The organism is Stenotrophomonas sp. CFBP 13725 (assembly GCF_014841935.1).
Classification (GTDB): Bacteria; Pseudomonadota; Gammaproteobacteria; order Xanthomonadales; family Xanthomonadaceae; genus Stenotrophomonas.
In genome coordinates this window covers 1-115,343 of sequence record NZ_JACYUV010000008.1, presented here as the reverse complement: position 1 = coordinate 115,343, position 115,343 = coordinate 1, and the positions used below count along the sequence as shown (strand labels likewise).

At 65.7% G+C, this 115,343-nt stretch carries 87 protein-coding genes and 2 pseudogenes (1 of these 89 running past the window's edge); 36 read left to right on the top strand and 53 right to left on the bottom strand.

The window, feature by feature from the left end; all coding sequences use genetic code 11:
* Nucleotides 1-1,797: the 5' portion of a TonB-dependent receptor gene (locus IFT65_RS14240; protein ID WP_188325590.1), read on the bottom strand. The gene continues 471 nt to the left of window position 1, outside the view; the window shows 1,797 of its 2,268 coding nt (coding positions 1-1,797); it begins with the start codon at nucleotides 1,795-1,797; the stop codon falls past the left edge of the window.
* Between the two features lie 156 nt (nucleotides 1,798-1,953).
* Here IFT65_RS14240 and IFT65_RS14235 point away from each other — a divergent pair, with 156 nt between their 5' ends.
* A complete protein-coding gene (locus IFT65_RS14235) occupies nucleotides 1,954-2,979 on the top strand; it encodes a TIGR00266 family protein (RefSeq protein ID WP_192081977.1) in 1,026 nt (341 codons plus the stop codon).
* Nucleotides 2,980-3,146: 167 nt separating this feature from the next.
* Complete coding sequence (locus IFT65_RS14230; RefSeq protein ID WP_192081976.1) at nucleotides 3,147-4,133, top strand: patatin-like phospholipase family protein; 987 nt, start codon at nucleotides 3,147-3,149, stop codon at nucleotides 4,131-4,133.
* Nucleotides 4,134-4,381: 248 nt separating this feature from the next.
* On the opposite strand, the gene IFT65_RS14225 is transcribed toward IFT65_RS14230, so the two are convergent.
* Nucleotides 4,382-6,403, bottom strand: coding sequence for a hypothetical protein (locus IFT65_RS14225; protein ID WP_192081975.1), 2,022 nt, complete (start codon nucleotides 6,401-6,403; stop codon nucleotides 4,382-4,384).
* Nucleotides 6,404-6,940: 537 nt separating this feature from the next.
* Between IFT65_RS14225 and IFT65_RS14220 the strand changes: the two genes are divergently transcribed.
* Nucleotides 6,941-7,345 carry a hypothetical protein gene (locus tag IFT65_RS14220; protein ID WP_192081974.1) on the top strand — a complete coding sequence of 135 codons (405 nt, stop codon included), beginning with the start codon at nucleotides 6,941-6,943 and terminating at the stop codon, nucleotides 7,343-7,345.
* Between the two features lie 62 nt (nucleotides 7,346-7,407).
* On the opposite strand, the gene IFT65_RS14215 is transcribed toward IFT65_RS14220, so the two are convergent.
* From IFT65_RS14215 to IFT65_RS14205, 3 genes are all read right to left on the bottom strand, one after another.
* Nucleotides 7,408-8,742 carry an XVIPCD domain-containing protein gene (locus IFT65_RS14215; protein WP_192081973.1) on the bottom strand — a complete coding sequence of 445 codons (1,335 nt, stop codon included), beginning with the start codon at nucleotides 8,740-8,742 and terminating at the stop codon, nucleotides 7,408-7,410.
* Nucleotides 8,739-9,596, bottom strand: a complete 858-nt coding sequence (locus IFT65_RS14210; RefSeq protein ID WP_192081972.1) for a hypothetical protein — start codon at nucleotides 9,594-9,596, stop codon at nucleotides 8,739-8,741. Before IFT65_RS14210 ends, IFT65_RS14215 begins: the two co-directional genes overlap by 4 nt.
* Nucleotides 9,597-9,696: 100 nt before the next feature.
* Nucleotides 9,697-10,179 (bottom strand): Lrp/AsnC family transcriptional regulator, encoded by a 483-nt coding sequence (locus IFT65_RS14205; RefSeq protein WP_192081971.1) that lies wholly within the window; start codon nucleotides 10,177-10,179, stop codon nucleotides 9,697-9,699.
* Nucleotides 10,180-10,304: 125 nt separating this feature from the next.
* On the opposite strand from IFT65_RS14205, the gene phhA reads away from it, so the two are divergent.
* Nucleotides 10,305-11,198, top strand: a complete 894-nt coding sequence (gene phhA / locus IFT65_RS14200) for a phenylalanine 4-monooxygenase (protein WP_192081970.1) — start codon at nucleotides 10,305-10,307, stop codon at nucleotides 11,196-11,198.
* A 297-nt stretch (nucleotides 11,199-11,495) separates the two neighbouring features.
* Here the strand turns inward: phhA and IFT65_RS14195 are convergent, their stop codons facing one another.
* From IFT65_RS14195 to IFT65_RS14155, 9 genes are all read right to left on the bottom strand, one after another.
* Nucleotides 11,496-12,599, bottom strand: a complete 1,104-nt coding sequence (locus IFT65_RS14195) for a GDSL-type esterase/lipase family protein (RefSeq protein WP_192081969.1) — start codon at nucleotides 12,597-12,599, stop codon at nucleotides 11,496-11,498.
* A 184-nt stretch (nucleotides 12,600-12,783) separates the two neighbouring features.
* Nucleotides 12,784-13,539: a 2-dehydro-3-deoxy-D-gluconate 5-dehydrogenase KduD gene (gene kduD, locus IFT65_RS14190; RefSeq protein ID WP_188325581.1), complete on the bottom strand. Its 756-nt coding sequence runs from the start codon at nucleotides 13,537-13,539 to the stop codon at nucleotides 12,784-12,786.
* A gap of 84 nt (nucleotides 13,540-13,623) precedes the next feature.
* Complete coding sequence (gene kduI / locus IFT65_RS14185) at nucleotides 13,624-14,472, bottom strand: 5-dehydro-4-deoxy-D-glucuronate isomerase (protein WP_123699973.1); 849 nt, start codon at nucleotides 14,470-14,472, stop codon at nucleotides 13,624-13,626.
* Between the two features lie 128 nt (nucleotides 14,473-14,600).
* Nucleotides 14,601-15,662 (bottom strand): LacI family DNA-binding transcriptional regulator, encoded by a 1,062-nt coding sequence (locus IFT65_RS14180; RefSeq protein WP_188325580.1) that lies wholly within the window; start codon nucleotides 15,660-15,662, stop codon nucleotides 14,601-14,603.
* 39 nt (nucleotides 15,663-15,701) lie between these two features.
* Nucleotides 15,702-17,291 carry a family 43 glycosylhydrolase gene (locus tag IFT65_RS14175; protein WP_192081968.1) on the bottom strand — a complete coding sequence of 530 codons (1,590 nt, stop codon included), beginning with the start codon at nucleotides 17,289-17,291 and terminating at the stop codon, nucleotides 15,702-15,704.
* Between the two features lie 70 nt (nucleotides 17,292-17,361).
* A complete protein-coding gene (locus tag IFT65_RS14170; protein WP_192081967.1) occupies nucleotides 17,362-18,645 on the bottom strand; it encodes a TRAP transporter large permease in 1,284 nt (427 codons plus the stop codon).
* Nucleotide 18,646: 1 nt separating this feature from the next.
* Nucleotides 18,647-19,192 (bottom strand): TRAP transporter small permease, encoded by a 546-nt coding sequence (locus IFT65_RS14165; RefSeq protein WP_188325577.1) that lies wholly within the window; start codon nucleotides 19,190-19,192, stop codon nucleotides 18,647-18,649.
* A gap of 10 nt (nucleotides 19,193-19,202) precedes the next feature.
* Complete coding sequence (locus tag IFT65_RS14160; RefSeq protein WP_192081966.1) at nucleotides 19,203-20,204, bottom strand: TRAP transporter substrate-binding protein; 1,002 nt, start codon at nucleotides 20,202-20,204, stop codon at nucleotides 19,203-19,205.
* 37 nt (nucleotides 20,205-20,241) lie between these two features.
* Nucleotides 20,242-21,051, bottom strand: coding sequence for a 2-keto-4-pentenoate hydratase (locus IFT65_RS14155; RefSeq protein WP_188327143.1), 810 nt, complete (start codon nucleotides 21,049-21,051; stop codon nucleotides 20,242-20,244).
* A gap of 178 nt (nucleotides 21,052-21,229) precedes the next feature.
* On the opposite strand from IFT65_RS14155, the gene IFT65_RS14150 reads away from it, so the two are divergent.
* The 5 genes from IFT65_RS14150 (at nucleotide 21,230) to IFT65_RS14130 (ending at nucleotide 26,468) form a co-directional block, all read left to right on the top strand.
* Nucleotides 21,230-22,228 (top strand): alpha/beta hydrolase, encoded by a 999-nt coding sequence (locus IFT65_RS14150; protein ID WP_249405172.1) that lies wholly within the window; start codon nucleotides 21,230-21,232, stop codon nucleotides 22,226-22,228.
* Nucleotides 22,225-23,847: a carboxylesterase family protein gene (locus IFT65_RS14145; protein WP_192081965.1), complete on the top strand. Its 1,623-nt coding sequence runs from the start codon at nucleotides 22,225-22,227 to the stop codon at nucleotides 23,845-23,847. Before IFT65_RS14150 ends, IFT65_RS14145 begins: the two co-directional genes overlap by 4 nt.
* Before the next feature lie 208 nt (nucleotides 23,848-24,055).
* On the top strand, nucleotides 24,056-24,847 hold the full coding sequence (locus IFT65_RS14140; protein ID WP_249405174.1) for a rhamnogalacturonan acetylesterase: 792 nt from the start codon (nucleotides 24,056-24,058) through the stop codon (nucleotides 24,845-24,847).
* 127 nt (nucleotides 24,848-24,974) lie between these two features.
* A complete protein-coding gene (locus IFT65_RS14135) occupies nucleotides 24,975-25,559 on the top strand; it encodes a cysteine dioxygenase family protein (RefSeq protein ID WP_192081963.1) in 585 nt (194 codons plus the stop codon).
* A gap of 102 nt (nucleotides 25,560-25,661) precedes the next feature.
* The gene (locus tag IFT65_RS14130; protein ID WP_192081962.1) at nucleotides 25,662-26,468 is read left to right on the top strand and encodes a hypothetical protein; all 807 of its coding nucleotides are present in this window, start codon (nucleotides 25,662-25,664) and stop codon (nucleotides 26,466-26,468) included.
* Between the two features lie 68 nt (nucleotides 26,469-26,536).
* On the opposite strand, the gene IFT65_RS14125 is transcribed toward IFT65_RS14130, so the two are convergent.
* From IFT65_RS14125 to IFT65_RS14115, 3 genes are all read right to left on the bottom strand, one after another.
* Nucleotides 26,537-30,352, bottom strand: coding sequence for a LamG-like jellyroll fold domain-containing protein (locus tag IFT65_RS14125; protein WP_192081961.1), 3,816 nt, complete (start codon nucleotides 30,350-30,352; stop codon nucleotides 26,537-26,539).
* Between the two features lie 47 nt (nucleotides 30,353-30,399).
* Nucleotides 30,400-33,585, bottom strand: a complete 3,186-nt coding sequence (locus IFT65_RS14120) for a TonB-dependent receptor (protein WP_192081960.1) — start codon at nucleotides 33,583-33,585, stop codon at nucleotides 30,400-30,402.
* A 236-nt stretch (nucleotides 33,586-33,821) separates the two neighbouring features.
* The gene (locus IFT65_RS14115; RefSeq protein ID WP_192081959.1) at nucleotides 33,822-36,548 is read right to left on the bottom strand and encodes a TonB-dependent receptor; all 2,727 of its coding nucleotides are present in this window, start codon (nucleotides 36,546-36,548) and stop codon (nucleotides 33,822-33,824) included.
* Between the two features lie 286 nt (nucleotides 36,549-36,834).
* Between IFT65_RS14115 and IFT65_RS14110 the strand changes: the two genes are divergently transcribed.
* The 4 genes from IFT65_RS14110 to IFT65_RS14095 all read left to right on the top strand — a co-directional run bounded on the left by IFT65_RS14110 (nucleotide 36,835) and on the right by IFT65_RS14095 (nucleotide 42,009).
* Entirely contained in the window at nucleotides 36,835-37,854 is a 1,020-nt protein-coding gene (locus tag IFT65_RS14110; RefSeq protein WP_188325568.1) for a sugar kinase, read from the top strand.
* Nucleotides 37,841-38,479, top strand: coding sequence for a bifunctional 4-hydroxy-2-oxoglutarate aldolase/2-dehydro-3-deoxy-phosphogluconate aldolase (eda, locus tag IFT65_RS14105; RefSeq protein ID WP_192081958.1), 639 nt, complete (start codon nucleotides 37,841-37,843; stop codon nucleotides 38,477-38,479). The genes IFT65_RS14110 and eda overlap by 14 nt, the downstream gene beginning before the upstream one ends.
* A 205-nt stretch (nucleotides 38,480-38,684) precedes the next feature.
* Entirely contained in the window at nucleotides 38,685-39,077 is a 393-nt protein-coding gene (locus IFT65_RS14100) for a hypothetical protein (protein WP_192081957.1), read from the top strand.
* A 115-nt stretch (nucleotides 39,078-39,192) separates the two neighbouring features.
* Nucleotides 39,193-42,009 (top strand): TonB-dependent receptor, encoded by a 2,817-nt coding sequence (locus tag IFT65_RS14095; protein WP_192081956.1) that lies wholly within the window; start codon nucleotides 39,193-39,195, stop codon nucleotides 42,007-42,009.
* A 401-nt stretch (nucleotides 42,010-42,410) separates the two neighbouring features.
* Here the strand turns inward: IFT65_RS14095 and ligD are convergent, their stop codons facing one another.
* The 3 genes from ligD to IFT65_RS14080 form a co-directional block, all read right to left on the bottom strand.
* Nucleotides 42,411-44,903, bottom strand: coding sequence for a DNA ligase D (ligD, locus tag IFT65_RS14090; RefSeq protein ID WP_192081955.1), 2,493 nt, complete (start codon nucleotides 44,901-44,903; stop codon nucleotides 42,411-42,413).
* Between the two features lie 3 nt (nucleotides 44,904-44,906).
* Entirely contained in the window at nucleotides 44,907-45,872 is a 966-nt protein-coding gene (locus IFT65_RS14085; RefSeq protein WP_192081954.1) for a Ku protein, read from the bottom strand.
* Nucleotides 45,873-46,151: 279 nt separating this feature from the next.
* Complete coding sequence (locus tag IFT65_RS14080) at nucleotides 46,152-46,556, bottom strand: hypothetical protein (protein ID WP_188325562.1); 405 nt, start codon at nucleotides 46,554-46,556, stop codon at nucleotides 46,152-46,154.
* A 150-nt stretch (nucleotides 46,557-46,706) separates the two neighbouring features.
* Between IFT65_RS14080 and IFT65_RS14075 the strand changes: the two genes are divergently transcribed.
* Nucleotides 46,707-47,054 carry a hypothetical protein gene (locus tag IFT65_RS14075; protein ID WP_188325561.1) on the top strand — a complete coding sequence of 116 codons (348 nt, stop codon included), beginning with the start codon at nucleotides 46,707-46,709 and terminating at the stop codon, nucleotides 47,052-47,054.
* Nucleotides 47,055-47,098: 44 nt separating this feature from the next.
* Here IFT65_RS14075 and IFT65_RS14070 read toward each other — a convergent pair whose 3' ends face one another.
* Entirely contained in the window at nucleotides 47,099-49,225 is a 2,127-nt protein-coding gene (locus IFT65_RS14070) for a TonB-dependent receptor (RefSeq protein ID WP_192081953.1), read from the bottom strand.
* 167 nt (nucleotides 49,226-49,392) lie between these two features.
* On the opposite strand from IFT65_RS14070, the gene IFT65_RS14065 reads away from it, so the two are divergent.
* The 3 genes from IFT65_RS14065 (at nucleotide 49,393) to IFT65_RS14055 (ending at nucleotide 52,538) form a co-directional block, all read left to right on the top strand.
* Entirely contained in the window at nucleotides 49,393-50,595 is a 1,203-nt protein-coding gene (locus IFT65_RS14065; RefSeq protein WP_192081952.1) for an aromatic amino acid transaminase, read from the top strand.
* A gap of 136 nt (nucleotides 50,596-50,731) precedes the next feature.
* Nucleotides 50,732-51,748 carry a class 1 fructose-bisphosphatase gene (locus tag IFT65_RS14060; protein ID WP_188325559.1) on the top strand — a complete coding sequence of 339 codons (1,017 nt, stop codon included), beginning with the start codon at nucleotides 50,732-50,734 and terminating at the stop codon, nucleotides 51,746-51,748.
* An 82-nt stretch (nucleotides 51,749-51,830) separates the two neighbouring features.
* Nucleotides 51,831-52,538: a 2OG-Fe(II) oxygenase gene (locus tag IFT65_RS14055; RefSeq protein WP_192081951.1), complete on the top strand. Its 708-nt coding sequence runs from the start codon at nucleotides 51,831-51,833 to the stop codon at nucleotides 52,536-52,538.
* Nucleotides 52,539-53,290: 752 nt separating this feature from the next.
* Here IFT65_RS14055 and IFT65_RS14050 read toward each other — a convergent pair.
* From IFT65_RS14050 to dnaA, 15 genes are all read right to left on the bottom strand, one after another.
* On the bottom strand, nucleotides 53,291-53,860 hold the full coding sequence (locus tag IFT65_RS14050; protein WP_192081950.1) for a DUF6624 domain-containing protein: 570 nt from the start codon (nucleotides 53,858-53,860) through the stop codon (nucleotides 53,291-53,293).
* Between the two features lie 47 nt (nucleotides 53,861-53,907).
* Nucleotides 53,908-55,023 (bottom strand): PA0069 family radical SAM protein, encoded by a 1,116-nt coding sequence (locus IFT65_RS14045; RefSeq protein ID WP_192081949.1) that lies wholly within the window; start codon nucleotides 55,021-55,023, stop codon nucleotides 53,908-53,910.
* 319 nt (nucleotides 55,024-55,342) lie between these two features.
* The gene (locus tag IFT65_RS14040; RefSeq protein ID WP_192081948.1) at nucleotides 55,343-56,086 is read right to left on the bottom strand and encodes a pyridoxine 5'-phosphate synthase; all 744 of its coding nucleotides are present in this window, start codon (nucleotides 56,084-56,086) and stop codon (nucleotides 55,343-55,345) included.
* Nucleotides 56,087-56,128: 42 nt separating this feature from the next.
* Nucleotides 56,129-57,589, bottom strand: coding sequence for a cardiolipin synthase (gene cls / locus IFT65_RS14035; RefSeq protein ID WP_192081947.1), 1,461 nt, complete (start codon nucleotides 57,587-57,589; stop codon nucleotides 56,129-56,131).
* Nucleotides 57,590-57,700: 111 nt separating this feature from the next.
* Nucleotides 57,701-58,114, bottom strand: a complete 414-nt coding sequence (locus IFT65_RS14030) for a biopolymer transporter ExbD (RefSeq protein WP_188325552.1) — start codon at nucleotides 58,112-58,114, stop codon at nucleotides 57,701-57,703.
* Between the two features lie 3 nt (nucleotides 58,115-58,117).
* Entirely contained in the window at nucleotides 58,118-58,543 is a 426-nt protein-coding gene (locus IFT65_RS14025) for a biopolymer transporter ExbD (protein ID WP_188325551.1), read from the bottom strand.
* Between the two features lie 55 nt (nucleotides 58,544-58,598).
* Nucleotides 58,599-59,357: a TonB-system energizer ExbB gene (exbB, locus tag IFT65_RS14020; RefSeq protein WP_188325550.1), complete on the bottom strand. Its 759-nt coding sequence runs from the start codon at nucleotides 59,355-59,357 to the stop codon at nucleotides 58,599-58,601.
* A gap of 88 nt (nucleotides 59,358-59,445) precedes the next feature.
* On the bottom strand, nucleotides 59,446-60,003 hold the full coding sequence (locus tag IFT65_RS14015; protein ID WP_188325549.1) for an energy transducer TonB: 558 nt from the start codon (nucleotides 60,001-60,003) through the stop codon (nucleotides 59,446-59,448).
* 255 nt (nucleotides 60,004-60,258) lie between these two features.
* Nucleotides 60,259-61,479: a tetratricopeptide repeat protein gene (locus IFT65_RS14010; protein WP_192081946.1), complete on the bottom strand. Its 1,221-nt coding sequence runs from the start codon at nucleotides 61,477-61,479 to the stop codon at nucleotides 60,259-60,261.
* A gap of 131 nt (nucleotides 61,480-61,610) precedes the next feature.
* A complete protein-coding gene (locus IFT65_RS14005; protein ID WP_188325547.1) occupies nucleotides 61,611-62,417 on the bottom strand; it encodes a M48 family metallopeptidase in 807 nt (268 codons plus the stop codon).
* A gap of 213 nt (nucleotides 62,418-62,630) precedes the next feature.
* Nucleotides 62,631-63,485, bottom strand: a complete 855-nt coding sequence (locus IFT65_RS14000) for a type II CAAX endopeptidase family protein (RefSeq protein WP_192081945.1) — start codon at nucleotides 63,483-63,485, stop codon at nucleotides 62,631-62,633.
* 68 nt (nucleotides 63,486-63,553) lie between these two features.
* On the bottom strand, nucleotides 63,554-66,019 hold the full coding sequence (gyrB, locus tag IFT65_RS13995) for a DNA topoisomerase (ATP-hydrolyzing) subunit B (protein ID WP_192081944.1): 2,466 nt from the start codon (nucleotides 66,017-66,019) through the stop codon (nucleotides 63,554-63,556).
* A gap of 109 nt (nucleotides 66,020-66,128) precedes the next feature.
* Entirely contained in the window at nucleotides 66,129-67,223 is a 1,095-nt protein-coding gene (gene recF, locus IFT65_RS13990) for a DNA replication/repair protein RecF (RefSeq protein ID WP_192081943.1), read from the bottom strand.
* Nucleotides 67,224-68,009: 786 nt separating this feature from the next.
* Nucleotides 68,010-69,110, bottom strand: a complete 1,101-nt coding sequence (dnaN, locus tag IFT65_RS13985; protein ID WP_192081942.1) for a DNA polymerase III subunit beta — start codon at nucleotides 69,108-69,110, stop codon at nucleotides 68,010-68,012.
* Between the two features lie 275 nt (nucleotides 69,111-69,385).
* On the bottom strand, nucleotides 69,386-70,741 hold the full coding sequence (gene dnaA, locus IFT65_RS13980; protein WP_188325542.1) for a chromosomal replication initiator protein DnaA: 1,356 nt from the start codon (nucleotides 70,739-70,741) through the stop codon (nucleotides 69,386-69,388).
* 254 nt (nucleotides 70,742-70,995) lie between these two features.
* On the opposite strand from dnaA, the gene rpmH reads away from it, so the two are divergent.
* The 6 genes from rpmH to IFT65_RS13950 all read left to right on the top strand — a co-directional run bounded on the left by rpmH (nucleotide 70,996) and on the right by IFT65_RS13950 (nucleotide 77,162).
* Nucleotides 70,996-71,136 (top strand): 50S ribosomal protein L34, encoded by a 141-nt coding sequence (gene rpmH / locus IFT65_RS13975; RefSeq protein WP_006404565.1) that lies wholly within the window; start codon nucleotides 70,996-70,998, stop codon nucleotides 71,134-71,136.
* Between the two features lie 5 nt (nucleotides 71,137-71,141).
* Nucleotides 71,142-71,636, top strand: a complete 495-nt coding sequence (gene rnpA / locus IFT65_RS13970; RefSeq protein ID WP_188325541.1) for a ribonuclease P protein component — start codon at nucleotides 71,142-71,144, stop codon at nucleotides 71,634-71,636.
* The gene (gene yidC / locus IFT65_RS13965; RefSeq protein ID WP_188325540.1) at nucleotides 71,636-73,339 is read left to right on the top strand and encodes a membrane protein insertase YidC; all 1,704 of its coding nucleotides are present in this window, start codon (nucleotides 71,636-71,638) and stop codon (nucleotides 73,337-73,339) included. The genes rnpA and yidC overlap by 1 nt, the downstream gene beginning before the upstream one ends.
* A 75-nt stretch (nucleotides 73,340-73,414) precedes the next feature.
* Nucleotides 73,415-74,761 (top strand): tRNA uridine-5-carboxymethylaminomethyl(34) synthesis GTPase MnmE, encoded by a 1,347-nt coding sequence (mnmE, locus tag IFT65_RS13960; RefSeq protein ID WP_192081941.1) that lies wholly within the window; start codon nucleotides 73,415-73,417, stop codon nucleotides 74,759-74,761.
* Between the two features lie 192 nt (nucleotides 74,762-74,953).
* On the top strand, nucleotides 74,954-76,003 hold the full coding sequence (locus IFT65_RS13955; protein WP_192081940.1) for a PDDEXK nuclease domain-containing protein: 1,050 nt from the start codon (nucleotides 74,954-74,956) through the stop codon (nucleotides 76,001-76,003).
* A gap of 67 nt (nucleotides 76,004-76,070) precedes the next feature.
* Nucleotides 76,071-77,162 carry a glycerophosphodiester phosphodiesterase gene (locus tag IFT65_RS13950; RefSeq protein ID WP_192081939.1) on the top strand — a complete coding sequence of 364 codons (1,092 nt, stop codon included), beginning with the start codon at nucleotides 76,071-76,073 and terminating at the stop codon, nucleotides 77,160-77,162.
* A gap of 96 nt (nucleotides 77,163-77,258) precedes the next feature.
* Here the strand turns inward: IFT65_RS13950 and IFT65_RS13945 are convergent, their stop codons facing one another.
* Together IFT65_RS13945 and IFT65_RS13940 are read right to left on the bottom strand one after the other, a co-directional pair.
* Nucleotides 77,259-78,038, bottom strand: a complete 780-nt coding sequence (locus IFT65_RS13945) for a rhomboid family intramembrane serine protease (protein WP_192081938.1) — start codon at nucleotides 78,036-78,038, stop codon at nucleotides 77,259-77,261.
* A gap of 136 nt (nucleotides 78,039-78,174) precedes the next feature.
* On the bottom strand, nucleotides 78,175-79,131 hold the full coding sequence (locus IFT65_RS13940; RefSeq protein ID WP_188325535.1) for a TerC family protein: 957 nt from the start codon (nucleotides 79,129-79,131) through the stop codon (nucleotides 78,175-78,177).
* Between the two features lie 319 nt (nucleotides 79,132-79,450).
* Here IFT65_RS13940 and IFT65_RS13935 point away from each other — a divergent pair, with 319 nt between their 5' ends.
* On the top strand, nucleotides 79,451-80,617 hold the full coding sequence (locus IFT65_RS13935; RefSeq protein ID WP_192081937.1) for a class I SAM-dependent rRNA methyltransferase: 1,167 nt from the start codon (nucleotides 79,451-79,453) through the stop codon (nucleotides 80,615-80,617).
* Between the two features lie 187 nt (nucleotides 80,618-80,804).
* A complete protein-coding gene (locus IFT65_RS13930; RefSeq protein WP_192081936.1) occupies nucleotides 80,805-82,034 on the top strand; it encodes a dipeptidase in 1,230 nt (409 codons plus the stop codon).
* A 60-nt stretch (nucleotides 82,035-82,094) separates the two neighbouring features.
* Here IFT65_RS13930 and IFT65_RS13925 read toward each other — a convergent pair whose 3' ends face one another.
* The 3 genes from IFT65_RS13925 to IFT65_RS13915 all read right to left on the bottom strand — a co-directional run bounded on the left by IFT65_RS13925 (nucleotide 82,095) and on the right by IFT65_RS13915 (nucleotide 85,370).
* Entirely contained in the window at nucleotides 82,095-83,522 is a 1,428-nt protein-coding gene (locus tag IFT65_RS13925) for an amino acid permease (protein WP_188325532.1), read from the bottom strand.
* A 140-nt stretch (nucleotides 83,523-83,662) separates the two neighbouring features.
* The gene (leuE, locus tag IFT65_RS13920; RefSeq protein WP_192081935.1) at nucleotides 83,663-84,295 is read right to left on the bottom strand and encodes a leucine efflux protein LeuE; all 633 of its coding nucleotides are present in this window, start codon (nucleotides 84,293-84,295) and stop codon (nucleotides 83,663-83,665) included.
* 154 nt (nucleotides 84,296-84,449) lie between these two features.
* Nucleotides 84,450-85,370, bottom strand: coding sequence for a LysR substrate-binding domain-containing protein (locus IFT65_RS13915; protein WP_192081998.1), 921 nt, complete (start codon nucleotides 85,368-85,370; stop codon nucleotides 84,450-84,452).
* 94 nt (nucleotides 85,371-85,464) lie between these two features.
* On the opposite strand from IFT65_RS13915, the gene IFT65_RS13910 reads away from it, so the two are divergent.
* From IFT65_RS13910 to IFT65_RS13895, 4 genes are all read left to right on the top strand, one after another.
* Nucleotides 85,465-86,472: a zinc-binding alcohol dehydrogenase family protein gene (locus tag IFT65_RS13910; RefSeq protein WP_192081934.1), complete on the top strand. Its 1,008-nt coding sequence runs from the start codon at nucleotides 85,465-85,467 to the stop codon at nucleotides 86,470-86,472.
* Between the two features lie 261 nt (nucleotides 86,473-86,733).
* Nucleotides 86,734-88,296, top strand: coding sequence for a DNA recombination protein RmuC (gene rmuC / locus IFT65_RS13905; protein WP_192081933.1), 1,563 nt, complete (start codon nucleotides 86,734-86,736; stop codon nucleotides 88,294-88,296).
* A gap of 55 nt (nucleotides 88,297-88,351) precedes the next feature.
* On the top strand, nucleotides 88,352-88,714 hold the full coding sequence (locus tag IFT65_RS13900; protein WP_192081932.1) for a hypothetical protein: 363 nt from the start codon (nucleotides 88,352-88,354) through the stop codon (nucleotides 88,712-88,714).
* Nucleotides 88,715-88,766: 52 nt separating this feature from the next.
* A complete protein-coding gene (locus IFT65_RS13895) occupies nucleotides 88,767-89,309 on the top strand; it encodes a glutathione peroxidase (RefSeq protein WP_192081931.1) in 543 nt (180 codons plus the stop codon).
* A 294-nt stretch (nucleotides 89,310-89,603) separates the two neighbouring features.
* Here IFT65_RS13895 and IFT65_RS13890 read toward each other — a convergent pair whose 3' ends face one another.
* From IFT65_RS13890 to IFT65_RS13865, 6 genes and pseudogenes are all read right to left on the bottom strand, one after another.
* Nucleotides 89,604-90,614: a VacJ family lipoprotein gene (locus tag IFT65_RS13890; protein ID WP_192081930.1), complete on the bottom strand. Its 1,011-nt coding sequence runs from the start codon at nucleotides 90,612-90,614 to the stop codon at nucleotides 89,604-89,606.
* Nucleotide 90,615: 1 nt separating this feature from the next.
* Nucleotides 90,616-90,945, bottom strand: coding sequence for an STAS domain-containing protein (locus IFT65_RS13885; RefSeq protein ID WP_192081929.1), 330 nt, complete (start codon nucleotides 90,943-90,945; stop codon nucleotides 90,616-90,618).
* On the bottom strand, nucleotides 90,935-91,597 hold the full coding sequence (locus IFT65_RS13880; RefSeq protein ID WP_192081928.1) for an ABC transporter substrate-binding protein: 663 nt from the start codon (nucleotides 91,595-91,597) through the stop codon (nucleotides 90,935-90,937). The genes IFT65_RS13885 and IFT65_RS13880 overlap by 11 nt, the downstream gene beginning before the upstream one ends.
* Nucleotides 91,598-91,653: 56 nt before the next feature.
* Nucleotides 91,654-92,127 (bottom strand): annotated as a pseudogene (gene mlaD / locus IFT65_RS13875) (outer membrane lipid asymmetry maintenance protein MlaD); the annotation flags it as partial.
* Between the two features lie 98 nt (nucleotides 92,128-92,225).
* Nucleotides 92,226-92,975: an MlaE family lipid ABC transporter permease subunit gene (locus tag IFT65_RS13870; protein WP_192081927.1), complete on the bottom strand. Its 750-nt coding sequence runs from the start codon at nucleotides 92,973-92,975 to the stop codon at nucleotides 92,226-92,228.
* Nucleotides 92,975-93,763, bottom strand: a complete 789-nt coding sequence (locus IFT65_RS13865; RefSeq protein ID WP_188325521.1) for an ATP-binding cassette domain-containing protein — start codon at nucleotides 93,761-93,763, stop codon at nucleotides 92,975-92,977. The genes IFT65_RS13870 and IFT65_RS13865 overlap by 1 nt, the downstream gene beginning before the upstream one ends.
* A 236-nt stretch (nucleotides 93,764-93,999) precedes the next feature.
* Here IFT65_RS13865 and recC point away from each other — a divergent pair, with 236 nt between their 5' ends.
* The 3 genes from recC to recD are packed head-to-tail and all read left to right on the top strand — an operon-like array spanning nucleotide 94,000 to nucleotide 102,838.
* A complete protein-coding gene (gene recC / locus IFT65_RS13860) occupies nucleotides 94,000-97,347 on the top strand; it encodes an exodeoxyribonuclease V subunit gamma (RefSeq protein WP_192081926.1) in 3,348 nt (1,115 codons plus the stop codon).
* Nucleotides 97,344-100,994 carry an exodeoxyribonuclease V subunit beta gene (locus IFT65_RS13855; RefSeq protein WP_192081925.1) on the top strand — a complete coding sequence of 1,217 codons (3,651 nt, stop codon included), beginning with the start codon at nucleotides 97,344-97,346 and terminating at the stop codon, nucleotides 100,992-100,994. The genes recC and IFT65_RS13855 overlap by 4 nt, the downstream gene beginning before the upstream one ends.
* A complete protein-coding gene (gene recD, locus IFT65_RS13850; protein ID WP_192081924.1) occupies nucleotides 100,991-102,838 on the top strand; it encodes an exodeoxyribonuclease V subunit alpha in 1,848 nt (615 codons plus the stop codon). Before IFT65_RS13855 ends, recD begins: the two co-directional genes overlap by 4 nt.
* Nucleotides 102,839-103,112: 274 nt before the next feature.
* Here recD and IFT65_RS13845 read toward each other — a convergent pair whose 3' ends face one another.
* The 6 genes from IFT65_RS13845 to IFT65_RS13820 all read right to left on the bottom strand — a co-directional run bounded on the left by IFT65_RS13845 (nucleotide 103,113) and on the right by IFT65_RS13820 (nucleotide 108,806).
* On the bottom strand, nucleotides 103,113-103,511 hold the full coding sequence (locus IFT65_RS13845; RefSeq protein ID WP_192081923.1) for a hypothetical protein: 399 nt from the start codon (nucleotides 103,509-103,511) through the stop codon (nucleotides 103,113-103,115).
* A 98-nt stretch (nucleotides 103,512-103,609) separates the two neighbouring features.
* Nucleotides 103,610-105,652 (bottom strand): FUSC family protein, encoded by a 2,043-nt coding sequence (locus IFT65_RS13840; RefSeq protein ID WP_192081922.1) that lies wholly within the window; start codon nucleotides 105,650-105,652, stop codon nucleotides 103,610-103,612.
* A 5-nt stretch (nucleotides 105,653-105,657) separates the two neighbouring features.
* A complete protein-coding gene (locus tag IFT65_RS13835; protein WP_192081921.1) occupies nucleotides 105,658-107,124 on the bottom strand; it encodes an efflux transporter outer membrane subunit in 1,467 nt (488 codons plus the stop codon).
* Between the two features lie 5 nt (nucleotides 107,125-107,129).
* Nucleotides 107,130-108,044: an efflux RND transporter periplasmic adaptor subunit gene (locus IFT65_RS13830; protein ID WP_192081920.1), complete on the bottom strand. Its 915-nt coding sequence runs from the start codon at nucleotides 108,042-108,044 to the stop codon at nucleotides 107,130-107,132.
* Entirely contained in the window at nucleotides 108,041-108,250 is a 210-nt protein-coding gene (locus tag IFT65_RS13825; protein WP_188325513.1) for a DUF1656 domain-containing protein, read from the bottom strand. The genes IFT65_RS13830 and IFT65_RS13825 overlap by 4 nt, the downstream gene beginning before the upstream one ends.
* A gap of 100 nt (nucleotides 108,251-108,350) precedes the next feature.
* Nucleotides 108,351-108,806 (bottom strand): MarR family transcriptional regulator, encoded by a 456-nt coding sequence (locus IFT65_RS13820; RefSeq protein WP_192081919.1) that lies wholly within the window; start codon nucleotides 108,804-108,806, stop codon nucleotides 108,351-108,353.
* Between the two features lie 160 nt (nucleotides 108,807-108,966).
* Here IFT65_RS13820 and folE point away from each other — a divergent pair, with 160 nt between their 5' ends.
* The 4 genes and pseudogenes from folE to IFT65_RS13800 all read left to right on the top strand — a co-directional run bounded on the left by folE (nucleotide 108,967) and on the right by IFT65_RS13800 (nucleotide 115,221).
* Nucleotides 108,967-109,578: a GTP cyclohydrolase I FolE gene (folE, locus tag IFT65_RS13815; protein WP_188325511.1), complete on the top strand. Its 612-nt coding sequence runs from the start codon at nucleotides 108,967-108,969 to the stop codon at nucleotides 109,576-109,578.
* A gap of 94 nt (nucleotides 109,579-109,672) precedes the next feature.
* Entirely contained in the window at nucleotides 109,673-111,142 is a 1,470-nt protein-coding gene (locus IFT65_RS13810; RefSeq protein ID WP_188325510.1) for a DUF3375 domain-containing protein, read from the top strand.
* Between the two features lie 97 nt (nucleotides 111,143-111,239).
* Nucleotides 111,240-111,830, top strand: a pseudogene (locus IFT65_RS13805) (DUF4194 domain-containing protein); the annotation flags it as partial.
* A gap of 16 nt (nucleotides 111,831-111,846) precedes the next feature.
* Nucleotides 111,847-115,221 (top strand): SbcC/MukB-like Walker B domain-containing protein, encoded by a 3,375-nt coding sequence (locus tag IFT65_RS13800; protein WP_192081917.1) that lies wholly within the window; start codon nucleotides 111,847-111,849, stop codon nucleotides 115,219-115,221.
* The last annotated feature ends 122 nt before the right edge of the window (nucleotides 115,222-115,343 follow it).

The following is a 115,343-nucleotide window of genomic DNA, read 5'->3' as shown; positions in this document are numbered from 1 at the left end:
CAGCAGCACGTTGTCGGTCAGGTATGCCTCGAAGTCGAGCTCGAAGCCCTGGCCGATGGTCTTGTCCGCATTGAGCAGGGTGGCGGTGTTGTTGCTGCCGCCCACGGCGATCAACTGCTGGCCGTCCACGTTGTAACGGAACACGCTGAAGCCCAGGCGCGCACGACGGTCGAACAGGTCGGCCTTGATGCCGGCCTCATAGGAGATGACCTTCTCCGAATCGGCCTGGGTGACGCCACCGAAGGCAAGCCGGCCCTGGATCGACGGCGCGCGGAAGCCCTTCGCAACGCGGGCGTAGGCGTTGATGTTGTCGGTGAGCTGATACACGCCGCTCAGGTCCCAGCTGACATCGTCGACATCGCTGTTGGCAACGTACGGGCCACTGACGGGTGTGCCGCCCGGTACGGCCTGCAGCACGCTGGCGGTGAAGTCCTTCTTGTCCTGGGTGTAGCGCACGCCGGCACGCAGCTTGAAGCGGTCGGTGACGTCGAAGTCGCCGGACGCGAAGGCGGCCCACGCCTTGTTGCGCTGCTGCTGCACGGCATGGCCGGTCTGCGGATTGCCCGGGGTCAACGAGTCGTAGTTGAAGCTGTCGATGGTCACGTCTTCATCGAAGTAGAACACGCCCGCCTGCCAGTCGAAGCGGCCCCATTCGTTGGATTCGACGCGGAATTCCTGCGTCCACTGGCGGTGACTCGGCAGGCCGTCAGCCGACTCGGACGGGAACGGAATGAAGCCCGGACCCGAGTTGCCGGCGCCAAGGAACGCCGCGCCGTAGCCGCCGTCGATGTCACCGTGGTTGAGCGATTCAGCGGTTTCGTACCCGGTGATCGAGTGCAGGGTCACTCGGCCGAGGTCCCACTTCAGGCGCGCGCTGCCACCCCAGGTTTCCAGATCGGAGAAGTTCTGCCCGTCGGTGGACACTTCATCGCGGTCGAAATTTTCCACCAGCTGGTTGCTGCCCGGCTGGATGATGTTGGCGCGGAACAGGCGGGCGGTGCCGTTGAGCTTGCGCTTGTGCAGGTTGAACAGGCCTTCGAACGCGTCACCTTCGTACAGGAACTGCACGCGGGCGGCGGCCTCGTCGTAGCCTTCGAAGCCCTGCGCCGGCGCGTTGTCGCGCGTATTGGTGACCCAATCGTCGCGGCGCTGGTACAGCGCGGATACGCGCGCGGACCAGCGGTCGGTCAACGGACCACCGTAGGCACCCTGCGTGTTCCAGGTGTTGTAGCTGCCATAGGCCACCTTGACGTAGCCATCGGCATCCTGCGAAGGACGCGCCGAATCGAACTTCACCACGCCGGCCGGCGTATTGCGGCCGAACAGCGTGCCCTGCGGACCGCGCAGTACTTCCACGCCAGCCAGGTCGAACAGCGGGAAGCCCTTCAGCAGCGGGCTTTCCTGCACCACGTCGTCGTACACCAGCGAAACCGGCTGCGAGGCATTGAGATCGAAATCGGTGTTGCCCAAGCCACGGATGTAGAAGCGCGGGAAGGCACGGCCGTAGGACGATTCGATGTTCAGGCTGGGCACGCGTCCGGCGAGGAAGCGGATGTCATCGCCCGCCGAACCGAGTACATCGAGCTTTTCACCCTGGATGGCGGTGATCGCCACCGGTACGTCTTTCGCGTTTTCCACGCGGCGCTGGGCGGTCACCGTCAGCGCGTCGAGGGCAACGGGATCCTTGCTGGCGGGGGCTTGCTGGGCAACCGCAGACAGCGGCAGCAGGGCGGAAAGCGCGAGAACGAGCGGACGCACGACCGGTCGGCGGTCGTGGACGGAACGGTTCGGGGACATGGCGGTAGGCTGTGTTGGGAGGGGTGGTGGAACGGCGCTACCAGATAATTGTTGCAATACAACACGCCGGCCGCAAATGCCGGTCGTTCATGGCCGCTGCCGGGCAACGCCGTGGACCGCTAGACTCGCGTTTTCCTCCCCTTTGGACGCGCAGCGATGAACCAGTGGTACTTCCATGTTCCCGGCCAGGCCGACCGCGTGGGCCCCTTCGATGATCAGGCCGCGCGCCGTTACGCGGACGCTGCGCCGCATGCCCTGGCCTGGTGCCAGGGCATGAGTGGCTGGATGGCGATCCGCGATGTGCCGGAACTGCGCTCGGACGTTCCGGGGATGACCAGTGCGCCACCCCCGGTACCGGGCGGCGCAGCGCGCGGCCAGCGCGCCGATGACATCGACTTCCGCATCGTCGGCCATGAAATGCAGTTCGTTGAGATCGAGCTGGACCCCGGCGAAAGCGCGATCGCCGAGGCCGGCGCACTGATGTTCAAGGATTCGGCGGTGCAGATGGACACCGTGTTCGGCGACGGCTCGCACAGTGGCCAAGGCGGCGGATTCATGGGCAAAGTCATGTCCGCCGGCAAGCGTGTGCTCACCGGCGAGAGCCTGTTCGCCACGCTGTATACCCACACCGGCCACGGCAAGGCCAAGGTTGCTTTCGCGGCGCCTTACCCCGGCACCGTGCTGCCGATGAAGCTGGATGAGCACGGCGGGCGGCTGATCTGCCAGAAAGACAGCTTCCTGGCCGGCGCGCGCGGCGTGCAGATCGGCGTGCAGTTCCAGCGCAAGATCATGACCGGCCTGTTCGGCGGCGAGGGCTTCATCATGCAGAAGCTGGAGGGCGACGGCTGGGTGTTCATCCATGCCGGTGGCTGCGTGGTCGAGCGCGATCTGGCGGCCGGTGAGCGCCTGGACGTGGATACCGGCTGTGTGGTCGCCTACCACGCCAGCGTGGACATGGACGTGCGCCGCGTGGCCGGCATCAAGAGCATGGTGTTCGGCGGCGAGGGCGTGTTCCTGGCCACCCTGACTGGCCCGGGCAAGGTGTGGCTGCAGTCGCTGCCGTTCTCGCGTCTGGCTGGCCGGATGTGGATGGCGGCCCCGCAGGGCGGCGGCCAGAACCGCGGCGAAGGCTCGGTGCTGGGCGGGCTGGGCCGGATGCTGGACGGCGACAATCGCTTCTGAAGGGAAAGACGCGCGCTTCCGGTAGTGACGGCCGCTGGCCGTCAATCGTGTGCAGGACTGTGACGGCCAGCGGCCGTCACTACCGGCTGAATGCGAGCAGCGGCTGCTCCCGCAGTGGCTCTCCCCTTCGCTATGCTGGCGCCCTTTCCTGTTGCGTTGCCCAGCCGATGACCCTGTCCCGCACCCGTGTGATGTTGTCTGTTGCCCTGCTCGGCCTGCTGACCGGCTGCGGCGGTGAAAACGCGCGCCCTGCCCCGCCGGCCACGCCCACCGTGGTGCCGTCCGCCAAACCGGTGAAGATCGGCATCGCGTTGGGCGGTGGAGCGGCCAAGGGCTTCGCCCATATCGGGGTGATCAAGATGCTGGAAGCCAATGGCTTCGAGCCGGTCGTGGTATCAGGCACCAGCGCAGGCAGCGTGGTCGGTGCACTGTATGCCAGCGGCATGGATGCGTTCGAGATGCAGACCAAGGCCGTGGCGCTGGATGAGGCCAGCATCCGCGATGTGCGGCTGTTCTCCGGCGGGCTGGTGCAGGGCCAGAAGCTGCAGGACTACGTCAACCAACAGGTCGGCAACAAGCCGGCGGAACGGCTGAAGAAGCCCTTCGCCGCCGTCGCCACCAACCTGGAAACCGGTGAGCGCGCGGTGTTCGTGCGCGGCAACGTCGGCCAGGCCGTGCGCGCGTCCAGCAGCATTCCGGGCGTGTTCGAACCGGTGAAGATCGGCCAGAACAATTTCGTCGATGGCGGCGTGGTCAGCCCGGTGCCGGTGGATGCGGCGCGCCAACTCGGCGCCGAGTTCGTCGTCGCCGTGGACATCTCCAGCAAAGCCAGCGGCCGCACGCCGACCGGCATGCTCGGCATCGTCAACCAGTCCATCGCGATCATGGGCCAACGTTTGGGCGAGCAGGAACTGGCACGTGCGGACATCATCATCCGCCCGCGCGTGCTGGATATCGGCGCGTCTGATTTCAGCCAGCGCGGCAAGGCGATCCTGGAAGGCGAGAAAGCGGCCATGGCGGCGATGCCGCAGATCCGCGCGAAGATCGAACAGATCCAGCGCGCCCGTGCGGCCGCCCTGCTGCCGCCGCCGAAGCCGAAGTGCGATGAGCCCTCGCGCGTGGGCAAGTTGATGGGCCGCAAGGCAGATTGCTGACGCGGTAGCGTGCGGCCATCATCCGTAGCGCCGAGCCATGCTCGGCGACTGTTGCCTCTGCCGCTGCGCTCGCCGAGCGTGGCTCGGCGCTACCGGGCACCGTCAGCCTTTGGTAGCGCCGAGCCGTGCTCGGCGGCTGTTGCCTTTGCCGCTGCGCTCGCCGAGCGTGGCTCGGCGCTACCGGGCACCGTCGGCCTTTGGTAGCGCCGAGCCACGCTCGGCGGCTGTTGCCCCTGCCGTTCGCCGGGTCAGCGCGGCTTGACGTGGCCTGCCGCGCGGCGCCGTTCCATGCGCTGGGTTTCCTTTGACTGCGCGTGGCGCTGCGCGCTGAGCTGCAACTGCTCCATCGCATCGTCCGGCAACCACAACTGCTGGCTGCCGCGCGTCAGCGCCAGATACGCCGCGCGCACCGGACTGTGCTGCTGGCGTGTGTCATAGCCGGTGACGAAGCAGCAGGCGGACATGGACACCCTGTCGAACTGCAGGTTCTTCGCATGCTGGGCCAAGCACAACACGACCGTCGCCTCCTGTTCTGGAACGAGCGTGGCCAGCAGGCGCTCCAGCGCCGCACTGTCGAACCCAGTTGAGAACAACACCGGTATGTCCGCCAGGCCGCGCTCTTCGCAGGCCTCGACGAAGCGTTCCCAGCGGTGGGACGATTCGCCACGGCCGACGCTGCGCCACGCCTCGATCGGCGCCTGCGCCTCTTTGTGCAGCACACGTGCCGATGCCGGGTGGACATGCACGCGGGCGCCCTGCTCCATCAAGTGGTGCGCCTCCTGCAGCAGCCGCCACAGGCTGCCGTAGATGCGTGCCCCGTTTACGGGCACCTGTGACCACGCCGCATAGCGACGCACACCCGTAGCGCGGTCGCTCGCCCCCATGAAGCGTTCACTGGTGCCGCCCAGGTCATCCAGCGCCAGCGACTGATTCACCAGTCCATCGACCTGGCTGCCCTGGCGTACCGATTGACTCATTTCCAGCATCTTCGATGACGACCAGCGCGAGGCGCGCCCGACCAGCCGCTGATGCGGATCGCCCAGGCTGACCACGCCCGGCGCATGGCGCGCCAGCACGTCCTTCCAGGCCGGGCTGAGCTCATGCGCTTCGTCCACCAGCAGCATGCCCAGTTCCACCGGCGGCGCCACGCCCTGCAGCCACAGCCACTTGCCCAGGTGGCCGGTGTTGATGCTCAGGCAACCGCCCTTCTGCACGGCAGGGTCGAACATGCAGCGCCACACGTGTTCGGCGGCCGCCACGTAGGGCGCGGCATCGAGCATCGCCCACGGCAGTGAGCGGTCGAAATGCACGGCCTGCACCTGCGCTGCGGAGGACGCGCACCAGCGGTTGATGCCGTCCAGCGCGGTCATCAGCACCTGCTCGGGCACGCGCTGACCGATACCCTGCACACCGATGCGACGGGCGATTTCCCACAGCGGCACCGTGCTCAACCGGTAGGTCGGCACGAAGCCCTTGCTGCGTCCGCTGCGCGCGGCCTGCTGCACCATCAGGTTGGCCAGTTCGATCTGGGTCAGCAGGCGCGTGGCGGCCTCGCTGGGCATGCGTGGGCGGAAGGCCTCCACCTGCCCCCGCGAAGGCGCGATGTAGGTGTAACGGCCGGGCCGCGCATCCATCAGCGCCAGTACCAGATGACTCTTGCCAGTGCCTGCGTAGGCCTCCAGATCGATCAGCTCGTCCGGATTGGCGGCGATGGCACGCAGCACACGGGCCTGTTCCGAGGTGTACAGGCCGTTGCGCTCGATGGCCGGTACCGCTGCTTGGCGATCCTCTTCATCGGCTTCCGGATCGGCCTGCTCGTCCTCATCGTCCGCCGCCGCCGTAGCCGGGTAGCGGATGGTGTGCTCGGCCAGCGTGGTCAGGCACGCCGCCTGGAAATCGGCGCCAGGATAGGCGGCAGGCGACTGCACGATGAAGGCATCGACGACCTCGTCCGGTGCCAGCAGCACGCCATGCGTTGCCAGGTCCTGCAGCCATGCATCGAGATCAGGCTGTCCCGCACCGCCCTTGCCGGCCAGCTGCGCGGCCACCGCACTGCCCTCGCCTGCCGCGAACAGCGCGCAGGCGTCGTGCAACAGGCGTTCAAGCTGGCCGACCGACTGCGGCTGGGTGCGGCACAGCGACGCGGCCAGCAGGCCGGCTTGTTCCAACGGCGTCGCCGGCGGTGTGCCACGTGCCAGGTGCTGGGCCAGTGAGCGCCGTCGCAGCGGCAGGAAACGGGTGGTGAACGAAAGGTGCGCGGTATCGGGCATATCAAGGTTCGAAAGAGGTGCTGCAGCCAACGCCCCTGTTCGACGCTACCGCTGGCGACGATGCTCGGCTACCGCAGCCCCGCCGTCAAACGGGCTCATTCAAGTTGGGATTCAGGGCGGCGTGCGGGGAAGTCATCCAGTCGCGTCGTGGATGTCCCCGTATGGGGCGGGGCGAAGACGAAAAGGCGGCCAAGCCGTTGGCGTTATCGACCCTCAGTGCATGAGCCACCGAGCGGTGCCGGACTTCGCAGTTTTCCTCATGGACGCAGGCACTTGGCGTTGCGCAGGATGACCACGCTGGAGCCACGGGGCTGCAGCCGGGATTGCCATCCTGTTCGCGTCCATAACCGTTGACTCTGTTCTGCCCCCGGGGGCACGGCGGAGAATGCACTGCATCGCCTATCGGTTTCATGGCAGGCGATGCGGGGGATCCCTGATCCGCCGGTTTATGGTTATTGGACGCCCGGTATGGCAACCCGCATCGCCCGCCACCTGTTGCCCCTTCGGCGCAGGTGGCCTCACTGCGAGGTTCTGCCGTTGACTCCCGACCACCCCCTCAGCTCCGCGCATCTTGCCTCCCTGCTGGGCGAGCAGATTCACGACGTGCCGCAGAAGTTCATCGAAACGCTGGAACGCCGTCTGCAGCAGTACGCCACCGAGCATCCCGCCAGTACGCGACTGACCCATCTGACACTGGTGCCGTCCCTACCCGCACCGGATGCAGACCCCGCTGCGGAACTGGAGCGCGTGGGTAAAGTCGCCGTACCGATCCGAGTGATGCAGGCCTTGGATGCGGCACTGGAAATCCTGCACGCCGAGCACATCGCACGCTGCGACGGCGATACCACGTCGCTGCTCGGGGAGCATCTGGTGGATGGGCTGCTGGTCGCCGGGCGCGAATTGATCAAGGCCTCCGCCGGGCGGCAATTGGACGCGCGATGAGCGTGGGTGGCGCGGCGAGCATCGCGACGCGTTGGGGAGTAATGCCCACCACCCGGCCTGCGTCAGCTGTGCATCAGCGGCACTGCACGCGCCGGCACATCCTGCTCGCGCTGCAACTGCTGGGCCTGCTCACGTTCTTGATGCCGATCCAGAGCTGCAAGCTGCAGGAACGACTGCTCCGTTGACGTCGAGGTCGCCTGCTCGGTAGGCATGTGCGCGCGCTGGTGCGCGGGGTCGCCCGGGGCGCCCTGCACCACGAAGACCCGCTCACCCGCCGCCGTTTCCGTGCCGCGCACGCTCAGCAGCACATGGTCCACGCGCTCCAGGCCGTTGCTGGCGGCCAGCGTGGTCAAGCTGGCCGCCATGCACGCGCTGTGATGGTCCGGCGTTCGGCCCAGGCGTGCATCCAGCGCGTGCACGCCCTCGATGCATTGCTGGTACAGCGCATGACGTGGGTGTTCGGGTTCGGCGGGATCGGCGGCCCCCGTGATGCGCGCCTGCATCGTCGCGTTCGATGGCTCTTGCGCTGGGCTTGCATCGGTGATCAGCCACGGGCTGGCCTGGATCGGGCGACTGCGATTGGGGTCGTCCGGATGGAACTGCGTGCGCAGCTGTTCACGTTCCTGGCGCAGTGCGCGGCTGTCGTTAAGTGCCTCGATCAGGGCCGGGTCGGTCACCGGCAGCTTGATCGCGATCCGCGATTCGATCGGCGCCGGTCCGCTCCATGTGCCGGACTCGGCGTGGAAACTGTAAGTCTTGCCGTCGCGGTCGATCTTGTCCGGTTCGGAATTGGGCGTTGGAAACAGGCCTGCGTTGGTCCGGGCCAGGCCCATCGCCGCCACGTATGCGGTGGCGTCGAGTTTTTCATCGTTGTAGCGGTGGGCGAGGTTCTCGGTGGTGCTTGCGCCACGGGTGAGTCCCAGCAACTGGTTGTCCAGCATCATCGACCAGACCTTCTCCGCCTCGGGTTCGCCTCCCTGGCGGCGGGCGGCTTCGAGCAGCTGACGTGGAGTCCAAGCATCGGGATTGATTCCGCGAGGACGAAAGGTTTGGTCATGCGCCAGCTGAACATCCTGGACGGGAAGATTCAGTGCCAGATCAGGACGGCCTGACTCAAAATGCATTTCCCGCAGCGCAATGTCGTGTTTGATCAGATCCGCCCCAACGCGCTGCCAGTCTCTCTCGCCATACTTCAAGCCATCCCTACTCGCTTGACCGAGTGCAAACTGGTTCGCAGTTGCTCCTGGACCGTTGTCATTTCTGACCACGCCCAAGGCAAGCGTTCCGTAGCCGTCGTTCCCTTCCTTCTGGGCAAGGAAGTTGAAGTAGAGCTCCCGGTTCTGTACCTGGGCGTATGATCGCAGGACGTCCAAGTCTGATCGCGTAAGACCGGTCATTGGTCTGCTTTCCTGCTCTGTTCAACCGTGAATTTTGTGAGCATATCTCGAGCGCGCTGTTCGATCTCACCCCAATGTTCGAGTCCTTCACGCGGATAACTGATGCGAATCAGGGTGTCGCGCGAAGCGATCATGAAGGTGTGTTTACATTCGGCGTATCCGATCTCACTGCTCTTGACCAGCTTGCCGTCCCGATATTCGACGCCTGATGTAATCACTTCGCGTGGCGTGCATTTGACCACGGTGGTGACTTCGCCATTTTGATCCTTGGAAAGAAACCAGTCGGTGTGCCACTCGGCCTGCATAACCGGCGCATCTTCACGCAATCCCTTCTTCCGGTAGTGGGCCCGCACGACGTTCATGTCCAGGTAGTAAGGGCTCAAGCCGTATACGGTGGGCCCACCGAGGCGGCCTTCCAACGTTTCTTCAGGATCGTCTTTCTTGTATTCCATCGGGACGTAGTTCCTACGCATTGCCTCATGCACATCGATCCTATCGATGAAGTCGTAGTCGACCGTAACGGTGCGCGCAGAGACATCCGCTGTCAGCCCCATCCGCTCCCCCGGCTTGAACGGTTGCAGCGATGGGTACTCCAATGCCAACGCGTAGCTGCCATCGTGCTCGGCGCCGATCTGGTTGTAGAAATAGTTCTGCGGGATCTCCAGCAGATAGGGCCCCAGGCAGGCCTGCTTCAACGGCGGCGGCTCCTTGAATGGATCCTGCGGCCCGACGCTGCGGATACGCGTGCAGCCTTGCTCGTTGGTCTGCGTCGTGGCCACCGCGTCCTGCCGCGCGCACGCCAACAGCGGCAGCATCAGGCACAGGACGCATCCAAGTTTGATCATCAGTTTCACGGTAGCGCGGAACTCCCGTCCTGGAGTGGGTGAATGCACGATGCACTTCTGCAACTATGAACGAAGCCTGCAACACAGGGCAAAGCCGAGCACGCCACGCTTATTCCAGCTGCGCCAGCGGCAGCGCGCGGAAGGGCTTGACCGTGCGCAACACGAAGCTGGAGTTGACGTCCGCCACGCCGGAGGCGTTGAGCAGCTTGTCCAGCAGGAACTTGGAGAAATGCTCCAGGTCGCGCACATAGATCTGCAGCAGGTAATCCATGTCACCGGTCAGCGCATGGCAGGCCACGACCTCATCCCATTCCACCACACTGTCTGCGAAGCGGGCGATGGCGGCCTGGTCGTGCTTTTCCAGCTGCACGCGGACGAAGGCCTGCAGACCCAGACCGATCAGCTTGGGTGCCAGCCGTGCGCCATACCCGGCGATGATCCCCTCGCCTTCCAGCCGCTGCAGACGCCGCAGGCAGGCCGAGGGGGACAGGTTCACCCGCCCGGCCAGCTCGGCATTAGGGGCGCGGCCGTCGCGCTGGATCTCCGCCAGCAGCCGTAGATCCGTGCGGTCGAACTGGACTTCAGCTGCCATTGCTGCCTCGCAACATGGGATGTGCGCAATGATATTGCGCCATGTCGGCTTGAGCGCGCAACTTTGCAACCCTGTTGCGCGCCCCCTGCCCTAGCATCGACACATACCCGTCAGGAGTGGAACCCATGGACCAGAGCATCCCCCGCCGCGTCGAGCATCAGCAGACCGACAAGGGCTATGTGCCGGTCTATACCACCGCCATCGTGGACCAGCCCTGGGACAGCTACAGTGCCGATGACCATGCGACCTGGGCGACGCTGTTCGAGCGCCAGCGCGCGCTGCTGGTCGGCCGTGCCTGCCAGGAGTTCCTGGACGCGCAGGATGCGATGGGCATGAGCGCCGACCGTATTCCGCGCTTCGAACAGCTCAACGAAGCCTTGGCGGCGGCTACGGGCTGGACGCTGGTTGGTGTCGAAGGCCTGCTGCCGGAACTGGACTTCTTCGATCATCTGGCCAACCGCCGCTTCCCGGTGACGTGGTGGATCCGCCGCCCGGACCAGATTGATTACATCGCAGAGCCGGACATGTTCCACGACCTGTTCGGGCACGTGCCGCTGCTGATGAACCCGGTATTCGCCGACTACATGGAGGCTTACGGCCGTGGCGGCGTCAAGGCGCATGCACTGGGCCCGGACGCGCTGCAGAACCTGACCCGGTTGTACTGGTACACGGTGGAATTCGGTCTGATCAACACATCCGAGGGGCTGCGTATCTACGGCGCCGGCATCGTGTCGTCGAAGGGCGAGTCGCTGTACTCCCTTGAATCGGCCGCTCCCAACCGCATCGGCTTCGACCTGGAACGCATCATGCGCACGCAGTACCGCATCGACACATTCCAGAAGACGTACTTCGTGATCGACAGCTTCGAGCAGCTGATGCAGGCCACGGCCCCGGACTTCACCCCGATCTATGCGGGATTGGCCGAGCAGCCGCAGCTGCCGGCTGGTGATGTGCAGGCTGACGACCGTGTGTTCCAGAAGGGCACGGGCGAAGGCTGGGCGACGGGCGGCGACGTCTGACGCTGTGGGTGTGCGGTGTGGGTGGTGGTGATTGGTTATGCCGACTGGTTATGCCGATCGGTTATGCCAACCCATTACGGTGACAGGTTGCGGCGACGGGTTACGTCGATCGGTTACGTCGACTGGCTATGCCTACCGGTTATGCCGATTGGTAGAGCCGACTTTAGTCGGCTGCGTCGCCTTGGACGAAGGGCAGCCGACTGAAGTCGGCTCTACCGGTCGGCTGCTCCGCCTGGAGCGCAGAGCAGCCGAATGAAGTCGGATCTACCGGTCCACTCTGCCGGTCGGCTGTACCCGTCAGCGCGGGTATGCGAGCAGCACCACCAGGTCATTCTCGCCGCGCTGCTGCAGCGCGTGGTGACTGCCGGTGCGGGTCAGCAAGGCGTGCCCTGCACGCACGTCGTACTGCTTGCCATCCAGCACGTAGGATCCTTCGCCGCTGACGATGTAATAGATCTCGTCCTTGTGCTGCGGATGCAGGCCGATCCCTGCCCCTTTGTGCAGCACGCGTTTGCGCAGCACGAACGGCAGGCCCTCGGCGTCGGCGAAGAACGGATAGGCCGTGGTCGGGCCCGCGCCGCCGTGCGGACCGGGCTGGGGGCGTGCGATGTCGTCCTCATGCACGACCTGCGACGGTCGCTGGGGGTCGGCCCCCTGCCCTGCAGCGCCGCCGACATCGCAGTCGATGTCGCGCACAAGCGCGGGCTTCAGTTCCGGCTGCAACGCCACCCAGTCGCGCAGCACCAAGCACGCCACTGCCGTCGCGCCAGCCGTGCTGAAGTGGGTGCCATCGGCCTTCTGTTGTTCCGGCACGAACAGGAAGTACGGCTTGGCGCCCTGCTCGCCCAGCGCGCGGATCCAGCGCGTGGAACTGCCGTTGAGGTCGATCAGCGCGATGTCCTCGCGCGCGGCCAACTGCTTCATCGCCGCGGTGTACACCCCATGCGTGTCCAGCAGCGAACCGAAGTCGTACAGCAGCCGCGTCACTGGCGTGATCAAGATCGGCGTAGCGCCCTGCTCGCGTGCCAACTGCACGTAGCGCATCAGGAAGGTGGCGTAGTCGCCGGCAGGATCGGTGTAGCGCGTGGGGTCTTCGAACTTCGCATCGTTGTGGCCGAACTGGATCAGCAGCACATCGCCTTTGCGGAGTTCACCGGCAATGGCATCCAGCCGCCCTTCGGCGATGAAACTGCGGGTGCTGCGCCCGCCCTTTGCATGATTGCGCACCTCGATGCGCGCCGGATCCAGATAGCTCTGCAGCATCTGCCCCCAGCCCGCCTGCGGCGCCCGCTCCGGCCCATACGGGGCTGCAGTCGAATCCCCGGCAATGAACACCCGCACCGGCGCCGCCTGCGCGGCAGCAGCGAACGACAGCAAGAACAGCAGCATCAGGCGCAGCATGATCTGGCTCCTTGGCATGCGTTACCGGCCAAGGGCCGGCACTACCGGGGTAAATCTGGAGGAGAGCCCCTGAGTCAGGGGGCGACCGCGAAGCGGTGGGGGTCTGGAAGCAAGGTGACGCGGGGCCCGCGGTTTGCAGTGCAAACCGGAGGAGCGCCAGCGCAAATGCGATGGTGCTATCGCGTTACCGCGCCAGCCAGCCACCATCAACCGGCAGCACTGCACCGTTGACGTAGTCCGACGCCGACGAGGACAGGAACACCGCCGCGCCGGCCAGGTCCTCCGGATTGCCCCAGCGTGCAGCGGGAATGCGGTCCAGGATCGACTTGTTGCGGTCTGCATCGGCGCGCAGTGCGGCGGTGTTGTCCGTCGCCATGTAGCCCGGTGCGATGGCATTGACGTTGATGCCCTTGCCTGCCCATTCGTTGGCCAGCAGCCGGGTGATGCCGGCGATGCCGCTCTTGCTGGCGGTGTAGGACGGCACGCGCACGCCGCCCTGGAAGGACAGCATGGAAGCGATGTTGACAATCTTGCCATGGCCCTGCGCGATGAAGTGCCGGCCGGCCGCCTGCGAGATGAAGAAGGCCGACTTGATGTTGACGTTCATCACGTCGTCCCAGTCCTGCTCGGTGAAGTCCACCGCATCGGCACGACGGATCAGCCCGGCATTGTTGACCAAGATATCCAGGCCCCCTAGGCCCTCGATGGTTTCGCGCACGACGCGCTCCACCGGCTCGATGCTGATCAGGTTGGCTTCGATCGCCAGGCAGCGACGGCCCAGTGCGGTGATCTTCGCCACGGTGTCGGTCGGCGGTGCGATGCCGGCCACGGCCACGTCGGCGCCTGCGGCGGCCAGTGCCACGGCGATACCCTGCCCCAGGCCGGTATTGCCACCGGTGACCAGCGCGACCTTGCCTTCCAGACTGAACGGATTAGCCATTGATGCATTCCTTTTGGGTACGTGCCTTGCCGGCACGGATGACGGACCGCCGCCGGCCACCGGGCCGACGGCGATGCGGATGCCTTACTTGAGCTGGCAGATGTCCAGCACGTGCATGTCGGTGTAATCCAGGTTCTCGCCACCCATCGCCCAGATGAAGGCGTAGTTGCTGGTGCCGGCACCCATGTGGATCGACCACGGCGGGGAGACCACCGCTTCGTTGTTCTGGATGACGATGTGGCGCTGTGCTTCCGGCTCGCCCATGAAGTGGTACACGCGGTCGTTCTGGCCCAGGTCGAAGTAGAAATACACTTCGCTGCGACGGTCGTGCAGGTGCGGCGGCATGGTGTTCCAGACGCTGCCCGGCTTCAGCACGGTCAGGCCCAGCAGCAGCTGCGACGACTGGCAGGTGGCCGGCACGATGTACTGGTAGATGGTGCGCTCGTTGCTGGTTTCCAGCGCGCCACGGTCCAGGGCCACAGCGTCCTTGATCGACAACGCCTTGGTCTCGAAGCGCGCATGCGCCGGGGTCGAGGCCAGGTAGAACTGCGCCGGGTTGGCCGCATCGTCCGAAGCGAACACCACGTCTTCGCTGCCCATGGCCACGTACAGGCCGTCCTTCGGGCCCAGCGTGAACACGGTGCCGTCCACGGTGATGGTGCCGCTGCCGCTGCCGACGTTGATCACGCCCAGCTCGCGACGTTCCAGGAAGGCATGGCCGGCAGCCGAAGCCGGCTCGGTCTGCTTCGGCAGCGATACCGGACCGTTGACCGGGGCGGCGCCACCGAGCACGAAGCGCTCGTAATGGGTGTACTTCAGGGTCACCGCATCAGCGTTGAACAGGCCATCAAGCAGGTACAGGTCACGCAGGTCGTCATTGCTGGCGCCCTTGATGGCATCGGGATGGGTGGCGTAATGGGTCTTGCAGTACATGGCTTCTCCAGAGCAGGGGGCGGGCCGATGGGTCGGCTCCCGCGCGGTTCGATGGCTAGTCTAGCGGTCATGGACACCGGTGTCATTTTGCAGCGCAAGGTAGCGCTGCGACATGACGGGGGGTCCTTTCAGTCGTCCTGCGGCGGCTGGCAGGAATCGCGCACGATCAGGTGCGGGCGTACGCTGGCGATCTGCATGGCGGGCTGGCCGTCAGGCTGGATCAGCATCGCCGCGGCGGTGCGGCCGGTGTCCCGGGTGTGGCGGCGTACCGAAGTCAGCGAAGGCCACAGGCGCGAGGCCAGCGGGCTGTCGTCGTAGCCGATGATCGACAGCTCGCGCGGGATGTTGATGCCTGCGCGCAGCGCCACCTTGTAGATACCGGCGGCCATTTCGTCGTTGCCGGTGAAGATCGCGGTCGGCCGCTTCTTGCCCAGCAGCAGCTTTTCCGCTGCGGCCACGCCGGATTCAAAGGTATAACCCGCTTCAACGATGCGGTCCTTCGGCAGCTCGATGCCGCGCTTTGCCAGCGCATCGATGAATCCCGAGGTGCGCTCGTGGGCGGAGCGATACGCGCTCGGTCCGGTGACCAGGGCGATATCGCGATGCCCCAGTGACAGCAGGTAGTCGGCCGCTTCGGCCGCCCCATCGCGGTCATGGGTGACCACCATCTGCGAGGTTTCATCAAGCGGCAACGAGGCGATGCGGGTGAACCGGCAGCCGATCTCCTGCAGCGCGTCCGCCAGGGCCTGGTCTTCGGATGCGCGCGGCACCAGGATCACCCCATGCAGCTTCTGCTGCTGCACGAAGCGGCACACGCCTTCAATATAGCCGGGGCTGCGGCTGTCACAGGGGTGCACCACCAGCTCGAAACTGGAGCCCCTAAGGGCATCGAGTGCGCCGTACTGCATGTCCACGATGTACTGCGCGGTGGGGTTGTCGTAGACCATGCCGATCAGGAACGAGCGGCGGAAGGCCAGGCCACGCGCCAGCGGGTCGGGCGTGTAACCGACCTCGCGCATCAGGGTTTCGACTTTCTCGCGCGTGTCCTTGCGCACCAGCGGCGAGTTGTTGATGATCCGCGAAACCGTTTTCTTGGACACCCCCGACAGTCGCGCGATGTCATTGATCGTGGCCGCCTTGCCCTTCATCACTGCCGGCTTGACGGCATCGTTCTTGTTGCGCACTGACATGTCTTCAACCCGAGGTGTCCGAAGATTCTAGCCGCGCGCTCAGTCGAGCGCGCGGTAGCGGAAATTGCGGAAGGTGACGGCGCCGTCGCCGGCGGCGTAGATCGCCGGCTTGAGGGCCAGGAACTTGCCTGCCACATTGTGATGGTAACCGGACACTTCCATCTGAACCGGGTACTTCACCCAGGTCCGGCCGTCGGTGCTGGAGTGGATGGTGACGATGTGGCGGTTGTTGGTGACCCGCAGCCAGAGCTTGCCGCCGGTGGTGCTGGGTGCCAGCCGGGTGGGGCGCTCCTCGCCGTAGCGGTGCATGATGAACTTCTCGCCATTGCTGCCCACGCCCACGTACAGGCGGTCGCTGTAGTACAGCAGGGCGCCGCCCACCGCGCCGGGCGCGACGTCCATCTCGACCTCGAACTGGTAGGCCTTGTCACCGGCGATGGCGGTCAGCGGGGAGCTGTCACGCGGGGTCTCACCCTTGCCCTGCAGCACCAGGCCCTTGCCGGTGAAGTCCAGCCGCTTGTATTCGTCCTGCGCCGGATTGAAGAAGGACCACTGCGGGCCGAGATCGCCGCCATTGAAACGGTCCGACAGGGCCATGCCGTGCTGGCCGACCGACTCGCCGGATGGCTTGCGCAGCGGCTGGCCGAGATCGCCGCCCTTGGCCACGAACCAGCCATCGGCGGTCCATTCGATGGGTTCCAGCAGGGCTTGGCGACCCAGCGTCCAGTACCCGTTCTCGTAGCCGTGGTACATCATCCACCAGCGTCCGTCGGTGCCTTCGATCACCGTGGCATGGCCACGCGACCACCACGGCTCCGCCGCTGACTGGGTCCGCATGATCGGATTGTTCGGTGCATTCACCCACGGTCCGTGGATCGAGCGGGAGCGTGCGGTGATGACCATGTGGCCGGTAGGCGGCCCGGCGGTGCCGCCCACGGCGGTGGTCATGTAGTACCAGCCATCGCGGAAATTGATCTTCGGGCCTTCCTGCGCATAGGCCTCCACGTCCCAGCTTTCCGGATACTTCCAGCCGTCGTAGACGTGTTTGGGGGTGCCCACCACGCTCAGGCCGTCGTCGGCCAGCTGCACGTAGTCGCCGCCACTGAGGAACAGGTAGCGCTTGCCGTCTTCACCGACAGCGTGACCGGGATCGATGTACTTCTCCAGGCCGATGTCGATCGGCTCACTCCACGGACCCTTGATGTCATCGGCCCACACCACGAAGTTGCTGCGCGTTTCACCGGTACGCGCCGGGAAATAGATGTAGTAGCGGCCTTCGTGCTTGATGATGTCCGGCGCCCAGATCGCACCGACATTCTTCGTGATCGCATGCCCCAGCGGCTGCCAGTTGACCAGGTCGCGCGAGTGCCACAGCGGCAGGCCGGGATAGGCGTCGAACGAAGACAGCGTCAGGTAGTAATCGTCGCCGTCCTTCAGCACCGACGGATCCGGTCGGTCGCCGGCGAACACCGGATTGAGGAACGTGCCGTTGCCCAGGTCCGCCTGGCGCTGGTTTTCGATGCCGCGCGTCCAGTTCGTGGCGGCTACGGGGCCTGCCGCAGCGGCAAGCGAGGTGGCCATCAGCAGGCCACTGGCCAGCAGGATCTTCAACGTGTGCTTCAACTGCATCGTGGTCCCTCCCAGGATCATGATTTCAAGAACGGAAGGGGACGACCGCCGGCCGTCCCCTTCGCCTGTATTACGCGCGCAGCAGATGCGGCAGCCACAACGACAGACCCGGGAAGAAGGTCACGATGAGCAGCACACCCAGGGCGGCGAACCAGAACGGCCAGATGCTGCGCATGCTTTCGCCGACGCTGATCTTGCCGATGGCGGTGCCGATGAACAGCACCGAGCCTACCGGTGGTGTCACCAGGCCGAGGCCACCGGTCAGCACCAGCACCAGGCCGAAATGGATCGGATCGATGCCGTAAGCCTTGGCGACCGGCAGGAAGATCGGCGTACAGATCAGGATCATCGGCGCCAGGTCCATGAAGGTGCCCAGCAGCAGCAGCATGATCACGATCATCAGCAGCACCATGAACTGGCTGTGCGCGAACGACTGCAGGAAGTCGACGGCGGCCGTGGGCACCTGCAGGAAGGCCAGCAGCCAGCCGAACACCGCGGCCGTGGCGATCACGAACAGGATCACGCCGGTGCTGCGCGCGGCATGGATGACCGTGCCGAAGAACTCGCGCCACGGCAGCTGCCGGTACAGCACGGTGGTGACCAGCAGGGCGTACACCACGGCAATGGCTGCACTCTCCACCGCAGTGAAGATACCGGCGCGGATGCCCACGAAGATCAGCGCCACCAGGCCCAGGCCGGGCAGGGCGGAGAAGATGCGCAGGGCCACCGCGCGCCAGCCCGGGAACACCTCCACACCGTAGCCGCGACGACGCGCCACGATGTAGCCGGTGATCATCAGCGCCAGCGTCATCAGCAACGCAGGCACGATGCCGGCCGCGAACAGGTCGGCGATGGACAGGCCACCACCGGCAGCGGCCGAGAACAGGATCAGGTTGTGCGACGGCGGAACCAGCAACGCCACCAGCGCGGCGGTGATGCTGACATTGACCGCGAAGTCGCGGTCGTAGCCGCGCTTGACCATCTGCGGGATCATCGTGCCGCCCACCGCGGACACATCGGCGATCGCCGAGCCGGACACACCGCCGAAGAACAGCGAGGACAGGATCGACACCTGGCCCAGGCCGCCGCGCATGCGGCCGACCAGCGATGACGCCAAGGCGATCAGGCGCTCGGAGATACCGCCGCGCATCATGATTTCACCGGCGAAGATGAACAAGGGAATGGCGATCAGCGAGGCCGAGCCGGTACCGGCGGATATCTGCTGTACCAGCACGATGCTGGGGATATCCAGGTACAGCAGGGTGGCCAGGGCCGCAGCGGCCAGTGCATAGGCGACCGGCACACCCAGCAGCAGCAGGCCGGCAAACACCAGGAAAAGCAGGGTAATACCCATCTCAACGATCTCCTTCAGCGTCAGCGTCGGCCACGACGGCGAGCGGGTAGTGCACCCGCCACGCGCGGTTGAGCGCGAACAACACCATCAACGCGCCGCCCAGCGACAGCGGCAGGTAATTGATGCTCTGCGGCAGGTTGGCCCCTGCAGTCTTGATGTCCAGTCCGTCCTGCAGCAGCACCATCGCCCACACGGCGATGAACCCGCCCAGCACGGCGATCACCAGTTGCACGAAGGTATCCACCACGCGGCGCAGGCCAGCGCTCATGTAGGCGGCCAGCAGGAAGAACCCGAAGTGGCGATTGGTATGTACACCGCAGGCCGCACCCAGGCTCATCGCCGTGCTCAGCAGCAGCAGCGTTACCGGTTCGGTCCAGCTGGGCGAATCGTTCAACACGTAGCGTGCGAACACCTGCCAGCCCTGCACCACCACCAGCCCCAGCAGGGCGGCCACGGCGATGTAGATGGCGATGTCGGCGATGCGGTCCAGCAGGCGCTGGCCGGCACTCAGGGCGATCGGGGCGGTGCCCGTCGTCGTATCGGTCATGGCGGAATCCTCAGGCGAGATCGCGGATGCGGTTGACCATGGCGGCCAGCTCGGGCTGCTTCAGGTACTCCTGCAGCAGCGGATCAGCGGCCTTGCGGAATGCCGCCAGGTCCACCTCGTTGGTCTTGACGCCGAAATCGGTCACGGCCTTGCGCGCTGCGTCCTCCGATGCATCCCACTGCTGGCGCATCACGTTGACCGATGCACGGGCCGTGTCGAGCAGCAGCTGGCGATCAGCCGGTTGCAACTGCTCGAAGCTGGCGCGCGACATCAGCAACACGTCGGGGGCATACGAATGGTCGCTCTGCGACCAGTAGTGCGCGGCTTCGAAGTGACGGCTGGAGTGGAAGCTGCGCATGTTGTTTTCCGCACCGTCGATCATGTGCGTTTCCATGCCCGAGAACGTATCGCCCAGCGACATCGGCGTCGGGTTCGCACCGAACAGACGCATCAACTGGATGAAGATGTCCGACGATGCCACGCGCAGCTTCAGGCCGCGCAGGTCGTTCGGCTCCACGATGGGGTGCTTGGTGTTGTAGAAGCAGCGTGCGCCCGAATCGTAGATGGCCAGGCCGACAAGATCGCGTGTCTCGAAGCTGCGCAGCACCGCGTCGGCCACGCCGCCGTCCAGTGCGGCACGCATGTGCGCTACCGAATTGAACACATACGGCAGGCACAGGGCCTGGGTGAGCGGGAATGCATTGTTGAGTGCACCGGAATACACACGGGTGATGTCGATGGCACCAAAGCGTGCCATGTCGATCGCCTCGGACTCGCGACCCAGCTGGCCGGAGTGGTACTGGCGCAGGCGCAGGCGGCCACCGGTTTCGCGGGCCAGGGTCTCGCCGATCCACTTCACCGCGGTCACGGTGGGGTAATCAGCGATATGGACATCGGTCGCGGTGAGCAGGTGCCCACCGGCCACGCTGTCGCCGGCTTTGCTGCAGCCTGCCAGGACCGGCGCAGCAAGCGCGCCGAGGCTGGTGGCAAGGAAGTTTCTACGTGTGATCATCTGCGCCCTCCCGCGCGTGTTCACCTGGCCGGCGCGGTCATCCCGCTGCCACGGCCCGGCAGGCAATGTCTCCGAAACCAGCGAACCGCACCACTGCCGTCTGGCCTACGCTGATGTCGTGGATACCGGTCGCATTGCCGGTGGCGATGAGTTCGCCGCGCTTGAGCGGGCGGCCACGCTTGGCCGAGCGGGACAAGGCAAAGGCGATGGCGGTACGCAGGCCGCCGGGCAGACGCGTTGCACCACCGGTGCCGACGACCTCACCCTCGATCAGCGTCTCCGCGCGCAGTTCGCTGTCATCGCGGGTGGTCCAGTCGGTGATTTCCGGCCCCAGCAACAGGCCGTTGTTGTTGCCGAAATCAGACACCACCACCAGCGGGCCGAGAATGTTGATGGTCGCCAACGGGCTGCTGGCCACTTCCACGCCGATGTACAGACGCGCCGGCAGCGCTTCGGCCTGCTCGGGCGTCCACTCCAGCTGATCGGCCGGTGCATCTTCCAGCAGTTCGATCACGTACTCGGCCTCGACTGCGGCGAAACCGCCTTCGAAGACCGGAATGTCGAGAACTGTTCCACCGGTAGCATTCTGCAGCCGATTGTTGAAGATCGGGCCCAGCAGGCGGTCATCGCCGGACACATCGCGGCGCTCTTCGGCGATGTATCCGACCTTCCAGCCCACTACGTCATGGCCCCATTCGGCGATGGCCAGGTCCTGCACGTGGTACGCGGTGACCAGGTCGGCGGGGATCGTACCGGGGAAATCAGGCAGGGAAGCGCCTGCACGACGCGCGCCGGTAAAGGCGCTGGCGATGGCGGCCGGGTCGGCCGGTGCGGTTGGCAGGTCCATGTTGCCGGGTTCGTTGCTCAAGGAGGCTCTCCCTTTGGCGTTGTTGCGCTGCGCATCGACAGCGTTCGGATGACGTGTATATGGTAAACCGGTGTCATCTGGCAATGTGCAGTGCGTCAGAAGGCATTCCGGGGTCTGCCCGCAACGACCCGTCCTTCTGTCTGGAGCCTTGCGCCATATGAGATTGCCGTTGTTTCTGCTGCCGCTGTCGCTGATTTCCGCGATGTCGTTGTGCGTATCCGCCGCTGCAGCGCAGCGCGCCGTGTCACCGGTCGAAATGGCGGCCGACGAGGCACCGGGCGAGCGCATCCCGCTGTGGCCCGCAGGTCAGGTTCCGGGCGAACAGGGCACCGCCCGCCCGATGCATGTGGTCGAACGCAGCACCGACCCGGCCCGGCCTGACCGCTATGTCGACCAGGTGGACGCCCCGTGGCTGGTGGTGCATGCGCCCGCGCGGCCCAACGGCAAGGCCGTGCTGGTCATCCCCGGCGGCGGCTACCAGCGCGTGGTGATCGACAAGGAAGGCACCGAGCTGGTTCCGGACTGGGTGGATCGTGCGGGCTACACGTTGTTCGTCCTGCGCTACCGGTTGCCGCAGCAGGGCCGTGATCGCCAGGCCGCACTGGCCGACGCGCAGCGCGCGCTGCGCAGGGTGCGCGCCATGGCCTCCGGCCGCGGGCTCGACCCGGATGACATCGCCGTGATGGGGTTCTCCGCCGGTGGCCACGTGGCCGCGCGGCTGGCGACCGGTTTCGATGCCACCGCGTATCCCCCACGCGACGACCTGGATGGGCTCAGTGCCAGGCCGTCGCGGGTCGTTCTGGTCTATCCCGTGATCGACATGGGCACGCACGCGCACAACGGCTCGCGGCAGCGCCTGTTGGGTGAGCATCCCGACCGTGCCCTGCAGGACACGTTCTCCCTGCAGACGCAGGTACGCCGGGACATGCCGCCCACGCTGCTGCTGCATGCAGCCGACGATGCAGTGGTCAGCGTGGACAACAGCCTGCTGATGGCGCGTGCCTTGGCCGATGCAGGTGTGGAGTACGAACTGCATGTATTCGCACACGGTGGCCACGGCTTCGGCATGCGGGCACCGGTAGCTTCCACCACGGCCCTGTGGCCGCAGATCGCGCAGCGCTGGCTGCAGCACCCGACTCGCAAGGAGCAGCCATGACCGACCTCGCCGACCTGCAGCGCCGCCGCTTCCTCAGCGACAGCGCACGCTGGGCCTTCGCCGCGGCGACGGCTGCCGCATTGCCCAGCGCCTTCGCCCAACCTGCGGCGCGGACGGACAACCAGGTGCTGGCCCGTGTGCGGGGCGGCCGCGTGCGGGGCCAGCGCGAGCAGGGCATCAATGTGTTCCGTGGCCTGCGCTACGGTGCAGATACCGCCGCGTACCGCTTCCAACCGCCGCGCGCCGAGCTCCCTTGGCGGGGCATCGCCGATGCCCTGGCGTTCGGCAGTGCCGCGCCGCAGGGCGGCAAGGAGGCGCCAGGCAGCGAAGACTGCCTGTTCCTCAACGTGTGGACGCCTGCGCTGGGCGATGGCGGCAAGCGGCCGATTCTGTTCTATATCCACGGCGGCGGCTTCAACAACGGCTCCGGCAGTGATCCGCTGTACGACGGCAGCGCCCTATGCCGTCGCGGTGACGTCGTGGTGGTGACCGTCAACCATCGGCTCAACCTGTTTGGCTATCTGTATCTGGGCGCGATGGGCGACCCACGCTATGCCGCATCCGGCAATGCAGGTCAGCTCGATCTGGTGCAGGCCCTGCAGTGGGTGCGCGAGCACGCCGCGACCTTCGGCGGCGATGCGGCCAACATCACCGTGTTCGGCCAGTCCGGTGGCGGCGCGAAGATCGCCACGTTGATGGCGATGCCGGCAGCGAAGGGACTGTTCCAGCGCGCGTGGACGATGAGCGGGCAACAGGTGACGGCCGCGGGACCACGCGCCGCCGCGCAGCGCACCGACATCGCCATGAAGGCAGCAGGGGCAGACGACATCGATGCGCTGCTGCGCCTCTCACCGGCCGCGCTGCTGGCAGCGGGCAAGGCACGCGATCCGTCGCGTGTGGAGAACAGCAGCCTGTATGTCGGCCCGGTGCTGGACGACGTGGTAGTGCCGGTGCATCCCTTCTTTCCCGACGCCCCCGCGCAGTCCGCTCACATCCCGATGGTGATCGGCAATACGCGCGATGAGACCCGCGCGTTCCTCGGCAATGATCCGGCCAACCACGAACTGACATGGGACACGTTGCCGGCGAGGCTGGAGCAGGAGCAGTACGTTGACCTGCGGCCGCAGCGCGTCATCGACGCCTACCGGCGCATGTATCCGCAGTACACGCCGTCGCAGGTGTTCTTCGCAGCCACCACCGCAGGCCGTTCGTGGCGTGGGGCCGTGGAAGAACTGGAGGCGCGTGCGCGCCAGCCGGTCGGGGCCGCGCCCACCTGGGCCTACCAGCTGGACTGGGGATCGCCGCTGGATGGCGGGCGGTTCGGGGCGTTCCATACGCTGGACATCCCGTTGGTGTTCGACAACGCCGGCCAGCCCAGCTCGCGCACCGGCGATGGTCCGGACGCGACGGCGGTCGCCGCGATGATGAGCAGCGCACTGATCCACTTTGCCCGCACCGGCGACCCCAACCATCGGGGCATCGCGCGTTGGGAACCGTATGACCTGCCGCGTCGGCAGACCCTGCTGTTCGATACGCGCAGCCAGCTGGCCGATGATCCACGTGGCGGCGAGCGCGAACTCTATCGGCAGGCGCCCTTCATGCAGCGCGGCACGTTCTGAGGCGCTGCTGCGCGTGTTTCCCGTTTCCGCCAACCGCTGCCGAGCATGCTCGGCGACCACGGGACCTCGTCCCGTGGGTGATGACCGCAGGTCATCGCGCTGTTGCCGCTGCGCTCGCCGAGCATGGCTCGGCGCTACCGGAGTTCCGTCGATGTCGAACCGTCGCTGCGTGTTGTCCCTGCTTGCTCTCTTCGCTGCGTTGCCTGCCATGGCGGGCGACAGGCCGCTGCCTGCGCCCATCCGGGCGAGCAAGATCATCCTGGTCGGGGACTCGACCACGGCGGTGCAGGGCGGGTGGGGGCCGCGCTTCTGCGGCGACCATGTCACGTCCTTCGCGGCCTGCATCAATCTGGCTCGCGGTGGGCGCAGTACGTACAACTACCGTGCTGAAGGGTCATGGTCACTGGTGGAATCGGAGATGCGCGCACCGGGCTATGCCGCCACGTGGGTGCTGATCCAGTTCGGGCACAACGACCAGCCGGGCAAGCCCGGACGCTCCACCGACCTGCAGCACGAGTTCCCGGACAACCTGCGGCGTTATGTGCAGGAGGTACGGGCCGCGGGTGCCGTGCCGGTGCTGCTGACACCACTCACCCGCCGACAGTTCGCCGATGGCCGACTGATCGATGACCTTGCCCCCTGGGCCGATGCCGTACGGCGGGTAGCGCGCGAGCTGGATGTTCCGCTGGTCGACCTGCATGCGCGCAGCCGGGCGCTGGTGCAGGCGATGGGTCCGGTCATGGCGATGACACTCGCCCAGGCACCCGCCTCCCAGCCGCAGGTGGCGGCCGCGCTGTCGGGCACCACCGTGGATGCGGCCGCAGCCGCAGCGGGCGCCGGTGCCGTTGCACAGAACGCGCTGATCGAGCCGATGGGCCAGGCCAAGCGAGCCTTCGACTACACCCATCTGGGAGACGACGGTGCGGCGGTATTCGCCACGGTGGTGGCCGAGGAGCTTGCGCATACGGTGCAGCCGATGCGCCCGCTGCTGCTGCCGTGAGACGTCATCCGGCCAAGCGGCGGCGCCCGATGGGTGGATAACGACTGAAACCCGCATCTTTCGCTCATTTTCCGGCTGTAAAGGCCGTGCGAACGTTCTGCGGACCGATGTGGCCTAGACTGGGTGCATGCAAGTGCAGTCGATCCCCTCCGGTTTCCGTGGCAAAGACAAGTTGATTTCGGCGCTGGATGCGGCGGTCGACCAAGGCGATGCTGCGTCGATCACCGCGGCCCTGCAGCAGACCCTGCGCAGTGCCATCCGCGATCCGTCCATCGAGCTGCCGGCCTGCGTCCATCGTCCCGTGCAGGGCCGCTATGCGCGGCGCGAACTGCATCGCAGCCCTACGCTGGGCTACAGCGTGATCGCCATGTGCTGGGGCCCGGGGCAGGGTACGCCGCTGCACGATCACGACGCGATGTGGTGCGTGGAAGGCGTATGGCGGGGTGACCTGGTCGTTACCCCGTATGCGCTGCTGGAGCAGGACGGCGACCGTGCCCGGTTCGCCGCGCAGGCGCTGCTGTATGGCGAACGGGGCAGTGCCGGCAGCCTGATTCCACCGCACGAGTACCACACACTGCGCAACGCCAGCAGCGAAGAGATCGCGGTGTCGGTGCACGTGTACCAAGGCCCGATGGAACGCAGCACCGTGTTCGAACCGATCGGCGATGACTGGTACCAGGCGCGCGTGCACGCGCTGGACAGCGACGCCTGACCCGGCACCCGGCGGTGCGCCCGGCTGACTGATTTCTGCAAGCCTGCGTCCCATGGCGCTCTGTAGGATTTTTTACAGACACCGCAGGAGCGCACCAGCACCATGGACCTTGCACATTGCCTGCTGGACCGACGCGACTACACGGCGGTCCAGTTCCAACAGCTGACACTGCCCGACCTCGGCGCGAAGCGACGCAACCTGGTGTGCATCACGTGCGGGCAGCAGGCGTTCTTCCGCAAGCCCAGTGCAGATGGGCGGGCCGCCTGTTTCGGTGCGCGCCCGCATGCTGCTGGCTGCAGCATGGCGGCGGAGGATGCGCTTCGCGTCGAGAGCGCGATCGGTCCCGATGAAGCGATCATCCGCAACACCGATGTCCTGGTGGTCGATTTCAACTTCGGCGCAGTGCAGGGCGCGCCGCATCTGCAGGATAACGATCAGGCCGGCGCGCAAGGACGGGGGGGGCGGCACGTCGCCGGGCAGCGCACGGCACGCCCCCATCGCAGGCTGAGTACGCTGCTCAAGCACCTGCGCAGCTCCGCAGCCTTCGGAGCTTCGAACCAGCCCATCGAAATCGGTGGGATCGCCAACCGGACGTTGCGCGACTTTTTCGTCGAGTTCTCCGCGCTGCATCCCCACCACTTCAGCCAGGTCGTCGGCTGCTGGGGCATGATCGCCGACGCGGGCGCCGGGAATGGCATCACCTGGCTGAATTCCGGCGGCCGGGGCGATATCAGCATCGGGATCCCGGACGCCATCGGCGCGGCGTTCACGCAGCGCTTCCAGGTGACCGATCTGGAAGATCTGGCCGGCGCCTATGTACTCGCCATCGGCACGCCGTGGATCTCACAGCAGGGAAAGAAGTGCCTGATCGTGGACGACATCGAGTTCGTCACCGCCAGCCTTGCCTGAGGGGGCAAGGCTGGCGGCCGGGGATGACGGCAGGATTGACGGCCAGCGACCGTCACTACCCGTCCCCGTCAGAGAATGTCCACGCTGTTGTTCAGGCGCGTGACTTCCTCGCCATCGTCGGCCAAGGCCACGCGTACGCGCAGGTCACGGCGGTCGCCTGCAGGCAACGGCAGGGCGACGGTGGTCGTGCGCGGCTGCAGATCACTGGGCGCGTCCATCGCCGGCACTTCGATACGCGCGATCTCACGGCCACGCGCATCTTCCAGCACCGCCACACCGGTTCCCGTGCCCACATGCCCCAGGCTGTGGACGATCACGTGCACCTGCCTTCCATCGACCCGCACGTCGCCCCGGCCAATGCCCAGGTCAGGACGTTGCTCCACGGGGGTGCCGGCACGGATGCGCTCGAACTCGAACACTTCGGTCCTGCCCGGCTGGAACCGCAGCGGCGTGCTGACGCTGGTTTCCAGCATCACGTCGCGTTCGCTCACCTTGCCGTCGATCTTCCCGTCGCCGTTGGCGTCCACGCCGCTGCGCACCCGCCACGTGCCGCTGGCCACGTTCCAGCCGGTCATGTCCGCGGTGATCGCCTGCTTGGCCAGGTTGTAGCTGGTGACGGTGAAGCGTTCGCGTGAGGGCGCATGGACCAGCAGCGCCACCTGTTCGGCCGCATCGTCGCGGTCGAAGCGCCAGCTCACCGTGTGCCCCGGCCAGCTCTGGTTGCGCTTCAGGGCGATACCTCCCAGGCGGGCACGCTGCAGGAACTCGCTCGGTGCCTCCACCCGGTCCGACCACCAGTGGCCGTCGGTGTTCATGTATTCGCGCTGCGCCTTGGCCTGGATCCCCTCGGCGTGCAGGGCCTCGATGTACTTCACATCGCCGCTGGCCTGCCATGCCATCACGCTGGCGAAGCCGGTCTTGCCACTGTCTGCATCGGCAGTCAGCTTCGGATACCAGTCCTGCTGTCGCCCCAGCACCTCCACGTAGTTCTCGCCGAGGTTGGACAGCGCACCGGGTCCACCGCGCTCCACGCGGTAGTCCAGTGCTTTCAGGTACTTCTCATCGCCAGTCCAGCGCCACGCCGCCCAGAAGGTGTGCATGATGTCGCCGCTGCCGGACCCGTTGTTGAGTTCACCGCCGCGCACCTTGCCGGTGGCCCAGTTGATCTCGTTCGGCAGCGCCCAGCGGCCCTTGTCGTCGGTGTAGGCGTGGGCGAGGTAGCCATCGGCCAGGCCGGTGACCAGGCGTCGGCTGCTCGGATCGGCATTGAACTGCCCGAGCAGGAAGGCGGGGTGCAGCACCGGGAATGAATACGGTTTCTGCCACTGCCAGTTCGGCTCGCGGTAGACCTTGTTGCCGCCGAACCAATTGCTGGAGAACAGCAGGTGGCCCTGCGGGTTGGTCAGGATGATCTTCTCGTCGAAGGCTTTAACCGTCTCCATCAACCGTTCCACGGTCAGCGGGTCACCCCAGTTGAGGTACAGCATGGCGCTGTTGGTGTTGATGCCTTCCTCGTAGGCGTGCAGCTCGTCGGTTTCGATGGTGCTCAACCCGTTGCTGAACATGCCATTGCGGTACACCGCATCGGACAGCGCGGTCAGCGACGCGTTCAACCGGTCCGGCTGCACACCCATCAGGGCCAGGCCCGGCCACTGCTGGGTCAGGTCCGAATCGTCGGAGATGCCGCCGCCGAAGTCGCCGTACGGCACCTGACGGTGCTCGATCCACCAGTCGATGAAGCGCCGCACATAGGCCAGGTCCTGGGTCTGGTTGAACGCCCATGCCGGCACGCCCTTGGGCACTTCCGGTGCGGTGAACGGCGGTCGGCCCTGGCTGTTGTAGCTGATGTAGTTCCAGTACAGCCGGCCGAGCTGGTGATCCGGATCCACCCGCAGCAAATCACTCAGGTCGGCGTAGACGCGGGCGTACAGGCGCTGCCGCTTGGAGGTGGTGTGTTCCTCCACGAGGAAACCCCAGTTGTCGCGCACCTGGTTGAAGCGGTCTGCGACGTGCTCGGCGATCGCTTCACTGCGCGGCTTGAACACCATGCGGATTTCCGCGCCGTCCAGCGCGCGTGCGTCGAAGCCGGGAGCCGCCGAGGCGATGCTCAACCACAGGCTGTCGGCGGTGAGGATGCGGTCGCGCAGGTCCAGCCACAGCGTGCGCTTCTTGCCGGGTTGCACCGAGACCGATACATCGATCATGTCGCGGGCCGGCCAGATCGGATCCTTGATGCGGATGTTGAGCGGGATCAGGCCGTCATGGGTCGCCGGCAGGTCCAGCGCCGGCAGGTCGATGGCCACGCCGTCCAAGCCGTCATGCATGTTTTCCCAACTGTGCGCCCAACTGCGGATCAACGGCTGGTTGGCCGGTGCATCACCCACGCCGGACGGGATCAGCACGTGCACGATGGGCAGCGGCTGGGCAGGCAGCGTATCGGCACCGCGACGGCGTGAACCGGCCCCCTTGGGCAACGCCATCACCGTGCTGCGTTCGGCCACGGGGTAGCGGCCGTCGATGTAGTGCCGCAGCGTGTCCAGGTTGGTGTAGTCAGGCAGGGCCTGGCTGTCCACCACATAGGTCTGCTTGACGCTGCCGTCCGGCTCACTGCCTTCGCCCACGTGATAGGCCCAGATCTCCTGGATCGGGGTTTCCTGTTCCACGTTGCTGAAGCGCAGCACGCCCCCCTGCTGGGTGGGGATGTCATCGACACTGCGCACCACGCCGCGCGGGCGCTGCAGCACCGTTGTGGTCGCGCTCTGCGCATCGGCGCCGTGCGCCAAGGTGCCGAACGCCGCGCCACGCACCTCGATGCGGTTCACCGGTTCGCCATCGGGCAGGGTCAGGTCCAGGTGCTGCCCGGCCTCTACATAGGTGTTCCAGTCCGGCAGCTGGAAGTAATCGTTGCGGCCCGGCAGGCGCGAGCGGTTGTAGACCCCCGGCCAGGTGGTTTCGGCGATGCCATCGGTGGCCTTCCACATCCACTGCTTGAGGTCCTTGGTATCGGCGAACTCGATCTTGCGTATGCGCGTGCCTGCGGCGGCCAGGGCCGGCGGAGCCGCACCTTCCCAACCGAAGCGATGCCGCCATGCACGCTGGTCTGCCGACGCCACGACGGCCGTCGCCGGTGCCTTGCCTTGCGCCAGTGCAGCTACCGCCGGTCCATCCAGCATGCGGTCGAAGACGCGGATGTGCTGGAGATCGCTGCCGCGCAGGAAGTTGTAGCGGCTCTGCACCTGATAGGGCGCCATCACCCGCCCGGCCAGGCCCAACTGGTCCAGCGCGGCATCGTAGTCGCCCTTGGCATCGACCCGTGCGACTTCCTTGCCATCCACGAACAGACGCACCCCGTGGTCTTCGTCCCAGGCGAACGCCAGGTGCACCCACTGCGCCGGGGCCGGGTTCTGCGGCAGCGCGAACGACACCCGGGTGCGCGCCAGGTTGGCATCGGTGACGAACGCATCGAAGCCGTGTCCGTTCCAGTCGATGCGCAGCCACGCCATGTCCCAGCTGCTGTGGTCGGCATAGCCGACGCGGAAGATCACGAACGGTGCTTCACCAACGGCATAGCGCGATCGCCAGTCGAAGGCCAGCGTGCCGCGCTGCGCCAGGATGTTGCCGGGCGCATCCCACGACAGCACGCCATCGTCTTCCCACTGGATCGCCTTGCCGCGCGCACCGTCATCGACCACCTTCACCTTGTCGCGGAAGTTGGGTACCGGATCGCCCTGCGCCACCTCGGCTTCCAGGCCGTGGTTCGCATCCACGTGGAACAGCAGCGCGGGTGCCTCTGCGGCGAGCGACGGCGCAACGAACAGCGCGGTGGCCAGGGCCAGCAGGCGGCGACGGGGCAGGCGGGCGAGGGCAGTGGGACGGTGGGGCATGGAACCTTCCTTTCAACAGCGGGCGACGGTGGGCGCGTGGTGCAGGATCAGAACTTGTAACGCAGGCCGAGGTAGTACTGGCGCCCGGTCTGGGTGTAGCGGTCCGGCAGGGAAAGCGCGGAATCCACGTAGCGTTCGTCGGCGGTGTCCAGCAGGTTGATCGCCTCCAGGCTGACGGTCAGCTGCTTGTTGAACTTCCACGACATGTTGAAATCGACGTTCTCCACGCTGTACTTGCCGGTGACATCCGCCGTGGCGAGCGCATTGCCATCCAGGTCGCGGATGTTCTCCTGCGCCAGGATCTGGTTGATGTAGGCATCGCGGTAGCTGGTGGATACGCGCGCACTGAAGCGCCCGTCGTCGTAGTACAGGGTGGCGTTGTACGAATTGGGCGACAGGTTCAGCAGGTCGTTTTCCGTGTACGTGGTGACGATGGTGTTGCCGCTGCCGGAGCTGAAGAGGTACTGGATCTTCGAATCGACGTGGGTGTAGTTCAGCTGGATGCCGAAGTTCTTCCAGAAGCCGGGCAGGAAGCTGAAAGGCTGCTGGTACGTCAGCTCGTAGCCCTTCAGCGGGCCACCCGGCGTGTTGAAGTAGCTCTGCACGTTGAACAGCGTGTTCGGGCTGAAGCCGGCCGGCAGCAGGTCCAGCGAATAGCCCATGTCGTCCCAGGTGTTCAGCAGGCGGGTACGCTGCACGTAGGTTTCGATGTCCTTGTAGAACACCGCGGCCGACAGCAGCGCGCCTTCGCTGAAGTACCACTCCGCACTCAGGTCGTAGTTGGTGGAGCGGAACGGATCCAGCTTGGGATTGCCGAGGTTGATCGAGTAATACCGGTCTTCATCGAGGAAGGCGCTCGGCCCGCCGCTCACGCTCGGTGACAGGTTGGACAGGGTGGGGCGGGCCATCGTCTTGGCCGCACCGAAGCGCAGCACCACGCTGTCCGTCACGTCCCAGGCCAGGTTCAACGACGGCAACCAGTCGTCGTACTGATGGCCGACGCGGGTTCCCACCAGCAGGCGTTCGCCAGCGTCAGCGGTGGCGCTCGCCACGCCCAGGAACGGCTGGCAGGCCGCGGACAGATCGCCGCTGCTGGCCGCCTGGCACGGCGCATAGCCATCCGCAGTGATCTGCGTCTGCACGTAGCGCATGCCGATGTTGCCGCGGAATGGCCGGCCCCACAGGTCGGTATTGAAGTCGAGTTGCAGGTACGTCGCGTAGCTCTTCTCGTTGACGTCGAAATTGTTGTTCGACGAACCGAAGTGGCCCACACCGGCGAGGCGGTAGTCGCCCCCCAGGCTGCCGGTATCGCAGTTGCAGTAGATGTCCAGCAGCTCGGCGACGCGCTTGAAATCGGGGATCAACCAGCTTGACGGCGTGGCCGTGTCCAGCCCCTTGCCGAAGCCATTGAGCGTGCTGCTGAGGTCGCCGATGCCGGTGCCGCCGGGCAGGGCCTGGGCCAGCCGTCCGTAACTGATGTTGCGGTACTCCTGCGTGCTCATGTCGTAGTCCTTGTAGGCAAGACCACCACGCAGGGTGAACGTCGGCGAGACCGTGAAGGTCAGGTCGACCTTCGCCGTATCGAACTGGTTGTCGACGTAGTTGGGGTTCAACCGCACTTCGCTGATGTTGCTGCCGCGCGCGGTGCCATTGGCGTTGACCGGGGCGGTGCCATAGCCCAGCCACTGCCAGGCATTGGGATCATTCAGCGCGAACGGGAAGCCCATCGACGGCAGGCTGGCATTGTTGCGTGCATCGAAGACGAACCCGTCCAGATTGCTGTTGTCGAAGCTGACCATCGAGAACACCGGGCGCTCGAAACTGGACGAAGAGTGGCCCACCAGCGCGTCCAGGCGTACCGCATCGTTGAAGCGGTGTTCGAATTCGAGGCTGACCTGCTTGAACTCGGTGCTCTCTTCGATGGACGTCGATTCCGTGCGGAAGTCCACGTTGTCGAATACGCCGTAGACCAGGCGGTTCTGGTCGTCGACCTGGGCCTCGCGTACCGCGATCTGGGTCTTGCCACCGTACTGCGCGGTGCGGTGCAGGTTGGCACCCAGCGAATCCTCGCGCTGGTCCTTGTCCAGCTTGGAGTACATCAGGTCCAGATTGAGCAGGCTGTCGTCGCTGAACTTGAACTGCAGGGCGCCGGTGATGCCAAGGCGCTCGAGCTCATGTTCGGTGCGGACATAGCGCGGATAGCGCGGAATCCACGCGTTGGTCGCGGTCTCGTACGCGGCGATGTTTTCCGCTGTCGCTGCGGGACGGTCCAGGCCGGTGCCGCAGTGTGCGGCATCGATGCCATAGCTGCCCCAGCCATTGTTACGGGCCTGGTTGGCCGCGCTGCCCACACCTGCAGCGGTCTCGTTGGCCAAGGGATTGCGCGGCGTCTGCGGGTCATACCCCAGTGGGCTGCAGAAACCGTACGTCCCGTTGTTGGTCGCCGTGGGCTGGTTCGAATTGCGATGGTTGCCGTGCTCCCAACGGACCGGGTTGTAGCCTTCTTCGAAGATGGTGCGCTTGCTGTAAGCCACCGACATCAGCGCGCCGAAGCGGCCGTCGGCCCAGGTGTTGCTGAGCAGCGCCGATACGCGCGGGTCCTTGCTGCGCGACAGCTCGTTGAAGCCGTACTGGCCGTTGAGCGACGCCTGGAACCCGTCGAAATCGAACGGACGCGACGCACGCAGGTCGACCGTGGCACCGAGTGATCCTTCGTCGGTCTGCGCAGACTGCGTCTTGCTGACCTTGACCCGGCTGAAGAGCTCGGAGGCAAAGGTGTTGAAATCGAATCCGCGGCTGCGGTTGACGCCGGCGGTACCGCTGCCCGCGGTGGACAGCGCTTCCAGGCCGTTGATGCGCACGCGGGTGAAGTCCGATCCCAGCCCACGGACGGATATCTGCTGGCCTTCTCCGCCCTCGCGGTCGATCGATACACCGGCGATGCGCTGCATCGACTCGGCCAGGTTGAGATCAGGGAACTTGCCGATGTCTTCGGCATAGATGGCGTCGACCTGTTCGACGCTGTAGCGCTTTTCATCCAGCGACTGCTGCAGGCTTTCGCGGTACGTCGCCTTGACTTCCACCTTGTCCAGATCGACGGCGTTGGGTGCGCTGGCAGCGGCCTCCGGTGTCTGCTGCGCGGCCGCGGTGCTGGTCAGTACCAGACCGATGGAGAGTGCGAGCAGCGTGAACGGCGTGCGGCCGGCACGGTGGCGTGGGTGTGACAGATCCATGTTGTAAGCCCCTCCCAGGGTGTCCTCAACGCGTGCGTGTGTACTGCAGGCGATGAACCGGCCTCCACCGGATCACTGCCTCGGCGCAACGTCTTGCTGACACCGCAGGTCACGGGAACGTAGCAAAGCACTCACGGCGCAGCATCTTGCGCCGCAGCAGCAGGCCACGGTGTCGGGATCGTCGGCGTTGCACCTGGCGGCGGCGTGGTTGCCACGCCGCCGCTTCGGTCGGTGGATCAGAACTTGTAGCGCACGCCGAGCAGGAACTGGCGGCCGGTTTCGGTGTACTGCAGCGGCAGCTGGCCGGTGAGCGGCGAACGCACCCACTCGTCGGACGCTTCGTTGGTCAGGTTGACACCTTCCAGGGTCAGTTCGAGCTGGTCGCTGACCTTGTAGCGCAGCGAGGCGTCGATCATCGTGGTGCCGGTCATGCCGTGCACGCCGTCCACGTTGAAGCCGGTTTCCTGGCCCGGTGCCTGGGTCAGGTAATCGTCGCGGTTGGTGGCCGACACACGGCCGGACCAGGTGTCACCTTCATAGAACACCGTGGCGTTCCACGAGGTCGGCGACAGACCGGTCAGGTCGTTCTTCATCACCGCCTGGCCTTGGCCATTGAGGTACTGGATCTTCGATTCCACCCAGGTGTAGTTCAACTGCACGCCGAGGTTGGACCACTTGCCCGGCAGGAAGGTGAAGGGCTGGGTGTAGTTCGCTTCCACGCCATGCAGCTCGCCGCCGGGGGTGTTGAGCGGGATGCTGAAGGTGAACTCGTCGTTGACCGTGGCACCGGTGCCGTCCAGCAGGCTGGCCGGCAGGCCACTGGTGGAATACGGGCGCACATCGCGGGTGGTCTGCACGAAGGACTCGATGTCCTTGTAGAACAGGCCCAGGCCGAGCATTGCGCCTTCGTTGAAGTACCACTCGAAGCCGAGGTCGACGTTGGTGGCGCGGATCGGATCCAGGTTCGGATTGCCGCCGGCCACGGTGCGGGCGCCGCCGGCCACTGCCACGGTCACGCCGGGGGTCAGGTTGCCCAGGCCCGGACGGGTCATCACCTTCGCCGCGCCGAGGCGGATCAGGAAGTCCGGTGCCACTTCGGCGACCAGGTTGAACGAGGGCAGCGTGTCATCGTACTTGCGGTTGCTGGTGGTCAGCACCGGCACGCCACCGACGGTCGCGTAGCCGTTGGATTCCTGCTTGGTCTCCACATAGCGCACGCCGAAGTTGCCGGACAGCGGGATCGATCCGAGGTCGGTGGAGAACTCGCCCATCAGCCACACGCCGCGGTCCTTCTCTTCCACGCTGCGGCTGTTGTTCAGCCGCGGCGCGACGGCGAAGGTGCCGGTGTTGCTGTAGATGTCGAACAGGTTGGCCACCGCGTCCAGGTTCGGCACGACCCAGTTGGACGGATTGCCGGTGATGCCCTTCAGGCCTTCCTGCTGGGTGTATTCCGGCGGCACGATCAGGCCGCTGCCCGGGAAGGTCGGCACGGCCAGCTCACTGGCGCGACGCAGTTCCACGGTGTTGAAGCTGTAATCCTTGGCCAGCACGCCGCCCTTCAGGCGGAAGCCCGGGCTGATGTTCCAGTTGAAATCCAGCTGCGCGGTGTCGAAGTCATTGTCCACCGACTGCGGACGCAGACGGATCTCGGCCAGGGTCCAGCCGTTCGGGTTGGTCGGGTCGATGCCGTAGTTGAAGGCAGGCAGGTTCTTGTTGCCGCGGTAGTCGTAGCTGTACCCGTCGACATCGAACTTGTCCATGATGACCGTGGTCTGCACCGGGTTCTCGTGGGACGAACGCGAGGTGCCCAGCTTGCCGGTGATCTGGAAGGCTTCGCTGAAGCGGTGCTCCAGGTTCAGGCTGACCTGCTTGAAGTCGGTGCTCCACTCGTCGTGGCGGTTTTCGCTGCGGATATCCACGTTGTCGAACGCGCCGTAGACCAGCGCGTTGTTGCGGATTTCGCCGTCGCGCACGATCGTCTGCGGCTTGCCGGCACCGGAGCGGCTGAAGGAAATGGCCTCGATGTAGTGCTCATCGCGGTCGGCATCGATCTTCGAGTACAGCGCGTCGAGCGACAGCTCGGTGCGGTCGGTCGGCTTCCACTGCAGCGAGCCGGTGACGCCCAGGCGCTCCTGCTTGTGCTCCATCTGCACGTAGCGCGGGAAGCGTGGGTGGAACACGTTGGCTCCGCGCGCGGCGGCGAACGGCGAGCTGGCAGCGAAGCCACCGTTGCTCGGCCCGTTGGCCCAGCGGCCGGTGTTGGAGCCTTCTTCCAGCGCCTGGCGCTCGGAGTAGGCCACCGACAGCAAGGCACCGAAGGTGCCGTCAGCGAAGGTGTTGGAGATAAGCGCCGCCATGCGCGGATCCGCTTTCTGCGCCATGTCGTTGTAGCTGGCCTGGCCGCTGGCAGCGAAGGTGAAGCCTTCGTAGTCGAACGGACGCGCGGTGCGCAGGTCGACGGTGGCGCCCAGCGAACCTTCTTCCACGTCGGCCGAGGCCGTCTTGCGCACGATCAGCTGCGAGAACAGATCCGAAGCAAACACGTTGAAGTCGAAACCACGGCCACGGTTGGTACCACCGCTCTGGTCGCCGGCACCGACGGTCGCCAGGGCCTCCATGCCGTTGATGCGCACGCGGGTGAAGTCCGGGCCCAGGCCACGCACCGAGATGCTGCGGCCTTCGCCGCCATCGCGGGTGATCACCACGCCGGGGATGCGCTGCAGCGATTCGGCCAGGTTGAGGTCGGGGAACTTGCCGATGTCTTCGGCGACGATGGCATCGACCACGCCGGCTTCGCTGCGCTTGATGTCCAGCGCCTTCTCCACGCTGGCGCGGTAGCCGGTGACGGTGACCGTATCCAGGTCCGTTGCCTGCTGTGCCTGTGCGGTGGCGCTGATGGCCAGACCGATGGACAGGGCCAACAAGGTAACCGGTGTCTTTTTGCTGCTGTTACGAGAAATCATGGCCTTTCCCTCTCCCAAAGGTCTGGTTCACAACGCAGTGTCAGCAAGATGACACCGCTGGTCAGGGCGGACGTTAACAGCACCTTCAGGATCGGGCATCTTGCACCGCAACAGATTCGTAATGTCCCTGAGACGCTTGCGGGACAATGGCTTGAATGGAGAGACGGGGTGGACGCGACAGCCCATGGGGCTAGAATGACACCGATAGCCAAGAGCCACGCGGGGTGCGTGGTTCCCTCCGGCGCGCTGCAACGCGATGCTGCGGTCCGGGCAACGAGGACATCTGATGAGTCGAGTGGTCTGTTTCGGGGAACTGCTGTTGAGGATGGGCGCACCGGGCAACGAGCTGCTGCTGCAGTCGCCGCGCCTGGAGGTGCACGTCGGTGGGGCGGAAGCCAATGTCGGTGTCTCGCTGGCGCACTTTGGCCATGACGTGGCGATGGCCAGCGTCGTGGCGGACAATCCGCTGGGCGCGCATGCACTGGGCGAACTGCGCCGTCATGGCGTGGACACGCGGGGCGTGCGCCTGCAGGCCGATTCCCGCATGGGTCTGTACTTCCTGACCACCGGTGCGGTGCAGCGGGCCAGCGAAGTGGTGTATGACCGCGCGGACTCTGCGTTCGCGCTGAGCAGCGCGGCGGACTACGACTGGTCCCAGCTGCTGCAGGGCGCGGAGTGGCTGCATCTTTCCGGCGTCAGCCCGGCCCTGGGTGCCGACGTGGCACAGGCGACGCTGGCCGCCGCACGTGCCGCACGCGCGCAGGGCGTCAAGGTGTCCTTCGACGGCAATTTCCGGCCGAAGCTGTGGCAGCGCTGGGGTGGCGATGCGAAAGCCATCCTGCGTGAGCTGTTCGCACAGGCGGACATCGTGTTCGCCGATTACCGCGATATCGAAGTGGTGCTGGGCCAGCCGTTCGCGCAGGACGACGTGGTCGCCCGCGTGGACGCTGCCGCAACCGCCGCGTTTGCCGCGTTCCCGCACCTGCAGTGGATGGCGTGCACGCAGCGCCAGGCGCTGAGCGTGGACCACCATGCACTGGGTGCATTGTTGATCGGCCGTGATGGCACGCGCGCCCAGGCGCCGGTACGTCAGTTGCAGGGCATCGTCGACCGGATCGGCGGCGGTGATGCGTTCGCTGCCGGCATCCTGCATGGCATCATGCGCGGCTTCGATGCCGACGCCACTGTGCGCTTCGGTTTGGCCGCCGGTGGTCTGAAGCACTCGATCCCCGGTGATTTCAATCCCGTCAGCGAAGCTGACGTGCTGGCCCTGGTGGGCGAGGAGCGTTTTGATGTCCGGCGCTGATCCGCGCGTTCGCGCGGTACTGAAACTGGCACCGGTGATCCCGGTGTTCACCCCTGATGACGTGGACGATGCCGTGCAGGTCGCCCAGGCCTTGTTCCGCGGTGGCCTGCCGGTGGTGGAAGTCACCCTGCGCACGCCGCGTGCGATGGAAGCGATCAAGGCCATGGCCGAGGCCGTGCCCGACGCAGTGATCGGCGCAGGCACCGTGCTGACGGCCGCGCAGATGCAGGCGGTCAAGGAAGCGGGCGGTCGTTTCGCCGTGTCCCCCGGTGCGACGGAGCGGCTGTATGCCGCTGCGCGCGATACCGATCTGCCGTTCCTGCCGGGCGTAGCGACATCGTCCGAACTGATGCACGGATTGGAGCAGGGGCTGGATACGTTCAAGTTCTTCCCGGCCGTGCAGGCCGGTGGTGCGCCGTTGCTGTCGGCGTGGGCCGGCCCGTTCGGCGATGTGCGTTTCTGCCCCACGGGCGGCATCAGCGTGCAGACCGCGCCGCAGTTCCTGCACCTGCCCAACGTGCTGTGCGTGGGCGGCTCGTGGCTGACCACCGCTGCCCTTCTGCAGAGCCGTGATTGGGCAGCGATCGAAGAACTGGCCCGGCAAGCGTCCGTGCTCGCGAGCTGAGGGTCGGGGTCGCGCCGGCTGGATTGTGCCGACTGGATTGTGCCGGCTGGGTTGTGCCGGCTGGATAGAGCCGGCTGGGTAGAGCCGACTTCAGTCGGCTGGTCTTGGGTGCACTCCAGGACAGCCGACTGAAGTCGGCTCTACCGGTCGGCTTTACCGGTCGGCTCTGCCCGTCATGTCGACCGGTCGGCTATACACTGGCCGCATGGCGATGTTCAAAACCTTCCTGTTTTCCCTGCTTGCGCTAGCCGGTGCGCTGCTCGCGCTGGTGCTGGTCACCACGGTGGCCAGTTGGCTGCCGCCGTTGATCGGCGTGCATGCGGGCGGCGCGGTGCAGTTGGGTTGGGACCTCGCGTTCACCGTGCTGGGCGGCATCGCCGCGGTGGCCTTTGCCAGCTACCACGCACCGTGCTGGCCGCGTACGCACGGCATGGGCATCTGGTTGCTGCTGGCGATCGCCTCGCTATGGGCAGCATGGGACATGGGCAACGAGTTCCCGCGCTGGTTCGTACTGCTGCTGGTGATCTCGCTACCGCTGCAGCTGGGCATCGGTCTGTGGGTCGGCGCAAGAAAGTGGCGCACCGCAACATCCCCTTAACAATTCACCTCTAGTCTCTTGGCCGCCGGCTACCGGCACGGTCGCGCACGTTTTCTGCACGCTACACAGCGGACAGGCGCGCGGCACGCACTCACAGAGCAATGGGGATCATCCGATGCGCAACATCCTGCGGGAGACGCCGACGCGCGTCCCCCATGCGAAGCTTTTGTCCCGCGCCGTGCGCGCCGTGCTGATCAGTGGCGTCGCCAGCCTGCCGATGCAGGCAGTGGCCGATGAAGCAGTGGCGGTGGCCACCAGCGCCGATACCAGCGCCGCCCTGCAGCAGCTGGATACGGTCACCGTGACCGGCGGCTACGCCCGCAGCCTGGAGCGCGCGGTCGACCTCAAGCGCAGCAACATCGGCTTCTCCGACTCCATCGTCGCCACCGACGTGGCCGACTTCCCGGAGCAGAACCTCGCCGAGGCGCTGCAACGCATGCCGGGCGTGACCATCGAACGCAACAAGGGCCTGGGCAGCAAGGTCAGCGTGCGCGGCCTGCCCTCCGAGTTCACCCACGTGTCGATCAACAACCTCGCCACGGCCTCGGGCAGCGGCGGTCGCGACGTGCAGTTCGATATCTTCGCATCGGATGTGGTGCAGACCGTCACGGTGCAGAAATCGCCGACGGCGGCAGACGAAGAAGGCGGTATCGCCGGTTCGGTGTACATCGAAACCGCCAGGCCGTTCGACTACGCCGAGCCGAAATTCAGTGCATCGGCTGAAGCGGCGAACAATTCGATCAACGGCAAGACCGATCCGAAGATCTCGTTCCTGGCCAGCGACACCTGGGGCGACTGGGGCGGCCTGGTGTCGTTCTCCAAGGCGAAGCGCACCAACCGCACCGACTCCAACTCGGGCATCAACTTCCGCCCGATGGGGCGCTTCCTCGAAGCGTCCGGCACGCGGGGCACGCAGGCCGCTGCCGTGCTGGCACGCGATGCCGGCATCGTCATCAACAACCGCATGGACAAGGACGCGACCAACCGGATCATCTTCCAGGACAAGGTCGGCGACCGCATCTACCTCAACGAGCAGGACCAGTGGGGCGCGACCGCATCCCTGCAGTTCAAGCCCAGCGAGGCGTTCTCGGTGAGCTTCGATGCGATGCTCGGCGGCTACGATACGCATGAAGATGAGTACGATGCCGCTGCGTATTCGGCGTCCAGCCGCAGCACGCTGGACACCATCCATTCGTATGATGCCGACACCCTGTCCCAGTACGGCATGGTGGTCCTGCGCGATGTGTCCTACACGGCCACCCAGCATGAAATCCTGAGCAAGGAACGCTTCGCCAACACCGACTATCGGCAGTTCAGCAGCAAGCTCGACTGGACGGTCGGCAGCTGGGACATCGATGCCCTGGTCGGCTATTCCGGCGCACGCCGCGACTCGGACTACGCCAACCTCAAGCACGTGGCCTACGCACCGTCGCGCACGCGCTGGACCGCCAACGGCGGTGAGACGCTGGCCAGCGCGGCGTCCAATGGGTTCGACATGTACAACTCGCCCGGGAAGTACCTGTTCGAAGCCTATGAGACCGAAATCGAGCACGTGAAGGACGACAAGTACGCCGCGCAGCTGGACTTCCGCCGGTCGATGGAACTGGCGTTCTTCCCGGCGCTGACCAGCGTCAAGTTCGGTGCGCGTTACACCGACAAGTCCAAGGACCGCGAGTTCGGCAACACCAAGATCCAGGGCCCGGCCGCCGGTAGCGCAGCGTGGGTCAACACCCGCACGTTGGCTGACAGCAATCCGGGTTGGATCAGCGACATCGTCCCCGGCGGCGGCTACAAGCCGAGCAACCTGGACTGGCAGCAAGTGTCCAACAGCTACGCACGCAACACGTTCCGCTATGCGGGTTTCACCACCCCGCTGGATCCGGGCCAGTTCTACCAGGTCGATGAAAAGACCCTGGCGCTGTATGCCATGACCGATTTCTATTTCGATATCGGCCGCGTGCCGGTGTACGCCAACCTGGGCGTGCGTTCGATCGACACCAAGGTGGATTCGGCCGGTTTCCACCCGGTGCAGAATGCCGATGGCAGCAGCGGCTACACGCCGACGCCGATTTCCAGCAGCGGTGATTACAGCGACCTGCTGCCCAGCTTCAACATGACCGCCGAGATTGCCGATGGATTGGTGCTGCGCGCGGCGGCGTCGGAAACGCTGATGCGTCCGTCGCTGACCGACATTGCCTACCGCCGCACCGTCAGCTGGTCCAGCTTCCGCTTCATGGACGGCAATCCGGCCCTGAAGCCAACGACCGCCAAGCAGTGGGAAGTGGGCCTGGAGAAGTACCTGGAGAACGGCGGACTGCTGTCGGCATCGTACTTCTCCAAGAAGATCGACGGCGTGGTGCGGCAGTCGTTGACCGGCATCGTACCGAACGTAGAAAAGCTCAACGCCAACGGATCGTTGGATGGGTACTACGACTTCGAGGTCTACCAGCCGGTCAATGCCGAGGGTTCGTACAAGGTCACCGGCGTGGAGCTGGTCGCCCAGCTGCCGCTGTCGATGCTGCATCCCGCGCTGGAAGGGTGGGGCATCAATGCCAACTACACCCAGCTGGACAACTCGCTGACCGGTGCATCCGACATCGACATCCCGACCCCGCCGGAAGGGCTGGCCGAGAAAGCCTACAACTTCACCCTGTACTACGAGAATGATCGCTTCGACGCGCGCGTGTCCTACAACTACAAGGACAAGTACGTGGAGTACATCCACCTCAACATGTACCCGGTGTACCGCGATGCGTACGGGCAGACCGATGCCTCGATCGGCTTCCGCTTGAACGACACCTGGAAGCTGAGCCTGGATGCGATCAATGTGTTCGACGAAGAAACGTCGGGCTACACGATCGATAAATCCTTCCCCACCCAGTACGAGTTCTCCGGCCGCCGCATCGGTCTGGGCATTCGCGCGGATTTCTGAAGCGTGCAGTAACCGGCGGCCCTCGTACCACGTTTGGTAGAGCCGACTTCAGTCGGCTTTCCCGAGCACCACGCTTGGTAGAGCCGACTTCAGTCGGCTTTCCTGAGTACCGTGCCTGGTAGAGCCGACTTCAGTCGGCTTTTCTGATTACCACGCCAAGAGCAGCCGACTGAAGTCGGCTCTACCAACGGCGGGGTTCCGCAGTTCCGTATCGGTGACAGGTTCTGTATCGATGACGGAGTTCCGTGCCAGTGACGGGGTCCCGTATCGGTGACAGGTCCCCTACCGGTGACGGGGTCCCGCATCAGTGACGGGGTCCCGTATCAGTGGCGGAGTTCCGCATCAGTGACAGGGTCCCGTATCGGAGACGACTCCCTTGCACCCGCAGCGGGGGGCCCGCGCTACAACGTCGGCAGGCCCTGCTTCATCGTGGTGATCCCTTCCCAGGGATCACCGTTCAGGCGCTTGGCCCGCGCCAAGGCCTTGTGCATCGAGAACGCATCAGCGGCCGCCACGCGGCCCAGCTCTTCCCAGCGCAATGGCACCGCCACGCCCGCGCTTTCGCGTGCACGCAGTGACCACGAACACACGCTGGTCGCCCCGCGCGCGTTGCGCAGCCAGTCGATGAAGATCACGCCATTCCGCTTGGCCTTGCTCATCGTGGCCACGTAGCGGTCCGGCGCATGCTGCGAAAGCGCCTGTGCGAATGCCTCGCAGAACGCCTTTGCGTCTTCCCACTCAGCGGCGGGCTGCAACGGCACCACCACATGCAGTCCCTTGCCGCCGGACAGCCGTACGAAGCTCTCCAGCCCCGTTTCCTGCAGGCGCGCGCGGATGTCCCGCGCGGCCGCCTTGATGGCGGGCCAGCTCACCCCTTCCCCCGGATCCAGATCGAACACCAGACGATCTGCGCGCTCCGGATCCTGCACGGTGGCACCCCACGGATGCAGCTCCAGGGTGTTCATCTGCACCAGTTGCATCAGCCCGTCCACATCATCGATGTAGACATAGTCCTCGCGGCCGCTCTTCTGCTGCAGAGGCACGGCGCGTACCGCGCTGCCCAACCCTTGCCCATGATGCTTCTGGAAGAAGCAGGCCTTGCCGACGCCATCCGGGCAGCGCAACAGGGACAGCGGGCGATTGCGGATCTCCGGCAGGATCCACGGTGCCATCGCACGGTAATACGCCGCGACCTCGCCCTTGGTCAGCTTCAGCGCGGGATACACCACGCGTTCGGGATGGCTGATAGCCAGTGACGGCTCAGCGGCTTTCTTCTTCGGCGCAGGCACCTGGGGGCTGGCGAGGGTCTTGTCCGTGCGCAGCCGCTTGAAGCTGGCCTGCCGCAGGAGTCCCTCCTTGGCCCAGCCACGAAACGCCACTTCAGCGACCAGTTCAGGCTTCACCCAGTGCACGCTGGAGGCACGGAACGGCACGTGGGCAGGCAGTTCGACGGAGGCCGTTTCGCTGCCCAATGCCTGCAGTCGCCGGGTAAGCGTGCGCAGCTTCTCGTCATCGAACCCGGTTCCCACGCGTCCAACGTAGCGCAGGCCGCCCGTGTCCGGCGTGGCCATCAGCAGCGAGCCGAAGCCTTGCCGCGAGCCCTTCGGCGCGGTGTAACCCACCACCAGGAACTCGTCGGTGTTCTCGTGTTTGATCTTCACCCAGCTGCGGGCACGGGTCGTTACGTAGGCCGCGTCCACCTGCTTGCTGATGATGCCCTCGAAGCCGGCCTTGCCACTGGCAGCGAACACCTCCGGCCCATGGTCGATCACGTGATCGCTGTAGGCCAGCGTGCCGGGTGTGTCGCCGATCAGGTCCTTCAGCACGGCTTTCCGCTCCCGCAGCGGTGCCTGGCTGATATCAACGCCAGCGACGCCCGGCAGATCGAACACCACATAGCGCAGCGGTTGTTTGGCACTGCCGTCGATCACCCGCTGCAGCGCACTGAAATCACTGCGTCCCTGCGCGTCGAGCACGACCAGCTCACCATCCAGGCGGGCATCGCGCACCGGCAAGGCAGCGATGGCCGTGCTGACTTCGGGGAAGTCGCCCGTCCAGTCCAGTCCGTTGCGCGAGCGCAGGGTGACCTGTCCGTCGTGCAGGTCGGCCAGCAGCCGATAGCCGTCCCATTTGATTTCGTGCAGCCAGCGCTCCCCGTCCGGCGCGCTGTCGCGGTGATCGGTCAGCTGCGGCGACCATTCGTGGGGATACGGGGTATCCCGTGCGCCCGGCAGCTCCAGCGCGCGGCGACGCCAGCGGGTATCTGCCTTGCGCGCGACAGCGGGGGATTTCTCCTTGGGCGACGTGGCAGGTCTGGTGGACTTGGCGGATTTTGCTTTCGTGGCCTTTCCTTTCTTCACTGGCGCGTCCTCCAGCAGATCGTCGGCGTCCGCATCGCGGGCATGCGCGTCGTCCCGCTTGATCAGCAACCACTGCGGCTGCCGTCCTTTCAGCGCCGTGCGCACCAGCTTCCACGCACCCGTCAGCCGTTCGCCATGCAGCACGAAGTCCAGCTTGCCGTCTGCCAGCGCCTGCAGGGGATCGCCTTCACAACCCCACACGCCGTGGTCGTACACATCGACATGGCCGGCGCCGTAGTGTCCTTTGGGGATGTCGCCCTCGAAGCTGGCATAAGACAGTGGGTGGTCTTCCACCTCCACCGCCAAGCGCTTCTCGCCCACCCGCAGGGACGGGCCCTTCGGTACCGCCCAGCTTTTCAGTACGCCGTCCATCTCAAGGCGGAAGTCGTAATGACGGTGGCTGGCATGGTGCAACTGCACGACGAACACCGGCCGTTTTCCGCGCGTGCCGTTGGCCGGCGCGTCGTCGGGCTCGGGGGTGTCATCCTGGCTGGCGCCCAACCGGCGCTTGCGACGGTACTGGTGCAGCGACATGGCTCATCCCGCCTTGCGCTGCGGCGCCGCTTTCTTCGCGGACTTCTTCGCCGCTTTCTTGGCTGGCTTGGCCGCACTTTTTTTCGTTGCCGTCTTGGCCGTCGCCTTCGTGGCTTTCTTCGCTGGCGCCTTCTTTACCACCTTGTCCGTGGCCTTCTTCGCCGGCGTGCGTTTGTTCGCATCCAGGCTCTTCTGCAGCAGCGACATGAAGTCCACTACGTTGGTGCTGGCATCCTCGCGCGGGGCCGGCTCGTCTTCCACCGTGGTGGTACCGCCGTCTTCTTTGATGCGCCGGGTAAGCACGCCCTGCAAGCGCTCGCGGAACTCATCGTGGTACTGCGTGGGGTCCCACTCACCGGCCATGGATTCGATCAGCTGCTCGGCCATCGCCGTTTCCTTGCTGGTGATCCGGTAATCCGCCAGCTTGCCGCTGGGCAGCTTGAAATCAGTGGGATCCACCAGCTCCTGTGGATAACGCAGGATCATCAACACCAGTGCGTCTTCATTGGGCATCACCGCGCACAGGTATTCGCGGGTGCGCACCACCACCTTGGCGATGCCGACCTTGCCGGTGCTGCGCAGGGTCTCGCGCAGCAGGACGTAGCCCTTCTCGGCTTTCTTGCCGGGCACCAGCAGGTACGGCTTTTCGAAGTAGCGCGGGTCGATCTGGCTTGCGTCGACGAAGCTTTCCACTTCGACGGTTTCATGGCTCTCCGGCGCAGCCGATTTTATATCGCCGTCCTCAAGCACCACGTAGCTGCCCTTGTCGTACTCGAAGGCCTTGACGATATCTTTCCACGGCACTTCTTCGCCGGTATCTGCGTTGACACGCTCGAAGCGGATCGGCTTCTTGTCGCGCGAATCCAGCATGCGGAAGTGCAGGTCGATCTTGCGCTCGCCCGACATCAGGGACACCGGCACGTTGAGCAGGCCGAAAGAGAGGGTACCGGTCCAGATCGGGCGGGCCATGGGACGCACCAGGGTGACAGGGGAAGCCAGCTTCGGCGTGCGCGCGTGAAACGGCTGTGTCCACCGCGGAGGGGAACCCGCTGCGACCGCGCAGGTAGTGATGGCCGCTGGCCATCAGGCTGTTCCTCTGGCGGGCCATTGCCGCTGCGCTCGCCGAGCGTGGCTCGGCGCTACCGGAGGGTCGCCCGCGGGCCCCGGCGTTGTGGCGCCGAGCCATGCTCGGCGGAATCTGTGCCGGACGTTGTAGCGCCGAGCCATGCTCGGCGGAATCTGTACCGGTTACTGCAGCAACGGGCGGACGGCAGAGGCAGGCATGTGGTCCAGCGCCAGCCAGGCATCCTCCACCACCTCCCGGGCCTTTGGCCAGCGCAGGCGCGATTCGCCACGCATCTGCTCCCAATGCGCTTCCAGCGCGTCTTCGGTCTGTTCATCACTGCCGCGCGGCCAGTTGGCGGCGTGGGTCGTCAATGCAAACGCGTAGGCGGGGCACAGATCGCGCCAGCTGCGGTGCGCCTGGCGGCGACGCACGTCGTAGTCGTTGAGCATGTACTGCAGGTAATCCTGCGCTACCGCCTGCGGGTCTTCGCGCTGCTGCCGCCGCGCACGGCGCTGGGTCGGGCTGCCGCCAAGCGGATCGCGGCGGGCATTGAACACAGAGGGTGCGGGACGTTCCAGGCGGTGCATGGCGCGGCTCCTGCGGTGCAGTCGGGCGGCCAGATGTAACGGCGTCGCCGTTACCCACCTGTGAGAGGCATGTAGAGGAACCGGCAGCCAAGGTTCGCGGCGGCTTTACCTGCATAGCGCTGTAGTAGCCCCTCCATCAGGAGAGCAGCCATGAACCGAGATACGTCGCGCGATCCTCTGCGCCAAGCCACTCCCCCGATCCCCGGCGAACAGCATGGCAAGCACGACAACATGGAGGCGGAGGACCGCGGTACCGGTGCGCCTTTCATCGACGCCGTCGCAGAGGCCGATGATCACCTGCCCGTAAAGCATGAATGCGAGCAGGCCGCGCAGGACCGGAAGGACTGCGGCGACCGTCATCGCGGCGGCCAGGAGAGCCCGCTCAAGCGTCGCGAGCGCAAGCAGCACGCCAGCGACAATCAGGATCAAGCGCTGGAAGAAACCTTCCCGGCCAGCGACCCGACATCACCGTTCGTGCCGGCGAAGGCGCCGGATTGATCTACAGCAGCTCCGGGGCTGACGGCCAACGGCCGTCACTTCCCTCAGCGCCACGACCACTGCAGGCCCAGGCTGCCACGGCGATCCGGGCCGGGTTCGTAGAAGCGACCATTGCCGTCGTTGACGATGACCGAGCCGATGTAACGCTGGTCCAGCAGGTTATCCACACGCGCGAATACCCGCAGATCCCCGCCCGGCAAGGTCCAACGGCGGCCGGCCTCCAGGTTCACCACGGCATAGCCGGGGGCGCGTTCAGTGGCCAGGTCATTCACCACCGTGTCGCTGCTGCCGGTGACTTCCGCGGCCCACTGCCATGCGGCGGGCTGCCACTGCAGGCGGGTGAAGGCCTGCTGCCGCGGCACGCCGGGCAGGCGGCTGCCGGCCTCGACCGGCGTGTCGGGCACGGCGCAGCCACTGCCGGCGCAGGTCAGGTAGCTGCTGCGCACCTGCGCCTGCAGCCACGTCCAGGCCACCTGCAGTTCCAGGTCCTGTGACAAGGGCTGACGCCACGACAGCTCTGCGCCCTGCCGCCGGGTGCTGCCGATGTTGCGATACGTGCTGCGGCCATTGGTGTTGCTGGCCACGGCCAGTTCGTCGTCGGTGTCGGCGCGGAACACGCTGACCTCCAGCTGCTGCCCGTTCTGGGCCTGCCATTTGCTGCCGATCTCAACGTTGCGGCTGCGGGCAGCAGACAGGCCCAAGGCCAGCCCGGCCTGGCCGTCATTGCGGTAACCCAGCTCGTTGAAGGTGGGCGTTTCAAAGCCGCGACCCATCGCAGCGTGCAGGCGCCACTGCGGGTTCACCTCGAAGCTCACGCCCGCCACCGGCGTGGTGGCCTGGTAGCGCCGGCTGCCGCTGTCGTCCGGATTGCGGCCGACGATGTAATGGTCGTCCGATCGGAACCGCACACTGCTGTGACGCGCGCCGGCCAGCACGGACCAGCGCTCGGTCCATTGCCACCACGCCTGCACGAACTGGTCGACGTTGGTGACGGTATCGCGCTGGTCGCGACGCAGCGCACCGCGCACGCCCAGCTGATTGCCGACGAAGTTCTCGTAGCCGGTACGGTGCTGCCGCTGGCGATCGACATTGGCACCGGCGGTGATGTCCAGCGCGCGGCCGGCCAACGTACCGTTCCAGCCCCAGCGCGCGTCCAGCCCGCCGAAGTCACCGTCCAGGTCGATGACCCCGCCGGCATGTAACGGATTGGCCTGCGGGCCCGGCGGAATGGCCAGGAACTGGGTGACCTCGCGCTGGCCGGCATACCCGGTCAGGCGGAAGCGGTGGTCATCGCGTTCGCCGCTGTAGACCAGTCCAGCCTGCGACTGGCGTACGGATTTGCGCGTGTTGTACAGGTGGGCCACCGAGGTCGCCTGGCGCGGATCCTCCGCCACCTGCGCACGGGTCAGGCCGAGCGGATCCTGCGCGTCGGGCGCGTCCAGATGGTTGACCAGCAGCTCCAGGCGGTCCTCGCCCACGGCCATGCCCAGCCGCGCGTTCAACGATTCGCGGCGCGCGCGGCTATGGTCGCGCCAGCCATCGGTGCGGAAATGGTTCGCTGCGATGTTGTAATCCACCGGGCCCTGCACGCCGCGCAGGTGGGCGCCCACACTCAAGGTATTGTCGGCCCCGTAGTTCATGCGCAGCCGCCAGGGATCGCCCTCGCGGCCGCGCGCGGTATGCACCTGCAGCACCCCGCCGGACGAATTGCCATACAGGGCGGAAAACGGCCCACGCAACACCTCGATGCGCTCGGCGCCCAGCAGGCTGGCATGCGACAGCTGACCCTGGCCGTCGGGCATGGTCGCCGGTACGCCATCGACCAGCACCCGCACCCCGCGCACGCCGAACGTCGAGCGGGCGCCGAAGCCCCGGATCGACAGCTGGGTATCCTGGGCCAGGTTCTGCCGGTCCCGCGCCACCACCCCGGGGACACCGCCCAACGCTTCGGACAGCTGGGCCTGCGGACCACTGCGGTCATCGTCGATCCACACGGTGGTGGAGCTGGACGGCAAGGCGAATGCGTCAACGCCGGTCACCCGGGCGGCCTCCACTTCCACCGCCGGCAGGCTGCGCGTCGGCGCTTCCTGCGGGGTCTGGGCCAGTGCGAGAGAGGGCAGCAGCAGGCTGCAGGCGGCGGACAGGCGGCAACGCGCCGGAAGCAGATTCATCATGTGGATCGGGGGGATAGCGAAGATCAAGCCCCATCCTACGGTGCATGGCGTGAGGATGAATGCCGCGCCCCCGGCCCCCTTTGTTACGATGGCGTGGTTGCGTCCGGTGCGGACGCGACGCTGCTGCGTGCTTTCTTCCTCCCCCTCAACGAATGAGTACCGCCGTGTCCTTCTTTGCAAACGTGGAACTGGTCCCGGGCGACCCGATCCTGGGCCTGACCGAGGCGTACAACGCCGACAGCCGTCCGACCAAGGTCAACCTGGGTGTGGGCATCTACTACGACGAAAGTGGCCGCATTCCGCTGCTGCGCGCCGTCAAGCAGATCGAGCAGCAGCTCGCCAACGAAGCCAAACCGCGCGGCTACCTGCCCATTGATGGACTGCCGGCGTACACCCAGGCCACCCGTGAGCTGGTGTTCGGCAAGGAGTCGCCACTGCTGGCCGCCGGCCGCGTCGCCACCACCCAGACCGTGGGCGGCAGCGGTGCGCTGCGCGTGGGCGCCGACCTGCTGCACAAGCTGCTGCCGCACGCCACCATCGCCATCAGCAACCCCAGCTGGGAAAACCACCGCGCCGTGTTCGGCGCCGCGGGCTTCGAGGTTGTGGAATATGCGTACTTCGACGCACAGACCCACGGCGTGGATTTCCCCGCGATGCTGGCCGACCTGCAGAAGCTGCAGCCGGGCACCGTGGTGCTGCTGCATGCGTGCTGCCACAACCCGACCGGTGCCGACCTGACCGTCGCGCAGTGGACGCAGGTAGCCGAGGTACTGAAGGAACAGCAGCTGTTCCCCTTCATCGACATGGCCTACCAGGGCTTCGACAAGGGCATCGAGCAGGACGGCGCGGCCGTGCGGATCATCGCCGAAGCCGGCATCGACAGCTTCATCGTGGCCAACTCGTACTCCAAGTCGTTCTCGCTGTATGGCGAGCGCGTGGGTGCGCTGTCGATCGTGGCCCCGGATGCTACCGCCGCCAAGGCCGTGCAGTCGCAGATCAAGCGCATCATCCGCACCATCTATTCCAGCCCGTCCAACCACGGTGCGGCCCTGGTGGCCGGCGTGTTGAACAGCCCGGAGCTGCGCGCGCTGTGGGAAGCGGAACTGACCGAGATGCGCGAGCGTATCCATGCCCTGCGCCACGGGCTGGTGGATCGACTGGTCGCCTTGGGCGCACCGGAGTTTGCCTTCATCAACGACCAGGCCGGCATGTTCTCGTACTCCGGCCTGAGCCGCGTGCAGGTGGAAAAGCTGCGCGATGAGTACGGCATCTACGCCGTCGGTACCGGCCGCATCTGCGTGGCCGCACTGAGCCAGAGCAACCTGGACTACGTCGCCCAGGCCGTGGCCAACGTCGCCAAGGCCTGACCCGACAAAAAGGGGACGGAGGGGATTAAGTCGTTATCGGCTCGCATGAGCCGATAACGACTTAATCCCCTCCGTCCCCTTTTTTGCATCCGGGCGGCGACAATAGACGCATCTTTCCGTCGCTCGAGCCCTGCCCATGTCCCGTACGTCGTTGACCCGGTATCTCATCCAGGAACAGCATGCCGGCCGCATCAATGCCGACCTGCGCCAGCTGATCGCCGTGGTGGCCCGCGCCTGCACCAACATCTCCATCGCGGTCAGCAAGGGTGCCCTGGGCGGCGTGCTGGGCGAGGCCGGTACCGGCAACGTGCAGGGCGAAGCGCAGAAGAAGCTGGACGTCATCAGCAACGAGATCCTGCTGGAAGCCAACGCGTGGGGTGGCCACCTCGCCGCGTGTGCATCGGAAGAAATGGACCATTCGCAGCCCGTGCCGGACATCCATCCGCGCGGCGACTTCCTGCTGTTGTTCGATCCCCTCGATGGCAGCTCCAACATCGACGTGAATGTGTCGGTGGGCACCATCTTCTCCGTGCTGCGCTGCCCGAAGGGCGTGGAACTGCCGGGCGACGACAGCTTCCTGCAGCCGGGTACCGCGCAGATCGCGGCGGGCTACTGCATCTACGGGCCGAGCACGCAGATGGTGCTCACCGTTGGCCACGGCACGCATGCGTTCACCCTGGACCGTGAGAGCGGCGAGTTCCTGCTGACCACCCAGGACATGCAGATCCCGGCGGCCACGCAGGAGTTCGCGATCAACATGTCCAACCAGCGCCATTGGGAAGCCCCGATGCAGGCCTACGTGACCGATCTGCTGCAGGGCAAGGAAGGCGCGCGCGGCAAGGATTTCAACATGCGCTGGATCGCCAGCATGGTCGCCGACGTGCATCGCATCCTGACCCGCGGCGGCATTTTCATTTATCCGTGGGACAAGAAGGATGCGTCCAAGGCCGGCAAGCTGCGCCTGATGTACGAAGCCAATCCGATGGGTCTGTTGGTGGAACAGGCAGGCGGTGCCGCCTCGACCGGTCGCGCGCGCATCCTGGACATCCAGCCGGACCAGCTGCACCAGCGCGTGCCGGTGTTCCTTGGCTCGCGCGATGAAGTCGACGCCGCGGTGAAGTACCACCAGCAGCACGACGCGCAAAACGCTTGATTCGCCGCACGCTCATGACGTTGGCGTGACATCCCCTTCGCCAGTGGGCACCATCAAGGTTCCACTGGCGAGGGATCCATGCATGCACGCGCAGGAACCGGTAGATTTCATTGAAGTGATCCACAACGCCGTCCCCGCTGATGTATGCGCGGCGATCGTGTCGCGGGTCCGCGCAAGTGACCACCTGCAACCGGGTGCGGTAGGCAGCGGGGTGTTCCCCGAACTCAAGCGCAGCAAGGATCTCCGGATCAGCGGCCAGCCCGATTGGTCGGATGTGGAAAACGTCCTGCAACAAGCGGTTTTCGCCGGGCTGCAGACTTATCTACGCCGTTATCCACAGGCATTGATCGCGCCGTTGATGTTGCAGATACAAGACAGCAACGGCCAACCGAAGCGCCTCACGGCCGAAGACTTCCCGCAGATGGATGGGGCTGCCTTGTCGGATCTGGCACGCACCTGCCTGCGTCCGGGCGCGATCAACCTGCAATGGTATGCAGCAGGCGAGGGCGGCTATCCGTACTGGCATTGCGAGCTGTACCCGAAGGACCCGCAGGCTGAAACGTTGCACCGGCACCTGCTGTGGACGCTCTATCTCAACGACGGGTTCGAGGAGGGCGAAACCGAGTTCCTGTTCCAAGGCCGGAAGATCGCACCGCGTACCGGCAGCCTGCTGATCGCGCCCACGGCGTTCACCCACACCCATCGCGGTAACCGTCCACAGGGTGGGGACAAGTTCATTGCGACCAGCTGGATCCTGTTCCAGAGCGCGCAGCAGCTGTTCGGCAGCTGATCCGCCACGCCTGGGTCCTCATCTCCCCGGGTGCTGAACGCACACGTGTCCACCTTTCCCTTGGCCGACATGTGCAGCGACACCCGGGGAGATGAGGATTTCGGCAGATCGAGCATCATGCTCATGGGTGAACCTTCCGTGGGTCTGTGCGCTGTCGTCTTGATTGATGGAGACGATCTAGATTTGGCTTGTTACTGCATGAAACCTATGGTGCACGACGATCGCGACAGGGCCTTTCAGAAATCGCTCACTGCGTAGCCCACCGACGTCATGCCACTTCGCTCGCCGAGCAGGGCGCGGCGCTCCCGTCGGCAGCGCAACGTCCATCACTCGCCTGGCGTTCCGCCACATGCACCCGCATGTGCAAGACACGCGCGAAGGGCGCCGGAGCTGCAATGACATCGGTAGGACCTCGCAAGGCAAACGGCCACCTGCGCCAAAGCGCGAGGTGGCGGGCGGTGCGGGTTGGCGTACCGGACTATCTGAGAGCTCAAAACCGGCGGATCGGGATCCCCGCGCACCGCCCGCCGTATGACCGGCAGTGCAGTGCATTCTCCGCCGTGCCCGAAGGCCACAACAGAGGCAATTGCTCTCAGGTAGTAACAGGACGCCAATCCCGGCTGGCACATTCGGCACCAGCCCGGTCATCGTGCGATGTGGCGTCCAAGGGCGTCCATCAGGAAAGCTGCGGAGTCATCCTGCGTGACCTGTGTAAGGCCGAGGGCGACAGGAATTTCAGGTGACGCCGGTCATCAGTCGATTGCCCCCGCCGGCGCGCACACTTCGCTGCCTGCTTCGACATACTCCGACAATGTCCCAAGACCCGCAGCCGCTCGGCGGCTATCCACCTGCGGCGCCTCTTCGATCTCATCCGGGTACCACCTCTGTCCCACACAGCTGCCCTGAGTGCCGTATCGCTGTGGGCTGTGGGTCCTGTCCCAGAGGTAAGCATACTTACGGGCGTCTACTTCGCCTGATCCGAGTAGAGGCAACATCAGGGCCAGTGCTTGGCGCTGCACCTGGGGGGCACGATCGGCATGCAACGCCAGCAAGGCGGCTGCATCGGCGGCCGGTTTTCCGACGACCGATACACGTGGCCAGCCGGATGCGGCCATGATTGCCGAGAGCCGACTGGAATGTGCGGCGTCCGTGGACAGCACATGGGCGACGTCGACGGGCTGCGTACTGCGGACTTGTTGATCGGCCTCCGCCATCGCGATGAGTTCGCTGGCCAGCTCAGATGCGTATTCGCTTCCCCACGTGGGATAGCTCGTCATGCCGAACAATGCGAACAGCAGCAGGTGAGGCTTCGTCCTTGTCATACATCGTCCTTGGTTGCCGAAGGCGTCGGGCAGAGCACGCCGGCTCTCTAGAATAAGGTGCCCTGTGCTTCATCTTTCACTTTGATCAATAGCGGCCGCACAAACCGCGTGCAATCCAGCTTCGGCCAATGGCTGTTCTGCGCATCAAACCCCAGCCGCTTGCGCGCCAGCTTGAATCGATTGTTCAACAGGTCTGCATAGACGCCCTGGCCGCGCATGCGCGTGCCGAACTGGCTGTCGTAGTCCTTGCCGCCGCGCAGCTGGTTGATGGTGCTCATCACGTGCGCGGCACGGTCGGGGTAGTGCGCTTCCAGCCAGTCGCGGAACAGCGGCGACACTTCCAACGGCAGCCGCAGCAGCACATAGCCGGCAGTGCGCGCGCCGGCATCGCGTGCTGCCTCCAGGACGGCTTCCAGCTCGGCATCGTTCACCCACGGAATCACCGGCGCCACCATCACCCCGACCGGGATGCCCGCGTCGTGCAGCCGCCGCATGGCGCGCAGACGGGCACGCGGTGCAGCGGCACGCGGCTCCAGTTTCGATGACAACACCGGGTCCAGCGAGGTCACCGAGAAATGCACGCTGACCAGGTTCTTTTCCGCCAGCGGCATCAGCAGATCGATGTCGCGCTCGACCAACGCGTTCTTGGTGATCAGCGAAAACGGGTGCTGTGTTTCCAGCATCACTTCGATCAGCTGGCGGGTGAGTTTGAACTTGCGTTCGATCGGCTGGTAGGCGTCGGTGTTGATGCCCAGCGCGATCGGCTGCGGCACGTAGCCGGGCTTCGCCAGTTCCTTGCGCAGCAACTGCGCAGCATTGGTCTTGGCGAACAGCTTGGTTTCGAAGTCGAGGCCAGGCGACAGATTCAGATAGGCGTGGGAGGGACGCGCGAAGCAGTAGCTGCAGCCGTGCTCGCACCCGCGGTAAGGGTTCACTGACTGGCTGAAGCCTACGTCCGGGGAGCTGTTGCGGCTGATGATGCTGCGTGCGGTCTCCGTGCGCACTTCCGTCCGCAGGCGGGGAGTCAGGAACTCCTCGCCTTCATCCGGCTCCCAGCCGTCGTCCACCGCTTCGCTGACTGTGCTCTCGAAGCGGCCCGCGATGTGGGAGGTAGCGCCACGGCCTTTGATCGCTATAGGGGGAAGGGAATCAGGGCGACCCATGGGAATTTTCTACTGAAAGTGCTATTAGTATTATTGCTAACCACAGCATATGCAATGTGCTGGAATTCAGGTGGCTGTAGGCGTGGAGCGGGTTGGGGCTGAAGGTTGCCCCCATGGTTATCCACAGGACATACGGTCATGTCAGGACAACGCGCAGGACATTGCAGGCCACGCGATGCGCAGCCGAGGGTAGGGGATCTGGGTCTCAGGGGATGCGACATGAGACGTCGTGACGGCCAGCGGCCTTCGCTACCTGGGTGCCCGGGTTTCACGGGGCGGATGGTTTCCGCTGACCCTGGGGCGGCGCTACCAGAGCGGGTCAGAGCCGGGCCAGGTAGGCCTTCACCGTGGCATCCAAGCCCTCGTACAGCGCTTCGCTGATCAGGGCATGGCCGATCGAGACTTCCAGCACGTCAGGTACGGCGGTCAGGAAGGCGCGCAGGTTGGCCTGCGACAGGTCATGGCCGGCGTTGACGCCCAGGCCCACGGCCTGAGCGCGGCGGGCGGCGGTTGCGAACAGCGCCAGCGTGTCGGTGGCATCGCCAGCGGCATGGGCTTCGGCATACGGTCCGGTGTACAGCTCGATGCGGTCGGCGCCTACGTCGGCGGCCAGTTCCAGCAGCGGATTGCCGGCATCGACGAACAGGCTCACGCGGCAGCCCATCGCCTTCAGCGAGGCGATCAGAGGCCTCAACCGGTCTGCATCACGCTCGAAATCGAACCCGTGGTCGGACGTCAGCTGGCCATCGCCATCGGGCACCAGGGTGGCCTGCGCGGGGCGGGTGGCCTCGCACAGCGGCAACAGGCCCGGGTAGCCATCACGTGGCGGGGCGAACGGGTTGCCTTCAATATTGAACTCGACGCCGCGTGCCTGGGTCAGCGCGGACAGCGCGTGCACGTCTTCCGCCGTGATGTGCCGCCGGTCAGGCCGCGGATGCACGGTGATACCGTGCGCGCCGGCGTCCAGGCACGCCTGAGCGGCGCGCAGCACATCCGGATCGTGGCCTCCGCGCGAGTTGCGCAGTACGGCGATCTTGTTCACGTTGACGCTGAGACGGGTCATGGCGGTAAGGCACGGACAGAGGGGCGCAGTGTAGCGCCGCTGTCACAGCAGGGGCGAGGCCAGGCGGGCGAACGCCTCGGGCAAGCGGTGCCGCCACAGGCCGCGGTTGCGTTCGTTGTGCACGCGCGTCGCACTGGAAAACTCGTGCTCCAGGATGCCGGCCAGCTCGGCGACGCGCCCCTTGTCCCGCAGCAGCATCGACAGCTCGAAGTTGAGGCGGAAACTGCGGTGATCGAAGTTGGCGGTGCCCACGATGCACACGTCGTCGTCGGCGATGAACGCCTTCGTATGCAGCATGCGCGGACCGTACTCATGGATCTTCACCCCGGCCTGCAGCAGTTCGTCGAAGTAGGAACGCGCGGCCTGGGTGACGAACCACGAGTCACTCATCTTGGGCACCAGCAGGCGCACGTCCAGACCACCGAGTGCGGCCGAGGTGAGCGCCATGCGCGCGGCCTCGCCGGGCACGAAGTAGGGCGTCACCAGCCATACGCGGTGCTTGGCCTCGTGGATGGCCGCCACGTGCAGGCGGTGGATGGCTTCCCAGCCCGAATCCGGGCCGGACACCAGCACCTGCGCGTTGATGCTGCCATCGGCCCGGGTCGGCATTTCACGTGGCCACAGGCGCAGCTGATCGAACTGTTTGGCGTCCTGGCCGCTGGCATACAGCCAGTCCTCCATGAAGACCAGTTGCAGGCTGCGCACCACGTGCCCCTGCAGCCGCATGTGCAGATCGCGGTAGGCGTTCGGGTCGCGCTGCTCGTTCTCTTCGTCGGTGATGTTGATGCCGCCGGTGAAAGCCAGCACACCGTCGATCACCACCAGCTTGCGGTGGGTGCGCAGGTTCAACCACGGCCGCTTGAAGGGCTTGAGCAGTTGCCGCGGATGGAACCACACCGCCTCGCCACCGGCATCCAGCAGCGGCTTCAGGAAACGCGCACGGATCTTGCCCGCACCTACTGCATCGAGCAGCAATCGCACCTGCACACCGCGCTGTGCAGCAGCCACCAGCGCATCGCGCACGGCGGTGCCGGTGTGGTCGGGTTCGAAGATGTAGTACTCCAGGTTGATATGGTCCCGCGCTTGGGCGATGCCTTCCAGCAGGGCCGCGTAGGTCGCTGCGCCGTCGACCAGCCATTCCACTTCGGTGGCGCTGCTGGGTGCCAGGCCGGTGGTCGCCTGACCGATCGCCGCCAGCTCGGTACAGTCGGCGTCCGGCGGGCAGACGGTGCTGTAATGCTCCATGCCCGAACGCGAACGGCCGCGGCGCAGGCGCTGCCGATTTACTTTCTGCGGGCCGAGCAGGTAATAGATGAAAAGCCCGATATAGGGCAGCGCCGCCAACGACAATATCCAGCTGAGCGTGGCAACCGGTTCGCGTTTCTGCAGCATGATCCAGCCGATCAGGCCGATCAGATACAGCGCATAGGTAATCGCCAGCGACGTGCCGAGGTGGGGAATGGTGTCCAGCCAATGGCGGAGGGCGTCGAAGAAAGCAATCATCGGCGGATGATACGCGAGCGAAGGCGGGCGTCAGATCCCGGACAAAAAAAAACGCCTTCGTTTCCGAAGGCGTTTTCCAGTCGCGTCATGAGTGCGGACTGCGTAGTGCGTTTACTGCTGTACGAAACCGATCTTCTTCATCTGGGCGTTCTTCGCGCTGGCCAGGATCTTGGCCATCACGTCGTACTCCGAGTCCGGGCTCGCGTCGATCCGCAGTTCCGGCTGGTTCGTCGGGTCACGCTGGACCTCCTGTTCCATCCGCTGCTGCAGTTCGGTCACGGCGACCGGGCTGTTGTTCCAGAACACCTGGTTGCTCGCATCGACGCGCAACTCGACCGGCGGCGGCGGTTCAACCGTCACCGGTGGCGGGTTGAGCACACGCTGCGGCAGGTCCACGGCGATCGGGTAGGTCATGATCGGCGCGGTCACGATGAAGATGATCAGCAGAACCAGCATCACGTCCACGAGGGGCGTGACGTTGATATCGGCCATGGGGCCTTTGCCACCACCAGAACTGAATGCCATGGCTTACTGCCCCTTCTCTTTGGTCGCAACGAAGCCGACGTCCAGCATGCCCTGTTCCTGCGCGACCTTGGTCAGCTCATTGATGACACGCATCTTGGTGGTGCGGTCACCACGCAGGTTCAGCGGCGGCTGGGGGGTCTGCTGGGCGGCGGTGGCGAGGCGGGACTCAAGCGTCCCGCGATCGATTTCCTCGTCGTTCCAGTAAACCGAACCGTCTTCCTTGACCGCCAGCGTGATCGGACCCTTACGATCATTTGCATCGTCCGGGTTCTGGATCAGATTGGCTTCGGGCAGCTCGACCTTGACCTTGTGGGACATCAGAGGCGCCGTGATGATGAAGATGATCAGCAGCACCAGCATCACGTCCACGAGGGGCGTAACGTTGATGTCGGCCATGGGGCCGCCGCTGTTACCACTACTGAAAGCCATAACGGGCTCCGTCTAGATCGGTGTGAACTACCTTCGTGCCGGGTACAGCGCGTCCTTAGCGGACGCGCGAACCGGTAGCGAAGAAGTCATGCAGGTCGTGTGCGAACGTATCGAAACGGCTGATGGTCGCGCTGTTGATCTTGCTGAAGAAGTTGAAGGCGAACACGGCCGGGATAGCCACGAACAGGCCGATCGCGGTCATGATCAGCGCTTCACCCACCGGGCCGGCGACGGCATCGATGGAGGCCGAACCGGTTGCACCGATCTTGATCAGCGCGCCGTAGATGCCCCACACGGTACCGAGCAGACCGACGAACGGAGCGGTTGCACCGACGGTGGCCAGCAGGGTCATGCCCGACTGCAGGTTGTTGCTTTCGCGGGTCACGGCCTGACGCAGGGCGCGGTCGACGAATTCCGAACGGCTCAGGGTCTCACCCAGGCCACCGGTTGCGCCGCCTTCGGCACGCTGGTGATGGGCGGCAGCCTGTGCGGCGTCCAGGGCGATCTTCGAGAAGGGCTCCGAAGCCGGCTGCTCTTCCATGGCACGGATGGCGTCCTGCGCGTTCGGGGTATCCCAGAACAGGCTGGTGACCTTGTCAGCAGCAGCCTTCAGGCGGGCAGCACGGAAGATGTTGATGACAGTCCAGTACCAGGACATGGCCGACATGACGATCAAGGTGATCAGCACGACCCAGGAGACTGCGAAGTCGCCCGGCTGGCTGGTCATTTCATGGATGAGGTGCTCGAAGCCCATCTGCGACAGGGCGTTGGAGTTGCCCCCAGCAGCAGCGGCGATGAAAATTTCCTGCAGCATGACGCTTACCTTTGTTGTGTGTGGTGTTGAAGGGTGTAGCTGGACTAACGAACTGTCAGCAGAGGTGGCCCGGGGGCCACCCGGCGTATCAGCTCAGTGCAAAGTTGACCGGTACGCGGACGCGGCCCGCGGCTTTCTTGCCGCCCGATTCTGCTGCGTTGAAGCGCCACTTGCGTGCGGCCTCCATTGCAGCGCGATCCAGGTCGCGGTTACGGCTGGATTTCTCGACCGTGACATTGGTGACGTTGCCTTGGGCATCGACATCGATGATCAGGATCACTTCACCCTGGATGCCCGCACGGAATGCAGCCGGCGGATAACGCGGGGGATTCATGTTCTTGGACGAGATATCCACGCTGGCCTCGATGGAGGTCGGCGGTGCCGGCGGCGCAGGCGGCGACGGCGGGGTGACGATATCGGTCGGACGCGGATCCGGAATGTCGACCACCGGCGCCTGCGGCGGCGGGGGAACGGGCGACGGTTTCGGCGGCGACAGATTCTTCACTGGCGGCGGAGGGGTCTCATCCGGCGGCGGCGGCGGCGGCGGCGGTGGTGGCGGCGGCGGCGCGTCGACGATGGTCACCATCACATTGCGTTCTTTTTCCGCAGCAGCCTTGGGGGCCACGGCAGGAATCAGAAGCATCATGAAGGCAGCCAGATGCAGGGCGATTACAAACGCGATCCCGAAGATCCGGGGCCAGCTCAGCCCTTTCTCTGCAGTTTGTTCGTAGCGGTGAAAGACTAGTTGTTCCGTCATGCGCCAAGAGCTCAATTGTGGGGCCGGGTTACCGGGGAGCGGTAACCCTGATCAGCGGTGCATGACACCGCAGGAACCTCCAAGCTTATACCAATCCTGAGTGCCTGCGTACGCTTTGCGCAGGCATTCAGGCGTTATTCCTACTTACTTCAGGTTGATGATTTTATCCGCATCCGCGGCGTTCTTCAGGCCACCCTTGGCCTTGGCCTGACGTGCTGCTTCCTTGGCCTGGGGAATCTTCCCCTCACTGTGCAATACACGCGCCAGATTCAGGTACGTCTCGCCGGTGGGCGACAGCGGTGCGGCCTTCTGCCACGCCTCGATCGCCTTGTCGACCTGCTGCGGTTCGGAATAGTAGTAAGACTGGGCCAGGGCCAGGTAAGCCTGGTTGTCCGGCTTCAGGATGCCCTTCTCAAGTCCTTCGTTGATGACCGAGATTACTTCTTTTTCTTTGTTTTCGCTGTTGGCGTAGATCGAATACAGCTGCTTGTATTCGCGTTCGTCGGTCAGCTGGCCGGCAGCACGCAGCTTTTCCATGATCGCGGCGGCCTTGTCCATCTGCTCTGCCTGCATGTACATGCTGGACAGATTGATCTGCGCCTTCTTGTCGGTCGGGTTCTTCGCCGCGATCTGCTCGGCTTCCTTGACCGCGTCACCGGTCTGGCCGGCTTCGGACAGTGCAGCCATCAGCAGCTGGTTCCACTGGTCCTTCGGCTCGGGGGATGCGGCAATGGCTTCACGCAGCACCGGGATCGCATCGGCATAGCGCTCCAGCTGGTACAGCGCCTGGCCCTTGGCCATCAGGTCTTCCGGCTTCTTCGAACCGCTCTCGGCGAAATACTTGTCGATCAGGGTCAAGCCCTGCGCCTGCACGGCCTTGTCGTCGTCCTGCAGCTGCAACTGGGCCAGCATCAGCATCGACTGGAAGTGACCGTTGTTATCCAGACCATTGAGGTCCAGCACCTGCTGCAGGTACTTCTTCGCCGTGGCGACGTCATCGGTCTGGTAAGCGGCCTGCGAGGCCAGCTGCAGGGCAAGCGATTTATCGTATTCGTTCGCCGCCGAATTGCCGATGATGGACTGCGCTTCGGTCAGCGTCTCCGGGTACTGCTGTTCGTTGTAGCTGTCGATCAGCTTCTGCAGTTGCTTCCCAAGCTTCGGCGAGGACTTCACGCCCGGTTCCTTGCGGGTCGCGTTCGGGTAGAGCGGCGCAGCCGTTTCGGACTTGCTGCTGCCACGGCGCTCGCGCTGCTCGGAACGGTCGGCGGAGCGCGTCTGCGCGAAGGCATCGGTGACTACGGCGCCGCTCACGGCAGTCGCGATCAGCATGGTCAGCAGGGCTTGCTTGTGGTTACGGAGCATCATCTTTCACCTCGATCGGACCGCTTAGCGGCAGCAATGACGTACGTCAGAAAAATCTGAGCCGCCAAACGTATCAGAATTATGGGACGTGAGAAATCGTTTCCTGTGCTGCATCACAGCATTTTCATCGAATCTCAGCTACAGCGCGGCTTGCGTCCGGCCGCCTGCGCCTGCTGATAGACGCCCTGTAATCCAGGCGCATCGCGCTGCAGTTCACGGATCCGATTGGCGGGGTCGGGATGGGTGGACAACCATTGGGGGCTACGTCCCGCGCTCGCCGACATCATGTTCTGCCACAGGTTGACGGCCTGCGCGGGATCGAACCCGGCCTCGGCCATCAGCTTCTGGCCGACCACATCGGCTTCGCTTTCCTGGGTACGCGAACCGGGCAGCAGGAACAGGGTCTGCGCGCCCATGCCGCCGAACTGATTGACCGCGCTCGCTGCGGTATCACCATAGGCAGCGCCGGCCAGTGCGCCGACCACCGACAGACCCGTCTGCGCTCCCATCTGACGGGTGATGCGCTCTTCATGGTGGCGCGCGATCACGTGGCCGATCTCATGACCGATGACCGCGGCAAGCTGGTCCTGATTCTTGGCCACGGTGAAGATGCCGGAGTTCACGCCCACCTTGCCGCCTGGCAGCGCGAAGGCATTGGGTTCGTTATCGGCGAAGACAGCTGTTTCCCACCGTACGCCACGGTACTGAGCAGGCAGCTGAGCCACCAGCGCAGTGACCACGCATTGCACATAGGCGGTCTGCTTGGGGTCTGTGCTGACCTTTTCCTTCTGCTTGGTTTCAGCAAAAGCCTGGGCACCCAGCTGATCGAGCTCGGCCTGGGATACACCGCCCACAACCTGACGGCGGCCGGTCGGCGAGGTGGTGGTGGCGCATGCGCTCAGCAGTGCGGTGATCGTAAAAGCCAGCAGAAGTCGTTTCATGGATCCATTCCCCGTGTTCATGCACTGAGTGTCCACGCCGCAAGCTTAATTTTTCGTCAATCCCTGCACGGTATGCACGGCACAGGCTCGATGGCGTTGTCCGTCGTATTTCGCGAACGGTGATGGCATCCGCCGAGTGTGGCTCGGCGCTACCGCTTCGTCGGCGCAGAAGGGGGCTGCTGTTAGATCGCCGAGCCGCGCTCGGCGGATGCTTCAGTGGGTGCCGAACAGCATCAGCATGCTCAACGCCACCGCATTGTTGAGCGCATGCGCGGCAATGGGCGCCCACAGGGTTCCGGTGCGCTGGTACAGCCAGCAGAACGCGGCGCCCATGCCACCGTAGATCAGCCACAACTGGGCGATTTCAGCGGGACCGTTCGCACTGGTTCCCGGTATCTCGTGCACGAGCGCGAAGGCCAGACTGCTCAACACCATGCCCAGCACGGGCTTGCCGGCCTGCCACAGGCGGCCGAACAACACGCGGCGGAACAGCAGCTCTTCGTAGGCCGGTGCCAGCACGACAGCGAACAGCATCAGGAACACAGGGAACTGATCCACCGCGCGGGTCATCAGGTCCAGGTTTGTCGGAACCGGCTCGATACCGGCGCGCTTGGCCAGGAAGGCAATGCCGTTGCTGAAGATGATGACCAGCACCGCGACGAACAGGGTCCAGCCCCACGTGGACAGCTGGGCGGCCGCGTGCCGTGAGGTTTCACGTTCCACACGCGTGGCGGGGCGTCGCCAGAAGTACAGAATCAGGGCCGCACCGCCGGTGGCCACCAGCGCCATCAGGATCTGGGCCAAGGGCCCCGGCTGACCGAGCAGGGCAGCTATTGCGTTGGGATCCGGCGCGTCAGCCTTCTGGGAAGCGGCCTCCATGCCCACCATGACCCCGCGGTACAGCCCCCACACGAGTCCTGCCATCAGGCTGATGCCAAACAGGATCAACCCGGCCAAACCCACATCGATCAGAAATCCGGCGAGGGGCGAGCTGACCTTGCGCGGTGCAGGGGGTGGCGGTGCGGCCGCAGGCAGCGGCGGCGGTGGGACCTGGGCAGTGACGGACATCGGCAACCTGGCAGCTGAAGGGGGCTCCGCCCCGTGCGCGTTGCACGGGGCGATCTCTTCGGATTGTGTCAGATATCCAGGTTGTGCACTTTCAGCGCATTGTCCTCGATGAAGTCGCGGCGCGGCTCGACCACATCGCCCATCAAGGTGCTGAAGATCTGGTCAGCCGCCACCGCATCTTCGATGCGGACCTGCAGCAGACGACGCGTATCCGGGTTCACCGTGGTATCCCACAGCTGTTCCGGATTCATTTCACCCAGACCCTTGAATCGCTGGATCTGGCGACCGCGCTTGGCTTCATCGAGCAACCAGGCCTGGGCCTGCGCAAACGAGGTCACTTCGATCGACTTGGCGCCGCGAGAGATGACAGCGCCCTCGCGCACCAGACCGTGCAGCAGCGATGCCGCCTGGTAGATCGCGCGCAGCTCGCCACCGTCGAACGCGGCCAGCGGCAGCACCTGGATGTGCACTTCGCCCATATGGCGGCGCGTCACCAACACGGCAGCGGGGCGCTGATCGTTGGGTTCCTGCAGTTCCAGAGTGAAACGCGCCGAACCGAGGCTGCCCTGGTTGAGGCGTGCTGCCAGCGCATCCAGGCCTTCTTCGGGCGATGCATTGCGCAGGTGTTCCAGATCCATCGGAATGAAGTCGACCAGCGCGGCAAGCAGCTGACGGTCATAGCGGTGGGCGTTACGCGAGATCGAGTCCAGCGCGCCGGCGTAGCTGAGCAGCAGCTTTTCCAGCGCGACGCCTTCGATGCCGTGCTCGCCGCTGGCCGGAACCAGCGTGGCATTTTCCACCGCGCTGCTCGCCAGATACGCATCCAGCGCCGGATCGTCCTTGAGGTAGAGCTCGGTCTTGCCCTGTTTGATCTTGTACAGCGGCGGCAGGCCGATGTAGACGTAACCGCGCTCGATCAGCTCCGGCATCTGCCGGTAGAAGAACGTCAACAGCAGCGTACGGATGTGCGCACCGTCGACGTCGGCGTCGGTCATGATGATGATCTTGTGGTAACGCAGCTTGTCCGGGTTGTATTCGTCCCGGCCGATGCCCGTGCCCAGCGCGGTGATCAGCGTGCCCACCTGGTCCGAGGCCAGCATGCGGTCGAAACGGGCACGCTCCACGTTGAGGATCTTGCCGCGCAGCGGCAGCACGGCCTGGTTCTTGCGGTTGCGTCCCTGCTTGGCGGAGCCACCTGCCGAGTCACCCTCGACGATGAACAATTCCGACAGCGCTGGATCCTTTTCCTGGCAATCGGCCAGCTTGCCGGGCAGGCCGGCAATATCCAGCGCGCCCTTGCGGCGGGTCAGATCGCGTGCCTTGCGCGCCGCTTCACGCGCACGGGCCGCATCGACGATCTTGCCGGCGATCGCCTTGGCTTCGTTCGGATTTTCCTGCAGGAACGCTTCCAGGCGCTGGCCGAATGCGTTTTCCACCGCCGGACGGACATCCGAGCTGACCAGCTTTTCCTTGGTCTGGCTGGAGAAGCTGGGATCCGGCACCTTGACCGACAGCACGGCGATCATGCCTTCGCGCATGTCATCGCCGGTCAGGTTGATCTTGGCCTGTTTGGCAATGCCATTCTGTTCGATGTAGTTGTTCAGCACGCGGGTCAGCGCGCCGCGGAAGCCGGCCAAGTGCGTGCCGCCATCCTTCTGCGGAATGTTGTTTGTGAAGCAGTACATCGTTTCCTGGTAGGAATCGGTCCACTGCAACGCCACTTCCACGGTGATACCGCTGTGCTCGCCCACGACCGAGATCACGTTCGGATGCAGCGGGGTCTTCAGCTGGGCAAGATGCTCCACGAAGCTGGCGATGCCGCCTTCGTAGTGGAAATCATCGCGACGACCTTCTCCGCGCTGGTCGATCAGCACGATCTTGACGCCGGAGTTGAGGAACGAGAGCTCGCGCAGACGACGGGCGAGGATGTCGTAGTGGAACTCGACGTTGTCGTGGAATGCTTTGGTCGAGGGCCAGAATCGAAGGGTGGTGCCGCGCTTTGTGCTGGCCTCAACCTGCTTCAGCGGCATCACGGCCGCACCGTCGGCGTATTCCTGGTGGTAATGGAAACCGCCCTGATAGATGTCCAGCGTCAGCTTCTGCGACAGCGCATTGACCACGCTGACGCCCACGCCGTGCAGGCCGCCGGAGACTTTGTAGCTGTTGTCGTCGAACTTGCCGCCTGCGTGCAGGACCGTCATCACGACCTCGGCTGCCGAGACCTCGCGATCCAGCTTCCTGCTCATCTGCTCGTGCTTGCCGGTCGGGATGCCACGGCCGTTATCCGTCACGCCCACAGACCCGTCTGCGTGGATCGTGACCGAAACGTGGTCGGCATGGCCCGCGAGCGCCTCATCGATGGAGTTGTCGACGACTTCGAACACCATGTGGTGCAGGCCGGTGCCATCGTGTACGTCACCGATGTACATGCCGGGACGCTTGCGGACGGCCTCCAGGCCCTCCAGCGCGGTGATGCTGTTGGCGTCGTAGGTGCCGCTGTTTGCAGGTGCAGGGGTGTTCTGTTCGTCGGTCATTGCGCTCGCCGTAGGCTCCGCAGGTCGGGCGCCAACGAATGGCGCGCCGAGAAAGAGGGGGTGATACAACCTGAATTATACCAGCCGGGCAGGTCTACCCCGTGGACCACTATGGCACACCGGTCACTTGGCCATGTTCCACGTGGAACCGCGCGATGTCGGTACGATCCAGCAGTGGTGATGGGGTTTCGGTGGCGGTAATGAATATCTGCGCCGGGCCAGCCAGCAGTCGGTCCAGCACCCGGCCTTGATGGTTGCGATCCAACTCTGATCCCAGGTCATCCAGTGCAATCACCGGCCAGTGCTTGCGTTGCACGGCGTAGTCTTCGGCTTGGGCCAACAGGCAGGTGAGGGCAGTCAGCTTGGCCTGTCCACGCGACAGTGCGTCGCGCCCCGGAATGCTGCCGAAGCCAACCGTCCAATCCGCACGGTGCGGTCCCACCGAGGTATAGCCCGCCTGCCGGTCTCGTTCGCGCGCAAGCAGCAACGCATCGGCGAGGGACACCTCGTGGCGGCGCCAGCCAGGGCTGAGCGTCATTGACTGCACATCCAGTTGTGGCGCCAGTTCGGCGGCCAGTTCCACGGCTCGGGACTGCAGGCGCTCCAGGTAATGAAGACGCCGGCTGGTCAGCGGTTCACCCGCCTCCGAGAGCTCATGATCCCATGTATCCAGCATTCGCGGCGCTCCCCCTTGCTTCAGCAGGGCATTGCGCTGTTTCAGCGCCCGGGAGTAGCGCCGCCACAGGGAGAGAAAGTCTGGTTCCACGTGGAACAGACCCCAATCCAGGAATCGACGCCTGGGCTCGCCGCCCCCGCTCACCAGTGCGTGGCTGCCGGGCTCAAAGGTCACCACGGCCAAGGCTGCGCACAGGTTTCCCAGCTGCGCGACATCTTCTCCGTCCAGCCGGCCTTTCCAGTCCTGTCCAGAATGACGAAGACCCGCGCGACGCCGGATTTCCCTGCCTTCGGCGTTGGATTCGTCCCATTCCACGAAAACGTCCAACGATTCCTGGCCTTGACGGATCAAACCGTCCCGCACGCGGCCGCGGAAGCTGCGCCCGTAGGCCATCAGGTGCAGCGCTTCGAGCACGCTGGTCTTTCCGGCGCCGTTGTCGCCCGTCAGCAGGTTGATACCCGGCTGTGGCAACAGGTCTGCCGACTCGAATCGACGTACGTGCTGAAGGGAAAGGCGGCGGATCTGCATGAAGGGAGGTTGCCGGAATCGACGGCGCGGGAGGGTGAGCGATCTACCAGCTTACTGCATCGGTCAAGGGCATCGACTGGCCACGGAGATCGGGCAGCGATGCAGCTCAATTGGCTCAAATCCGCTGCGTTCTGTGGTCTCGCTGGTCGCGCCAACCGTCAGATTTCAAGAATCTGCGCCCTTCGCGGGTCGCGGTTCCACGTGAAAGGCGTCGAATACTTGAATTCTGCTGGGTCCCAACCCGCACGCCCCATCAGATTTCAAGAAATTCACGGCGTAGCCGGAGCCGTCTTGAAACCCTTGGGATTACTTATACACAACCTCTGCGCAAGCTGTGGATAAAAAAGCGGTTTTACCAAGGCTCGAAATCTATCCACAGGTATTCCCCCAGCCCACCCCCCACTTGGAAGGGGGGTTTCAAGGCTAATAAACGTATATAAATCATACAGATAGGCCAGTTATACATGAAATCTGGCCCTACCATCACCACCATGCTTTAGATTTATACCCAGATTTAAAAGCTTGGCAGCCCCTCCGATCGGGTCCCACCGGGATGTGGATAATCGAAAACAGGGAAGTGCGACGGACATGGCAAACCATCGTGATCTGGCCCGCCGCACCAGGGCAGCTGACGAACGGCGGGCCAACAAACACCGCACCGAAGACCCCATCGGTCCATCGGGCGATTCAGTGGCACGACGTTGCACCCGCTACGGATGATCCACGTGGAACAAAAAAAAACGCCCGAACATGTCGGGCGCTTCTTGTTCCACGTGGAACCGGATGTCAGAGACGCAGCGGCATCACCACGTGGCGAGACTTCTCGCTGCTGGCTTCGCGGACCAGTGCGGAGGAGTTCGAATCACGCAGCTGCACGATGATGAACTCGTCGCGCAGCGCTGACAGGGCATCCAGCACGTAATTCACGTTGAACCCGATCGCCAGATCGGAGACCGTGGTCTCGGCTTCGATTTCTTCCTGGGCTTCTTCTTGTTCCGGGTTGTGCGCGCTGATCTTCAAATTGCCCGGCGAGACTTCGACGCGGATGCCGCGGTACTTCTCGTTGGACAGGATCGCCGCACGCTGCAGAGAGGCGCGCAGTGCTTCGCGGTCCACTTTGACCTCACGGTCGGCGCCAATCGGAATCACGGCCTCGTAATCCGGGAACCGGCCGTCGATCAGCTTCGAAGTGAAGGTGACATCGTCGCGCTTGACGCGGACATGGCTGCGGCCCACTTCCAGCTCGATCTCGCGATCACCGCTTTCCAGCAGACGCTGAAGCTCGGTGACGCCCTTGCGCGGCACGATGATCTGGCGCTTGGAACCGCTAGGCTTGGCCAGGTCGGTCTCGCACAGGGCCAGACGGTGTCCGTCAGTGGCCACCGTGCGAAGCGTATCGCCACGCAGGTCAAACAGCAGACCGTTGAGGTAATACCGCACGTCCTGCTGGGCCATCGCAAACGCGGTGCGCTCGATCAGCTCCTTCAGCGTGGCTTCGCCGATCACCACACGCTCGGTGGCCTCGACCTCGTCGACCGACGGGAAATCATTGGCGGGCAGGGTAGCGAGCGTGAACCGGCTGCGGCCGGCCTGCACGGTGATCTTGTCGCCGGTCTGCGAGACCGTGATCCGGCTGCCGTCAGGCAGGGCGCGGATGATCTCGAACAACTTACGGGCCGGAATGGTTGTCTCGCCGTCCTGAGCATCTTCAACCGCGATCCGCGACACCATTTCAACTTCCAGATCCGTACCGGTCAGCGAAAGCTGCCCGTCTTTGACCTGGACGAGGAAATTTGCCAGAACCGGCAGGGTCTGGCGGCGTTCGACCACGTTGACGACCTGTGCCAACGGCTTGAGAAAGGCTTCGCGCTGCAGTGTGAAACGCATGTGGTTCCGTGCCCCTATGCTTTAAAAGATGTGGAATAAATCAAAAGCTTGGTGGTGATGGTAGAGCCAGAATTCAGGGAAAACACATCTAAGTATTTGTTTCCAAACAATATTTCATGCTCGAAACCCTCTGGAATACCGCCCCTCAAGGGGTGGGGAAAGCTGTGGATAAAATCCGAGGCGTCTACAACAGGCTTTTTATCCACAACATGCCCCACGCTTGCCCCCGGATTCTGCACCGTTTTGTGCGATGACGCCTCAATGGCGTCCGTGCATTATTCGCTCAGCTTGCGGATCAGCTTGTCCCAGTCTTCCCGCAGCTTGCCGTCGGTTTCCATCAACGTCCGGATCTGGCGGCAGCCATGCAGCACCGTGGTGTGGTCACGTCCGGCGAAGGCGTCGCCGATCTCGGGCAAGCTGTGCTCGGTCAGTTCCTTGGTCAGCGCCATCGCCACCTGGCGTGGCCGGGCCAGTGAACGGGTCCGCCGCTTGGACAGCAGATCCTTGATCTGCAGCCCGTAGTAATCGGCGACGGTTTTCTGGATGTTGGGAATGCTGATGGCCTGCTGCTGGGCCCGAAGCAGGTCGCGCAGGGTTTCCTGGGCGAAGTCGGTGGTGATCGCACGGCCAGTGAAATTGGCCCGGGCGGTGAGGGTATTCAGCGCGCCCTCGAGGTCGCGCACATTGGAGCGCATCTTCTTGGCAATCAGGAACGCAACATCGTCGGGGATTTCAGTACCGCGCTCGCGTGCCTTGGCCAGCACGATCGCCGCGCGCGTTTCGAAGTCCGGCGGCTCGATGGCGACCGACAGGCCCCAGGCAAGCCGCGACTTCAGGCGCGCTTCCAGGCCCTCGACTTCGCGCGGATACCGATCGCAGGTCAGGATGATCTGCTGCTTGCCGTCGAAGAGCGCGTTGAACGTATGGAAGAATTCTTCCTGCGTCCGGTCTTTGCCGGCAAAGAACTGGATGTCATCGATCAACAGCGCGTCCACCTGCTGGAACTGGCGCTTGAACTGATCCATGGTCTTTTCCTGCAGGGCCCGGATCATCGCGCTGAAGAACTGTTCCGAGCGCAGGTAGAGCACCTTGGCATGCGGATTGGCTTCGCGCATCGCATTGCCGGCGGCAAACATCAGGTGGGTCTTGCCCAGACCGGTGCCGCCGTACAACAGGAGCGGATTGTGCGCACGGTCACCCGGCTTCTGCGCGGCCTGGAAAGCGGCGGCCAGACCCAGCTGGTTGCTCCGGCCTTCGACGAAATTGGCGAAGGTGTAGTGCGAATCCATGTTGCCGGCGAACGGCACCACCGGCTCACTGGCCAGCGGTGGGGCAGCGGGCGAGGCACCGCCCGTGAACAGCCCCGGATTCGGCGCGATCTGCGTCTCCATTGGCCGCGGACGCGAGCCGATTTCAAGAAAAACGTCGCCAAACCCTGCGAAATGGGTCAGCAGCTCGCGGATGCGTGGCAGGTACAGGGCGCGTACCTGGTCCACGATGAAGGCATTCGGAGCGAAGAGGATCAAGGCGTCAGCGCGCAGATCGGCCTGCAGCGGCTTCAGCCAGGTGTGAACATCCTCGGGCGGGAATTCCGCCTCAAGGCGTTCGAGACAACGGGACCAGGCATCCATCGGCAATAATCATCTTGGGCCGGGGGGAGGGCGCAGGAAAGCACCGTCCCGACTGGCCGGAAAGGGGGAAAAGGATGACTCAGACTACCACCGCGCGGCAGGCTCTGGAATGGTTGTCCCCCAGTTATTCACAAAATCATCCACAGCTATTGCACAGCCCCATGAAATAACGTAGTCACAAGGGCTTGACTTGAGGGGGGTATGACCTCCAGAATTGCCGGTTCTTTCCGTCCATTTCATACGAGAGGCCCAACATGGCCACCAAGCGCACTTTCCAGCCCAGCAACCTCAAGCGTAAGCGCGACCACGGTTTTCGTGCCCGTATGAAGACCGCAGACGGCCGCAAGATCCTGTCGCGTCGCCGCGCCAAGGGCCGCAAAGTCCTGAGCGCCTGATTGCCATGCCGCTTCCCGCGGCAGACGCAATCCTTCCGATAGTGAGTAATGCCGACCCGCGCAAGCGATTCCCTCGCTCTGCGCGTGTTCGCACGCGTGCCGAATATTCTACGGTCTTCAACGGCGCCCGCCGGGTGTCCGAACCGCTGATGACCCTTCACTGGCTGCCGGGAGACCGGCCGGCCAGAATGGGTCTGGCCGTTTCACGCAAGGTGGATCCGCACGCCGTAGGGCGTAACCGGATCAAGCGCGTCCTGCGCGACGCCATGCGTCATTGCCGTGCCGACCTGCAGCCAGGCGATGTTGTCGTCGTGGCCCGCAGTGCGGCGCGCGCAGCCAGCAACGACGAGATCCGTCAGGCCTTCCTGCGCCTGTTGCGTCGCCTTGGTGCATTGCCCGCTCCGGTCCTGGACGGCACAATGCCGCCTCCCGACGGCGTCGCATCGCCTTCTTCGAATGAGCCGGCACCACGTCCCGGCAACGCAGAGCCTGTCCGCTGATGAACCAGACCCGTATTTTCCTGATTTTTGCCTGGCTGATGGTAGCCGTGCTGCTGTGGATGGAGTGGGGCCGTGAAAAGGCTGCCCCGCCGGTCACCGCCGCCACGACGTCGGCCCCGGCAACCCAGCAGGCTGTGCCGGGCACCACCCCGGGCGGCGTGCCCGGCGCGCAGGTCCCCGGCGCCAATGGTGCCCCGGCTGCAGCCACGGCACAGGCCACGGCCGCGCCGGCCAGCCAGCGCATCACCATCACCACCGACGTCCTGCGTCTGGTGCTGGATGGTGGCCGCGTACTGGATGCCGAGCTGCTGCAGTTCCCGCAGACCAAGGACGACAACAGCCCGCCGGTGCGGCTGCTGACCGAAGATGCCGTTCACCCGTACAGCGCCGTCAGTGGCTGGGCCAGCGAAGACAAGAGCGTGCCGGTGCCGGGCGCAGAAGGCTTCAAGCTGGTGGGCGAGCAGCGCGACTTCGTGCTGGCCGACGGCCAGAACGAGCTGCAGGTCCCGTTTGTCTGGAATGGCCCGAATGGCGTGGTCATCGACCGCACCCTGACCCTGTCGCGGAACCATTACGCCGTGCAGGTGAAGGACGTGGTCCGCAACAATGGCGCGGCGCCGTGGAGCGGCTATGTCTACCGGACGCTGGACCGCAGCCCGACCATCCTGTCGCGCAGCATGACCAACCCGGACTCCTTCAGCTTCAACGGTGCCACCTGGTACGACAACGACAAGAAGTACCAGCGTCGTGCGTTCAAGGATTACCTGGACGATGGCGCGCTGAACCAGAACATCACCGGCGGCTGGCTGGCGATGCTGCAGCACCACTTCTTCACCGCGTGGATCCCGCAGAAGGATCAGGTCGCCCACTACGTGCTGTCCCAGCATGACGGTCGTGACCAGATCGAAGCCCGCGGCCCGGCCTTCAACGTCGCACCTGGCCAGCAGGTCAGCAGCGAAGCACGTCTGTGGGTCGGCCCGAAGCTGGTCAGCCAGATCGCCAAGGAAGACGTGCCCGGCCTGGACCGTGTCGTCGATTACAGCCGCTTCTCGCTGATGGCCGTGATCGGCCAGGGCCTGTTCTGGGTGTTGAACCAGGTGCACAAGCTGGTCAACAACTGGGGCTGGGCGATTGTCGGCCTGGTGGTGCTGCTGAAGATGGTGCTGTATCCGTTGTCGGCGGTGCAGTACAAGAGCGGTGCGAAAATGCGTCGCTTCCAGCCGCGCATCGCGCAGTTGAAGGAACGCTACGGCGATGACCGCCAGAAGTTCCAGACCGCGATGATGGAGCTGTACAAGAAGGAAAAGATCAACCCGATGGGCGGTTGCCTGCCGATCCTCATCCAGATGCCGATCTTCTTCGCGCTGTACTGGGTGCTGGTCGAATCGGTGGAACTGCGCCAGGCCCCTTGGCTGGGCTGGATCCAGGACCTGACCGCGCGTGACCCGTACTTCATCCTGCCGGTGATCAACGTGGCGGTGATGTGGGCGACGCAGAAGCTGACGCCGGCACCGGGCATGGACCCGATGCAGCAGAAGATGATGCAGATGATGCCGATCGTGTTCGGCGTCATGATGGCCTTCATGCCGTCCGGCCTGGTGCTGTACTGGGTGGTCAACGGTGGCCTGGGCCTGCTGCAGCAGTGGTGGATGACCAAGCGCCATGGCGGCGACCCGGTCCCCGCCGTCGCGACCAAGAAGTAAGCCACACAGGAACCCGCCGAAAGGCGGGTTTCCTGCTTCTGGCTCCCCGTGAAGCAACGCCGCACAATGCACGCCATGGATACCACTGCAACCGACACCATCGTTGCCATCGCCACCGCTGCCGGTGCCGGCGGCGTGGGCATGCTGCGCCTTTCCGGGCCGCGCTCGGCGACCATCGCCCACCTGCTCGGCGCGCCGGTGCTGCGGCCGCGCCATGCGCACTACGCGCGCCTGCGCGATGCGCACAACGACGTGATCGACGATGGCATCGTGCTGTGGTTCCCTGCACCGAACAGCTTCACCGGCGAAGAAGTGGTGGAACTGCAGGGACATGGCAGCCCCGTGGTGCTGCAGCAACTGGTTGCACGTTGCATCGCACTCGGTGCGCGCCAGGCGCGACCGGGCGAGTTCAGCGAACGCGCGTTCTTGAACGGCAAGCTGGACCTGGCCCAGGCCGAAGCCATCGCCGACCTGATCGCGGCCGGCGACCATCGTGCCGCGCGCGCCGCGCGCCGTTCCCTGGATGGCGTGTTTTCGCGCCGCGTAGATGAGGTGGCCGAGCAGTTGGTGAGGCTGCGCATCCATGTGGAGGCGGCCATTGATTTTGCCGACGAACCGCTGGATACGCTGGGCGGTGAGCAGGTGCGGCGTGGCCTGCTGCAGGCACGTGAAACGCTGTCGCTGCTGCGCCGCGATGCCGAACGTGGGCGCCGCCTGCGCGACGGCCTGCATGCGGTGCTGATCGGCCCGCCGAATGCCGGCAAGAGCTCGCTGCTCAACGCGCTGGCCGGTAGCGAACGGGCGATTGTCACCGACATTGCCGGCACCACCCGCGACACCCTGCGCGAGACGATCCGCCTGGACGGGCTGGAGCTCACGTTGGTCGATACGGCTGGCCTGCGCGATGGCGGCGATGCGATCGAGCGTGAAGGCATGCGACGCGCACGCGCCGAAATCGAACGCACCGATCTTGCGTTGATCGTGCTGGACGCGCGCGATCCCGCCGCGGGCGAAGCGGCCATCGGTGCGTCGTTGCAAGGCGTGCCGCACAAGGTCTACATCCATAACAAGTCCGATCTGTTGCCGCCGGGTTCTGGCAGCAACGACGCGGACCGCGTCTTCGTTTCAGCGGCCACCGGTGCCGGTCTGGACGAGCTGCACGCACGACTGCGTTCGATCGCCAGCGCCGGTGCGGGCGAACAGGTGGACGGCGAGTTCTCCGCGCGTACCCGCCATGTCGATGCCATCGAGCGCGCGCAGGAACATGCGCTGCAGGCCGATGGCGAGCTGGCACACGAGCATCTGGAACTGGCGGCAGAAGAGCTGCGTCTGGCACACGACGCCCTGGGCGAGATCACCGGCGCGATGAGCGCGGACGATCTGCTGGGCCGCATCTTCTCCAGCTTCTGCATCGGCAAGTAGGCCGCCAGGTTGAGCCACCTGGTAGAGCCGACTTCAGTCGGCTGCCTTCCAACGGCACCACGACACCCGACGATAAGCGGACGACAGGAATTCGTCCGCAATCTTCAGTAAGAACGATGATCAGTTGAAGATAGCCGCATGGTCTGCTCTTTCCTCGCATCACACGCTGGTGTGACCGCCGGAAGCCTGCCCATGACCCTATATCCCGTTTCCCTCATTGCCCCGCCAGAAGGCTATGCCGATTGGCTGGAGGAGCTGAAACACCGCATCGACTCTGCCCAGCAACGCGCCGCGCTGGCCGTCAACCGTGAGCTCGTCCTGCTCTACTGGGAGATGGGACGGGACATCCTGGTCCGCCAGTCCGGGCAGGGATGGGGTAGCAAAGTCATTGACCGTCTTGGCCATGACCTTCGCCTGGCCTTTCCGCAGGCAAAGGGCTTCTCGCCGCGAAACCTGAAATACATGCGTGCCTTTGCCGAGGCATGGCCGGACCCTGCATTTGTGCAACAGGTGGTTGCACAATTGCCTTGGGGCCATCAACTCATGTTGCTGGACAAGCTATCGACGTCTTCGGAACGCATCTGGTACGCGAACCAGGCCATACAGCACAACTGGTCGCGGAGCGTGCTGGTGCTGAACATAGAAGGAAAACTGCTCGAACGCACCGGCTCTGCCGTCACCAATTTCGAGCTGCGCCTTCCCAAGGCGCATTCAGACCTCGCCCGCGAAACACTCAAAGACCCCTATCGATTCGACTTTCTCGCGGTAGGACGCGAGGCCAGCGAGCGCGAGTTGGAAGACGGCCTGGTCCGGCACGCCACTGATTTTCTCCTGGAACTGGGTGCCGGCTTCGCATTCGTAGGCAGGCAGGTGCTCATCGAAGTGGCGGGGGAAGAGTTCTTCATCGATCTACTGTTTTACCACCTGCACCTTCGCTGCTATGTCGTCGTAGAGCTGAAGGCGGGCAAGTTCAAACCCGAGCATCTGGGGCAGCTGGGCTTCTATCTGACGGCCGTGAACCAGCAGAAAAAGCGGGCCGATGACAATCCGACCCTCGGATTGCTGTTGTGCAAGGAGCGCAATAAAGTCGTGGCGGAGTACGCTTTGAGTGAGAACGTGCAACCGATGGGTGTGGCCGAATACAAGGTGCTGGGCCCGCTGCCCGAACCGCTGCAGACACGCCTCCCCAGCATCGAACAGATAGAGAAAGAGCTTGCAGACGGTCCGACCAAAGTCGGGTGACGCGCTACCTCCCCCTGTCATATTGCCGACGCATACTCGCCGCATTCATCATCCAAGGGGAACGTCTGTGAAGTCGTGGGGTTGTGCGTTGCTGCTCTCGCTGGCCGTGGCACCATCGGTGGCCATGAGCGCCGAAACTTCTTCAGCTGCACCGGGCAAGGCATCTGTCTATGCCCACCGCGGGGCCAGTGCCTTGCTGCCCGAGCACACGTTGGCCGCGTATGCGCAGGCCATCAGCGATGGCGCCGACTACATAGAGCCCGACCTGGTCATGACCAAGGACGGTGTGCTGGTGGCGCGCCACGAGAACGAGATCGGCGGTACGACCGACGTCGCGTCGCGCAAAGAGTTCGCTGACCGCCGCACCAGCAAGACGATCGATGGCCAGCAGGTGGATGGCTGGTTCAGCGAGGACTTCACCCTGGCCGAGTTGAAGACGCTGTACGTGCGCGAGCGCCTGCCGGCCCTGCGCAGCACCGCGTTCGATGGTCAGTTCCGCATCGCCACCTTCGACGAGATCCTGGCCTTCCTGGTGCAGCAGGCCGGGCGCGCGAACAAGGGCATCGGCCTGGTGCCGGAGATCAAGCACCCCAGCTACTTCCAGTCCATCGGCCTGCCGATGGAGGACAAGGTGCTGGCTGCGCTGCAGGCCAACCCCTACACCAAGGTAGGGCCGGTCACGCTGCAGTCGTTCGAGACCGCCAACCTGCGCTACCTGCGCGGGAAAATCGGACGTGGCAGCAACATCCGTCTGCTGCAGTTGACCTGGAAAGGCGATGCGCAGCCCGCGGACATCGCCAAGGCCGGTGGCACGCTGACCTATGCGCAGATGCTGACCCCGGCCGGTCTGAAAGAGATCGCTACCTACGCCGACGGCATTGGTCCAGAACTGCGCTCGATCATTCCGTTGGACGCAAAGGGCGCGCTGGGTGCGCCGACCGCAGTGGTGCGCGACGCGCACGCGGCGGGGCTGATGGTGATCCCCTATACCTTCCGGCCAGAGAACTCGTTCATTGCCGCGAATCTGCGCACCGGTGAGCCGAACGCCCGCAACAACGAGGGCTCCGTCGCGGAGATGCGGGCCTATCTGGCCACCGGCATCGATGCGTTCTTCACCGATGATCCAGCACTGGGCCGTAAGGCCGTCGACGGCCCCTGACGTCGCACAGTAGCGCCGGGCCACGCTCGGCGGAATCCATCGGAACGCGTGCAAAGCTCCCGGCGAGCACGCCTCGGCGCTACCCCAGGAGGAGGGTCAGTCCTGGCGCGCGTCGTCCTGGCCCGGGCGGCGGAACGGCAGCACCACGTAGTCTTTCCCCTCGCGCGGCTGCCACAGCACCGGCACCTGGCGCGGTGAGGGGGGCTCCAGTTCGTCATCGGGCAGGGCTTCGATGGACTCTTCTTCGTCTTCCCAGCTGTAGCGTGGCCGTACGGCCATCGGGTCGCTGTGGCGGAACAGCAACGCCGCGATGATGCCGGCGAATGCTCCGCCCATGTGCGACTGCCACGACACCCCCGGCGTATGCGGCAGCACCGTCATCAACATGCCGCCGTAGAACAGCATGCCGATCAGGCCGGTGGCGATGGCGGCACGGTCGCGACGCAGCAGGCCCAGGCTGGCCAGCAGGAACATCAAGCCATGGGTAACGCCACTTGCGCCCAAGTGCAGGCTGCCGGGGTCGCCCAGCAACCAAGCGCCAATGCCCGAGCCGATCCACAGCAGCGGCAGCGCGCGCAGTGTCGCCTTCGGGTACACGCTGCCGGCCAGCGTGCCCAGGATCAGCAGCGCCACGCTGTTGGCGGCCACGTGTTCCACAGAGCCGTGCAGCAGCGGCGCACCCAGCAGACCCAGCAGGCCGGCGATGTCGAGTGGCGCGACGGCCCAGGGCCGCCAATCGAAGTAGCTCTGCAGGGCGAAGATCGCCACCAGCAGCACGACCGTTCCCAGGCTCAGGTTGAAGGCGCGCAGGATGCGCAGGCGGTCAGGAGGCGGGGCCGGGGTCTTGCCGGCTGGCACGGGTGCGTTGGCGTTCATATCCAAGCAATGGCGGTGGCCGGGGCGAAACCAACCCCGGCAGGGTGGGAAAGTAAAACGGGCCGGCGGGACAATCCCCGCCGACCCGTCAGAACAGCGCGCGCTGCCGGCCCCGCAGGACCGGCGACGCGGGGGATCACACCTTGTCGTGCTTGGGCGGGATCTTCAGGCTCAGCACCACGGTGATGGCGATGATCAGCGCGACCACGCCCAGCGAGATCGGGGTCGGGATCTTGAACAGGTCAATGATCATCATCTTGATGCCGATGAAGCCCAGCACCAGCGCCAAGCCGTACGGCAACAGGTGGAAGCGATCGGCCATGCCGGCCAGCAGGAAGAACATCGCGCGCAGGCCCAGCACCGCGAACACGTTCGAGGTGAGCACGATGAACGGGTCGGTGGTGATGGCGAAGATCGCCGGGATGCTGTCCACCGCGAAGATGACGTCGGTGACCGCGATCAGGATCAGCACCGCGAACAACGGGGTGTACCACCGCTTGCCGTCACGCATGACGCTCATGGCGTTGCCGGCATAGTCCGGCAGCAGGCGCAGGTGCTTGCGCATCCAGCGCAGGGCAGGATTGCTTTCCAGGTCGGGCTCCTGGCCCGCAGAGAACCACATCTTCCAACCCGTGAACAGCAGGAAGGCGCCGAACACGTAGAGCAGCCAATGGAACTGGGTGATCAGCACGCTACCGGCGAAGATCATGATCGTTCGCAGCACGATCGCGCCCAGGATGCCGATGATCAGCACCTTCTGTCGCTGTTCTTCGGGCACCGCGAAGTAGCCCATGATCATCAGGAAGACGAAGATGTTGTCGACTGCCAGCGCCTTTTCGACCAGGTAACCGGTCAGGAACTCGAGGCCGACCTTGTTGGCCACCACTTGGCCCGCGGTCTCATTGAGGTAGTACCAAAGGCCGCCGTTGAAGGCCAGGGCGAGCAGCACCCAGCCGATCGACCACCACAGGGCTTCCTTGAAGGTGACCTTGTGCGGGCCGCCGTGGCGCATCAATACGAGGTCGACGAGCAGCGCGATGATCACCACCGCGCCGAAGCCAAGCCATAACCACAAATTGCCGATCGTCTGCATGGGTTTGTCCGTTAAGAAAAGGAAACATCTCAAGCCGGACGGCGAGGGTCTGCAACGGAGGATCGGGAGGGGATCCAGGGACAGAGCTTCGCCAGTACGGCGAAGGTCTCGCTCGCAGCCCCGGTGTACTGGGACTGCCGTTGCACCGGAGCCTGCGGGCTCGAATTGACGGCGACAACGTTGGGAGCTACTCCCCTTCTGCGGCCGATTCTGCGGGCATAACGGCGCTGCGTCAATCAACCGCAGGTGAAGGCTGCTGGGCCAGCGGCCATCACTACCCGACTGCGGCCGCCCCTGCCGCAGCGATTACAATGGACCGATGAATACCTCTGCCCCCTTTGTCCGTCTCAAGAATGCCTGGCGCTCCAGCCACCCGTGGATCTTCCAGAAACTGGTCGAAAAGCCGGCCGTCCGGCCCAAGCCCGGGACCATCGTCGATGTCTTCGGCGTGGAGGGTGACTTCATCGGGCGCGGCTTCTACAACGGCCATTCGCGCATCGCGGTGCGCATCCTGGAAACCGACGAACGCGTGCCGGTCGACGCGGGCTGGTTCTCGCGCAAGATCGCCCAGGCTGTGGAACTGCGCCGCGATGTGCTGAAGCTGGATGCGGTCAGCGATGCCTGGCGCGTGGTGCACAGCGAAGGCGACGGCCTGTCCGGCCTGGTGGTGGACCGCTATGGCGATCTGGTGGTGGTGGAGTTCTTCGCCGCCGGCATGTTCCGCCATCGCGAGTGGATCTACGAAGCCCTGAGCGAACAGTTCCCGGGCTGCCGCTTCCACAGCTTCGCCGACGAGCACGTGCAGAAGCAGGAAAGCTTCGACTTCCACGGCAACACCACCACCGAAGCCTCGGTGATCACCGAGTACGGCGTGAAGTTCCGCGCCGATCCGGCCGGCGCGCACAAGACCGGCTTCTTCGCCGACCAGCGCGACAACCGCGAGTGGCTGAGCCAGCAGGTCGAAGGCAAGACCGTGCTCGATCTGTGCTGCAACACCGGTGGGTTTGCGGTGTACGCCGCCGCGCGCGGTGCCAGTGAAGTGGTGGGCATCGACATCGACGAGGACGTGATCCAGATCGCCAAGGGCAACGCCAAGCTCAACAACGTGCGGCCGAAGTTCGTGCAGTCCGACATCTTCCCGTGGCTGCGTGATGCCGCCAACCGCGGCGAGCAGTACGACGTGGTGATCCTGGACCCGGCGAAGATGACCCGCGACCGCGACCAGGTGATCAGCGCACTCAAGAAGTACCTGGACATGAACAAGCTGGCGCTGGGGGTGGTGAAGCCCGGTGGCCTGCTCGCCACATTCTCGTGCACCGGGCTGGTGGCTGAAGATCAGTTCCTGGACATGCTGCGCCGCGCGGCGTTCTACTCCGGCCGCACGATCCAGATCCTGAAGGTGTCCGGCGCCGGCCCCGACCACCCGTTCATGGCGCACGTGCAGGAATCACGCTACCTGAAGGCCGTGTTCTGCCGGGTGCTGTAACCGCTGATCCAAGCAGTTGGTAGCGCCGAGCCATGCTCGGCGGACGGTATCCAGATGCGTGGTAGCGCCGGGCGATGCCCGGCGGACGGTATCCGGGGCACGGGAGGTGCAGCCGACTGAAGTCGGCTCTACCGGTGTTGTCACGCGCAGGCTACTGTCGGGTTTTCCCGTTCCCGGTGAGACCCGCATGATCCTGCGTCGCCTGTCCCTGTTGCTCGCCTTGGCGCTCAGCGTGCCGCTGTCCGCCCAGGCCATCGACTTCAGCACGGCGGAGCTGCAGCGCGCGAAAGCCCTGCAGCAGCGCCTGCTCACGCTCGACAGCCATCTGGATACGCCGGCCAACTTCGCCCGCGATGGCTTCGACATCGATAACCGCCACGATCACAATGCCCTGTCGCAGGTGGATTACCCGCGCATGGTCGATGGTGCGCTGGATGGTGGGTTCTGGGCGATCTACACCGGTCAGGGCGACCGCACCGCCGCGACCCATCTGCGCGACCGCGATGCGGGCCTGCAGCGCCTGCTGGAGATCCGCACCATGGTGGCGGCCAACGCTGACTGTTTCGAACTGGCCCTCACCCCGGCCGACGCACGGCGGATCAAGGCCGATGGCAAGCGCGTGGTGTTCATCAGCATGGAAAACGCCAGCCCGCTGGTGGCCGATCCCTCACTGCTGCGCTTCTACCACCAGGCCGGACTGCGCATGCTCAGCACCGTGCACTTCGCCAACAACGAATTCGCCGACTCGGCCACCAATCCGCAGGGCCCGGAGTGGAACGGACTGAGCGCGGCGGGCAAGGCGTTGGTGCTGGATGCAGTGAAGCAGGGCATCGTGATCGATCAGTCGCACGCCTCCGACGCGGTATTCGACCAGCTGATCGCGATGATGCCGGTGCCGTTCGTGCTGTCGCACAGTGCGTCGAAAGCGATCCATGACCACCCGCGCAACCTCGACGACACGCGCCTGCGGCAGCTGGCCAAAGCGGGCGGGGTGATACAGGTCAACGCCTACGGCGGTTATCTGGTGGACCCCGGCAAGAGCCCGCAGCGCAAGGCCGCCGAAGACGCGCTCAGCAAGCGCCTTGGCGGTTGGGAAGCGATGAGCATCGCGCAGGGCGCTGAACTGCAGCGCGGCGAAGACGCCCTGGATGCGAAATACCCGGTGCGCCACGCCACCCTGGATGACTTCTTCGCCCACATGGGCCACATCCTGGAGGTTGTCGGGCCTGAGCATGTGGGCATCGGCCTGGACTGGGACGGTGGCGGTGGATTGACCGACCTGCGCGATGTCAGCGACCTGCCGAAGATCACCGCCTGGCTGCTGCGCCGTGGCTATGACGAAAAGCAGATTGCCGGCATCTGGGGCGGCAACCTGCTGCGGGTGATGCAGCAGGCTCAGGACCACGCCGAACGCTGACGGACCAGACGGGAGTGACGGCTGCTGGCCGTCACTCCGATTGACGGCCAGCGGCCGTCACTACCTGCCCAGCAGCGCGTGCCGACGGCTGTACAGGAAGTACACCGCCAGGCCGATCACGTTCCAGATCAGGAAGTACAGCTGGGTGCTCTGCGGCAGGCTGAAGAACAGATAGACGCAACCCAGTGCGGCGGCCGGACCGACCACGTAAGCCAGCGGCGTGCGGAACTTGCGCTCGCGGTTGGGTTCACGGCGGCGCAGCACCACCAGGCAGATGCCCACCGCGGTGAAGGCGGCCAGCGTGCCGGCGTTGGCCAGCGCGGCGATTTCATCCAGCCGCGCCACACCGGCCAGCGCCGATACCAGCAGGGCACTGAACAGCGTGGTCGCCACCGGCGTACCGGTGCGCTTGCTCACGTTGGACAGGCTGCGCGGCAGCATGCCGTCGCGGCCCATGACGAAGAACACCCGGCTCTGGCCGAACATGAAAGCCAGCAGCACGGTGGGCAGCGCGATGATGGCCACCACGCCGATGAGCAGTGCGGCCGTCGGGTGGCCCAGCTGGCGCATGATCAGGGCCAGCGGTTCGGCACTGCTGCCAAACACCGCGTAGCTCATGGCACCAATGGCAGCCAGCGCCACCAGCATGTAGATGATGGTGCAGCCGATCATCGAGCCGATGATGCCGATGGACAGGTCACGTCCCGGGTTCTTGGTTTCTTCGGCCGCCGTGGCGATCGCATCGAAGCCATAGAACGCGAAGAAGATGATCGCGGCAGCCGCCATCACACCACGCTCCAGCCCGTCCGGGCCCAGCGACTTGGCGAAGCCGTACGGCATGAATGGCTGCAGGTTGGCCGTATCGAAGGCGGGCAATGCAACCGCAACGAACACTGCCAGCGCGATGATCTTCAAGACCACCAGTACGGCGTTGAGCGTGGCGCTTTCCTTGGTGCCCAACATCAGGCCACCGGCCACGACCCACGTGATCAGCACCGCAGGCAGGTTGAACATGCCGCCTTCCACGTGCGGACCGGCCGACAGCGCCAGCGGCAGGCGGATGTCGATGCCCATCTGGGTATGCACCCATTCCAGGAAGCCGACGAAGTAGCCGGACCAGCCTACCGCCACCGTACTCACCACCAGCGAGTACTCCAGGATCAGGCTCCAGCCCACCACCCAGGCGAAGATCTCCCCCAATGCGGCATAGCTGTAGGTGTAGGCGCTGCCCGAGGCCGGCATCATCGTGGCCAGCTCGGCGTACGCCAGCGCAGCACAGGCACAGACGGCCCCGGCGATGGCGAAGGAGATCAACACGGCCGGGCCGGCCAGATTGGCGCCCACGCCGATCAGCGTGTAGATGCCGGTGCCCACGATGGCCCCGATACCCAACGCGATCAGGTGGGGCCAACTCAGGGTACGGACCAACTGCCTTCCGGCTTCGTGGACGGTGACGGTATCCAGGGATTTACGCCGGAGCAAAGACATGCAGGCCTCGTGGTGACTGGGAACGACAAGTGCCCGAGTGTGAACGAACGCGGCGCAGCATTACCACTGCCAAGCGCTCACCTGCAGCGCGATAGAGGTTGTCCGCGACGTGGGTTGCCGGAATCGGCACAATCGATCGGTCAGCCGTTCAAGCCCAGGCGAATGCCGAAGCCGATCAGGAACACGCCGGCCACGCGACGAAGGACATCGCTGACGCGGGGATGCTGGATCAGCCGGCGCCGCGCCAGGTTGCCGGCGCCGATCAGCAGGGAGCAGTAGGCGATGCTGACCACGAAGATGATGCCGGCAAGCGCGGCGAAGGTTGCCAGGCCCTGGTGCTGGCCTGGGTCGATGAACAATGGCAGGAAGGCCATGTAGAACAGGATCGCCTTCGGATTGAGCAGGCTGACCAGGATCGCCTGGCGGAAGTAATGCCCGGGCGCCAGGCGAATCGTGCCGGGCGTGTCGGTGCCGTCACCCTTGGGCGTACGCAACAGGCTGATGCCGACCCATACCAGATACGCCGCGCCGAGATACTGCACGGCATGGAAGACGGTGGGATTGGCTTTCAGCAGGGCGGCCACACCGGCCAGCGCCAGCCACATCAGGATCTGGTCGCCCACCAGCAACCCGGCCAGTGCCGTATAGCCACCGCGCACACCTCCCCGACCGGTGGCCGTGAGCAGGGTGAAGGTACCCGGGCCTGGCAATGCCAGGAACACCAGCACGGCGACCAGGAAGGTCCACAGGTCCTGGATGCCCATCCACGGCATGGCGGCTTACTCATTCAACGCAGGGGGCTGCCATTGTAGTGGCGCGGCGCTGATCCAGCCCCGTTGCCACGATGTGGCCGGCGCTTGCGATCCCGTAGCGCCGAGCCACGCTCGGCGAGCGCAGCGGCAGCCCCGGGACGACAAGCGGCCCTCACTACCGGGCGATGGGCAACCCTTCCAGCAACGGCGCCAGCCGCTCGCCCAGGAACCCATGCAACTGCCGCACCGCCGGCGAGAACTGCTTGCGATGTGGGCACACCAGGTTCAACGGCAGCGGCTCGCCACTGCCGCCCAGCAGCACCTGCAGCCGCCCGGCACGTACGTCGTCGCCCACATCGAGCCATGATTTGTAGGCGATACCCTCACCCGCCACCGCCCACCGTCGCACCACATCGGCGTCATCGCACAGCAGTGCGCCACGCACCACCACCACGCTACGCCGTCCATCGTGTTCAAAGTTCCAGCGATCGTGCGTGCGCCCGCCCAGTTGGTACAGCAGGCAGGCATGGTCCTTCAGGGCATCCATGCTGCCTGGCGTGCCGTGTGCCTGCACATAGCCGGGAGAGGCCACCAGCACGCGACGGTTGTCCGGCAGCAGCGACAGGGCGACGTAGCTGGCGTCGTCGAACCGACCCAGGCGAAAGGCGATGTCGACCGGATCGCGGAATACATCCGTCACCTGGTCGGACAACTGCAGATGCAACTGCAGGCGCGGATGTGCGCGACGGAAGGCGGTCAGCCACGGCAGCAGCACGTTGCGGCCAAGATCCGAGGGCGCGGCCACCTGCAGCGTGCCGGCCAGCTCGGCATCCTCGCCCTGCACCCGGGCTCGACCCTCGCGCAACGCCGCCAGCACGTCGTGTGCGTACGGCAGGTACACCGCGCCCTCGGCGGTCAGCCGAAGGCTGCGGGTGGTACGAACGAACAGGCGCAGGTCCAGCTCGCGCTCCAGCCGGGCAATCGCCGCCGCGACCTGCCCCGGAAGCAGATCCGCCTCGCGCGCTGCCGTGCTGAAGCTGCCGAGCGCCGCAGTGCGGGCGAACAACTGCAGGTCATCGAAGCGGATCATTTTCACCACGAGAGAGAAAGTGATGTTGGATTCTGCGCCTTTCCAGCGGCCCCCGCAGCGTCCATGCTGGCGTGAATCCCCCTTTGCTGCGGAGTTCCCCATGCGCGCTGTTGCCTATACCCGTGCCGGCCTGTCCATCGATGATCCGAAGGCCCTGGTTGATCTGGAGATGGACATCCCCACCCCGGGTCCACGGGACCTGCGGGTCGCGGTGACCGCGGTGGCGGTGAACCCGGTCGATGCCAAGGTGCGCCGCAGCGCCGCCACCGAGACCCCGCGCGTGCTTGGATTCGATGCGGTCGGCGTGGTGGATGCCGTGGGCAGTGAGGTCACCCTGTTCCAGCCCGGCGATGCGGTGTACTACGCCGGTGCCATCGACCGGGCGGGCAGCAATGCCGAATACCAACTGGTAGACGAGCGCATTGTCGGCCGCAAGCCCACCAGTCTGGATGACGCCAGCGCCGCGGCACTGCCGTTGACCGCGATCACCGCATGGGAGCTGCTGTTTGATCGCCTGCGCATCGCCGAAGGCGGTGGCGAAGGCCAGACCCTGCTGGTGATCGGCGCAGCCGGTGGCGTCGGCTCCATCCTGGTGCAGCTGGCCCGCCAGCTGACCAAGCTGACCGTGGTAGGCACCGCATCGCGACCGGAAACCCAGGACTGGGTGTACGCGCTGGGCGCCCATCACGTGATCGACCACAGCCTGCCGCTGACCGAGGGCCTGTCGCGGCTGGGCATCCAGCAGGTGGAGCACGTGGCCAGCCTGACCCACACCGACCAGCACTACGCACAGATCATCGAGGTGCTGGCGCCGCAGGGCCAGCTGGGTCTGATCGACGATCCCGGCCAGCTGGACGTCATGGCCCTCAAGCGCAAGTGCGCCTCGCTGCATTGGGAGTTCATGTTCGCCCGCCCGCTGCACCAGACCGCTGACATGCAGCAGCAGCACGTCCTGTTGAACCGCGTGGCCGGCCTGATCGATGCCGGCGTCCTGCGCACCACCCTGGGCGAGAATCTCGGCCGCATCAACGCAGCCAACCTGCGCCGCGCCCACGCTCTGATCGAAAGCCAGAAAGCCAAGGGCAAGATCGTCCTCGAAGGCTGGTAAGCCCGTTTCTCTCTTCCTTCTTTTTTCAACGCGGCAGACAGCACACGGAACCTGTCAGCGGGTCGGGCGGGTGGGGTATGCGGGGCCTTGAGCGGGCAGGAGCCGCGAAGAGCTACATGGACGTACTTGCGCGTGCCCCGCATAGCCCACCCGCCCGATCCACGCGCGGGTGCAGCGCGCACGCTGTCGGCCGCGAGGGGGCCCAGCCCGTTCGACCACCCCGACGCAGCGCATGAGACAGCACCCGCCTAAACTAGGCGGATGGAAACCCAGACCCTTGTACTCCTGGCCGTGCTGCTGCTCGCCATCATCCTCGTGCTGCTGGTGGTGGTGCTGCGCCGCTCCAGTGGCGGCACCGACACCCACGAACTCGACGCGCTGCGCCACACGCTGAGCGAAGAACGCGAGCGCAGCCTCGCCGCCCAGGTCGACGCCGGCCAGCTGCGCGGACGTCTGCAGGCCCTGCAGGACGACATCGAAGGCGAACGCCGCCGCGCGCAGGATGCCCAGCAGGCACTCAGCGCCGCGCAGGGCCGCATAGAACGCGACGCCGCCCTGGCCAGCGAGCGTGACACCCGCCTGGTGGAACGAGGCAACGCCCTGCAGCAGATGCAGGAACAACTGGTCGACCTGCAGCAGCAACTGCACGCCCAGCGCGAAACCTACCAGCAGCTGCACGGTGACCACACCCGCCTGCAGGCCAACCTGCAGCACCAGCAGCAGGCCAGCGCCGAGCTGCGCATCTATCTGGATACGGCGAAGGAAAAGCTCAGCGGCGCCTTTGCTGAACTGGCCGGCAAGGTGTTCGAGGAGCGTGGCCAGCAGTTCGAGAAGAACGTGCGCCAAGCGACCGGGCAGTCGCGGCTGGACATCGAAAACATGCTCAAGCCCTTCACCGAGCGACTGCAGGAGTTCCGCGGCCGCGTCGACGTGCTGTACGCCGAAGAGGCACGCGAACGTGCCAGCCTGCTCGGTGCCGTGGGTGAACTGAAGACCCTCAACCAGGACATGGCCTCGCAGGCTGCCGCCCTCACCAACGCCCTGAAAGGCAACGCGAAGGTGCGTGGCGACTGGGGCGAGCTGATGCTGGAAACGGTGCTGCGTAGTTCCGGGCTGGAAGAGGGCGTGCACTACAAGCGCCAGCAGCACGTGGTGGACGACGAAGGCGAACGCCTGCGTCCGGACGTGGTGGTGAACTTCCCGGACCAGCGCAGCATCGTGGTCGACAGCAAGGTCAATCTGGTGGCATGGCAGGAAGCCATGAACGCCGATACGCCCGATGCCGGCAACGAAGCGCTGCTGCGCCATGCCACGGCGTTGCGCGCGCATGTGCGCGATCTCGGCGTGCGCAACTACCCCAAGGCCATGGGCGAAGAACAGACGCTGGATGTGACCATCGCGTTCGTGCCGATCGAAGGCGCCCTGTCGGCAGCACTGTCCATCGACCCCTCGCTGCAGACCTACGCCTTCGACAACAAGGTCGTGTTTGCTTCGCCGAACACGCTGATGGCGCTGCTGCGCGTGGCAGAACGTCTGTGGACGCGCGACAAGGTGCAGAAACAGGCGCTGCAGATCAGCGATGCCGGCGGACTGGTGCTGGATGCACTGGTCGCTTTCCTGGCCGACTTCAACAACGTCGGCAAGAAGCTGGAAGACGCCACGACGGCGTTCTCCAACGCACGCAACCGCCTGCAGGATTCGCGCAATTCGGCGATCAGCCGCGCGCGTCGCTTGGCCGAGCTGGGCAGCAAAGCGAAGAAGGCGCTGCCGCCTGAACTGCAACCCGAAGTGGTTCAGCAGCTGGCGGGACCTGACGAAGAATAGACATACCGCTTGGGTATCCTCGTTGGTCTACCTGCACACCTCATGGATGCCACCGATGCGCTTGCCCCTGCTGACCAGCCTGCTGTTGACCCTCACCCTTGCCGGCTGCGCCTTTGGCGGCAGCCGCGCACCGCTGGACACGGCAGCGTCCCTGCCGGAAGTAGAGGCCTGCACCGCGAAGGGCGGCGAGCTGCGTCCCCTGGGGCGCCTGCAGCGGGTGCAGTGCGTGGTGCCCAATGCCGATGCCGGCAAGACCTGCACCACCAAGTCCGACTGCAGTGGCCAGTGCCTGGCGATCGGTGAAGTCGTTGCCGGCGCACCGGCATCCGGTGTCTGCCAGCGCGACGCCAGCGAGAACTTCGGCTGCCGCCAGCGCATCGACGGTGGCGTGGCGCAGGGCACGATCTGCGTCGACTGAGCGCGCGCTGCATTCCCGATTTTTCCTTTCCCGTTCCAGACAGGAGCCCGTCATGACCGCATCCATCCAGCAGATCTCCATCAACACCATCGAAGGCCAGCCCGCATCGCTGGCGGACTATCAGGGCAAGGTCCTGCTGGTGGTCAATGTCGCCTCCAAGTGCGGCCTTACCCCGCAGTATGAAGGCCTGCAGACGCTGTATCTGGAAAAGCAGGCAAAGGGGCTGGAAGTGCTGGGTTTCCCGGCCAACAACTTCCTCGGGCAGGAGCCTGACAGCGAAGCGGACATCCAGCAGTTCTGCCAGCTCACCTACGATGTCAGCTTCCCGATGTTCGCCAAGATCAGCGTCGCCGGTGACGACGTGCATCCGCTGTACCAGCAGCTGATCGCCGCCCAGCCGGAGGCCATCGGCGAAGGTCCGATGCGCGAGCGCCTGGCGGCGAAGGACCTCGCCCAGCCGGCACCGGGCATCCTGTGGAACTTCGAGAAGTTCCTGATCGGCCGCGACGGCAAGGTCATCGCCCGCTTCGCCCCGGACGTAGCGGCCGACGACGCGCGCCTCCGCGACGCCGTGGACACCGCACTCGCCGCCTGACCAGCACACGCTGATGCGGGAACGCCGAGCCATGCTCGGCGGCGCTTGATCGCGGTGCCTGACAGATCCCGCCGACCATGGGTCGGCACTACCACGCCTCTATTTCTCCGCGTGGTGCGCATGCGCGAGGCCGCGCCCGCCGCCTGACCAGAACGCAGTAGCGCCGAGCCATGCTCGGCGGCGCTTCACCGCGGTGCCTGACAGATCCCGCCGACCATGGGTCGGCGCTACCACCGCGGCGACCACAAAAAAAACCCCGCCGAAGCGGGGTTTTTTTTCATCCAGCAGCGGCGATCAGTTGCCCCACTGCGGCATCGGCATCGCATCCACCGGGATGGCCGAATCCAGATCGTCCTTGCCACGTGCATGCTTGCCGCGCAGGTCATTCTCGATCTGGTACGTACGGCGCTGCAGCCAGGCATCGCGCACCAGGGCGTATTCGTCCACGGCGCTGGAGCGGATGTCATCGGCCGCCAGCAGCTGCGAACGGGCGTCTACCAGCTGCAGGCCCTGCAGGCCGATGCGCACCTTGTCTTCTTCGATCTGGCGGATCGGCGACAGTGGGATGTCACCGGCCAGGCCGAACACATCACGCACCGTACGCGGGCCGAAGAACGGCAGCTCGACGTAGCGCGACGGGCGCCAGCCCCACGCGCCGAGCGTCTGGCCGAAATCTTCCTTGCGGTTGGCGATCATCGCCTTGCTGGCCGGATCAAACAGACCGCCGACACCCAGCGTGCTGTTCATCAGGAAGCGGCCCAAGGTGTCCCATGCATCATCCGGGCGACCCTGCAGGACCTGATTGACGATGGTCACCGGCGAACGGATGTTGCTGAAGAAGTTGCTGACGCCGGTGCGTGCGAAGCGCGGCACGACGTTGGTGTATGCCGTTGCCAGCGGACGCGCCACGGCGTTGTCCACCACCACGTTGAAACGATGCACGCGGCGGTTGAAGGGTTCCCACGGATCGTAGACCGCAGACGAGCCGCCGCTGACACCATCGCTGCCATACAGGGCGGTGAAATCGTCTTCGGCCGGATCCGGGACGCCATCACCGTCGGCATCCACGGGAGCCGACGCAGGCGGTGCAGCAGCCACTGCCGACGCGGCAGAGGCATCAACGGCCGGGCCCGTGGCGACGGCGGCGGTATCGACATCCGTCGACGCCGACGTATCGCTGACCGGCGCATAGGCGGCGGGCACTACGGTATCGGCAACGGGTGCGGCATCACGGGCGGGCTTGGCGGCGCAGGCACTGAGCGCGGCGGCCAACACGAAGAGGGGGAGAATGCGTACGACGTTCATGTCAGCTCGCGGCAGTAGGGGCAGTGAAATCAAGGTCTGCAGACAGCCGATAGGCGGCCTCCAGTTCGGTCAGGCCTGCGGGTGTGCCCTGGATGGCCAACACGCGACCCTCGGTGCGTACCCGGGCAGCCAGTTCGGCCAGCAGCGCAACGCCGGCACTGTCCACGCGCGGCACATCGGTCAGGTCGAGCGCTTGCGCGCCCTTGACCATGCCCTGCAGCTGCGGCCACAGCGCGATCACCGCGCTGCGGTCCAATGCGCCGGTCACCCGCAGCGTGCCCTGATCCAGACGGACCTGGGCCTGCTGCGTGGAAGCAGGATTACTTGCCATTGCTGCCCGGTGCCGCCTGCATGGCGCCGCTGCGCAGATCAGTGGCCACCTGCTTGATGCCCTTCTGGCGCAGCGGGGCATCGAACTGGTTGCGGAAGGTCTGCACGTAGGAGATGCCTTCGATGTTGACGTCGAAGATCTTCCACTGGCCGCCGCTGTTGCGCATCAGGTATTCCACCGGGGTCGGCTGGTCGCCCGAGCGCACCAGTTCGGTGGCCACGCGTACGCCGCGATTGCCCGGCAGGGGGGTCTCGCCCTTCAGGCGGAAGGTCGGCTTGCCCTGGATGTTCAGCAGCGCAGAACCGTAGCGCTGCATCAGGTTGTCGGCCATGGCATCGGCGAACAGCTTGATGTCGGCGTCGGAGGCACCGCGCGAATGCGCGCCCAGCACCAGCCGTGCGGCGTAGTCACGGTCAAAGGTGCGGTTGAGCTCGCTGTTGATGAAGTTGCGCAGTGCGGCCGGGTCCTTGCTGAACTCGGCCTTGCGCTGCTGCAGCGTGGTCATGATGCGCGTGCTGGCATCGATGACGGTTTTGCCGGCCTGGCCCTGGGCAGCCGGCGCCGCGGCGGGAGCCGTCTGGGCAGACGCCAGCAGCGGGGTGGCGGCGAACAGGCTGGAGGCCAGCAGGAGCGGAAGAAGCTTGATTTTCATGGTTGCGGTTCCGTTGCGGGCGCGGCAGCGCCGTCATGGGATTCAGTGGACTGGGCTGCGTCGCCACCGGCGCCGCCACCCCCGAACATGTACTTGCCGACCAGCTGGATCAGGTCTACAGCGGGCTGGGTGAACACGATTTCATCGCCGGCCTTCAGCACGTCCGGATCACCGCCCGGCTGCAGACCGATATAACTCTCGCCGAGCAGTCCGCTGGTGAAGATGCCGGCGGAGGTATCGGCCGGCAGGTCCTTGAACTTGCCGTCCATCTTGATGGTGACGATGGAGTCGAACTTCACCGGGTCCAGATCGATGGCGGCGACCTGACCGACATTGACCCCGCCGATCTTCACCGGCGCCTGCTTGCGCAGCTGGCCGATCTGCGAGAAACGGGCCTTGAGCTCATAGCCGCCACCGCCGAGCCCCCAGCGCTGGTTGGTTGAAGCGACGGCCAGCACCATCAGCGAAGCCAATGCCAGCAACAGGAAGGCGCCGACGGAAAATTCCAGTCTGGGACCGCGGATGGCCATGTTCGTTTCACCATTTTTGACAGGTGCCCCGGCCGATGCCGAAGCGGGAGTTTCAGATCATCCCCGCGCTGCAAAGCGCAGGAACCAGGAATCCATCGTTACTGGAACAGCATCGCCGACAGCACGAAGTTGAACATGAGCACCAGCAGCGACGCGTTCACCACCGCGCGCGTGGTGGCCACCGAGGTGCCTTCGATGGTGGGTTCCGCATGGAAGCCGACGTACGAGGCGACCAGGGCGGCGGTGCCACCGAAGATGGCGGACTTCAGCATTGCCACACCGAAGTCGTTCCAGAAGTCCACGCTGTTGCGCAGCGCCGACCAGAACACGCCGTTATCCAGCCCAAGCAGGTGGACCGCTTCGAAGTAACTGGCTGAAATGGCCAGCGAGCAGAACACCCCGGTCAGCAGGGGGACCGTCAGCACCGCCGCCCAGAAGCGCGGTGCCACGGCCTTGGCGATCGGATCGATGGCCATCAGTTCCAGCGCCTTGATCTGGTCGGTGGCCCGCATCAGGCCCAGTTCGGCGGCGATCGAGCTGCCGGCGCGGCCGATGAACAGCAGCGCGGTCAGCACCGGGGCCAGCTCGCGGTACAGCGACAGGCCCAAGAGCGTGGACAGCGCATCGGCGGCGCCGAAAGTGGTCAACGTGCGGTAGCCCTGCAGGGTCAGCACAAGACCAACGAATGCGCCGCCAACGGAGATGATCGGCAGCGAACGCGCGCCGATCTTGTAGATTTCGCGGGTCAGCTCGGCCAGGAAGTCCGCCGTCGGAAGCGATCCGCGCAGCACGGTGAGCGAAAACAGGCCGGCGCGTCCCAGCGCGCGGGTTCCGGCAACAAAGGGCATCAGGCAGTCCTCGTGCGGGGCGCGGCGTCAAAGGGGATCGGCCCGTCCGGACGACCATGCAGGAACTGCTGCAGCAGCGGATCCTGGCTGGACTCCAGCGCGGCCGGGCTGCCTTGGAACACCACGCCCCCGTTGGCGATGGCGATCACCTGGTCGCAGATCGGCAGGGTCTCGTGCACGTGGTGGCTGACGATGATGCTGGTCAGCCCCAGGCTGTGGTTGAGGCGCTGGATCAGGCTCATGATCACCCCGGAGGCAATCGGGTCCAGCCCGGTCAGCGGCTCGTCGTAGATCATCAGCGGCGGGTCCAGGGCCAGCGCACGCGCAAGGGCTACCCGTCGCGCCATGCCACCTGACAGCTCGCGCGGCCAGGTGTCTCCGGCAGCCAGCAGGCCCACCGCGTGCAGCTTCATCTGCACCAGGCGTTCGCGCACCGGCACCGGCAGCTTGGTATGGGTGCGCAGGGGCAGCGCCACGTTCTCGGCAACGCTGAGGTCGGTCAGCAACCCATTGCCCTGCAGCAGCACGCCGACACTTTTGCGCATCTCCAACAGGTCGCGGTTGCCGGTAGGGATCGGCTTGCCGAACAGGGTGACTTCACCCTGCACCGGACGCAGTTCGCCGGTGAGTGCAGCCAGAAGCGTGGACTTGCCACTGCCGGACGGCCCCAGCACGGCGGTGATGCTGCCCCGCGGCACCTGCAGCGAAACGTCGCGCAGGATTGTCCGACCGCCGCGATCGATGCGGACGTTGGACAACTGCACCAAGGGGGTGGCTGAAGCCTGCATGGGCACCGTTAACGATTTTCCAACGTTGAAGAATCAGCAGCTGCGCCTGAACATAAGCGTACTGGACCGTCCAGTATTGTCGCACGCGCTGCCGGAGCTGGGGCGGCAGCACGGTGGGACAGTCAGGAAGGGCACCGGAACAATCGGTTGTCTGCCTTGCACGGTGGCGAACGCGACAGCCGCGCGCTGCACCCCCCGGCATTCATTTATCGCCGCGCTGCGGCACACTGTCTGCGATGAGCGACCCTGCCGGCGATTTCCGCCTCTACCATTCCAATTCCCTCGATGTGCTCGCCGCGCTCCTGGCCCGGCACGTCCGCGCGCCGATGCCCGGCCAGCCCCTGCTGGCACCGGAAGTGGTGCTGATTCCGCAGGTGGCGATGCGGCGCTGGCTGCAATCCACTTTGGCCGCCGAATATGGCGTGGCAGCCAACCTGGAGTTCCTCACCCCCGGCGAATTCGTCGCGCGTGCGCTGAATGCCAATGTGCCCGGTGAAACCGACGATCTGGACGCGGCCGCCTTGCGCTGGCGCCTGTACGCCGCGCTGGGCGATGCAGACCTGATCGCCCGGCCACCGATGCGCGCGCTGCAGGCGTACCTGTCCGGCGGCGATCCACTGAAACCGTGGGCGCTGGCCGGCGAGCTGGCCAGCGTGTTCGAGAAATACCAGGCATGGCGCCGTGACTGGCTGCTGCGCTGGGAGGCCGGCGCCGATCCGCAGGATCCGCAGGCGATCCTGTGGCGGGCCATCGCCGAGGGGCGGGGCTACCGCGCGCGCCGCATCCAGGCCTACCTGGATCAGTTCGAAGGCGCCGGAAAACCCTTGCCACAGGGCCTTCCGCCGCGCCTTTCGGCGTTTGCCACCCTGAACATCTCCCCTGATGTGCTGCGGGTGATGGCCACCCAGGCACGCGTCGGCGAACTGCACTTCTACCTGCCTACGCCGGTGCAGGCCTATTGGGGCGACCTGCAGACGCTGGCGGAAAAGCTGCGCAGCGGGGCACCGGATCCGTTCGGCGAATCCGCAGGTGAGAACCGTCTGCTGGAAGCCTGGGGTGCAGCCGGGCGCGACTTCATGGCGGTACTCGGCAGCTACGAAGTCGTGCACCCCGCCGGCGAGATCGCCGCGTATGTCGATCCCGAAGAGGATGCCGGCCCCACGTTGGACGAGGGCGGATTGTCCGACAGCCTGCTGCACCGCCTGCAGCGCGACCTGTTCCATCGCCGCGGACTGCCCGCTGGTGCTCTCCGCCCCACGCTGCGGCTGGATGACCCCAGCCTGCAGGTGCATGCCTGCCACACGCGCCTGCGCGAACTGCAGGTGCTGCATGACCAGCTGCGCGGGCTGCTGCAGGATCCGCGATTCGATCCGCCCCTGCAGGCGCGTGACATCGCGGTGCTGGCGCCGGACATCGATCCCTACGTGCCCTATCTGGAAGCGGTGTTCGGCGGCCGCAGCGGCGGTGATGACCACATTCCCTATGCGCTGGCCGACACCAGTCCACTGGCAGGTGAACCGCTGGCTGATGTGTTCGTGCACCTGCTCGGCCTGCCCGTCGCGCGCTTCGGCTTGAACGAAGTGCTGGACCTGCTGGCCAGTGCGCCGTTGGCGGAAGCGGCCGGCCTGGACGCGGCCGCCTTCGATCGATTGCACGATTGGCTGCAGCTGGCCGGCGTGCGCTGGGGCCTGAACGCCGATCACCGGCGCCAGCACCAGGCACCGGCCGACGATGCCTTTACCTGGCAGTTCGCCTTGGACCGCCTGTTGTTGGGGCACGCCAGTGGCAGCGAAGGCGACATCGCCGGCGTCGCGCCGTGGCCGGAACTGGAAGGCAGCGCGCTGGATGCGCTGGATCGGCTGATCCGCCTGCTGCGCGTGCTGGCGGTGTACCAGCAACGGCTGGGTGAGCGTCTGCCGCCTGACCAGTGGCGGCAGCGCCTGTTGGGCCTGCTGGATGCGGTGCTGCCGACGCCGCCTTCCTCGCCCAACAGCCAGCGCGCGCTGGAGCGGCTGCGCCGACTGATCAACCAGTTCGCCGAGGACGCGTCGAAGGCCGGATCTGATGCGGCGGTGCCGGCAGAGGTGATCCGTTCCCACTTCGCCGCGGCGCTGGCCGAGGCTGATACGCGTGCACCGCTGCTCACCGGTGGCATCAGTTTTGGCCGGATGGTGCCGATGCGCCTGCTGCCGTTCCGGGTGATCTGCATCCTGGGCCTGAACGATGGCGACTTCCCGCGCCGGGACCCCGCCGCCGGCCTCAATCAGCTGACCGCAGAGCTGGACTCGCCGCGCCGTCGCCCGGGCGATCGCTCACTGCGCGAAGACGATCGCTTCCTGTTCCTGCAGCTGTTCGCCGCCGCACAGGATGCGTTCTACCTGAGTTACCTGGGCGCTGATCCGCGCGATGGCACCGCACGCGAACCGTCCGTACTGGTCAGCGAGTTGATCGATGCGGCGATGAAGTACCACGTCGACCCCGTGGACGCCGGCAAAGGCTTCGTGGTGCGGCATGCGCTGCAGCCGTTTTCACCGGCGGCCTTCGGTGGCGGCGATCCACGCCGTTTCAGCTACCGGCGGCAATGGCATCCCGCCGCGGGGAGCGTGGGCGGTGCGCGCGCCGCGTTGCCACCGTGGTGCACGACGGCGCTGCCGGTCCTGGCGGGCGCAACGGACCGCTCCGAAGACAGCCTGTCGCTGGACGAACTGCGCCGCTTCCTGATTGATCCGGCAGGCCAGTTCCTGGCGCTGTCACTGGGCCTGCGCCTGCCCGGTGACGTGGAAGAGACCGATGACATCGAACCCCTGGTGCTGGATGACCGCAGCCCCGCCGCCCGCAGCGTGCAACTGGCCGTCGTGCAGGCGACGTTGACCGAGGACGACGCACCGCTGTATCCGCGGCTGCGCGCACGTGCGCTGCTGCCGTCCGGGGCGCTGGGCGAGCGCGGCTTCGATGCCTTGCAGGCACAGACAAGGCCCTATGCCGATGCCCTGCGTGCGTGGTTGCGCGCCGAGCCGTTGCAGAGCCGCCGCTACGAAGTGCAGGTCGATGGCGTGCGCCTGCACGGCCGTGTGCGAGACCGCCATCCGGATGGGCTGGTGCGCCTGCGTACCGGCAGCCTCAACGGACCGGCCGCCATCCGCCACGGTCTGGACTGGTTGCTCGCCAATGCGGCCGGCGACGCGCTGCCGCTGGTGCAGTTCCACGATGACGGGGAAGCGGGCATCGGGCCGCATGTGCAGCCGGCGCTCTCCGTGGCGCAGGCCAGCGACGCGCTGCGTGCGCTGCTCCGGCTGCGCCAGCGCGGCCTGCGCGAACCGCTGCGTTTCGGCCCATACACCGGCTGGGCCATCCACACCGCCAGCGCGGAGAAGCAGCGCGCTGAAGGCGCCAAGCGCTGGCATGGATCGGACCGCAGCTGGGGCGAGTCACGCAGTGAAGCCCTGCAGCTGACGTTGCGCGGACAGGACCCGTTCGTCGACGACACCCACTATGCCGAGCTGCTGCACATCAGCCGGTTGATATTCACGGCGGTGCGCGAAGGCCGTGCGCTGGCCGATTTCCCGCAGGACGACACGGTATGAGCCACATCGCCACGCCCTTGCACGACGACCCGTACCTGGCCCTGCCGCTGCAGGGCGTGCAGCTGATCGAGGCCAGCGCGGGTACCGGCAAGACGTTCACCCTGGCGACGCTGTTCACCCGCCTGGTGGTGGAGCAGGGTCTGCGCATCGGCCAGATCCTCGCCGTGACCTTCACCGATGCGGCAACGCAGGAGCTGCGCAAGCGCATCCGCGAGCGTCTGGCCCTGGCGGCGCAGCTGGTGGACAGCGCGCCGCAGGAGGGCGAATCGCCGGATGTGGCGTTGACCCGCTTCGTGCTGCAACGCCATCTGCAGGGCGGCCAGGAACGTGCCAGCGCCCTGCAGCGGCGGTTGCAGGTAGCGGCCGATGAAATCGACCTGGCGTCGATCTTCACCATCCACGGCTTCTGCACCCGCGTACTGCGCGAACATGCGCTGGAAAGCGGGCACACCTTCGACCCGCCCGAACTGCTGGCCAGCGAGCGGAGTCTGCTGGAAGAACTGGCGGCGGACCTGTGGCGCGTGCATGCCAGCGACCCGGCCGCGATCGATCCACTGACATGGCTGTGGAAAAGCCCCGATGCGCTGGCGTCGGATCTTCCTGCGTTGTTGAAGTCGTTGCCCCTGCTGCCTGCGCCGGGCCCGATCGGATCGGATCCGATCGACGCATTGCAGCAGGCCACCCGCGCGCTGGCGCAGGCCGTACGCGAGCACGGTGATGCCTTCTTCCAGGCCCTGTGCGACGCCGTCGATGCCAAGTGGTTGAACGGGGCGTCGTACAAGCTGACCTGGGTGCAGCCGGTCTGCAGCGCACTGCGCGAGTGGGCGCTGCGCGGGGATGAAACCGCGCCGCTGGACAGCGAGCGGCTGCCGGCCTTCCTGCCCGAGGCACTGGCCGCCAAGACCAACAAGGCGCATGCCGGCCGCGCTCCGGTGTCGCCGTTGCAGGCGCCGCTACAGGACTACCTGCATGCGCGCGATGCACGGCAGGCGTGGCTGCGCCTGCAGGCCATCAACTTCCTGCACGCCGTACGCGAAGAGGCACGGCAGCGCTTGGCCACTCTGAAACAGGTGCGGCGGGTGCAGACCTACGATGACCTCATCGAGGGGGTTGCCGATGCCCTGGACGGGCCGCACCGTCGCACCCTGGTGCGCCACCTGCGTGCGCAGTACCGCATCGCGCTGGTGGACGAGTTCCAGGATACCGATGATCGCCAATGGAGCATTTTCGACAGCGTGTTCGGCGACTCCGCGGAAAACCGCGATGATGACCTGCCACCTGCGCTGTTCCTGATCGGCGATCCGAAGCAGGCGATCTACGGCTTCCGTGGCGGTGATATCCACACCTATCTGAACGCCCGGCGCGAGGCGCAGGTCGCGCCGGCGCTGGACCGCAACTTCCGTTCCCGCCCGGCCGTGCTGCGCGCGCTGCAGACGTTGTACGCCAGCGCCGGCGCTGATGCGTTCCTGGACCCGGCCATCCAGTTCGAGCCGGTAGCGGCCGGTGGCGTACGCCGCGATGACGACTACCTGCGCAACGGAGTCCCTGCCCCCGGGCTCACGCTGCGCGTGCTGCGCAACGAAGGAGGCAAGCCTTTCAACGCGGAACCGTCGCGCGAGATGGCGTGCAGGGCCTGCGTCACTGACATCCACCGCGTGTTGCTGGAGGCGCGCAGCGGCCTTGCCGTGTTGCGCGATCGACCCGTGGCGCCCGGCGACATCGCCGTGCTGGTGCGCTCGCACCGCGAAGCCACCCTGGTGCAGACGGGTCTGGCGGCCGTGGGCATCCCCGCCGTGGCGGCGGGCAAGCAGAGTCTGTTCGCCAGCGCCGAGGCGCAGGACCTGCGCGCGCTGCTGATGGCCTTGCTGCAGCCGGCCGATGAAGGGCGCCTGCGTGCGGCGCTGGCCACCGTGCTGCTGGGACAGGATGCCGCCGCCATCGCCAGCATGGAACGCGAGGGCGATGTGCAGCGCGGCTTCCAGTCGCAGCTGCTGCAGTGGCGGGAGCGCTGGACCCGTGGCGGCCCGTTCGCGGTCATCGCCGATGCGTGTGCTGGCCAGGCCGAGCGCTTGCTCGCGCTGATCGACGGCGAGCGACGACTGACCAATTACCTGCAACTGGGCGAACTCCTGCAGGAAGCATCCGCGCAGGCGTTGGGCATGCATGGCCTGCTGGACTGGCTGCAGGGGCAGATGGCGCACGCCGACCAGAACGATGAGCAGCAGTTGCTGCGACTGGAGTCGGACGCGCGTCGTGTCCAGATCATCACCCTGCACAAGAGCAAGGGCCTGGAATATCCGTTGGTCTACCTGCCCTTCGTCGGCATCGAGGGCGGGGCGCCGAACACGGCCAGCCATTGCACCGTGCACGCTGACGATCGCCGGGAACTGCACTGGAAGCTGGACAAGGACACGGCGTGGGACAACGCAACGGCACTGCGTGACCAGGAGCAGCGAGCCGAAGATGCGCGACTGCTGTATGTCGGCCTGACCCGTGCAGAGCACGCCCTGTGGATTGCCGTGGGCGACCTGGCCGGCCTGTCGAAGACCCGCCTGGCGCCCATGCTGGCCGACGCGGCGGCGTTGGCGGCAGACCCGGATATCGTGGTCGATGACAGCGGCCCGCCGTTGCGCCCGCCGCAGCTTGCGCTGGAAAGCGAAGGGGCGTTGCCACCGGTTCGCCGCATCGACCGTCGCGTGCCGCATGACTGGTGGGTCTACAGCTTCACCCAGCTGGCCAACGCCGATGCAGGCCATGATGTGGACGCGGCAGCAACCGAGGTACCCGCGCCGGCCGCCGACGAACCGGCGGGTCCGGAACTGCCGCTGGAGCCGGCGCTGCCTGCCGGTGCAGAGCCCGACGCGGTGCCGGTGGATCCCCGCTTCATGGGCAGCCGCTTCGGCAACGTGCTGCACGATGCGCTGGAGAACACCGACTTTGCGGCGTGGGGCCTCTGGCAGCCTGGCGAACCTGCACCGGAAGGACAGGACGCGGTGCTTCGAAAGGCGCTGCGCGAAGAAGGCTACGCCGATGCAGACCTGGACGAGGGCGTCGCCGTGCTGACCCCGCTGGTCGGCCACACGCTCACCGTTGAATTGCCGGAAGGCGGTGCCCTGTACAGCCTGCCATCCGACGAGCGCCGCGCCGAAATCGAGTTCCACTTCGCCATGCAGCCGACGGCCGTACCCGCCCTGCTGCAGGTGCTGCATCGCTTCGGCTTCGTGCCGGCCCGCCGCGGCTTCGGCCTGCGTCGCCAGCTGGAAGGGTTGATGACCGGCAAGATCGATCTGACCTACGTACGCGACGGCCGCTGGTACGTGCTCGACTACAAGTCGAACCGCCTTCCCGGCTACGCACCGGCGTTGCTGCAGGTGGCCATGCAGCACAGCGAATACGATCTGCAGGCGCTGATCTATACCGTTGCGCTGCATCGCTGGCTGCGTTTCCGGCTGGGCAACCAGTATGACTACGCGCGCGACATGGGCGGTATCCGCTACCTGTTCTGTCGCGGCCTGGAGGTGCCGGGCCACGGTGTACACGCGGCGCGCTTCGATGTGGCACTGGTCGATGCCCTGGATGCGCTGTTTGCCGGGGGCGAAACCGCCCAGGCCGCGCTGGTGTCCCGCGTGCTGGGAGGCGTCGCATGAACCTGTTGACCGCATTGAAGCAGGGTGGCCAGCTGCGCACCTTGGACCATGCCCTGGCGCTCAGCCTGGGGCGTCTGCGTGCGGATACTCCGCAGGCGGTACTGGTGGCCGCTGCGCTGGCCTCACTGGCGGTATCGCAGGGCCACGCCGGTTTCGATCCGGCGCAGCCACAGCGGCTGGTGGAAGGCGATTTCACCTGGCCCTTGGCGGCAGACTGGGCGGACCAGCTGCGCGCCTCGCCTTGGGTGGCCACGCCGGCCACGGCGGATGCGGTCAGTGATGACGCACCGCTGGTGCTGGAAAACGGGTTGCTGTATCTGCGCCGCTACCGCGAATACGAACGCACGCTGGCCGAGGGGCTGCAACGGATAGGGCGCTTCTCCCTGCCTGACGCAGGCCTGGAACCGCTCGCGCCGTTGTTCGCGCAGTTGTTTCCACACGCCGCCGAGCGCGCGGACCAGCAGGCACGCGCGGCGGCGGTGACGCTGCGTCACCCCCTCGCTCTGGTGACCGGTGGCCCAGGCACGGGCAAGACCACCACCATCGCCCGCCTGCTGTTGCTGCTGATCGCGCAGGCGGCGCAGGCAGGCCGCGCCGTCCCCCGGATGGCATTGGCGGCCCCGACCGGGCGCGCCGCCGAGCGCATGGCGGAAAGCCTGCGATTGGCGATGCAGCGGTTGCAGGGCGAGGGCATCGAGGCTGCGCTGTGCGAGGGCCTGCCCAGCAGTGGAACCACGCTGCACCGCCTGCTGGGGGTGATTCCGGATTCGCCACGGTTCCGCCACCATGCGGACAATCCCCTGCCATTCGATGTGGTGGTGGTGGACGAGGCCTCCATGATCGACCTGCCGCTGATGGCCAAGCTGGTGGAGGCGATCAGCGAGGGCACGCGGCTGATCCTGCTGGGTGACCCGGACCAGCTTCCGTCGGTGGAGGCTGGCGATGTGCTCAGCGCCATCCTGCGCGCCAGCGGCGACGGGCAGGGCACGCGTGCCGATGACGCACGCGCGCTGAAGCCGCTGCTGGCACCGGCATCGCTGCTGCCCGAGGCGCCGCCCAGCGCCTTCGCCGGCCGCCGTGTGCAGCTGCAGCGGGGCTACCGGCAGACAGCCACCCTGGACCTTGCGCCGTTGGCCACCGCGGTGCGTCGCGGTGACAGCGACGGCGCGCTGCGCTTGTTGCGGGACCAGTCACTGGCAGGCGTCGGCTTCCACGAAGATGTGCTGGACCCGTTGTCGGTGCAGCGCGAGCATCTGCTCGGGCACTGGCAGGCCTTGGGCGAGACGGCAGATCCGGCGCAGGCACTGGCGCAGGCGAGCCGCCTGCGCGTGCTGACGGCACTGCGCGAGGGCCCGCAGGGCGCGCGCGGCCTGAACCATCGCATTGAAACGCTGCTGGCCGGTGCCAATGCAGGCTACTTCCACGGCAGATTGCTGCTGGTGACTGAAAACAGCTACCGCCATCGTCTGTTCAACGGTGATATCGGCATCTGCCTGCGCGACGCAACGGGCGCGATCGTGGCCTGGTTTGCAGGCGATGACCTGGCCCAGCCGCGTGCATTCCACCCGGCCGCACTGCCGGCCCATGAAAGTGCGTTCGCAATGACCGTGCACAAGGCGCAGGGTTCGGAATTCGACGAAGTGTGGTTGCAGCTTCCGCGGCACGATGCACGCGTACTGTCGCGGGAACTGGTCTACACCGGACTGACCCGCGCGCGGCAGCGGCTGCACCTGGCCGGTCCGGCCGAGGTGCTGGAAAAAGCCCTGCACCGCCACGCCAGCCGGATGTCCGGGCTGGCGTGGCGCCTGGGCGCCGAACCGGTGCAGGCCTCGCTGTTCGGCTGATGCCGGACAGCAGCGTCGGTACAACCCACCCTGGTCGCGCCACCGCCTTGGTAGAGCCGACTTCAGTCGGCTGACCGGCAGAGCCCTTGGTAGAGCCGACTTCAGTCGGCTGACGTCCTCCGCAGCCGACTGAAGTCGGCTCTACCAGAGCAGCCAAACCAGAGCAGCCAAACCAGAGCAGCCAAACCAGAGCAGCCAAACCAGAGCAGTCAAACCAGAGCAGTCAAACCAAAGCAGTCAAACCAAAGCGGTCAAACCAAGGTGCTCCACCCGCTTACTCCAGCACCAGCACCGTGCCGTCCGGGTACACGATCGCCGCTTCATCACTGCTCGCATCGAAGAAGCCCAGCCCGTGCTGGTGTGCCAGCACCTGGAACATTTCATGCGCGCGCTCGGCGACGGCGTCGTCGAAGGAGCCATAGATCACGTTCGCGGCGATGCTGTAATCGGTGACTTCATCGCGGTCGTCCTCATCGTCGGACAGCGGGCCGCTCATCGGCGGGAAATGCTCGGCCATTTCGGCAAACCAGGCCTGCAGTGCCGGGGTGGTGACCTTGGGATCATCGTGGTCATGATCTTCGTTCCAGTCGGTCTGCTTCTCATACCAAGTGATGAAGGCAGCCGCTTCGCGCGGTGCCACGGCGGGGTCGAACACCATCATGTCGTAGCTCATCGGATCTTCCTGTTGACGTTGCGCAGCAAGCGCGGACGCGCAGGGTAGCGCGACCGTGCTTGCGGGGGGATGACTACCGTCGGAAAAGGACCGGCGGGTTACGAGGCAGGAAGCGCGGCGCTGCCTTCGCGCGCCGGCAGGTCTGCGGGGAACAGCGCGAAGCGCAGGCCGACCAGCCCCATCAGGGCTTCATCGCGGGCCTTGCCGGCCGCCACGCTGCCCACCCGCGCCAGCGAGGCGTCCAGCCGCTCGCGCAGCGCAGCCTCGCCCGGTACCGGCCGGCGGGCGGCAACCTGGCGGCGGTAGTGCGTCGCGATGTCGGCCAGGATGTGCTCCACCGCCTCCCGGCTGCGCTCGGGCAGGTCCAGCCGGGCGCGCCGCAGCTGCAGGATGTTCAGCCCCACGCGGGCCTCGGTCAGCATGTCCACCGAGGCGATGTCGCTGCCCTCCGGCGTGGCGGCCAGCCGGGGCGCCAGCAAGCCCAGCAGGTCCAGCATGCGCGCAGCGAAGCGTTCGCGATCCTGCTGGCCACGGCCTTCGGCGGCTTCGGCCAGCGTGCCCCAGCCCTGGCGCACCAAGCGCCGCGCGCTCCACTCGGCGCCCACCGAGCGGAACAACCGGGTCATCACCACCGCGAACCCGATGCCGATGAACATGGCCACGGCCGAGTTCACGAAGCCCTGGATGTTGCCGCTGTACGTGTTCTGCACGCTGAGCAGGGCCACCAGGTTCACCGTCAACGGCAGGGCGAACAGCATCGTCTTCGGGTTGTGCAGCAGCAGGCCCAGCGGCAGGAACACCACGGCCAGCAGCAGCACCAGCAGGCCGAAATCGTGCACCGCCGGAAAGATGCCGAACTGGTAGATGCCGGCCACGATGCTCGCCACGACCGCCCAGATCAGAAAAGACATCATGCTCGGTGCGGGATCGTCCTGTGCGGCGAAGAACGCCGCGGCCACGGCGGCCATCATCGCGCCGTTGCCACCGCCTTCCCAACCGAGCCCGATCCACAGCACGCAGTAGCTCATCAGCGCGATACCGGCACTGAGCGCGGAAAACAGCGCCATGCCGTAATCCACGTGGCGGGCGTCGGTCACCGCGCGCGCGCGGATGCGGTAACGCGGCGTTTCGCGCGGCGCCGTGCCGTGCTCGATGGCCTGGTGCAGCATGCGGCAGTCCTGCCACAGGTCCACCAGCTCCTCCAGGCGCAGCAACAGGGTGGCCAGCTGCAGGCGCTGCAGGTCAGCGTCCACCTGCGGTTTCAATGCGCTGATGCGTGCCCGCAGCGACGTGTACAGGCCAGCGGCAGCGGTGGCATCGTCAGCCACCAGCCATTCGCGGGTGTCGTCCACGACGGACTGCAGATCCTCAGGCAGCGCCTTGTCGTGACCACGCAGCGCGTCCAGCCGATCTGCAATCGAAGACAGCACGGGCAGCAACAGCAGCATGCGTTCGCGCAGGCGGGCCATCGACACGGCCGCGCCGGCATGGCGTGGATCATCGCGGCGCAGGAACTCGATCAGCGCCTCGAACTGCACCAGGTCAGCGGCAAGCCGGTTGCGCGGTGCGTGCGCGCGGCCGCCTTCCAGGATCTGCCGACACCATTGCGCCGCGTCGTCCATCCAGCGACTGATGCGGCCACTCAGCATCGGCCGTACCGAGGCCGGGAACACCAGTGCAGCGAACAACACCGCCACGACCGTGCCGAGGATGATCTCTTCGCTGCGCGCCACCACGGTGTCGAAGATCATCTCCGGCGAGGTGACCGCAGGAAAGCCGATGAAGGCGGTGGTGTAGCCGGCCAGCAGGAAGGCGTAGCCCCGGGGGCCGCGGTTCAACAGCGCCAGGAACAGGCAGCCGGCCAGCCACAGCGACATCGCCGCACTGAGCAGCAGCGGGGTCTCCACCAGATGGGGCAGCATGATCAGCGTGGCCACGCCGGCCAGCAGCGTACCCAGGATCCGGTACACGCCTTTGGCCCGCGTGGGCCCCAGCAGCGGCTGGCTGACGATGTACACCGTGGCCATCGCCCAGTAAGGCCGCGACAGGTTGCCAGCCAGCCCGATGTACAGCGCCGTGATCGACGCCAGGAAGGTCTTGATCGAGAACAGCCAGCCTTGGCGGTCCAGCAGCACGGACATCGGGTCTACCTCGCCGCTGTCGGTGCGGCGGCGGGCGCGGCATCGGCGCCGGCATCCCAGCCACCGCCCAAGGCGAGGAACAGATGGATCTGGTCGCGCGATACCTGTGCCTGCGCCTCGGCCAGCGTGGCGTCGGCGGTGGCCAGGCTGCGGTCGGCGTCCAGGCTGGACAGGTACGGCGTGCGGCCCCCTTGGTACAACCGGCGGTTCTGCGCGGCGGCCAGCGTGGCCTGCTGCTGCGCCACCTGCAGCGACTGCAGCCGACGCAGATCCTGCGCATAGCGATCCAGCGCGGTCTGTGTTTCGCGCAACGCCTGCAGCACGGTGTGGTCGAACTCGGCCAGCGCGGCGTCAGCGCCGGCTTCGGTGGCATGGATGCGGGCCCGTGTACCGGAAGAGGGCAGGGTCCACGAGATCAGTGGGCCGAGCGACCACTGCTGGGTGAGCGGCTCGCCGAAGTCGGCCAGCAGGCCAGCGGCACCGACCGATGCGCCCAGGCGGATATCCGGATACAGCGCTGCAGTCGCCACGCCGATGCGCGCGGTCGCGGCGGCCAGCTTGCGTTCTGCCTGACGCACATCGGGACGGCGCGCCAGCAGCGCGCGGCCATCGCCGACCGGCAAGGGCTGCTGCAGTGCTGGCGCATGGGCGCAGTCCAGCACGCCTGGCGGCAATTGCCCCGGGGTCTGCCCCAACAGCGCCGCCAGCGAATACGCCGCCGCTTGGCGCTTGGCCTGCAGCGGCGGCAGCGCGGCTTCCAGCAGCGCCACCTGGGCATTTGCGCGCGCCAGTTCCGGGGCGGTACCGCGACCGGCGGCGATCAGGCGCTCGGTGACCTCCCGGCCGCGCTGCTGCAATTGCAGCGAATGCGCGGCCACCTGCAGCTCATGATTGGCGTGGCAGATGTCCAGGTAGTTGTCGGCGACCTCGGCCACCACGGTGATGCGGGCGATATCGCGCGCTGCGGCGACCGACTGTTCGTCCGCGCGCGCCGCTTCCGCACCACGCCTGAGCTTGCCGAACAGATCGAATTGATAGCTCACTGCGAACTTGCCGTCGGCCAGGTTGATCGGCGGCAGCTCGTGCTCCAGCAGGAACGATTCGGCAGACAGCTGGGCACGACTGACACCGGCTTCTGCTTCGTACTCGAATCCCCCTGCATCCATCGCCTGCTCGTACAGGGCAGCGGCGCGCCGCAGATGCGCGTCGGCGGCCTTCAGTTCGACGTTGTCCCGCAGCGCCTGTTCAACCAGGCCGTCCAGCGTGGGGTCCTGATACAACGACCACCAGCGCGAGGGCAGGTCGGCATTCGCGGCCACCTCGGGGTTGCCGGTATCGATGAAAGCATCGTTGGCCTGCGGCCGATGGAGGGCCGAGGCCTCGGGCACGGCGTAATCCGGGCCCACCGTGCGGCACGCCGCCAGGCCGGTCAGCGCGACGACCAGCGCCACGCGGCGCAGCGTATGCACCATCGCGCTCACAGCGCGGCCCGCGCCGGCACCGTGGCAGCGGTGTCCTTCGTGTGGCCCTTCACGTTGATGGTCACCGTGGCAGTGCGGCCGGAAATCAGCTGCACGCCATCGGGTACGGCATCGATTCGGATGCGTACCGGAATACGCTGGGCCAGACGCACCCAGTCGAAGGCCGGGGTCACGTTCGGCAGCAGGCTGTTTCCCGCCGTGCGGTACCGGTCCTCGATGCCGGCGGCGATGCTCTCGACATGGCCGACCAGCGCCACGTCTTCACCCATCAGCCGGATATCCACAGGCTGGCCGGGCGCTACGCCGCGCAGCCGCGTCTCTTCGAAATAGCCATCCACGCGGAACGAGGTGGTGTCCAGCAGGGCCAGCACCGGCTTGCCGGCCGTCACGTAGTCACCGACGCGCACGGTGCGGTCATTGATCTGGCCATCGGCCGGCGCCCGCACTTCGGTCCGCGCAAGGTTGAGCTCGGCCAGGTCCACCGCTGCCTGCGCCGTGGCCAGCGCGGCCTGTGCAGCCTGCAGCTTGGCCCGGCGCACTTCGGCATCTTCGCCGGCGACCAGATCCTGCAGGCTGCGGTCGCGGGCGATCTCCCGGCGCAGCTGCGCCACCGCGGCCTGGCGTTCGGCCAATGACGCCCGCGCCAACTCCACGGCGATGCGGTAACGCGCCCGGTCCACCACGAACAGCAGCGCGCCTTTCTTCACTGCCTGGTTGTCGGCCACGTCCACTGCTTCAACCAGTCCGGATACATCCGGGGCCACCTGCACGACGTCCGCGCCGATATGCGCATCGCGGGTCCACGGCTCGTCCATGTAGTAGACCCACAGTTGCCGCAGCACCAGCAGCGCGACGATCACGGCCAGCACGGTCAGCACCGGCGGCAGGGCTTTCTTGACGATCTTGTTCACGATTGCATCCAACGCAGGAGGTGGAACAACCCGCCCAGCACGATGCCGTACAGGGCCAGGTTGAAGAGGGCGGGGTGCCAGACGAGCCGATAGGCGCCACTGCGCTGCAGCAGCACGCGCAGGCCGCTGTTGAGCACATAGGCCACCAGCATCAGCCCGAGCAGGGTCGGGACAAACACGCCATGGAGACTGAATTCACCGGGCATCGGCAGGGATCTGGCTTCTATACGGGGGAGGGACATCAACAGCAACGGGCGAAAGCCACTGGCGTCTGCACGGCAGCGGCGTCGCCCGGGAGTGCAGCACTTACGTAATGCGATCGACGGCGGCGGCCAGCAGGTGCCACACCTTCAACACCGCGCGCAGTTCTTCCATGGACAGCTCGCCGAACACGTCCTGGCGCAGCCCGATCAGCTTCTCTTCCAGCTCGCTGACCAGCGCTTGGCCGGCATCGGTCAGCCACAGCAGGTTGGCGCGACGGTCGCTGGCATCGCATTCACGGCGCACCAGCCCGCTGGCCGACAGCTTGTCCAGCAGGCGCACCAGCGAGGGGCCTTCCAGGCCCAATTGCTGGGCCAGGGTGACCTGGCGGATGCCACCGCCCGAGCGGCCGATCATCAGCAGCGGCATGGTGCAGGCGGTGGAAATGCCATAGCTGCCCAGCGTGCCATCGGCCAAGCGCTGCCATTGCCGCCCTGACTGAAGCAGGCCGGAGCTGAGCTGCATCTGCAGCCGGGTACGTTCGTCGAGGGAATCATTCATGGCAGATAGATAGGATACTACTAATTTCATGACTATCAATAGGACAGGGCCGCTTTCTGTTCATGCCACCGCTTTCTTCCTGCATGAAAAGCAACGGGGTCCCGGACGATCCGCCTTCCGGTCGGCTACCATGCTCGCCCCATCCGGGAAGCCGTCCGCAATGAGCAACGACAAGAATTCCAAGGCGCCGCAAGGCGATGTCAGCCAGACGCAGGCCGAAGAGGCCGTGCGCACCCTGCTGCGCTGGGCCGGTGAAGACCCGACCCGTGAAGGCCTGCTGGACACCCCGCGACGGGTGGCCGAAGCCTATGGCGACTGGTTCAGTGGCTACCGCGATGATCCGCGCGCCTACATGGAGCGGACCTTCGAAGAGGTCGCCGGCTACGACGAGCTGATCGTGCTGCGCGACATCGAATATGAAAGCCACTGCGAGCACCACATGGCGCCGATCATCGGCCGGGTGCACGTCGGCTACCTGCCGGCCGGCAAAGTGGTGGGCATCAGCAAGCTGGCACGCGTGGTGGAAGCCTACGCGCGCCGCTTCCAGGTGCAGGAAAAGATGACCGCGCAGATCGCCCAGTGCATCCAGGACGTGCTGCAGCCGATCGGTGTCGGCGTCGTCGTGGAAGGCGCGCACGAGTGCATGACCACCCGCGGCATCCATAAGCGGGGCGTCAGCATGGTCACCTCGAAGATGCTGGGCAGCTTCCGCGAAGATGCCCGCACCCGCGCCGAGTTCCTGCGCTTCATCGAAGTCGGCGGCAAGCGCTGAGCAGGTCGCCGGCCCGGTGCCTGCCGTCATGGCGGGCACCGTTCCAGCTGCACACCTGGCTGCCGCTGACCGTCTTTCCGGATCCTCCTGCTGCATGAAGCACCGCGATCGCATCATCCGTTACCGTCACCTGCGCGAGCAGCCACAGTGGAAGCTGCTGGCCGCCGCCCACGCCCCGGAGATCATCGGCCTGTTGCAGGCCCTGTTGATGGACGGCGAGCGCACCCTGCCGGCCGCCGTCCTGCACGAGCGGCTGCAGCGTGCGCTGGACCAGCTCAATGGAGAAGAACTGTCCCGTGAGCTGCCGCGCACCGCGCAGGCGTACGTGGCGCACTGGCTCGCCCAGGGCTGGCTGGAGCGCCGCTTGCCCGAAGGCGCCGACCAGGAACAGTACGAACTGTCCACCCAGGCCCTGCAGGCGATCCGCTTTGCCGACAGCCTGGAGCAGAGCCGCGTCGCCGCCACCGAAAGCCGCCTGGCGCTGGTGATCAACCAGTTGTCCCAGTTGGCCGCGCAGACTGAAGCCGATCCCGATGCGCGGTTGTCCGCGCTGCGCGACGAACGCGATCGCATCGACGCGGAAATCGCGCGGGTCGGCGAGGGCCGTGTCGCTGCGCTGGACGGCAAGCGCGCGCTGGAGCGGGCCCGCCAGATCATCGGCCTGGCCGACGAACTGACTGAAGATTTCCGCCGCGTCCGCGATGACTTCGAGCGCCTGAACCGCGAGTTCCGCGAGCGCATCATCGACGACGAGGGTGAGCGTGGCGACGTGCTGTCCAAGCTGTTCGAGGGCGTGGATGTGATCGGTGACAGTGACGCCGGGCGCAGCTTCCAGGCCTTCTGGCGACTGCTGAACGACGCAGAGCAGAGTGCGCAGCTCGACGCCGCGCTGGAGAGCGTGCTCGCGCGTGGCTTCGCGCGTCGGCTGGACCGCCAGGAACGTGCCTTCCTGCGCGGGTTCACCGGCACCATGCTCGAGCGCGGTGGCCAGGTGCACGACGTGCTGCAGCACTTCGCGCGCAGCCTGCGCGGGTTCGTGCAGAGCCGCGGCTACCTGGAGCAGCGCCGCCTCAACCAGTTGCTCAAGCAGGCCCAGGGTGAGGCGCTGGCGCTGCGCGATGAATTCCCCGCACAGCGCGCCATCGGCCGCGACCTGCAGCTGACCACCACCCGCCTGCGTTCGTGGTCGCAGTGGAAGCTGCACGATCCGCGCAGCGCGCAGGTTGATGGCAGCGTGCAACGCAACGACATCGCGGCGATCAGCCTGGAAAGCGTCGGCGACCTGGTGGCTTCCTCGGAAATCGACTTCCGCACCCTGCGCCGCGACCTGCACGACCTGCTGGGCATGCAGCCGCAGCTGAGTATTGCGCAGGCCCTGTCTCAGCGCGAAGCGCCGCAGGGGCTGGGCAGCGTCATCGGCTATCTGTCGCTGGGTACGCGCTTCGGCCGCGTCGTCGAAGGCGAGCAGGAGCTCGCGCATTGGCGCGGTGGTGACGGTCACTGGCGGCGCGCCCGCATCCCGCTGGTTTGGTTCACCCAGGAGAAACGCCATGAGCTGGAATGAAGATCCGATCGACACCGCAGGCCTGGGGCGGGACGAAGAACCGCACGACGCCGAGCCGGTGGTGGTGACTCCGCTGCCGCGCCGTGGCAACGACGTGCTGTATCTGGGCGACACCGGCCGTCTGCCGGTGGATGCGCGCCGCGCGCTGTGCCAGCTGCTGATCGGGCCGAGCATCGACCAGCAGCGCCACGCCAAGTTGTGGCCGGCGCTGCTGCGCAACGAAGCCGCCCTGCGCACCGCATTGGCCGACCTGTTCCTGGAGCTGGTGCTTGACCGCGAAAGCGGCGTCGCCTTCACCCGCCAGGCCGATACCGAAGATCTGGATACGCCGGTCCTGCTGCGCACCTCGCCGTTGACCTTCATCGACTCGGTGCTGCTGCTGTACCTGCGGCAGCAGCTGGGTGAGGCCGATGCGCGCGGCAATCGCGCGGTCGTCGCCGACGCCGAGATGGCCGAAGCGCTGGCGGTCTATGAGAAGAACCTGTCCACCGACCGCGCCGGCTTCAACCGCCGCGTCGCCAGTGCCGTGCAGAAGATGAAAGACAACCACATCCTGACCCGCCTTGCCGGCCAGGAAGACCGCCACGAAGTGTCGCCGGCCTTGAAGCTGCTGTTCTCGGCCGAGGACGTTTCGGCGTTGTCGGCGGTGTACCGCCAGCTGCGCGAGACCCCGGCCGCCGAAGCCTGAACCACGGAAGCACGCCATGGCCATTTCCAAGCACACCCCCGCCCTGTTCACCGAAGGCCAGCCCGACGCGCGCCAGCAGCAGTTCCGCATGCGCCGCCTGCAGGTGCACAACTGGGGCACCTTCAACGGCCTCACCGAAGTGCCGATCGCCGAGCGCGGTTTCCTGTTCGTCGGCCGTTCCGGCTCGGGCAAGTCCACGCTGCTCGACGCGATGTCGGCGCTGTTGGTGCCGCCGGCGATCGTCGACTTCAACGCGGCGGCGCGCGAAGCCGAACGCAGTGGCCGCGACCGCAACCTGGTGTCGTACGTGCGCGGCGCATGGGCCGACCAGCAGGACCGCGGCACCGGTGAGATCGCCACCCAATACCTGCGCAAGGGGGCTACCTGGACGGCCGTGGTGCTGGAGTATCGCAGTGGCGATGGCCGCGTGGTCAGCCTGGTGCGCCTGTTCTGGATCGCCGGCAACGGCACCACGGCCGCCGATGTGCGCAAGCACTACATGGTGGCCGAACGTCCGTTCGACGTCGCCAAGGATCTGGGCGGCTTCGACCTGGACCTGCGCAAGCTGAAGCAGAAGCTCGCCGACGTGCATCACTTCGACAGCTTCGCCGGCTATGCCGAGCGTTTCCGCCACCTGCTGGGCATCGACAACGAGATGGCCCTGCGCTTGCTGCACAAGACCCAGTCAGCGAAGAACCTGGGTGACCTCAACGTCTTCCTGCGCGACTTCATGCTGGACACGCCGAAGACCTTCGACGCGGCCGAGCGGCTGGTCAACGACTTCGCCGAACTGGACGGCGCGCACCAAGCCGTGGTCACCGCCCGTCGCCAGGTCGAAACCCTGTCGCCGGCGCGCGCGCATTACAACGAACTGAAGGCCATGAACCGTCGGCGTGCCGACGATGAGACGCTCAAGCTGGGCATCGACAGCTTCCGTGAGACCCGTCGGCAACAGCTGATCGACGCGCGTCTGCGCGAGCTGGATACCCGTGACCGCGGCCTGCTGGGTGAGGAATCGCAGCGGCGCGCAGCGCTGGACAACCACCAGGCCAAACTCGGTGAGCTGGAACTGCAGCGCCGCCAGCAAGGTGGCGAACGCATCGAGGAGCTGGAACGCGAGCAGGGGCGTGCGGAAGCCGAGCGTGACCGCCGCGATGCGAAGCTGGCCCAGGCCCGCGAGGCGGCAGCGCAGCTGCAGAAGGCCCTGCCCGACGATGCCCACGGCTTTGCCGAGCTGGTCGAGCACGCATCGAACGAGCTGCTGGACCGCAAGCGCGCCTCATCGGCGCTGGATGATGCGATCAGCGAACGGCTGGGGGGGCGGCGCGATGACGAGCGTCGCTTCGGTGATGTGCGTGCCGAACTCGATGCCATGCAGCGCAACACCTCCAGCATCCCTGCGCCGCTGCAGAAACTGCGTGCGCGACTGGTCGAAGAGACCGGGCTGCCGGAAGCGGCGTTGCCCTTCGTGGGCGAACTGATCCAGGTAGGGCAGGACGACCTCGCCTGGCAGGGCGCGATCGAGCGCGTCCTGTTCGGTTTCGCGCAGTCGCTGCTGGTCGATGACAAGCATTACAACGAAGTCGCCGACTGGGTGAACCGTACCCACCTCGGCATGCGCTTCACGTATTACCGCGTGCGCCGCAACGACGAGGCGTTTGCCCGCGACCCGTCGCCGCGCTCGCTGCTGCACAAGCTGGAGCTGCGCGACCACGTCTTCGAAGGCTGGCTGCGCCGCGAGTTGGGCAAGCGCTTCGACTACGAGTGCGTGGATGCCCGACAGCTGCGCAACGTGGAACGCGGCATCACCCGCGAAGGCCAGGTCAAGCACCCGGGCGACCGCTTCGAGAAGGATGACCGCAGCGCCGTCACCGACCGCCGCCGCTGGCTGCTGGGCTTCAACAACCGCGACAAGCTGGCGGTGTACGAGAAGGAAGCGCAGGAGCTTGCCCTGCGCATCGCGGGCTGTGACGAGGACGTCGCCCGCCTGCGTGCGCAGCGCGACCTCGACAACGATCGCCGCCTGGCGTGCCACCAACTGGTGGGCATGAGCTGGAACGAGATCGACATCGCGACCCCGCAGCAGCGCCTGGCCGACATCGAAGCCACCCTGCGCGACCTGCGTGAAGGCAATGCCGATCTGGAAAAGCTGGCCCGCCAGATCGACGCCGCGCGCGCGGATATCGAACAGTCACGCCGCACCTACGAAGACACCCGGGTGGAGCGCGGCCAACTGGTCAAGGAGCGCGACCGGCTGGACCGTGCCCGCCAGCAGAGTCGCGCCTTGATACTGCCCGCCCTGGGCAGCACACAGGAAGCCGGCCTGCAGGCACGGCTGGATGCACTGGGCCCACTGAGCCTGGAGACGCTCGAAGCGCACATGCGCCAGGTCAGCAATTCACTCAACGAAGCGCTGTCGTCGTCGCAGCAGGACGTCAACCGCGTGGAAAACCAGCTGCTCGGCTGCTTCCGCCGCTTCGTGCAGGGCTGGCCGGAGGAATCCGGTGACTTCACGGTGTCGGTGGCGTCGGCAGACGATTTCCTCGCGCGCCTGGAGCGCCTGGAGCGCGACGGCCTGCCGCAGCATGAGGAACGCTTCTTCGACCTGCTGCAGAACCAGAGCAAGAACAATCTGCTTGCGCTGCAGCGACACAGTGCCGAAGCCCGCAAGTCGATCGGCCAGCGCCTGGACGAGGTCAACGCCAGCCTGGAACAGGTGCCGTTCAACCGCGGGACCTTGCTGACCATCGAACTCAGCGACCGTCGCCTGCCCGAAGTGCTGGAGTTCCATCATCAGCTGCGCGAGGTGTTGACCCAGCAGCAGACCGAACAGCGCGAGCTGGCCGAAGCCCAGTTCGCCGTGCTGCGCGTGCTGGTCAACCGCCTGGGTTCGCAGGAAGGCGAGGACAAGCGCTGGCGCGAGCTGGTGCTGGATGTGCGCATGCACGTCGAGTTCATCGGTGTGGAACTGGACGCGGCGACGCGCCAGCAGGTCGAGATCTACCGCAGCGGTGCCGGCAAGTCCGGCGGTCAGCGGCAGAAGCTGGCCACCACCTGCCTGGCGGCGGCCCTGCGCTACCAGCTGGGCGGTGCCGACGGGCAATTGCCAAGCTACGCCGCCGTGGTGCTCGACGAGGCCTTCGACAAGGCCGACAACGAGTTCACCGCACTGGCGATGAACATCTTCGACAACTTCGGCTTCCAGATGGTGGTGGCCACGCCGCTGAAATCGGTGATGACGCTGGAGCCCTTCATCGGCGGCGCCTGCTTCGTCGAAATCAGCGGCCGCCACGACTCCGGCGTGCTGCTGATTGAGTACGACGAAGACGGCAAGCGCCTGAAGCTGCCCGAACGCAGCCGCCAGCAGGCCAGCGAACCGGAACCCGCCTGAGCCACAGGCCACACTGCATGACCCCCGACCGACCTCGCGGCCCTGACACAGGCCGCGCTGCATGATGCCCAGGTAGAGCCGACTTCAGTCGGCTGCTCTTGGCCATGCGCCCCGACCGACCT

Bases quoted from the DNA above. Each gene is read 5' to 3' on its own strand.
- IFT65_RS14040 (WP_192081948.1), bottom strand. From the start codon at position 56,086: ATGACCCGTCTCAGCGTCAACGTGAACAAGATCGCCGTACTGCGCAAC.
- yidC (WP_188325540.1), top strand. From the start codon at position 71,636: ATGAACCAGACCCGTATTTTCCTGATTTTTGCCTGGCTGATGGTAGCC.
- IFT65_RS13885 (WP_192081929.1), bottom strand. From the start codon at position 90,945: ATGGCAAGTAATCCTGCTTCCACGCAGCAGGCCCAGGTCCGTCTGGAT.
- rpmH (WP_006404565.1), top strand. From the start codon at position 70,996: ATGGCCACCAAGCGCACTTTCCAGCCCAGCAACCTCAAGCGTAAGCGC.
- IFT65_RS13810 (WP_188325510.1), top strand. From the start codon at position 109,673: ATGAAGCACCGCGATCGCATCATCCGTTACCGTCACCTGCGCGAGCAG.
- IFT65_RS14155 (WP_188327143.1), bottom strand. From the start codon at position 21,051: ATGGACCTGCCAACCGCACCGGCCGACCCGGCCGCCATCGCCAGCGCC.
- IFT65_RS14075 (WP_188325561.1), top strand. From the start codon at position 46,707: ATGAACCGAGATACGTCGCGCGATCCTCTGCGCCAAGCCACTCCCCCG.
- IFT65_RS14100 (WP_192081957.1), top strand. From the start codon at position 38,685: ATGGCGATGTTCAAAACCTTCCTGTTTTCCCTGCTTGCGCTAGCCGGT.
- IFT65_RS13855 (WP_192081925.1), top strand. From the start codon at position 97,344: ATGAGCCACATCGCCACGCCCTTGCACGACGACCCGTACCTGGCCCTG.
- dnaN (WP_192081942.1), bottom strand. From the start codon at position 69,110: ATGCGTTTCACACTGCAGCGCGAAGCCTTTCTCAAGCCGTTGGCACAG.
- IFT65_RS14015 (WP_188325549.1), bottom strand. From the start codon at position 60,003: ATGATGCTTCTGATTCCTGCCGTGGCCCCCAAGGCTGCTGCGGAAAAA.
- IFT65_RS14225 (WP_192081975.1), bottom strand. From the start codon at position 6,403: ATGCCCGATACCGCGCACCTTTCGTTCACCACCCGTTTCCTGCCGCTG.
- IFT65_RS14160 (WP_192081966.1), bottom strand. From the start codon at position 20,204: ATGATCACACGTAGAAACTTCCTTGCCACCAGCCTCGGCGCGCTTGCT.
- IFT65_RS14085 (WP_192081954.1), bottom strand. From the start codon at position 45,872: ATGGCCCGCCCGATCTGGACCGGTACCCTCTCTTTCGGCCTGCTCAAC.
- IFT65_RS14180 (WP_188325580.1), bottom strand. From the start codon at position 15,662: ATGTCAGTGCGCAACAAGAACGATGCCGTCAAGCCGGCAGTGATGAAG.
- IFT65_RS13800 (WP_192081917.1), top strand. From the start codon at position 111,847: ATGGCCATTTCCAAGCACACCCCCGCCCTGTTCACCGAAGGCCAGCCC.
- recD (WP_192081924.1), top strand. From the start codon at position 100,991: ATGAACCTGTTGACCGCATTGAAGCAGGGTGGCCAGCTGCGCACCTTG.
- IFT65_RS13820 (WP_192081919.1), bottom strand. From the start codon at position 108,806: ATGAATGATTCCCTCGACGAACGTACCCGGCTGCAGATGCAGCTCAGC.
- exbB (WP_188325550.1), bottom strand. From the start codon at position 59,357: ATGCTGCAGGAAATTTTCATCGCCGCTGCTGCTGGGGGCAACTCCAAC.
- IFT65_RS14115 (WP_192081959.1), bottom strand. From the start codon at position 36,548: ATGATTTCTCGTAACAGCAGCAAAAAGACACCGGTTACCTTGTTGGCC.
- rmuC (WP_192081933.1), top strand. From the start codon at position 86,734: ATGGAAACCCAGACCCTTGTACTCCTGGCCGTGCTGCTGCTCGCCATC.
- kduD (WP_188325581.1), bottom strand. From the start codon at position 13,539: ATGGCTAATCCGTTCAGTCTGGAAGGCAAGGTCGCGCTGGTCACCGGT.
- dnaA (WP_188325542.1), bottom strand. From the start codon at position 70,741: ATGGATGCCTGGTCCCGTTGTCTCGAACGCCTTGAGGCGGAATTCCCG.
- IFT65_RS14050 (WP_192081950.1), bottom strand. From the start codon at position 53,860: ATGACAAGGACGAAGCCTCACCTGCTGCTGTTCGCATTGTTCGGCATG.
- IFT65_RS13935 (WP_192081937.1), top strand. From the start codon at position 79,451: ATGAATACCTCTGCCCCCTTTGTCCGTCTCAAGAATGCCTGGCGCTCC.
- IFT65_RS14125 (WP_192081961.1), bottom strand. From the start codon at position 30,352: ATGCCCCACCGTCCCACTGCCCTCGCCCGCCTGCCCCGTCGCCGCCTG.
- IFT65_RS13945 (WP_192081938.1), bottom strand. From the start codon at position 78,038: ATGAACGCCAACGCACCCGTGCCAGCCGGCAAGACCCCGGCCCCGCCT.
- IFT65_RS14235 (WP_192081977.1), top strand. From the start codon at position 1,954: ATGAACCAGTGGTACTTCCATGTTCCCGGCCAGGCCGACCGCGTGGGC.
- IFT65_RS13895 (WP_192081931.1), top strand. From the start codon at position 88,767: ATGACCGCATCCATCCAGCAGATCTCCATCAACACCATCGAAGGCCAG.
- IFT65_RS13910 (WP_192081934.1), top strand. From the start codon at position 85,465: ATGCGCGCTGTTGCCTATACCCGTGCCGGCCTGTCCATCGATGATCCG.
- cls (WP_192081947.1), bottom strand. From the start codon at position 57,589: ATGATTGCTTTCTTCGACGCCCTCCGCCATTGGCTGGACACCATTCCC.
- phhA (WP_192081970.1), top strand. From the start codon at position 10,305: ATGGACCAGAGCATCCCCCGCCGCGTCGAGCATCAGCAGACCGACAAG.
- ligD (WP_192081955.1), bottom strand. From the start codon at position 44,903: ATGTCGCTGCACCAGTACCGTCGCAAGCGCCGGTTGGGCGCCAGCCAG.
- IFT65_RS14080 (WP_188325562.1), bottom strand. From the start codon at position 46,556: ATGCACCGCCTGGAACGTCCCGCACCCTCTGTGTTCAATGCCCGCCGC.
- IFT65_RS14195 (WP_192081969.1), bottom strand. From the start codon at position 12,599: ATGCTGCGCCTGATGCTGCTGTTCTTGCTGTCGTTCGCTGCTGCCGCG.
- IFT65_RS14095 (WP_192081956.1), top strand. From the start codon at position 39,193: ATGCGCAACATCCTGCGGGAGACGCCGACGCGCGTCCCCCATGCGAAG.
- eda (WP_192081958.1), top strand. From the start codon at position 37,841: ATGTCCGGCGCTGATCCGCGCGTTCGCGCGGTACTGAAACTGGCACCG.
- IFT65_RS13890 (WP_192081930.1), bottom strand. From the start codon at position 90,614: ATGAACGTCGTACGCATTCTCCCCCTCTTCGTGTTGGCCGCCGCGCTC.
- recC (WP_192081926.1), top strand. From the start codon at position 94,000: ATGAGCGACCCTGCCGGCGATTTCCGCCTCTACCATTCCAATTCCCTC.
- IFT65_RS14025 (WP_188325551.1), bottom strand. From the start codon at position 58,543: ATGGCTTTCAGTAGTGGTAACAGCGGCGGCCCCATGGCCGACATCAAC.
- leuE (WP_192081935.1), bottom strand. From the start codon at position 84,295: ATGCCGTGGATGGGCATCCAGGACCTGTGGACCTTCCTGGTCGCCGTG.
- IFT65_RS14215 (WP_192081973.1), bottom strand. From the start codon at position 8,742: ATGACCGGTCTTACGCGATCAGACTTGGACGTCCTGCGATCATACGCC.
- IFT65_RS13880 (WP_192081928.1), bottom strand. From the start codon at position 91,597: ATGAAAATCAAGCTTCTTCCGCTCCTGCTGGCCTCCAGCCTGTTCGCC.
- IFT65_RS14205 (WP_192081971.1), bottom strand. From the start codon at position 10,179: ATGGCAGCTGAAGTCCAGTTCGACCGCACGGATCTACGGCTGCTGGCG.
- IFT65_RS14110 (WP_188325568.1), top strand. From the start codon at position 36,835: ATGAGTCGAGTGGTCTGTTTCGGGGAACTGCTGTTGAGGATGGGCGCA.
- kduI (WP_123699973.1), bottom strand. From the start codon at position 14,472: ATGTACTGCAAGACCCATTACGCCACCCATCCCGATGCCATCAAGGGC.
- IFT65_RS14055 (WP_192081951.1), top strand. From the start codon at position 51,831: ATGCACGCGCAGGAACCGGTAGATTTCATTGAAGTGATCCACAACGCC.
- IFT65_RS13835 (WP_192081921.1), bottom strand. From the start codon at position 107,124: ATGGTGCATACGCTGCGCCGCGTGGCGCTGGTCGTCGCGCTGACCGGC.
- IFT65_RS14230 (WP_192081976.1), top strand. From the start codon at position 3,147: ATGACCCTGTCCCGCACCCGTGTGATGTTGTCTGTTGCCCTGCTCGGC.
- folE (WP_188325511.1), top strand. From the start codon at position 108,967: ATGAGCAACGACAAGAATTCCAAGGCGCCGCAAGGCGATGTCAGCCAG.
- IFT65_RS13955 (WP_192081940.1), top strand. From the start codon at position 74,954: ATGACCCTATATCCCGTTTCCCTCATTGCCCCGCCAGAAGGCTATGCC.
- IFT65_RS14130 (WP_192081962.1), top strand. From the start codon at position 25,662: ATGGACCTTGCACATTGCCTGCTGGACCGACGCGACTACACGGCGGTC.
- IFT65_RS14170 (WP_192081967.1), bottom strand. From the start codon at position 18,645: ATGGGTATTACCCTGCTTTTCCTGGTGTTTGCCGGCCTGCTGCTGCTG.
- IFT65_RS14030 (WP_188325552.1), bottom strand. From the start codon at position 58,114: ATGGCATTCAGTTCTGGTGGTGGCAAAGGCCCCATGGCCGATATCAAC.
- rnpA (WP_188325541.1), top strand. From the start codon at position 71,142: ATGCCGCTTCCCGCGGCAGACGCAATCCTTCCGATAGTGAGTAATGCC.
- IFT65_RS13925 (WP_188325532.1), bottom strand. From the start codon at position 83,522: ATGTCTTTGCTCCGGCGTAAATCCCTGGATACCGTCACCGTCCACGAA.
- IFT65_RS13845 (WP_192081923.1), bottom strand. From the start codon at position 103,511: ATGAGCTACGACATGATGGTGTTCGACCCCGCCGTGGCACCGCGCGAA.
- IFT65_RS14010 (WP_192081946.1), bottom strand. From the start codon at position 61,479: ATGATGCTCCGTAACCACAAGCAAGCCCTGCTGACCATGCTGATCGCG.
- recF (WP_192081943.1), bottom strand. From the start codon at position 67,223: ATGCAGATCCGCCGCCTTTCCCTTCAGCACGTACGTCGATTCGAGTCG.
- IFT65_RS14045 (WP_192081949.1), bottom strand. From the start codon at position 55,023: ATGGGTCGCCCTGATTCCCTTCCCCCTATAGCGATCAAAGGCCGTGGC.
- IFT65_RS13870 (WP_192081927.1), bottom strand. From the start codon at position 92,975: ATGCCCTTTGTTGCCGGAACCCGCGCGCTGGGACGCGCCGGCCTGTTT.
- IFT65_RS13840 (WP_192081922.1), bottom strand. From the start codon at position 105,652: ATGTCCGTGCTGCTGGACCGCCAAGGCTGGCTGTTCTCGATCAAGACC.
- IFT65_RS14145 (WP_192081965.1), top strand. From the start codon at position 22,225: ATGACCGACCTCGCCGACCTGCAGCGCCGCCGCTTCCTCAGCGACAGC.
- IFT65_RS13825 (WP_188325513.1), bottom strand. From the start codon at position 108,250: ATGCCCGGTGAATTCAGTCTCCATGGCGTGTTTGTCCCGACCCTGCTC.
- IFT65_RS14140 (WP_249405174.1), top strand. From the start codon at position 24,056: ATGGCGGGCGACAGGCCGCTGCCTGCGCCCATCCGGGCGAGCAAGATC.
- IFT65_RS13900 (WP_192081932.1), top strand. From the start codon at position 88,352: ATGCGCTTGCCCCTGCTGACCAGCCTGCTGTTGACCCTCACCCTTGCC.
- IFT65_RS14000 (WP_192081945.1), bottom strand. From the start codon at position 63,485: ATGTCCGTCACTGCCCAGGTCCCACCGCCGCCGCTGCCTGCGGCCGCA.
- gyrB (WP_192081944.1), bottom strand. From the start codon at position 66,019: ATGACCGACGAACAGAACACCCCTGCACCTGCAAACAGCGGCACCTAC.
- IFT65_RS14175 (WP_192081968.1), bottom strand. From the start codon at position 17,291: ATGCAGTTGAAGCACACGTTGAAGATCCTGCTGGCCAGTGGCCTGCTG.
- IFT65_RS14060 (WP_188325559.1), top strand. From the start codon at position 50,732: ATGTCCCGTACGTCGTTGACCCGGTATCTCATCCAGGAACAGCATGCC.
- IFT65_RS14165 (WP_188325577.1), bottom strand. From the start codon at position 19,192: ATGACCGATACGACGACGGGCACCGCCCCGATCGCCCTGAGTGCCGGC.
- IFT65_RS14005 (WP_188325547.1), bottom strand. From the start codon at position 62,417: ATGAAACGACTTCTGCTGGCTTTTACGATCACCGCACTGCTGAGCGCA.
- IFT65_RS13940 (WP_188325535.1), bottom strand. From the start codon at position 79,131: ATGCAGACGATCGGCAATTTGTGGTTATGGCTTGGCTTCGGCGCGGTG.
- IFT65_RS14150 (WP_249405172.1), top strand. From the start codon at position 21,230: ATGAGATTGCCGTTGTTTCTGCTGCCGCTGTCGCTGATTTCCGCGATG.
- IFT65_RS13865 (WP_188325521.1), bottom strand. From the start codon at position 93,763: ATGCAGGCTTCAGCCACCCCCTTGGTGCAGTTGTCCAACGTCCGCATC.
- IFT65_RS13930 (WP_192081936.1), top strand. From the start codon at position 80,805: ATGATCCTGCGTCGCCTGTCCCTGTTGCTCGCCTTGGCGCTCAGCGTG.
- mnmE (WP_192081941.1), top strand. From the start codon at position 73,415: ATGGATACCACTGCAACCGACACCATCGTTGCCATCGCCACCGCTGCC.
- IFT65_RS14070 (WP_192081953.1), bottom strand. From the start codon at position 49,225: ATGAATCTGCTTCCGGCGCGTTGCCGCCTGTCCGCCGCCTGCAGCCTG.
- IFT65_RS14120 (WP_192081960.1), bottom strand. From the start codon at position 33,585: ATGGATCTGTCACACCCACGCCACCGTGCCGGCCGCACGCCGTTCACG.
- IFT65_RS14135 (WP_192081963.1), top strand. From the start codon at position 24,975: ATGCAAGTGCAGTCGATCCCCTCCGGTTTCCGTGGCAAAGACAAGTTG.